Consider the following 115,343-nt stretch of genomic DNA (forward strand, 5'->3'; position numbering starts at 1 on the left):
CGACATAAGGCCAGCGTATCCAGACAGGAAGGTGTTGTATCTTTCTGGGGGAAACCAGCAGAAAGTAGTACTTGCGAAATGGCTTGCTTTGAAGCCGAAGGTTCTCATACTGGACGAACCGACACGAGGAATAGACGTAGGGGCAAAGGCAGAGATATACAGGATCATGTCACAACTTGCAAAAGAAGGAGTAGGTGTCATCATGATCTCGTCAGAACTTCCTGAAGTTCTTCAAATGAGCGACAGAATCGCTGTGATGAGCTTTGGAAAACTCGCTGGTATCATTGATGCTAAAGAAGCTTCTCAAGAAAAAGTTATGAAACTCGCTGCTGGGTTGGAATAGCAAGTGAAGGAGGTTCGCAAATTGCATAGCATGGAAGTTTATTCCCTAAAGCAGGCAAAAACTATCAACAAATTGAGAGTTCTCAACACGATAAGATTTGAGCCTGGAGTTACTCGAAACATGATATCGGAAAAAACCGGGCTCGATCCCAGCACTGTTACAAAACTCGTGAACGAGATGAAGAGGAAAAGGATGATCTACGAGAAAGGAATACTCCCATCGAAGTTGGGAAGGCACTCCAAACGACTCTACGTGAACAGAGATTTTTCAAAGGCGATAGTGGTCGATCTTGGGGTGACGCATTCCATCGTTGGGATATCGTTTTTCGATGGGACAGTTGAAGTGGTCGATGAATTCGACACGCCCGACACACCTGAGGAGTGTTTCAGAGTTTTGACGGAAAAGGTTTCCAGGTTCCCCGGTGTTTTTCCATTGATTGTGATAGGGGTTCCAGGATCTGTTGATAAGACTCACAAGAAATTGGCATTCGCTCCAAATCTCAACAGATGGAGAGACATAGATGTGGAGAAGTACTTCAAGGTGTTCGAGGTGTATTTGGAGAACGACGCGAACCTTGCGGCCCTCGCGGAAATGATGAGAAACAAACATTTCGGTGATAGAAAGAACATCGTGTACATACTCGTCAGAGAAGGAATAGGTGGAGGCATTATCATCGAAGGAAAACTCTACAAGGGTTCTTTCAACGCGGCTGGAGAGATCGGTCACATGAAAATGTACGACAGAGGACCGTGTTTTTGTGGAAGGGTCGGATGCTGGGAGGCCAACACTTCCATCTCCCACTGCGTCCGTCAGTATGAAAAGAAAAAACCTCTTCCAGGAAGAACCATGTACGAAAAGTTCGAAACGCTCTGCAAAATATACGAAGAAGACCCACTGGCTAAAGAGGTACTGGACGAATTCACCGGTATCCTCATAGATGGTATTGTGAATCTTGTGAACATTCTGAGCCCAGAGATCGTGATTGTTGGCGGAGAAGGAGTATTTCTTCCTGAAGGTGTATTTGAGGTGATTGTATCAGAAACGAGAAGACAGGTTCATCCAATGGATAAAGAGGTTTCCGTTGAGAAGGGTAGTCTCTCCAACAAAGAAGTGGTTTTAGAGGGGACTTCGATACTTTCTTCCATGATGATAAGTGAAAGACTAGTGTAAAATGAGGGGGATTTCCCCCCTCACTTTTCCAAGAGGATCCTTATCTTTCCATCACCGCATGGAACTACGAGCTGATCGCCCACCTTTATGAAATGTCCTATCTTTTGATCAGAGGCTTTCAAAGAAGTCTTCAAGGTCAGATCTGGAAAAGCAAAAATTTTGATATTTCCATTCCAGGTTCCAACAAAGAGTTCCTTTTCATCGATTAATAGAGAGGACACTGGTTCGTTCAGGTAGATCTCGCGGACTTTTGAACCTGTATCCAAGCTCCAGAGAATGACCTTTCCGTCTTCTCCACCTGAGACAAGAAAGTCCCCAGCGAATTTCACAGCGTTTACGTTTCCTCTGTGACCTTCCAGCAGAAGTACTCTTTCCCCTGTGTCTGCGGAGAGAACTTCTACGTAACCTATCTTGTCTTTTGGATCAGAGTAAGAAACTCCGAAGGCGATGAATTTGTTGTTCATATCAATCGTTTGGATCATTTCGTGTTCTGTGTCTTTTCTCCATATCTCTTCGAAGGTTGGATATCTGAACAGAGCGACACTTCCGTCGTAGAATCCTATTGCCATTCTATCGTTTTGAAGAGCGATGTCCATTGTGCTCGTCGTGCCAACTTTGATTCTCTTCACGAGCTTTCCATTTTCCAGGTTATAAATCTTGAGTTGATTGCTATCAAGACAGGAAATGATGTTGTTTTCTACTGTCAAAAGCTTTCTGACCCCTGATAGAGCCTTTATCCTGTGTTCAGCGATCCCCTTCTCAGCGTTCCATATCAGAATTTCTCTATCGTCACTGCCGCTCACGATGAATTTCCCGTCGCTTGATAAAGCTACTGTGTTCACCGAGAGTTGGTGACCGTAGAGAGAGTACTGAAGCTCCAGATCGGCATTCCACACTTTGACAGTTTTGTCCATTCCGTAGGTTGCTATGCTACCGTCATCTGAAGAGACGAAAAGAACGAAGTTGTTATGAGCGTCGATTGATTTCACCACTTCGTTTTTCTGAATGTTCAAAACCACAGCTTTGTAGTCGTCGGCTACAAAAATGAGATCATCATTGTCAAGAAAAGCCAAATCGTTCACCGTTATAGCGTGGTCGTACTGGAGGACGAGATTTCCATTCGAGGCGTTCCATACCTTTACGGTGTTTCCCCCACAGGTTGCGATCAACTGTCCATTCTCTGAGAACACGATCTTTTTAATTCCTTCAGGATGGGCCTTGAGGGGAATGGAAAATGATTGATTCGAGAGATCCCTGATCACAGCAAGTCCGTTGGCCAGTCCCACGACGTATCTGTTCTCATAAGCGGCGATTTGAACAACCGATGGTCCAAGCTTTTGAGAAGAGATTTCCTCTCCATCCGGGAAAGACCATATTCTCACCGTTCCATCGAAAGAGGCGCTTAGGATTTTACTGCCTGCTACAGCGACGGAAGAAACACCTTTTATGTGACCTTTGAGGAGATGTGTTTCACCCGTCTCCAGATTCGTCACACCAACTGTTTTGTCGTCCGAAGCGCTCACGATAAACCCGTTCTCAAAGATCACTTCGTTTACTCTGTTGTCGTGGACTTTGAAAGCTCTGTAATAGGATCCGTCTTTGTAGACGATGATTTCACCGTTTCCCGTTCCAAGTAGGAGATAACCATCTTTGAATGTTAAAGCTGAAATATCGCTGAATCCCAGCACCTTCTCGAGTTTGAATGTTTGAGAGAAAGTCAGGATTGAAATGATGATCAAAATCAGTATCAGTGATTTTTTCATCGGCTCACCCTCCTGGAATGGATTTCAAAGCCCCAGCTCACGCTGGGGCTTTACCATTGAAATTCTACAACTTTTCACTCTCTGTACAAAACGTACGCAGAAAGCGGTTCGAGTTCTATTGTTCCTTCAACGGTTTCTATCACTTCCGTTCCAGCTTTCTGGCCGTTTACAACCACATTCCATTTTCCTTCTGGCAGCTTGTATGTTGCCTTCTCTGTATTTCCATTGTAAATCACCACAATGTCTTTCCAGGGATCACCACCTGCGTGGTCTTTGAGCATGAACGCAACTATTATTCTTCCACTCGGGAGAAATTCCAGGTGCTTTTTGATCTCTTCGGCATTTTTCAGCCTGAAAGCAGGATGTTCTTTTCTGAGTTTTATGAGGCCTTTGTAATAGTTGAACACATCTATGAACTGAAGTTTTCTTTCGTAATCAAAGCCGTTTATCGAGATAGGGGCGTTGTAGGAGTTGTCGTTGAAATTCTTCGTTCTGCAGAAGTCCTGTCCTCCGTGGAGGAAAGGAACACCTTGAGAAGTGAGGAGAATCGCACCAGCCAGTTTCTGGGCGTTTTTCAGTTCTTCTTCGGTCCATTCCTTTTTCTTATCAGCTTTGGCGGCGAGGTAGTTCTTGTCCCACAGTGTGTGGTTGTCGTGAGACGCTGCGTAGTTTATCGTCTCTTCTGGATCAAGGGCGAAGCTTTTGATGAGTTTTTCGTCGTAGTTTATGCTTCCAACAACACCTCTTTTGATCTTGGTTTCCTTTCCGTATCCTCCCATGACGAATCCCTTGACGCTCGGGTTGAACACGGAACCCCTTATTGCGTCTCTGAACTCATCGTTGAAAGCTGCCACGTGTGTGCCGGCGACATCGCTCTTTCCAAACCTGATCGGTGCTCCCCATCCACCCCACGGTTCGCCGTAGAGAATGATAGTTGGATCGATTTTATGAAGAGCTCTTTCGACTTCGAGCATTGTCTTTTTGTCGATAAGACCCATCTGATCGAACCTGAATCCGTCTATGTGATACTCCTTTACCCAGTAGGTGACGGTATCGACTATGAATTTTCTCATCATGGGTCTTTCGCTTGCGATGACGTTACCACATCCGCTTTCGTTCAAATAGGCACCTGTCTTGTCGATTCTGTAGAAGTAGTACGGCACCGTCTGATCGAACGCAGAGAGTTCGCCTATACCGTAGGTGTGAGGGAACACCATGTCCATAATCACACCTATACCGTGTTTGTGAAGGGCTTTGACCATTTCTTTGACTTCTCTGATTCTCGTGTGTGGGTTTTTGGGATCGGTTGAGTATCTGCCCTCCGGAACCATGAACAGGTAAGGATCGTAACCCCAGTTGTAGTACTTCTCGAAATCTTTATCGAGTTCGTCGCCTGTGTAGAAATCAAAGAAAGGAAGTATATGAACGTGTGTAACACCGAGTTCCACAAGGTGCGAAAGGCCTGTTGTCACACCGCCCGGTCCTTTCGTGTTTTCTTCGGTGAGCCCGAGATAGAGGCCTTTGTTTTTTACCCCGGAGTTTTCGAGTCCTGTGATGTCCGCTATGTGTATTTCATAGATTATCGCGTCTTCGTATCCTTCGATTTTCGGTCCCCTGTCGTTTTCCCATCCTTCTGGGTTTGTCCTGGCAAGATTCACAACGGCGCTCTTTTTGCTGTTTGCGTAAACCGCTTTCGAATAAGGATCGACGGTTGTTCTGATCTTTCCGTAGTTTTCCAGCTGATAGAGGTAGAACACTCCGTCGAGATCGCCTTCAACAACCGCTTCCCAGACCCCGTTTCCCTTGTATTCCATGTTCACAACCTGGTACGGTTCTGTGTCTTCTCCGTTCTTGAAGAGAAGCACCTTTACCCACTTAGAAACGGGAGACCAGACTCTGAATATCGTTTTCTCTGGAGAATATATGGCTCCGAGCTCTCCATCGTAATAGTAGTTGTCCAGAATCTCCATCATGATGACCCTTGCCGGTTTGTAACCTTCTATGATCAGTTCCACGTCTTTTCTGAGGACTTCTTCTTTCAGGGATTCAGAAAGGACGATTCTCACGTAGTTCGTCACGTCTATGTCCGTGGGATCAGCCTTTTCCACCCTTGAAACGGGAATCTCTTTTCCGTCAATGATGACTTTGAAGAGTTCTTTCTTTTTTGTATCCACGGGATTCGTTAAGAACGCTTCGATCACCTTGTTCGACCTTGCCTGTGCGAAGAAGATTCTGGGAGATGTGTCTGGTTTTTCGTAGAAAATCTCTTCCACTCCCTGGAGTATCCACACTTCAGCCTTTCCGTCTTTTATCTCTATGAACCTGTCTTTGGCCACGTCTTTTGCCTGCCACTCGTTCAGCCTCACTATGATCCCCACCTTTGTAAGATCCATTGGTAATTTCACTACTGCTACTTTACCAAAATCGTCCTCACCTGTGAACTGGTAAGCTTTCCCTTCCTGAGACACAGGTTCTACGGGCCATATCCAGAGATTCCACCCATCGTACTTTCCGTCGTATCTGTGATAGTGGACTACGATGGTGGTTTCTGAGAATATCAAAGCAGAAAGGAGGAGAACAAGTAACAACCAGAGTTTAGTCTTCACGTTGGATCACCTCACAATCAGAAGTTGACTTCACCTTGGAAATCTAGATAGATGTTCTTGTATGCGTCGTAAGTTACTCCAAGTTTTGCGCTTGCGAATTCGTTTCTGAGCTCCCCAAAGACGGTTATTTTGTCGGGGTCGTTTTCGAAGTTGTCGTAGTCTCCGTATCTGTAGGCCAATCCGAGGACATAGGTGTCATCGAAAACGTACCCTGCGCTTACCGTGTACGTTTTGTTGTTGAAATTGTAGTCTCCGTAGAGTTCCAGGTTGAATAGATCAATGCTTGCTTTGAGAAATCCTTTGTCTTCTGAAGATGTTTTTTCATAGTACAGGTAGTTGACATCGAAGTTGTCCGAATCGACTTCGAGGTTCACAAAGTAGAGAACGGGCTTGGCAAAGATCAAACCAGTCCAGACGGTTGTTTTTGCTCCAAGAAGATCAAAGGATAAGAAGCCTGCGAGGTCTATTTTTTCTATCCCAAGCAAGTAATTACTTCCAAAGTATGTACCGAAATTCTCTCCCGAAACTCCTATCAAAAATCTTTCCTTTTCCGCGTTTGTGTCAAAAGCGACATCAGCTGTGAACTTGTAGGAAAGGAAAGAAATACCGAGACCAAAGCCTGTTTCGGCGAACCATTCTTCGTAGGGCTTCCCTTCCACCAGAGATGCCACGTTGTAGTGTCCGAAAACCTCGAAACCGTCCTTTTCCACTTTTATGTTCGCGCTGTCCAAGAAAGATCCTTCCGGTTTGAAATTCAAGGTTGCTTTCAGGAAGTCGGTTTTTACACCGAGAGTGAGTTCATGGGAGCTTTCGAGAGATTTGAGGAAGGTATCCGTTGCGTATTTGTAAGTCAGATCAATGTTGTACTTCCCGAAGAACGGAGTCTCACTCTCGGAACTCTGCTCCAGAGGTTTTATGACGAGTTTTCCATCCTCTTCAGAGAGCATGAAAGCGCCGTTTTTTCCACCGAATCCATCCGGGACATAGGAAGGCGCGTTGGGATCTTCTTGCCAGACCTGATTCCCCGCTATCGTGAAGACGTACTTGTACTGATAAGTGCCGGGGTTGAGCTTGATTCTTGCCACCCAGAGTTCCCCTTCTTTTTCCATTGGATTCGCTGTGGTGCTCCAGTTGTTGAAACTTCCCGCAACGTAAGCCTCGGAAGCTTCTGGCTTTCTAACAACGAAGACGACAAAACCGTCTTCCACGCTGAGTCCTTCTTTCAGCTCGGATTTTTCAACTTCTTCTGGTTCGGCTTCTGCGGTTTCTTGCTGAGCGACTTCGGGTGCTTCTTCTGAAGTCTCTTCCTGGACAGTTTCCTCGATGGGAGATTTTACCTTCAGTTCTCCGTTTTCTTCGTAAACTTCGAAAACACCGTTCTTTCCTCCGAAACCGTCATCGACGAAAGCGAGGGCGTTGGGGTCGGTTACCCACTCTTCACCGTTCACAACGAACTTGTATTCATACACTCCGGGACCAAGTTCCAGTACTCCTTCCCACCATCCGTCTCCAAGTGGGTACATCTCTATTTCTTCTGCGTTCCAGTTGTTGAAACTTCCAGCTATGGTTACGAATTCCGCTTCGGGATTGTAGTATCTGAGAACCACTATACCGTCTTCGACAAAGATGGTGTCTTCCCTGTCGGGGTTAGGCTCGTATTTCTTTGATTCTTCTTTCTTCTGAGGGCCAACGATGAAGAGCTGTCCGTCTTTTTCTACCAGTGTGAATATTCCGTTGTAGCCTCCGAAACCATCGTCCACGTATCCGGGTGCGTTGGGGTCTTCTTTCCACGTAGTTCCATCTATCACGTATTTGTATTGATACGTTCCTGGTTCGAGTTCGAGCTCTGCTCTCCAGAGACCGGGTTCCACTTCTTCCATTGGAAGCGCTGTGGGATTCCAGTTGTTGAAGGTTCCTGCGAGGTACACCACCTTGGCTCCTTCCCACTCGAAGGTGAAAATCACTTTTCCGTTTTCTACAAAGACATCAGAAAATACGAAGACACTCAGCAAAAGCACAGAGAGAATGAGAAGTTTTTTCATACCTTAGACACCTCCTTACCACCACGTCGAATATTCAAGAGAGATTTTCTTGACAAAGTTTATCTGGCTGGAGAAATCGCCATCGCCAAGAGAGAGTTTGAACTCGGACTTTTCATCCGTGAACTTCAGCTCGTAGTAGGCTGTGTACGCCTCTGTGTAGAGAGTGTTCAGATACTGCCACTTGGCGAAGAAGTTGACACTGCCGAAGTTTTTCCACAGTTCCGCGTATAATACCTCACCCATCGCGCTTGTGGAATCGTGGGCTGGTTTGCCGAACTTGTAAGAGATCTTTCCATTGAAGCCGATGAAGCTGAAGTTCTTTCCAACTTCCATTCCGAAGTCATCCCAGTTGAGAATGTCAGAATCGAATTTCGTTCCTTCTTTCCAGATCTTGAACCAGACATCACCGGAAGAGTACTCGACACCGTATTTGGGAGTCTTCGATGTGAACTTGTAATCGAACCAAAGCTTGAAGTCGCCGAATGTCGTCCAGAGGTTCGCGAGTATCTCACCTTCGAGATCGTTGTCGTTCACGTAGTCACAGTAGTCAAGGTGTGTTTCTGAACCTACTCCGGTGAGTTTCACTCCGTGTTTCCAGTCTGCGGTTGAAATACCAAACATGTAGAAGAAATTGTTTGATCCTATCTTTTCCTCGTTCTCATAACTCACACCGAATTCTCCAAAATACCTGAGGTCTGGTTCCCAGTTGAAATCGAAGTACATGTCGTTCACTGTGGAGCGTTTCCCGAGCATCGTGCTGAAATAGAAATTCAAAAGATTTCCTCGGTACTGGAGATAAGAAACATCCCCTGTGGTCACACCTCTGAAACCGAAAAGCTCAATTTCAAGTCCGTTTCTGGAGTCGTAGTCGTCGTCGAAGCTGTAGATTCCGAGCCAGTCACCTGTAGATCCGAAGATTCTGTTGTAGTAAGCCTTGAGGTCCACCAGATCTGTATCGAGTGCGATGTATCCGGAGTCGAGTTTCAAATCTTTGGTTGTGAATTCGCCGGAAAGACTGTTCCCCGAGAGGTACAGCTCAGTGTAGCTGGATCCGCTCTGGTTTTCCAGATCGTAGGAGTAACCCACCTTGAGAGAACCCGTTGGCGAAAAGGAGAACACGTAAGAAAACGCAAGAAGACACATTATCAAAACAGCGAGTTTTTTCATATTTCTCACCTCACTCCACATAGGCTTGAAGTGTGCTCGTTTTCGGATCGAATTCTATGACGAGAGTTCCGTCTTTGTCCGCGGTGAAGGTGGCGTTTTTACCGTATCCGGCGTTGTAACTGGTTCCGTCGAACTGCTCCTCGTAAGGAGTCCAGTCGGTGTTTCTTGCGATTTTGTATTGTATCGTTTCACCGGAGGAGATGGTGTAGCCTGTGTTCAAAACAAACTTTCCATCCTGATAAGTCATCTCCTCAAGCGTCCAGTTGTTGAAATCTCCGGCGCAGTACCAGGGAGGTGTTTCTTTCTCAGAGTCTCCCGCTCCCTTTGCTGTGTCATTTTCCATCAGGTTCGGTGTTGCGTATATGGTGACGGTGGTTCCAACGAGCTGTTTCCACAGAGGAATCTCGGAAGTGGTCTTCACTGGTTTTCCGTTTTCAACAACCACAACCTGATACCAAGTGATGTCATTTTCAAAGCTCAAAACGGAAGAAGGAAGCTCCAGGGTGTAGAAATCACCCTGAAGCGCCATTTTGTATTCGGAGCTCGGCACACCGTTTGAGAAATCTCCAACCACATAAACACCGTCCGGGAGCTTTATATTGAGCAGTGTCATACATCCAGAAAGAAACGTAATCAACAAAAGAGCTGGGATTATCTTTTTCAAGGAGATCACCTCCTCAGTTCACTTGGAGAAGATAGAGATTCGTGAAAGTATCAGAGTCACCCCATTCGTTGTTATCATCACCAATTGCAGAATCATCAGGAATGCTGTCTACAGCCGAACCATTACCACCTGTTATCCAGACGATCAAAGCCACGTCCTGTTTTCCTCCAATGGCAGACCATGGAATCGCTATTTCCATAGTTTGAAGTCCACTACTGGTGTCACCGGTGTAATCGAAGGTTCCTCCAACATCAGCTATTGATCCATAATTCCATCCTGAACCGTTCCATGTACAGAAGTTGTCAGAACCTAACCCAGAGCCACCACCCCACCAGAAGTAGATCTCGTAATCTACAGCGTAGCCTGCGTCGAAGTTTATCTTTCTTCCCCACGCGTCACTGTCTCCTGTGTAGTAACCACCGGGTTTTATGTCGATACCTATTCCATAGGCAACATTCCAGGATCCGGGGTTTTGAATATCGACCATATGGTTTTGAGTATCGAATCCTATGTAGAGGTACGTCGCGTCGTAGGTCACGTAGAGCTGGTACAGGTCTGCTCCATTTCCACCACCAGGATTCGTGCTCGTTGCCACGGGGGTTCCAAGGTCGCTCAGATCGCCGTCTACAACGATCGCACCTGTTTCAGTGGGCTGCTCCGGTTCAGTGGGTTCTTCTGGTTCGCTCGGTGTTGTGGGTTCTGTCTGATTTATTTCCTCACTCACGTTGCCTTCGCTGTCGCATACGACGAAGTTTACAACAGGTGCTGGCTGTGGGATACCACCATTTGTTGTCGAATCGTGGTCGGGCTGATTTGGATAGAAGTCTCCAACCCACTGATTGGTACCATCCGTTCCTCCACTGATGGCGAAGACGGCTTTCACCTGAGTGACTTGATCGGAGACTGGGATCTTGAGCTCTGCTATTGTAGATCCAGTTCCAAACTGGGCGGTCACTTGGTCGGTGATATCTGTGAGGCTTCCATCCTGAGACACTCTCCAGACTTTGTATTCGTTGCTCTGATTCACTTCAACGATGAGATCTATGTCGCCGTTGGGGTTTGTGAAGTTTCTGTTTGCATCGTTCAAACCCTTGTAGGAGACTGTCTGAGCTCCGGTCACATCGACAAGATCGATCAGAACAAGAAAGACATTATTGTTTCCATCGCCTCCTATCACATATTCACCAGCGATGTAGATGTTTGCACCATCGAAGAGCAAACCTGCCTTCAAAAGCTCGTTGTCAGCTCCCCATTTGGAATCATCTGCTGCGTCTTCCTTGATCTTGCTTCCCCAGTCGCTGAGAGAACCATCGGTGGTGACCATATCTTTGACGACAGGTGGTGTTCTCAGACATCCGTAAAGAACAAGAGATAAGACCGCCAAAACCAGGAAGAGTTTTTTCATTTTCGCACCTCCTCACTTTTTGAAAATGTACGCTTTCATGGGATCCACAGTGAAGGATTCACCCGCTGAAAAAGACACGTTTGACTCGTTCCAGATGAAGTTTTCAAAATCTACCTCGAGAATCATCGTCATGTTTTCTTCAAAAGTGAAGCTGTTTTGCCAGACTGGATCCGGATTCAAGACCACCAACAGCTTTTCGTTGGAGGATTCTCTGTAGAACGCTATGAGGTTTTTCCAGTCCCTGAAGATCGTTTGATCTCCATTCAAAATGGCGTCGTGATCTTTTCTGAAGTTGAGAATGAATCTGATGAAATTCAAAAGACTCTTCGGATCGTTTTCCTGTTCTTCGACGGAGAAGCCATCGTAAGGATCGTCATAGATACATCCGTCAACATCAGCGTTTCCAAAGGTTATCCCCGCGTTTTTGTAGACTTCCTTTGTCCAGAAGGTTTGACCTTCTCCTGTACCGCTTGCGTACCACTGCATCGGCTCTCTCACCGGCTCGTCATATACAGGACCGTGCCACTTGAAACCTCTCGTTCCAATTTCACCGCCGTAGTAGATAACAGGAGATCCTTTCAGTGTGAATATCAGAAAATACCAGAGAGCAGCACGTTTTTTGATGAACTCGTAGTCGGACTCGGAGAACTTTTTGTAATGTTCTTGAAGATGGGAGAAGAACCTGTGGAGATCGTGATTCTCAAGAAACAGGAAAGACTCCTCAACCCAGTTGTTTTCTATCATTCCATCCTGCCCTTCTGGGTAGTTCCTTATACTGTACATGAGGGCGAAATTGAAAACGGGAATTGGATATAGAGAAAGATCGTACGTGTTTCCGCTGAACACCTCTCCCACAAGTATGGCATCGGGCTTTTTGGAAAGCACATAATCTCTGAACCATTCAAAATATTCGGCCGACTCCTGTATCCCATCGTCCCAGGACCAGCCATATATGTGCTTTGCAGCATCTATTCTGAATCCATCAACACCTTTGGAAATCCAGAAATCCACGATTTTCTTTACTTCTTCTCTCACTTTCTGACTGTCGTGGTTCAGATCCGGCATGTTATAGCCAAAAAGTCCGAAATACCAGACTTTTTGACCCTTTGAGTTGATCTTCCAGTGCCAGTGATCCTGACCAGAATGATCTTCAAGACTCATTATGTAGTAGTCCCAGTACGGAGAGCTGGTCGTGTTTTCCACGGCGTCTTTGAACCAGGGATGCTCATCGGATGTGTGGTTGATCACGAGATCCATTATTACCTTTATTCCGTTCTCATGGAGCACCTGGATCATGTTTTCGAGATCTTCCATGGTGCCGTAGTCTTTCTCGACGTTGTAGTAGTCTGTTATGTCGTATCCATGGTATGAAACAGCCTCGTTGAAGGGCATAAACCACACAGCGTCAATGCCGAGTTTCCTCAGATAGTCAACTTTCTGAGAAACACCGTTTATGTCTCCCACACCATCTCCGTCGCTGTCGTAAAAGGAGCGAATGAAAATTTCGTAGACGACGGGGTATTTTACTTCATTAATAGAAAGGTTGGAGGCTGAATCACCTGTGTTTGTGCTGTTTGAATGTGGATTACTTGAAACGAGGGATTGACTCATAGACGTTTGAAAGCAGGAGGTGAGGAAGAGTAAAAATACCAGAGCAAGCAGTAAAAAAGTCTTCTTCACAACCTCCACTCCTCCTTTCAAAAAAATCCACGATCAATAAATTAACACAAATCCGTCTGTTTATATTAACACCCAATTCACAACGTGTCAATAGGGTTAACGGAATTTCGATATTTCTGAATGAAACGGTTGATGAATAATTTAAAAACACCGATTCGAATCCAGATTGACATCACGAAAATTCGGTGTTAAAATCCTTAGTGAAACATTTTGTGAATTTTCTGACAGTAAACTCTTTGTAATCCAAAGGAGGTGTCCATGGTGAAGAGACTGCTCGTTTTAATGCTTGTTGTGATTTCTGCCCTGGTGTTAGCTCAAACAAAACTCACTATCTGGTGCTCCGAAAAGCAGGTTGACATCCTCCAGAAACTCGGGGAAGAATTCAAGGCAAAGTATGGAATTCCTGTTGAAGTTCAGTACGTTGATTTTGGAAGCATCAAATCCAAATTCCTGACGGCGGCTCCACAGGGACAGGGTGCAGACATCATTGTTGGAGCACACGACTGGGTAGGAGAACTCGCCGTCAACGGTTTGATCGAACCCATTCCCAACTTCTCTGATCTGAAGAATTTCTATGACACGGCTCTCAAAGCTTTCTCTTACGGTGGAAGACTCTACGGAGTACCGTACGCCATGGAAGCGGTTGCTCTCATCTACAACAAGGACTACGTTGATGCTGTTCCTAAGACCATGGATGAACTCATAGAAAAAGCAAAACAGATAGATGAGGAATACGGAGGAGAGGTCAGAGGTTTCATCTACGATGTCGCCAACTTCTACTTCTCTGCGCCGTTCATCCTGGGTTACGGAGGATACGTCTTCAAGGAAACACCTCAGGGACTCGACGTGACAGACATTGGACTTGCAAATGAAGGAGCAATCAAAGGAGCGAAACTCATAAAGAGAATGATCGATGAAGGTGTTCTCACCCCGGGTGACAATTACGGAACGATGGATTCAATGTTCAAAGAAGGTCTTGCAGCTATGATCATCAACGGACCTTGGGCTATAAAATCTTACAAAGACGCGGGTATAAACTACGGAGTTGCTCCCATTCCTGAGCTCGAACCGGGTGTTCCTGCCAAACCATTCGTTGGTGTTCAGGGATTCATGATCAACGCCAAGTCTCCAAACAAAGTGATCGCCATGGAATTTCTCACGAACTTCATTGCGAGAAAAGAGACCATGTACAAGATATACCTCGCAGATCCAAGACTTCCTGCGAGAAAAGATGTTCTCGAACTCGTCAAAGACAATCCCGATGTTGTTGCGTTCACTCAGAGTGCTTCCATGGGAACACCGATGCCAAACGTGCCGGAAATGGCTCCTGTCTGGTCTGCCATGGGAGACGCTCTCAGCATCATTATCAACGGACAGGCCAGTGTCGAAGATGCTCTCAAAGAGGCTGTGGAAAAAATCAAGGCACAGATAGAAAAATAATTCGAAGTGCTATCATTAGTCAAAGAAGAGGGGGACTTTTCCCCCTCTTTTAAAAATTCAGGGAGGTCTGATCGCTGTGAAAGGGCTTCTCAAAATCTTTCTGATATTGTTTCTTGCTGTATTCAACTCAGGAATGGTATGGGCAGGAATTTTCCTGCTTCAAAATTCTTATTATGAACTTGGAATCGTTCTTCTCACGCTTCTCGTACTCATAGATTACTTCATTTTCAATCCGAAGGCTTACCCTTACAGATACACCATTCCCGCTTTGATATTACTTTTTGTGCTCGTTCTCTATCCTATATATTTCACTGTGAAGGTTGCGTTCACCAATTATGGAACAGGACACCTCATGACGAAACAAGAGGCCATCGAGAGAATTCTTTTCGACCCGAATTACACTTATGTTCCAGAGAACGCTGAACCTGTTGAATACATGGTTTTCTCCGTGTTCAACGGTTTGAATCCTACCGAGGACTTTGTTGTTCTCTTCGAGAAAGATGGGAACATCTACATCGCGGAGCGCCCCGTTGTCGCAAAGAGGAGTGGGAAAGAAGTCCTTTTGAGAGAGTCAACTCTTTTTCCCGTGAAGGATGGAACCGCCGAAGTGAATGGAAAGGTTTATGAAATAGTCCCCTGGCCCGCTTCCATAAAAGAGGTGAACGCCGTCTATTCAGACGGTAAAATTTACAAACCGCTTTACTCACCTGAAGAGGTTTCCCTGAAGAGGTACGAACCTTTCTTCAAGGTAAATGTGGTTCAGAAGTATCTCAACAGGGCGGAGTTTTGGCTCGAGGATCAAAGTTACATGTTCAGAATAGGTGAAAATGGGGAATGGAACTTTTATCCAGTGAAGAGGATTTACTCTCTGTCTTTCGAAGAATCCCTCGAAAACGGAAGGATAACAACGAAACTTGTGGTGAAAAACAATCTCACTGGAAGGCATCTCGTTGAGAGAGAAGGTGCTTTTTACGATTACGATGAAAATGGAAGAGAATTTTTCGTGATTGGATACATGGAATACATTGGTTTCAAGAACTTCTCCAGGATATTCACCGATCCGAAGATCGCTGGTCCTTTTTTCAAGGTTTTCACCTGGACGTTCACCTGGGCTGCTCTCAGTGTTCTTTTCACGTTCGCGATAGGTCTTTCCCTCGCTCTTGTTCTGAACGATAAAACACTGAAGGGAAAGAACGTGTACAGGACGTTACTCATTATTCCATGGGCTGTGCCAGCTTTCATTTCCGTTCTCGTCTGGAGAAACGGAATGTTCAACGAGACTTATGGAATTCTCAACCGATTTGTTCTTCCGTTCTTGGGATTGGATCCGGTGAAGTGGTTCAACGATCCGTTCTGGGCGAAGGTCGCAGTTCTTACCGTCAACACGTGGCTGGGATTTCCGTACATGATGGCCGTCTCACTCGGAGCTTTGCAGAGCATTCCAGAGGAGCTCTACGAAGCCGCTGCGATCGATGGAGCTGGAAAATGGAGGAGATTCTGGACCATCACGTTTCCGCTTCTGATGACCACTGTGGCTCCTCTGTTGGTCGGAAGTTTTGCTTTCAACTTCAACAACTTTGTGAACATATATCTGCTCACCGGTGGAGGTCCCGCAATGGCTGGAACCACAACTCCTGTTGGACACACGGACATTTTGATCTCCTACGTTTACAAACTCGCGTTCGAAGGAGGAAGGGGGCAGGACTTTGGTTTTGCCAGTGCCATATCCATCATCATATTCTTCCTCGTTGGAGGAATCAGCTTTGTGAACTTCAAACTCTCTGGTGCGTTTGAAGAGGTGAGTGAATGATGGTGAGAAAAAAGAATAGATGGCTCACGCATGTTCTTCTAACACTTCTTGTTGTTGTGGTTCTCTTCCCCATCGTTTGGGTTGTTTCTACCTCTTTCAGGAGGGATGAGGCGGCTTTCTCCCCGAAACTCTTCTCGTCTCGTCTCACCCTTCAGCACTACAAAGATCTGGTGGTCCCTGAAAAAAACCTTCCCGTTCTCATACAGGAGATGCAGAACCTCGTTTCCAGAGTGGAACCTTTCGACAACGTTTCCAGAGAGAAAGCAGACCGTCTCATCGAAGATCGAATCAGAAGATTTGAAAATTACCTCGCTGAAACGAAGAATCTTTTGGAGGATGTCAACGCGAGAAATTCGAAAATAGAAGAGACGCTTTCCCAGAGGTTCTCCGATGTGTTGTCTTACACAAAAGATGTTCTGGAAGAGGCAAAGAAATTGACTCAGGAGCAGATGGATAAAACCCCATTGCCCGATTTACAGAGGATCGCTGTTGCACTCTATGAAATATTGAAGGGTAAAAACTTTAGAAGTGCTGAATTTCAGGCTTTGAAGGACGTGATCGAGAAAGTAGTGGGTTACAGCGTTGAGAATCAGGACACTCTGAACGATGCCCTTTCTGAACTTGGACTGGTTTATGAGAGAGAAGTAGGAACGTTCATGAAAGAGATCGAAAAACTTAACGATGAAATTGAAACTCTTCAGAGAGAAATAGCTACTCTTGAGAAACAGAAGGAAATCCTTGAGAAAGAAATCCTGGAAAAACAAAAAGTACTCGAGGTTTTGAAGCCCGATATCGATTCCGTGAGCGAGGTTCTCCTCAAACTCAAGGAAATGGTGCACAGTATCAGGAGCAGCAAAGTGGAAGCTACATTTCCTTATGAAGACTCAGAATTGAAATCTTCGCTCGAAAAACTCCTGTCTGAACTCAACACTCTCTACAACAAAATTTCTGCTTTTTCTGATCTTTCGGATCTCTCAGAAAAGATCTTTGCCATGAAGAGTTCTTTAGAAGAGATAGAGAATGTGATAAGCAAAGACGGTGATATTTCCAAAAAAGCCCTCTATGGAAGCTTCGTTCAATCCTTTGAAGAAACGGTTCCTATTGTTGAAGGAATCGTAGAGAAAGTGAGCGACGGAATTGACGATTTCGTTCAGAAGATAAAGGATTTGAAAAGTATAGAAAACGAAATCGTGGTACTAACAGCAAAACTCGATGGTCTGGAGAATAGTATGAACAGAGTGAAATCCTCCCTCTCTGAGAAAGAAAAAGAAATTTCTTCAGCGAAGATATATCTGGATCTCAAGATCTTCAGCTATCAGATCCAAAGCAGAATTGATTCTCTCGAAGATATGAAATCTTTCAACAGCGCTGCGCAGATAAAGCTTCTCTCGATATACAAGACTCTCAAGGACTTTGTGAGTAGCTATGTGTCGGAATACGGAGGAGACGATTTCATCGGAAAGATAAGAAAACTGGCAGCGAAGCTCTCTTGGATAGAAGACTACAGAGATCTGAACAGAAGGATAGAAACGGGTTACAAAAACGCTGTGGAAATCGTTGAAAAAGCTCAGAATATCCTCGATGACTTCAAGGGAAGTTATTCGAATCTTCTCGATCTTTCCTTCAAAGGACTTTACGTTTCCTCTGAGCACCTTGAAATGCTGTACGACCTTGTGAAGATGAACTTCGTTCAAGAAGTTCTCACGAACACAGCAGTGGCTTCGAGAAAGGCAGGAACTCTGATGGACACCATTCCTTTGAAGGAATTGAAGTCCGATCTCAAAAAGATCGATGGAGATCTCTACAGGCTCGCACAGATATGGGAGCAGAAGACAAAGCATTACTTCCTCAGATGGGTCATGAACTCGGTGATCGTTGCAGGCCTTGTTTCACTCATCACCACGGCTGTTTGTGCCCTGGCGGCCTATCCGTTCAGCAGAATGAGATTCTGGGGAAGGCAGTACGGAATCATGGCTCTTCTTCTCATTCAGATGTTCCCAGCCATCATGTACATGGTTGCAATATACGGTCTTTTGAAGCTCATCGGTCAGTTCCTTCCATTCTTGGGACTGGATTCTCTCGGAGGCTTGATATTCGCTTATCTCGGTAACATAGCTTACAACATGTACCTCATAAAGGGATTCTACGACACCATTCCTTCGTCTCTCGAAGAGGCCGCTATGATCGACGGTGCAACCAGATTCCAGACCTTCTACAAGATAGTTGTTCCACTCGCGCTTCCTATCCTCACAGTCATAGTGATACTCACCTTTATCGGGACGTTCAACGAGTTCGTCCTTGCGAGGATTATTCTTCAGGACGTGAAAAACTACACTTACGCTCTCGGTCTCTGGACGTTCTCAACGGGTGCTTATGAAACAGAGTGGGGCCTCTTCACGGCCGCAGCTCTTCTTGGTATGACGCCAATGGTGATACTCTTCCTGTCTCTCCAGAAGTACATAGTGGGTGGACTCACGAAAGGATCGGTGAAAGGATGATGTACCCGATGCCGTCTTGGGTTTACGACAGTGTCGTGTATCAGATCTTTCCAGATAGATTTTTCATCGGAAAGGGAAAAACGGTGGAAGACAAAAAGGATCTGTACCTGAAGCGGGGAGGAGTCATAGAGAAGTGGGGAGTTCCTCCCCGCAAACTTCCCGGTGCTCAGCACGTGAAGATCTTCTACGGAGGAGATCTGTGGGGAGTAGCCGAGAAGGTCGATTATTTTGAAGAACTTGGAATCAACGTTCTGTACCTCACTCCTATCTTTTTGTCCGATACCAATCACAAGTACGACACAATCGATTATTTCAGGATCGATCCACAGTTCGGTGGAAAGAGGGCTTTTCTGCACCTTTTGAGGGTTCTCCATGAGAGGAGTATGAAACTCATTCTCGATGGTGTGTTCAACCACGTTGGGAGTCAGCATCCGTGGTTCAAAAAAGCGAAGAGAAACGATCCAGAGTACGTGAACAGATTTTTCCTTTATAAAGATAGGCACAGATCGTGGTTCGACGTTGGAAGCCTTCCCGAACTGAACGTGGAAGTCGAGGAAGTGAAGGAATACATTTTGAAAGTTGTCGAGCACTACTTGAAACTGGGGATAGACGGTTGGAGGCTGGATTGTGGCCACGATCTTGGACCTACCGTCAACCTGTGGATCAACATGAAGGTGAAAGAGTTCTCAGCGGAAAAGTACCTCGTGAGTGAGATATGGACTTACCCGGCAGGATGGGATATGGTTGATGGTCTGATGAACTACAACTTCAGAAACCTCGTGCTGAGCTATGTGAACGGAGAGACGGATTCCATAGGTTTTCACCTGGAAAGAGTTTACAGGGAGACAGAGAACATATTCGGATGCTGGAACATGCTCGACAGCCACGACACCCCGAGACTCGCCACAATGGTTCCCGACAGAGACCTGAGAAAACTCGCTGTAGTTCTTCAGTTCACTTATCCCGGTGTTCCGCTCGTTTACTATGGAACAGAGATAGGCCTCACAGGTGGAGAAGATCCAGAGTGTCGCGCCACCATGGAGTGGAACAGAGAGAAATGGGACGTTGATCTGTTCGAGTTCTACAAGAAGATGATCAGACTGAGAAGGACGGATCCAGGTTTGCGCTTTGGAGAGTTTGTCTTGCTGAACGACTCACCTCTCGCGTTTCTCAGAAAGGCTCCTCATCCCCTTCAAAACACCATCGTGGTGGTGAACCCAGGAGAAGAGAAGGTGCTGGTTCTCTCCATTCCCGACGGAAAAATCATGAACACCACTCCCCTTGTCGATGTGTTCAGTGGAGAAAGATTCCACGTTGACGGCGGGGTTGTGAAGCTTACTCTTCCGGCGAGATCTTTCAGAATTCTTAAGCCCGAGGATCTGAGAGTGGGTAAGTACAGATTGTACAAGAGAGTTTGAAAAAATTCATTGAAGATTCCGGCTGGCTTCCGGCCAGCCTTTCAATTTTTTAAGAAGCGTTTGAATTCATGGAAAAAACGTTCGGAAAGTGTATAGTTGTAACTGATGGATACGAACTACAGGGAGGTGTTTTCATGCCATCTGTGAAGATCGGTATCATCGGTGCGGGGAGCGCGGTGTTTTCTCTGAGGCTTGTGAGTGATCTCTGCAAAACGCCGGGACTCTCTGGCAGCACGGTCACTCTCATGGACATCGATGAGGAGAGACTCGACGCCGTTCTGACCATCGCGAAAAAATACGTTGAAGAAGTGGGAGCGGATCTGAAATTCGAAAAAACCACGAATTTAGACGACGTCATCATCGACGCGGACTTCGTGATAAACACAGCGATGGTGGGTGGCCATACCTACTTGGAGAAAGTCAGACAGATCAGTGAGAAATACGGCTACTACAGAGGAATAGACGCTCAGGAGTTTAACATGGTCTCCGACTACTACACCTTCTCCAACTACAACCAGCTCAAGTACTTCGTTGACATAGCAAGGAAAATAGAGAAGCTCTCCCCAAAAGCGTGGTACTTGCAGGCAGCGAATCCCGTTTTCGAAGGAACAACCCTTGTGACAAGAACGGTTCCCATAAAGGCAGTGGGATTCTGCCATGGACACTACGGCATGATGGAGATCGTAGAGAAACTGGGGCTGGAAGAAGAAAAACTGGACTGGCAGGTCGCAGGAGTGAACCACGGTATCTGGCTGAATAGGTTCAGATACAACGGGGAGAACGCGTATCCCCTCCTTGACAGGTGGATCGAGGAAAAATCAAAAGATTGGAAACCGGAGAACCCCTTCAACGACCAGCTCTCTCCCGCTGCGATAGACATGTACAGATTCTACGGTGTGATGCCCATCGGTGACACCGTGAGAAACTCTTCGTGGAGGTACCACAGGGATCTTGAGACCAAGAAGAAATGGTACGGTGAACCCTGGGGAGGAGCAGATTCTGAAATCGGCTGGAAATGGTACCAGGACACACTTGGGAAGGTCACGGAGATCACAAAGAAGGTGGCAAAGTTCATCAAAGAAAATCCGTCCGCTAGGCTCTCCGACCTTGGAAGTGTTCTGGGGAAAGACCTCTCAGAAAAGCAGTTTGTGCTCGAAGTGGAGAAAATCCTCGACCCAGAAAGAAAGAGTGGAGAGCAGCACATCCCATTCATCGATGCGCTGCTGAACGATAACAAGGCAAGATTCGTGGTGAACATACCAAATAAAGGTATCATCCACGGAATAGACGATGACGTGGTTGTTGAAGTCCCGGCCCTTGTGGACAAGAACGGAATCCATCCCGAGAAGATCGAACCACCGCTTCCAGATCGCGTGGTCAAGTACTACCTGAAACCCAGAATCATGAGAATGGAAATGGCTCTGGAGGCGTTCCTCACGGGTGACATAAGGATCATAAAAGAACTTCTCTACAGAGATCCAAGGACAAAGAGCGATGAACAGGTAGAAAAGGTGATCGAGGAGATCCTCGCACTTCCAGAAAACGAAGAGATGCGGAAACATTATCTGAAGAAATGAAAGGATCTGAAAGGATCTGAAAGGGGCCTGAGAGGCCCCTTATGATAGTATAATATGTTGGAAAATCAAAAGAAGATAGTGGGGGAAAAGATGAGTTCTCTTAAAAAAGAACTTTTCTGGAGAATAACTACAACTGTTATCGTTGTGTTTGTTGTGATAGGTGCTCTGGGTATCTTTCAGCTTTACCTTTCCGGAATGAATGCTGCCCGCGATTTCATAAAAAACGCGAACAATACCGTAACGTCCTTCATAAACGGATATTTCAGAAAGTTCTATGTTGTTGTTGATGTTTTGAGCCGCATTCCTGAAGTACGGTATGCACCTTACTTGACTGATGAAGAAAGGCGGAAAGTGTTGGAAATCTACAGAATCTTCCAGGAGGCAGACAGAGATATATACTATCTGTACTCGGGATACGAGAACGGACTTCTTCTGATCAACGATTACGAACCCGCAGAAGGATACGATCCAAGAGTAAGACCCTGGTACAGGGTCGCTCTCGAATCCAGACCTAGGCCCACCGGTGGAATTCCCTACAGGGAGTTCAAAACAAAAGAGCTTTTGTTTTCCGTGAGCAAGGTGCTCACAGATGACGAGGGAAACGTGACCGGTGTGATATCTGTTGAAACACTCCTGGAGAGTCTTTTGAGTAATTTTCCCCATTCTTTTGATAACTATGAAACTGTGACAACGTACGTTTTAAGGAACGATCAGACGATAATCATCCATCCAGACGAATCACTTCTGACTGTTAAAATATCCGATGTTGTTGGAAAAAATCTCCCTATCACAGGTGTGTCTGGAGAAATCGAATACGAAGTGAACGGCGAAAAGAAAATGGCCTACTACTCTCGTATCCCAGAACTCGAATGGATCGTTGTTACTTCTGTAGACAAAAGCGAGTTGCTCAGGCCCGTTCTAATCAATATAGGGATTGTCTCTATTTTCTTCACAGGCATCATTTCTTTGACAACAGTGTTCATAAACAACTGGTTCAACAACAAAGTTCTCAAACCTTTGAATTCTCTGAAAGAAGATGTGGAAAAAATAATGATGGGAAGAACCCCGGATGTATCTTCTTATCCTGACAACGAGATAGGAGCTGTGTCCAAAGAGATATACAGCCTGACTGAAAGGGAACTCTACAGGAAGAATCAGCAACTGAGAAATTTGAACGAAAAGCTTGAGAGGTTGTCGGTCACCGATGAATTGACGGGGCTTTTCAATCGTCGAAAAATGGCCGAAGAACTTGAAAAGGAATTCCATCTCTGGAAAAGGTACAGAAGACCCTTCTCACTTCTCATGATCGATATCGATGATTTCAAAAAGATAAACGACACATATGGACACCTTGTTGGAGACGATGTGCTCAAAAGAGTCGCTCGGATTCTTGTTTCTTCTCTTAGGGCTTCTGACATGGTTGCGAGGTGGGGTGGAGAAGAGTTTTTGATCCTCTGTCCTGAAACAAAGTTGAACGAAGCGGTGAGCCTCGCTGAGAGAATCAGGACGAAGATCGAGAAAGAAGTCTTTGAAAACGGCTTGAATGTAACCGTGAGTATCGGTGTTTGCGAAATGAAAGATCATGAGACAATAGACGATCTTCTCAAAGAAGCAGACGACAACCTCTATCTGGCAAAACAGCGTGGAAAAAACAGAGTGATCGGCAGATGAAGTTAAAAGATCTGTTCACCTTCTGGAAATAAATCCTTGATAGAATGGAGAAAACTGAATACAAAAGAAACGCTCTCGGGGCAGGGTGGAATTCCCGACCGGCGGTGAAAGCCCGCGAGCCCTCTCAGGAGGGTTGACCCGGTGGAATTCCGGGGCCGACGGTGAAAGTCCGGATGGGAGAGAGCGTAATGTGGAAATTATTTGGGACCCGAGAGGGTCCCTTTTCTTTTACACAGGGAGGGTGTTGTATGTATGAAACTTTCATGAAAAGAGCGATAGAACTTGCAAAGAAAGGACTTGGAAGGGTGAACCCCAATCCACCAGTTGGTGCGGTCGTTGTGAAAGACGGCAGGATAATCGCGGAGGGGTTTCATCCCTATTTTGGAGGTCCACACGCTGAGAGGGTAGCGATAGAAAATGCAAAGAGAAATGGAGAAGATTTACGAGGAGCGATTCTCATAGTCACCCTTGAACCCTGTGATCATCATGGAAAGACACCTCCATGTACAGATCTGATCATAGAAAGTGGAATAAAAACCGTTGTGATCGGAACAAGGGATCCAAATCCTGTTTCGGGAAACGGTGTGGAAAAACTCAAAAATCACGGGATCGAAGTGATAGAAGGTGTTTTGGAAAAAGAAGTGAAAAAACTGTGTGAGTTCTTCATCACTTACGTGACAGAGAAAAGGCCATTCGTCGCGCTGAAGTACGCATCCACCTTAGATGGGAAAATAGCTGATCACAGAGGAGATTCCAAATGGATCACAAACAAACTCAGATTCAAGGTTCACGAGATGAGAAACATTTACTCCGCTGTTCTCGTCGGTGCTGGAACGGTTTTGAAGGACAATCCTCAGCTAACCTGCAGACTGAAAGAAGGCAGAAATCCCGTGAGGGTGATCCTCGACAGAAAGGGTGTTTTGGGTGGGAAAGTGTTCAGAGTGTTCGAAGAAAACGCTCGGGTGATCGTTTTCACAGAAAGTGAAGAGGCGGAATATCCACCACATGTGGAAAAGGTTCTGAACGATTGTTCTGTGGAGAGTATATTGAGAGGTCTTTACGAAAGGGGTATCGATTCTGTCTTGGTGGAAGGTGGATCGAAGGTGTTCAGCGAATTTTTAGATCACGCAGATGTGGTTTTTGGTTTTTATTCGACGAAGATTTTCGGAAAGGGGCTTGATGCCTTCTCCTGTTATCTGTCAGATGTTTCGGTTCCTCCAAAGTTCAAAGTGGTGAACGTGGAGTTTTCCGATTCGGAGTTTCTGGTGGAGATGAGACCGTGTTCACGGGAATAGTTCAGAAGGTGGAAAGAGGGTACATCAGGGGAGAGAGGATCTTCTTCAAAAGAACGTGGGAAGTGAAACTGGGAGAAAGTATAGCGGTGAACGGTGTGTGTCTGACTGTCTCCGGGCTTTCAGAAGAAGAGTACTGGTTCGATGTGGGTGAGGAAACGAGGAGTAGAACCAATCTTTTCGTTTCCCGTTTTTACAATCTTGAGAAATCTCTGGTTCTCGGCGGCAGAGTTGAAGGACATCTGGTAACGGGCCATGTGGACGGTACCGTCAGGTTTGTCGGAATGGAAAGGCGCGGAAACAGCTATTTCATGTTCTTTTCGATGCCGGCGGAAAGATGGGCGATCGTTCCGAAGGGTTCTATCGCGTTGAACGGTATCAGCCTCACCGTCGTTGAAACTTCTCTGGATACGTTCAGTGTTCAGGTGATTCCACACACGTTCGAGAACACAAACCTCCAGTATCTGGTGCCCGGAGATCCCGTTAACTACGAGATCGATATCATCGCTCGCTACCTGAAAGGGGTGATAGACCGTGGAAGAACTGAGAGAGACTTTTGAGGGAGGAAAACCTGTCGTTTTGATCGACAGAAACAGAGAGAACGAAGCGGATTTCGTTTTTCCCGCTCAGCTGATCACCGAAGGTGTTGTGAACTTTTTCGTCACATACGGGAAAGGACTCTTCTGTGTTACAGCCGACGAGGAAGATCTTTTGAAGAGAGGGTTCGTAAAACTTTCCTCAAACTACGGAGCGAACTACTTCTTGCCGGTGGACTGGGGCACTAGTACCGGGATTTCGGCGTTGGAGAGGGCAGAGACGTGCAGAAAGTTGGCAGAAGGCAGATATTTCCATGAGTTCAGGTACCCAGGTCACGTCACGGTGATAGGAGGAATCGGTTTCCAGAAACGAAAAGGACACACGGAGGCATCTCTGGAAATTTCTGAGCTCGCAGGTTTCAGCCGTTACGCCGTGATCGTGGAAATTCTGGATGAAAAGGGAAATTCTCACAATTTGGATTATGTTTTGAAGCTCTCAGAAAAATTTTCCCTCCCCGTTCTGGAGATGGACGATGTCTGGCGTGAATTTGTGAAGAGAAAGCTTCTCATGAAGAAAAAAGCCGAGGCGGCACTTCCAACGGATTTCGGTGTTTTCAAGGTTGTTTCTTTCGAAAACCACCTCGATGACAAAGAGCATTTCGCGATCGTTAAGGAACCTCTCGAAGAACCCGTTGCGGTGAGGATACACTCCGAATGCGTGACCGGGGATGTTCTCTCTTCTTTGAGGTGTGACTGCGGTTCACAGCTGGCGAATTTTCTCAGATACATGTCAGCTCACGGAGGTATCCTGATCTATTTGAGACAGGAAGGGAGAGGAATCGGCCTTTCGAACAAAATAGCGGCCTATTCCCTTCAAGACGAAGGTTTAGATACGGTGGAGGCGAACAGGGCTCTTGGTTTTTCTGAGGACGAAAGAGATTACGCACCGGCGGCGCAGATCTTGAAAGCCCTTGGCATCGAAAGGGTTCTTCTCTTCACCAACAACCAAAAAAAGACGGCTGGTCTTGAAAAATACGGGATCGAAGTTGTCGAAACGAAGAGACTGTACGGAAGAGTGACACCTCATAACAGGTTCTATCTTTCGACAAAAATGAAAAAGCTCGGACACGAACTCGAAGAAATCTTCAGGGAGGTGAATTCATGAAGGTTGTTCAGGGAGACTACAGAGGAGAAGGTTTGAAGATAGCCGTAGTCGTTCCGAGGTTCAACGATCTTGTCACTTCGAAACTCCTCGAGGGAGCGCTCGACGGGCTGAAAAGACACGGTGTCTCGGACGAAGACATAACGGTTGTGAGAATTCCGGGAAGTATGGAAGCGATATACACGCTCAAGAGACTCCTCGATCTCGGTGTGCATGATGCTATAATCGTTCTCGGTGCTGTGATAAGGGGAGAGACGTACCACTTCAACGTGGTGGCGAACGAGATAGGTAAATCAGTGGCGCAGTTCAATATGACCTCTGATATTCCTATTGTTTTCGGCGTTCTCACCACGGACACTCTTGAGCAGGCCCTCAACAGAGCCGGAGCAAAGAGTGGAAACAAAGGTTTTGAAGCAGCGATGGTAGCGATCGAAATGGCAAATCTCAGAAAGAGACTCAGGAGGGATGTCTTTGAATCTGATAGCAACGGCAGGTAACGACAGAATAAGGGACTTTCTGGTGAACGACTGGTACAGATCTCTGAAGGAGAATGTGAATCTGACCAACACAGACGTTCTCGTCATAAGCTACGGTCTTGCAGGACTTCCTGAAGAGATCATCAACTTTCCAGCGGTGGAGCGTTCTGGACTCATAAACAACACGCGTTTCATCAATCTTGCCATTTTTCTTGAGAATCATCCTGAGTACGATCAGATCCTGTTTTGTGATGGCGGAGACATCATCTTCCAGAGTGACATCTCGCACTTGTTCGAGGAACACAGAGATGCTTTTCGAGCCGTTGTGGAGCGGTTGAGTCCACCCATAGATCTCGTGGTGAAGGAAGAAGACCTTGTGAATGGAAAGGAGATAAAGTCTTTTCTTTCAAACAAAAAGCTCTTCAACATGGGTGTGATAATAGCACCAAGGGAAGGTTTCATTGAGCTTGCAAGAACAATGGAAAGACGTCTGAAAAACATAAACGTCTGGGGTGGAGATACCGTCATTGGAAACTACGTGATCTACAAGAGCCCTCACGTGGAACTTCCTTCGAAGTACAACTTCATCCCTTCAACGGCCCGAGAAAAATTCTACGTGAAAGATTCGAAGTTCTATCTCGAAAATGGTGAGCTCATTCCCATCGTTCACAACGCTGGAAGGTACAAATTTCTCAGACCAGTGAAGAATTTTGGTTACGGTCCCGAAAAGAACAGGGTGAACAGATTCAACATATGGATTTTCAGGATACTCTTCGGTGTGAGTAACTTTTTAAAAATGAAGTGAGGGGAGGTTCCCTCTCTTCGTTTTGAGGTATTTCAGTGCATCGAGTTCGTCTCCAATTATGAGAATTCCTTTCTCGATGGATCTGTAAACCTCCATCGTTCTCCAGAATTCGTAGAAGTCCTTGTCTTTTGAAAACACCTCCGCGTAGATCTTCACCGCGCTTGCTTCTCCGGTTCCCTTGATTTGCTCTGCTTTGCTTTGAGCTTCTGCGATCAGAACCTTCGCTGTCTTGTCGGCTTCTGCACGTATCTTTCTTGCTTCTTTTTCACCTTCAGCCCTGATCTGTGCAGCGATGCTGTATCTTTCCGCTTTCATTCTTTCGTACACGGCCTTTTCGTTCTCAGCGGGAAGGTCGGCGTGCTTCACCCTCACATCGACCACTTCTATGCCGAAGTCCTTCAGATCTTCTCTTGAAAGAGCCGTGACTTCCCTCAAAAGGTCTTCTCTCTTCTCGGAGATGATCTCGTCGAAGTTTGCTTTTGCGAAGATGTTTCTCACGTGTGAGTAAACCACATCGTCGATTCTTGGAAGAGCGAGCTTCACGCTCTTCAGTGATTTTATGAACGCTTCCGCATCTTTTATCCTCCAGAGAACGTACGTGTCTATCACGAGTGTTTTCTTGTCGGCGGCTATGATCTTTTCTGGTTCTATATCGTAGAGGAGGATTCTTTTATCGAACCTCACCACATTATCAACGAACGGCTGTTTGAAATGAAGCCCGGGTTCCGTTTCCACCGCGACGATCTTTCCGAATCTCAAAACCACTGCCTGCTGTGTCTGATCCAGGACGTAGAAAGAAGAGAACAAAAGGATCGCACCCACTACGATCAGAATGATCAGAAGAGAAAGCATCCAGATTTTCATTTTCCCATCCCCTTCAGAAGGTCGGAAATGTTGAGAATGTTCAGAGAATCACCGTTTCCCACGAAGAAAACCTTGTTTTCGGATTTTTCAAGCAAAGATTGGAGAGCGTCGAGGAGCATTCGTTTTCTCGTGATATCAGGAGCCTTTGAGTATTCTTCCAGCACCTCTTCGAATCTTTTCGCTTCGCCGAGCGCTTTCAGATAAACTTCCTGAGCGTAGGCCTCTGCCTGTCTCAGTATCTCTTGTGCCTGTCCCTGGGCTTTTGGAACAACGTCGTTGGCGTATTTTCTTGCCTCGTTTATGAGACGTTCTTTGTCCTGACGAGCGTTGTTCACATCGTCGAAGGCGTCAACAACGGGATCTGGCGGGACCACTTCCTGGAGATAAACGTTTTCCACCTTTATACCGCAGTTGTAGGAATCGAGAATCTCCTGGAGCATCCGGGCAGTTTCGAATCCTATTTCATCTCTTCCTGAGGTGAGCACGTCGTCGATGCTTCTCATCGCCACCTTCTCACGAAGAACAGATTCTGTTGTGAATCTCACGATGGAATCCGCTTCTGTGATGTTGAAGGCGTAAGCGACGGGGTCTTTCACCCTGTACTGAACCACCGCTTCCACACTCACGAGGTTGTTGTCTCCTGTGATCATTATGGCTTCTTGAGGAACCGACTGGTAAGAGATCCTCTCCCCTCGCTGAATGCTTCTGAATCCTATTTCGATCTTTCTCACAGTTGTGACGTCGACGGTCACATGAGACTGAATCGGATATGGCAGGTGGTAGTGGATTCCTGAAGGAACGACCGAGGTGAATCTTCCAAAAGTCTTGAGGAGGGTGACTTCGGAGGGTCCTACCTGATACACACCGGTGAGAAAGTAGATTCCCAGCACAATGAAAACGACTATCCACACGTATTTTCGCACCCCATCACCCCCTATTTATCCACCTTTCCCTTCACAAGGTACCACAGGTAGAGATCGAACTTCCCGGGAGATTCTCCAAACGCTTCGGCGACTTTTCTGAGGATCTCTTCCACGTAGAGATATCTTTTCTTACTCCATCCTTTTGGTATCTCCTGAATCAGGCCGTGTCTTTTCATGAGTCTCAAAACGTGTTTATCCAAAATGGCGAGGTCTTCCACACCGGTGTTTCTGAGAAAGTGGCTTGCCTCTTTCCAGCCGATCCCCTTTGCGTTTCTTACTAGGAACTCTCTGGATTGAAAAGGATCACCCTTCACAAGGTTCTTCAACTTTCCCAGCAGTTTTCTGTTTTCTACTATGAACTCGGCTCTCTTTTGAGGATACCTGTGTCCAACCTCTCTCAGTTTCTCCGCGAGTTCCTCAAGGGGAAGATGCACAAAACCCTTTCCGATTTCTTTCTGCGCTCTAATTCCACCTTCCGCACTCCAGTTGGCTGTGAGAACACAGAAAGAGAGTTCACAGAAGAGATCCTCTTCTGTTCCTTCTTCGCCCAATCTTTTGAACTCTTCGAACCGCTGTTCAACGAGCGGTTTTGCTTCTTCTCGTATCCTTTCAAGTTCTTTCAGCAGTTCTTCCAAGTTCTCACTCCCACTCTATAGTTGCAGGCGGTTTTGAAGTTATATCGTAGACCACTCTGCCGATACCTTTCACTTCTCTTGTGATCCTTCTTGCTGCCTCGTCCAGTATATCATGCGGAATCCTGGACCAGTCTGCGGTCATCCCCTCCACGCTGTTCACGGCTCGAAGCGCCACCACGTACTCATACGCCCTCGCGTCACCCTTCACGCCTACGCTTTTTATAGGAAGAAGAACCGCAAACGCCTGCCACACTTTATCGTAGTAGTCATGCTTTCTGAGAGTTTCTATGAATATGTAGTCCGCTTCTCTCAGGATTTCGAGCTTTTCTTCCGTGACCTCTCCCAGCACCCTCACGGCGAGTCCAGGGCCAGGGAACGGATGCCTGTTTATGATCCTGTCCGGTATTCCGAGATACGTTCCTACTTTTCTCACCTCGTCTTTGAAGAGGTCTCTGAGGGGTTCTACCAGTTTCAGGTTCATCTTCTCTGGAAGACCACCCACGTTGTGGTGGCTCTTTATCTTCGCAGTCGTCTTTCCGGATGCGGCGCTTTCTATGACGTCTGAATAGATCGTTCCCTGAACAAGAAATTCCACATCGTGTTTTTTCGCTTCCTCTTCGAACACTCGTATGAATTCTTCTCCTATGATCTTCCTCTTCTTCTCCGGATCCGTGACTCCTCTGAGTTTTTCGAGAAATCTCTTCCTGGCATCCACAACCACCAGATTCATGTCGAAGTGCTCCTTGAAGACCCTCTCCACTTCTTCTCGCTCGTTCTTTCTGAGAAGGCCGTGGTCCACGAAGACACACACGAGGTTCTTTCCTATCGCTCTGTGCACGAGGACCGCTGCAACGGAAGAATCTACTCCTCCAGAAAGCGCGAGGATCGCTTTTTTGTTCCCTATTGTCTCTTTGATGTGTCTTATTTTCTCTTCCACGAGGTCTCCTATCTTCCAGTTTTTCTCGAGTTTACACACATTGAAGAGGAAATTGGAAATCATACGATCACCGTATTCGGTGTGGTGCACTTCCGGGTGGAACTGGAGCAGCCAGAACCTTTTTCCATCTGTGGCAGCGGCGATCACACCCGTTTCGGACACGGCGATCGGGTGGAACCCTTCCGGAAGCCTCACCACCTCATCACCGTGGCTCATCCAGACGTGAACCTTCTCCGGAATTCCTTCGAATATTGGGTCCTTCGAGAGCTCCACGAGAGTTCTTCCGTACTCCCCTCGTCCTCTCTTGACCTCTCCTCCTAGTTCTTTCACGATCAGCTGCATTCCATAGCATATGGCGAGTACTGGACCTTTGTATTCTTGGAACCACTCTGGAAGCTTTGGGGCGTCCTCTTCATAAACGCTTCTTGGACCACCGGAGAGGATCACGGTGTCTACTTTCGAAAGATCCACCTTATCATCGGGGAAGACCACTTCGGAATAGACCTCGTTTTCTCTGATCCTTCTTGTTATGAGTCTGGAGTACTGAGAGCCATAATCCACGACGAGTACCAACTCGATCCCTCCCGGTTTCTTTTGATACTATTAAATCATATTCAGATTTAACTCAATGGAAATTTGAGTTGAAGGAAAAAGTTCTAAAATCGAAGTTCAGGAGGGATCGAATTTGATTGGAAGACTGTTCTTCCTTTTCTTGAGGATCTCCGCCCTCACCATAGGTGGAGGATACGCCATGATTCCCGTGATGAAATGGGAGCTGGAAAGATCCGGCCTTTTGACGGAGAAAGAATTCTTTCGTATCGTGAGCACAGCTCAGGTGGTACCGGGTCCTATCGCCTTCAACACTGCGGTGCTTGTGGGAAGGAGAATCGGAGGTATCTACGGTGCGATCGCCTCTGGCGTGGCCGTTGTGCTACCACCGTTTTTTGCCATAGTTGCGGTTGCAGAAGTGATACGCACTCTCTCAGGGATCAGTTACGTTCGAAGTTTTCTGAGAGGTGCTTACGCTTCCATAATCGGACTTGTAGGGAGTGTTCTGTACCGGCTCGTGAGAAACCAGCGCTGGAATCTCTACAGAGCCGTCATGATAGGAGTAGCGGTTTTTGTTCTGCTTCTCAATGGATCCCTCGTGATTCCGGTGGTCATTTTGCTCGTTCTGCTTCTGTATCTGAAGGAGGTATGAACCTTGTTGAAGCTTGCCTTCATCTTTCTGAAAGTTGGCTTCCTTTCTTTTGGGGGCGGCTGGGCAATCGTTGGAATTCTCAAAGACGAACTCATCATCGGTGGTTTTCTTTCTCTCGAAGAGTTCTCCCAGGCGGTTTCGATCGCTCAAATGACTCCAGGTCCCGTTGCGATAAACCTGGCAACTTACACGGGATACAAATTTTTTGGTCTGATAGGTGCTGTGTTGAACACGCTCGCCTTCCTTGGGGCTCCCATTCTGGTTATCACCGCTGCTATTTTCCTCAGAAAATACGTGAAGCTTCAGAGAGTGAGGTTGATGAAAGCGCTCGAAGGGGTTACCACAACCCTTTTGATCGTGACTCTTCTTTCGCTTCTCAGTTCCGTTCAGAATCCTATGTTGATCCTGCTTTCTGCTGCCGCTTTTGTGTGTTCTTTCTTCAAGGTGCACCCTCTTTTCATCATTTTTGGGTGTGGAGTGATCGGAGCGATCCTCGGTTTCTGATAAAATATCACAGGAAAAGGAGGTGCTGAGAGTGGCAGAACTCTCGACGAGATACAATCCAGCTGAGATAGAGACCAAATGGTACAGATACTGGGAAGAAAAGGGCTACTTCACACCGAAAGGTGTCGGAGAGAAATTCTCCATTGTGATACCGCCTCCAAACATCACCGGAAGGATCCACATGGGGCACGCTCTGAACATAACTCTCCAGGATATCGTGGTCAGATACAAGAGAATGAAAGGGTACGATGTCCTCTGGGTACCCGGAGAAGACCACGCGGGTATCGCTACGCAGAACGCGGTGGAAAAGTTCCTCCTTCAAACACAGGGAAAGACGAGGGAAGAAATCGGAAGAGAAAAGTTCCTCGAGATCACCTGGGAGTGGGCTAACAAATACAGGAGGGAAATAAGAGAACAGATAAAGGCTCTTGGAGCTTCGGTGGACTGGACAAGGGAGAGGTTCACACTGGACGAGGGGCTCAGCAGAGCCGTAAGGAAGGTGTTCGTTGAGCTCTACAGGAAGGGTCTGATATACAGAGGAAAGTACATAGTGAACTGGTGTCCAAGGTGTAAAACGGTGCTCTCAGACGAGGAAGTCGAACACAAGGAACACAAGTCCAAACTCTACTACGTGAAATACCCCGTCAAAGACTCCGATGAGTACATCGTTGTGGCAACCACAAGACCCGAGACGATGCTCGGTGACACGGCTGTCGCCGTTCACCCGGAGGATGAAAGATACAAAGACTTCGTCGGTAAGACGCTCATTCTTCCGCTAGTTGGAAGAGAAATACCCGTTGTTGCGGACAAGTACGTTGACCCGAAGTTCGGAACGGGTGCGGTGAAGGTAACCCCCGCGCACGACCCGAACGACTATCTCATAGCTCAAAGACACAATCTTCCAATGATAGAAATCTTCGATGACAACGCGAGGATAAACGAAAACGGTGGAAAATACAAGGGACTGGACAGGTATGAAGCGAGAGAAAGAATAGTGAAAGATCTTGAAGAACAGGGCTTTCTCGTCAAGATAGAGGACTACACTCATTCTGTTGGGCACTGCTACAGATGTGACACGGTGATAGAACCGAAGCTTTCTGACCAGTGGTTCGTTTCTACAAAACCACTTGCCAAAAGAGCTATTGAGGCCGTAGAAAATGGAGAGATAAGGTTCTTCCCGGAGAGATGGACGAAGGTCTATCTGAACTGGATGTACGAAATCAGGGACTGGTGTATCTCCAGACAGCTCTGGTGGGGCCACAGGATTCCCGTCTGGTACTGTCAGGACTGCGGCCATCTGAACGTCTCCGAAGAAGACGTGGAAAAGTGTGAAAAGTGCGGCTCCACGAATCTGAAACAGGACGAAGACGTGCTCGACACCTGGTTCTCCTCTGCCCTCTGGCCGTTCTCGACCCTCGGCTGGCCCGAAGAAACCGAAGACCTTAAGAGGTACTACCCAACTGACCTTCTCGTCACGGGCTTTGACATCATCTTCTTCTGGGTTGCGAGAATGATCATGATGGGATACGAGTTCATGAACGACAAGCCTTTCAGCCATGTCTACATTCACCAGCTCGTCAGGGACAAATACGGAAGGAAGATGAGCAAATCCCTCGGAAACGGCATCGATCCTCTCGAGGTGATAGACGAGTACGGTGCCGATCCGATGAGGTTCACCCTCGCAATACTCGCCGCTCAGGGAAGGGACATAAAACTCGATCCGAGGTACTTCGATGCCTACAAGAAGTTCGCGAACAAGATATGGAACGCCACGAGGTTTGTTTTGATGAACCTTGAAGATTACAAAGAGGTACCTCTCGAAAACCTCAAGACGGTTGACAAATGGATTCTCACGAGACTCAACAAAACGGTGGAAGAGGTCACAAACGCTCTCGAGAACTACGATTTCAACATCGCAGCAAGGACCATTTACAACTTCTTCTGGGATGATTTCTGTGATTGGTACATAGAGGCTTCAAAGCCGAGGTTGAAGACCGAAGAGAGGAACCTTGTTCAGACGGTTCTTGTGAAGGTGCTGGATGCGTCCTTGAGACTCCTTCACCCGTTCATGCCGTTCCTCACAGAAGAGCTCTGGCAGAAACTTCCCGTGGCCGGTGAATCCATAACGATAGCGAAGTGGACAGAGGTTGAAAGAGAACTCATCGATGAAACCGCGGAGAAGGAATTCACCAGGCTCATGAACATGGTGCGCGGCGTCAGGAACGTGAGAGCCGAGATGAATCTGCCGCAGTCTCAGAGGGTGAAGGTGTACATCAAGGGCTATGAGATCACGGAAGAAGAAGAGCTCCTTCTCAAGACTCTCGGAAACATAGAAGAAGTCAGTTTCGTGAACGAAAAACCGCCGAAGACTGCAACAGCCTACGTTGAAGAGGAAATAGAGGCCTACGTGGACCTCGGAGGGCTCATAGATTTCGAAAAGGAAAAAGAGAGATTGAAACAGATCATGGAGAAGATCCAGAAAGAAATAGATCGTCTGGAGAAGAAACTCGCAAACAAAGACTTTGTCGAAAAGGCACCTGAGGAAGTGGTCGAAGAGACGAAAGAAAAACTCAACGCCAACAGGGAACGTCTCGCAAGGCTCGAATCCATCCTCAGAGATCTAGAATGAAAAAGAGGGGCCAAAGCCCCTCTTTGTTTTTCAGTGGTGTTCGTGATGGTGATGGTCATGAACTTCGTAGTCTGAATCTTCCAGTTGTCCTGAGAGATACTGGTTCACCACTTCTTCCACCGTTCCAGATGCACCCCTTATCACTTTTATACCCAGGGCTTCGAAGGTAGAGATGGCTCTTCTTCCGATACCTCTCACTATCACCAGCTCTGCTCCTTTTTCTTTCACAAAATTTGGGACAGCACCGTGAACATGATCCTGTGCAAGAGGGTTTTCTTCAACACTGATATCCGCTATTGTGTTGTTCTCCACCTTCACGAATGCGAAATACGGCGCTCTACCGAAGTGTTCCGATATGGGAGAATCTTTTCCTCTGTTTTCGGAGACAGGAATGGCTATGATCATTGTTTCACCTCCTCTCAGGGTTCGGGTTTGGTTTCCGTTTCTTTTGGTGACAGATGATCTTCGGCCAGGAGAGGCTTTATTATCTCAAAGGCTTTCTTCACAATTTTGTTCTGCGCAACCAGCTTTTTTATATAGGAAGCATCGGGGAAACTTATCGCTCCTGTCGGACAAAGGTTCATGCACGTCTGACACGCGACCATACAGTTGTAAGGACGCGCCACTATCACTTTTCCCTCTTTTTTGTCGAAGTCGAACACTCGTCTTCCGCAGGTTACAAAGCAGATTCCACATGTCACACATTTATCGTAATCGATGGTCGGGTACCACTCTATTTCTTTCCTGTCCACGCCCCACCATGGGACTTTAGAAAGATCACGAACTTCTCGACCAAGGGCATCCTTTCCAATCAACGGAGTGTTCTTTGCCTCTGCCATAGTCTTCCCTCCCAGTTTTGTTTTTCTTCGTGGTAAGGGGAGGGAGTATCAATACCCGCACCACCAGCACTGACAGACCTTTCTCACGACTCTCACCTCAGGGAAATTATATACTTTTTGCATATATTTGGTCAAACAAAAAATCGCAGAGTTTGGAGAATTTTTCTTGACTATTACATCAGAAAAAAATCATCGATAATGACTACTCAAAGAAAAAAGAATAGTATGCAAAGAAAATTTTAATGATAAAATTATCACAAAGACATTCAAGGGGGAAACAGTATGAGATTGAAAGTTTCTTTTCAGGCGATGGAAAGCACTGTTCCGTTGAATTACAACTATTTTCTTTCTTCTTTCATCTACAAGAGATTGGCTTCACAGAATGAAAACTTTGCCAGATTCCTTCACGAGAAGGGTTATGGGAAGAGGTTCAAGTTTTTCACTTTTTCACAGCTTTTCTTTGAAAATTCCAGAGTCAGCGGTGAGAAAATCTTCATATTTCCAGGAAAAGGATGGTGGTACATCTCATCCCCAGTAGTTGAATTCGTCAGGTACCTGTTTTCTTCTCTCTCCGAAGATCCCGTGATCAGGGTAGGGAAAACAGAGTTCATCGTGAGATCCATAGACATCGAAAATTCTCTTCCTGACCAGTCGGAATACCACTTTATCATGCTGTCACCGCTTGTGGTCAGTGTACCTGAAGAAAACAACGGAAAGCTTTACCACAGGTATCTTCATCCGGGAGAGGAAGAGTTCTACGAAGTTTTCAGAAAAAATCTTATGAAGAAGTACAGAGCTTTTTACGGAAAAGATCCAGAAGGCACTGTTGAAGTCATCCCCGATTGGGATTACATCAAATCACGTCAGCGGATAACCAAGAGGATCAAATTGAAAAACGCGTTCGTCAGAGCCGTGGTTTTCCCGTTCAAAATCAGGGGCGAGAAAAAGCTTGTAGAGATCGGCTATGAAGCGGGTTTTGGAGAGAAAAACAGCATGGGATTCGGAATGGTAGCGTTGAAGAAAGATATATAAGGGGTGATGAAATGTGTGAAACAGTCAAGCTGGTTACTTTTCTTGGTTTAGGTGAATACGAAAAAAGTTGTGTAGTTTTTGAAGAGGGTTTTTGTGTTCAACAAAGAATCTTTCCTCTGGCAATAGTTGAGTATCTGAATCATATCGGGAAGCATGTTGAAGTGTTATTCTTTCTGACAAAAGTGGTAAAAGAGAAAGAAAAATGGAGCGAGTGCATAAAATTTTTGGAGGCAAGAAAGGTACCTTACAAAGATTTTGAAATATTAGAAGAGCTACCCCCAGGTGACCTAATGAACTTTCTAGTAAAGAATCTTATAGAGAATCTGGAAGAAGGGGACAGAGTTATACTGGATGTTACTCATTCGTTCAGAAGTATTCCATTGATGGCAAGTGTAGTAGCCCTGTACCTTAAAGAGGCCAAAGATGTTAATGTGAGCGTAGTTTACGGCAAGTACAATAAAGAAACAAAAGTAACAGAGTGCGAAGATTTGACCCCACTAACTGAAGCTACATCATGGATATATGCTGTTCGATTGTTCAAAGAGTATGGATATGCGAAAGAACTCGCTGATTTGATAAAAAAGAGAAATGAAGAAATATACAGGAGAAGTCAAAGTTCGAAAAAACCAAAGCTACTTGGTTCTATGTCTCAAAAACTTCAGGATCTTTCGTCTTCTATACGTCTTGGATCCATAGTAGCCATAAGGAAGAATTTAACCAATTTCTTCAATTTTATTGATAGAAATAAGGCAAGAATAAGAGAGGAGACGGAGGTTTTTGTTCCAGAGATTGCGGCTCTCTTAGATGGGATCGAAAAAAGATACAGGGCTATACATGTTAAATCGGAGAATTTTGAACTGAGCGAAAAAGAATTGGAATCTGAAAAAGAGTTACTGGATTTCTATCTTCAAACAGGAGATTTAGGTATGGCTCTTCGTTTGGCAAGAGAATATCTTATAAATGTCTATTTGATGTCTGGAGGGGAGAAGAGTGACTTCTTGGATAGAAATGTTAGAGAGTCTGTGAACATTTCAACGTTTGGCTATGATACCATCCTTCAGGCAAGAAATCATGTTGCTCATTTCGGATTCAACAAACTCCAGCTTCCCTCCTTGAAAAAGATAGAAGATCACCTGAAAGTGCTTGTTCAAACCCCACCGGAACAACTTCTGGAGTCTGCGAGAAAAACTCAGCGAAACAGAAAAAGAGCTCTTCTCACTCCTCTCGGTACGACAAAAGGTGCTTTATACACCGTTCTGAAAAAAATTTCACCTGATCTACTCCTGGTTATAACTTCAAAACAGGGAAAAGCTATTCTTTCAGAAATTCTGGAGAAAGCTGAATTCAAGGGTGAATTTAGGGTAATCCTTCTCGAAGACCCTTTTATGGGTGTAAGTGAAATAGATCGAGTAGTATCCGAAATCAAAGAACATCTTTCTGACGTGGATGAAGTGATCGTCAATCTCACAGGTGGAACCACTTTTCTTACGTACGTTATCGAGCGTGCCAAAAATCAAATTAGATACGGAAGAAAAGTAAAAACTATCCTGGCTGTGGACAAGAGAACTTACGAAGAACAAAAGCAAAATCCTTTTGTGGTGGGTGAAATTCTGGAGCTTGATTGAGAAAAGGAGGTGAATCTTCCTTGAAAGACAGAGAAGAGCTTGTCGTTGGGGCTCTCCTGCACGACATAGGAAAGATCGTAAGAAGGGCGGGGGATGACAGAAGACATCAGATTGCCGGATACGATTTTACAAACAAAGTGAAGAAATTCGCTGTAATTCAGGACTACATTCACTACCATCATGAAAAGGATCTTCTGAAAAAAAGTTTGGAAAACGAAAAGGTTTGGTATGTGTGCTTCGCAGACAACCTCTCGAGCAAAGAAAGAATGACTGAAGGTCAGAAGTTTGAAGAACTTCGAAGAATGGACAACCTCCTCTCAAAGATCCCGGAGGGGGAATCTTCCAGAAACGTCACTTACTTTCCTGCAAAACCAGCCAACGAAGTGGTGGAAGCGGTAAAGGATATGAAAGAAGATCAGAAAACCTACGAGGATCTCTACAGGAGATTTGTCGAAGACGCTCAGAAGATTTCTCCCACACCAGATGATGTGAATTTTCTCACTTACAAGTACTTCTCGTTCATTCCTCAGGAAACAAGAGTGGAAGGAGACATGGATATATCGCTCTACGACCATCTGAAGGTCACGGCTATGCTCGCTCTCTCGCTCTATGACTACGCAAAGGAAAACGACCTCAAATTCGAATCCTACCAGGAGATGAAATCATACTTTGAGAATTCCGACGTGAAACCTTTCCTCCTTGTTGGGGGAGATGTCTCCGGGATACAGAACTTCATTGCCAACGTCTCTTCAAAAGGCGCTCTCAGATCCTACAGAGGAAGGAGTTTCTTCATAGAAATTCTCCAGGAAGTCGTTGTGGATGAGATTCTTGATAAAACAGGCTTTTACAGGACAAACGTTCACTTCATAGGAGGAGGGCATTTCTACCTCGTCCTTTCCAACACGGAGAAGGTGAAGAAAGCCCTCGAAGAGATCAGAAACGAGTTGAACGAATGGTTCAGAAATAGGGGTCTTTCACTCCACCTTGTGATCGAATCTGTTGAATTTTCGGTGAAAGACGTGGAAGACATGTCCAAGGTTTTCAAGAAGATCGGTGAAAAGTTGAACGAAAGAAAATACAGAATGTACACGGAAAAAGACCTTGAAGCGATCTTCCCCGATGATTTGAATCTGATCCAGGAGAAGGGAAACCACACCTGCAAAATCTGTGGAAACAGAGTAGACAGGCTCTTTTCCATTCGAGAAGGGGAAGAGGAAATTGCATGTGACTTCTGCAAGGAAATGTACGATCTTGGAAGAGAACTTCTTGAAGAGTCTCACGTGTATCTTGCTGAAAGAAAGAATGGAAAGTTCGAGATTTTTAAGAGAAAATTCGATTTCTCGAGAGAACCGGGAGAGGGTTTCAGCTACAAGTTGAGAAGGATATACGAATTCTCAGAGAAGGAAAAGAACGTCAGAAGAATACAGGTGGTGACGTATTTCAAAGAACAGGAGTTCGAGAAAATCGCAGAAAAAGCACCTGGCAAAAAAATAGCGAGCCTCCTTGTTGACGTTGACAACCTTGGAAAGATCTTTCTCAAAGGCTTAAAGAAAAAGACCCTCTCCAGATACAGCACCCTCTCAAGGCTCATGAGCTTTTTCTTCAAAGAAAGAGTAGAGAGTATTGTTGAAAGAAAGAACGTTATGGTGATCTATTCCGGTGGAGACGATCTCTATTTGGTTGGCGGATGGAACGATGTTCTGGATGTGGCAAAAGAGTTGAGAGAGGCGTTTGGAAGATTCACAACGAACGATTTCATGACGTTCTCTGCGGGATACGTGATCACCGATGAAAAGACAAGCATGAGCCTCATAAGAGAAATGTCTGAAAGAGCCGAAAGCGCTGCCAAGAAATCCGGGAAGAACAGCATAGCATTTTCGAACAGAAGCTACTATGCAGTGAAGTGGAACACCTTCTTCGAAATGTACAACTTTTATCAAGAGCTGAAGGAAATAGCAGATAAAGTGGACAGAAGTGTCATCAGAAAGGCTTTGAATCTCACAAGGGAAGAGTCTCCTCTGAACAAAGCCTTCCTCGCCTACATAGAGGCAAGGGAGAACAAAGACGAAGACAAAAGAGTGGCAAATCTCATGAGAGAGAACATAGATCACCTCGGTGAAAACGCCTTGAATGTAATCCTCCAGTTTGTGGATCTTCATGCAAGAAAAAGCTGAAGGAGGGATGAGCGGTGGCAGTTTCTCAGAGCGTTTCTCTCAAAGAAGATTTGAAGGACCTTGTGAGAAAGGCAGAGGAAATCGGAAGGGAACTTTCTGGAAAGCTGAAGACAAACCAGCTTAGAAAGTTTCATGGTCACTTAACCAAAATCTGGAGCAACTACATCTACAAAAAGAAGGACTACAGGGATAACCCGGAGAAGTTCAACGAAGAGATCCTTAACGAGCTTCACTTCATGAAAATATTTCTCGCATATCAGGTTGGAAGGGATATCGAAGGTATCAAAGAATTGAAGGAAATACTTGAACCTCTCATAAACGAGATAAAGACTCCTGATGAGTTTGAGAAATTCAAAAAGTTCTACGATGCAATCCTTGCGTATCACAAATTCCATTCTGAATCCGAAAAAAGCAACAGAAGGGCAGCCAGAAGATAAGGAGGGATGAGCGGTGGAAAGGCCGATACTCGGAAAGTACATCATAAAGGGAAAGATCATTCTGGAAACAGGTCTTAGAATCGGAGGTCAGGAGCTCGGCGTGAACATCGGTGGTATAGACAATCCCGTTATCAGAAATCCTCTCACGGGAGAACCCTACATCCCCGGAAGCTCTGTGAAAGGAAAGATGAGAAGCCTGATGGAAAGGTTGTTGAATCTGGATATATCTGGGAACAAGGTAAGAAGACACGAATGCGAAGATAAGGAATGTAAAGTCTGCAGGGTGTTCGGTTCGACTTCGACTTCGAAAAATGGAAACAACATCCCTTCACGCCTTCTTGTCAGAGACGCGTTCCTCACAGAAGATTCAAAAACAAAACTCCTCAGCATGGAGACCGACCTTCCATACACGGAATGGAAAACAGAGAACGCACTGGACAGAGTCACCTGTAAAGCCGATCCGAGAAGCTTTGAAAGAATTCCTGCAGGTGCGGAGTTTGAATTTGAGATCATCTACACGGCAGAGAACGAAAAGCACATAAAGGAAGACCTCGAAAATATAGCCACAGCTCTGGAGCTTCTCGAAGACGACTATCTCGGTGGAAACGGCAGCAGAGGATACGGAAAAGTGAAGTTCAGTATAGAAAAAGTGATCTTCAAGAGTGCCGATTACTACAAAGGAGAAGGAACACCAGTAGAAAAAGAAGTCAAAGGTGGTGTTGAGGGCTTTAAGAAAGCCATTCCCGAAATCGTGAAAGGGTGATAGGAGTGCGCCTTCTGGTGAAGATGAGTTTCAGAAGTGGTTTCAAGGTGGGTAGGGGGAACGAGACCGATTCCACCCTCCCCACCATCCATTCCGATACCATCTACGGTGCTGTCGTGTATCACGCTTTCAAGTGGTCTGAGAAAGCCGAAGACTTCGCAAAGAAGTTGAAGGTCTCTTCTCTTCTGTTCGTTCGCGGTGATCGCCTTCTTGTTCCAAAACCTTTTCTTTACAACACCTATTCGTTGGAAGAAGATGATGAGGAAAGTCCAAAGGAGCTGAAGAAAGCAAGTTATGTTTTCCTGGACAAGCTCGCTGACTATCGGTCGATAAAGGAAGCAAGCGGTGCTGTCTGCAAGGAAAATCCGGTGGAGATAGTGAGGATTCCAAGAAATTCCCTCGACAGGATAACGAGTTCCTCCAATCTCTACTTTGTGGAAGTTGCTTTCGTAAAAGAGGGGTTCACTCCGGCATTTCTGGCAGAATTTCCCGATGAATACGAGGGGCTTTTCAAAACAGCTGTCAAGTCTCTTGGAGATAGTGGAATAGGCGCTGACTCAACTTACGGATACGGACTTTTCAATGCCGAGTTCGAATCTGCTCCAGATTTCCCGGAAGAGGGTGAGTACTATCTCACCCTGTCGCTTTTTGTACCTTCTGCAGAAGAGAGATCAAAGATGAACGAAGGATACTACAGGGTAGTAAAAAGGCGCGGAGTAAAAAGGGATGAAATGAAGGTAAAGAAGGAGATTTCTTATGTTCAGGAAGGTTCTGTGTTTCCTTTCAAGCCAGAGGGCCGTGGGGTGTTGAAGATAGAAGACTATTTTGTCCAGACGTCTCCACTCTGCGTGGCTTTCGGTGGTGATGGGAAATGAAGGTGACTCTCAAAACACTGACTCCCCTTCACATAGGAAGCGGCGAAAAGTATCCTCCTTGCAACCTCGTTGTTCTGAAAGAGGAAGAAAACAAAAAAACAGCTGTGAGGCTTATCACAAGAAAATTTCTTGAAGTTTTGAGGAAACACCCTGAAATCAAGCAAAACATCTCTGAAAATATCTCTAAACCCCTCAGTTTTAAAGAAGTAGAAAACGTGGAAGATGGTGTTTTCTATGAGGTGAGCCTCTACTCAGATTTCTCCAGTGGGAAGAAAAATCCGGAGATTCCTGAAGTTGTTCACCATCCCGACGGAAGCGTTTATGTCCCGGGAAGTTCGCTGAAAGGCGCTGTAAGACTTGCACTCACCTGGCACGTTTTGAGGAACAACAGGAATCTTCTTGAAGAATTCCGCAGGAATGTACAAAAGGATCTTCAAAATCACAAAAGGGCATTCTATCAGACCAATGAATTCCTGAATGGATTGTTCAGATTTGCTCCAAAAGAGATCAACACCGATTACTTCCGCTTCCTAAGAGTTTCTGATTCTCAAACACTGAGGACCCAGCTGGTTGTGCACGATGTCGGGATTTTCTACGTAGCTCGTCCCAACACTCACCCCAGAACTTTCCCTCTGGAGTTTGTTCCTATCAACAGAGATTTCGTCTTTGATGTGAGGTTTGTGAAAGAAGAATACGATTACTTTCTCACACACGTGAGAAAACGCTACGGAGTAGAACTTCCTGGAAGCATTGAAGAGATCTTTTCGATCGTGAACGAGTTCTACTCCGAAGTCTTCAAATTCGAAAGAGAACGCTTTAAAAAAGCAAAGGAGAATTTTGAAAAGCTCGACACCAGTAAAATCGAAGAAAGATTCCAAAAGATAGAGAAAGTGCTTCAAAGCAAGAAGTACGTACTCATACACATAGGATACGGTGGAGGACTCATGGCAAATTCGCTCTTCATTCTCCTTGACGAAGAGACAAGAAAACAGGTGAGAAACATTATAAAGTACCATAAAGATGACGAAGCTCCTCTCACGAGGAGATACCTCGTTCAGAGTGAAAACAACAGTTACAGAGTGATATCTCCGATAGGATGGTGTGCGTTGTGGTTGGAAGATTCCCAATCTACGTAGAAGAGGAGTTCACATCGGATGAAAAGAAGTGGGAGTTTGTCCTCTCGAAAATCGAGTCCATCGATCCGGCAGTGGCTTCCTTCGTGGAAGAAGCACCGGATGGAACAATGAGAGTGATCGGTCCGTTTCGGGCGAGGAGTGGTTACGCTCTTGTTATCTCCTCGCCTCTTTCTTCGCTCTTTCATTTCTTGGTTCTCAACGTTCCCCGTGTTTTGAACGCAGTCGTGAAACCCGGAAGAGCCTACGTCGAAATATACGAAAAGAGAGATCTTTTCGATTCACCCGGGGTGTTCACTTTGAAGGTGAAAGGAGCAAAGGGTTTCTCACTGAAGCAGTTGAAAGAAGACATGAAACTCTTCCTCGGTGTCGAGGTTGAACCCGCCTTCCAGCCGGTTTCTCTGAGAAACACAAAGAACGGTGTTATCGTGACCTTGAAAACCCTCACCCCTGAAACGACCGCTCTGGTGAAACTCTCGAGGCTTTGTGGCACCGGTGAGAGCAGAAAGTACGGACATGGAGATGTAGAGATCTACAGGATTGTTGAGTAAAGTCAGTTTGTTCTTTATTGAGTTCTATCACCACCGAAGAGCTGTTTTTCCTGTGAATGCAAAAAGAAAGAATAAAGGAGAGGGGCGCTATGAGGAGGGGTAGCGTGAAAAAGGGTTTCATCTTTCTCAGTTTCGTTGTGGTTATTCTGCTTTTTGTTACTTCTTTTGTATCGTCCAGCTCTGGACCTTCTGTTCCTGTGATAAAGGGCAGATGGGAAAGCGGCACTTTCGTAGGCGATTTTAACGGTGATGGAATTGTGGAATCTTTCAGAGTTGTGTTGATAGTAGAAGACCAGAATGGTTCCAGCTTCACCGGGAAAACCGGAGCGATTGGTAGCCCGCAGGGATACGACTTGGAGACAGAAGTCTATTTCAACATAACCGGCACGATAGACCAGTATGGATACATAACGATCAGAATCGTTGGACTTGAGAATGAACCTCCAACAGTCGGGAAGTACGAGGAAGGAAGGATAAAGCTTCAGGAACCCCAGTATGGTGAAGTAATTTTGTACAGAGCTTCATAGTTCTCACAAAGGCGTCCCTCTCCTTTGCTGTCATTTTCAAGTTTGGCTCCTTTTGAGGATTTTTTCCGTTGTGGTCGGAATTCCGAGAAAGATCACATTATCAAGTATTGTCTTGTTCCTCTTTATATCGAGAAGGTCGTAGGCTTTCCATATCTCATCAATACATTTCTTCAGGTGGCGTCTCAGTTCGGATCGTGCCTTTTCAAGGTCACCGTTGTATTTCTTGACGAGCGGGTTGAACACGTTTTTTCTCTTATCCTTTTCAAAGTCATCCAGCGCATCTACGATATAGAGCCATTTTCCAAGAGACAAACCAAGGTAGTAAAGAATTTTTCTCTGGGTTTCTTCTTTAACCATTTTGCTGAGGATTGTTCCAACTATTTTGCCCTGTTCTTCTGCGAGGATTTTGAAATCTTGTTCCTTTTTTTCCATTTCGTAGAAGTTCTCAAAAAGACTGGATATTTCGGGATCTTTCTTCAAAAAAGCGCTCGCAAATAGGTAAACGGGATTTTTTCTGTCTATGTAGTTGTCTTTCAGCTTTTCACGAAGAAGGGCAGTGAAAACACGAGCCACCTCGTCTATTTCGCTTGAGGAGTAAAAATCCACCTTTTTGAGGGTGAAGATACAGAGTTCTTTTTTTCTTTTCAAATCGCTGTTGTTCAGACTTGAAAGAAGAAGTCCAAGTGATGCGGCTTCGTAGGTGAGGAGGAAACGCGGAATGATTGAATACTTTTTCAAAGCTTTGCAGACACCGCAGTAGTACCCTCTGAATTCTTCGTACTCCTTCACTTTCAGTTCGCACTTCAAGGGTTTGATATATCCAAACATCAATTTTTCCTCCTGATGATTCTGAGAAGTTCTTGAAGGATCCTGTTGTACAGGTAGTCGTAGACAAAGAACGCAACCTGAACACCAAGAAAGCCGAGCACGTAGAGAGAAAAGGAAACATCAGGCAGTTCAGCATTGAAGAATTTTGAAGCCACAAACACCAAAAGCAGAGTAGAAGCGTTCAAGTAGAGAAACCTGATGAGAATCGGTTTCTTTCTGAGAAAACCGTAAAAAGAAAGCACGAAAAAGAGCAAAACATAGCCTGGATTAGGAACAAGAAGAAACACAAGAACATTCACAGCGATTATGATTGGAACAGATCCGATCCCGAAGAGTTCCACAAGAACCCCTGTGAAAACACTGCTCAAAGCGGCGAAAAATATCTTGCTCTTCGTGAAGTTCCCAATGTAGAGTAGAAGGACAACGAGAGCGGAAACGAGCCCTCCATAAGTGACTTTCTTCACATGCAAGGAATGCAGTCACCCCCGCATGCTTCACAACAGGTATCTGTGCACCATGCACATCCAAGGCAGGCGAGAATATCGCGACAGCCGTCGTTCCCCCTGTATCTGTATCCCATGGAATAGAACGTGTTATGTACATTTTCCTGTCCGGGTGTTTCTGAAAACTCACCACTCATCAATACAGCGTACGCTTCGTTGATCTGCTTCATTTTTTCTTCCGCAAGATCTTTGAGAGGATGATCCTTGTATCGGTCCGGATGGTACTTTTTCACCAGCTCTCTGTAAGCTTTCTCTATCTCTTCCTTTGAAGCACCAGGTGGAACACCAAGGACTTCGTAGGGATTCACAAAGATCACCTCCACGGCGAAAGCTTCTCTGATATTTTAACATCTGGAAGTATTTCAGAAGGTGATGTTAGAAAAATCTTTATTAACTAAATCTTAATATGTTTTATTCATACAAACCAGGTTAGTTCCAATCATTCACAAAGTGGGTGATGCGTGTACATGGCACTGGAAGATCGATACAGAGTATGCAATTACCGGTAACGAAAAATTTCATGCGGATTTGTGGTACCGGAAGCTATGCGTTAAAAAGGGAATAATGGATGATATGAAGAGACAATATGAAGAGAATTTGTGGAGATAGATTACGTGTAAGTGCTTTAAATTCGAGAAGTTAACAGTTAACTTCTAACACATTGAGGGAGACCTTCTTTCATCTATTTGTGAAACATAGAACTAATCGATTTTTACCAAAAACACCCCAAAATGCCCTGACGTAGGTTGATATAATTTATCTTCTGTTTTTTGCTTGTGTTCTTTCATTGTTGAACTATGCAATTATTCCATTTTTCCAAACAGTACTTGAAGGTGCTCTCTTGTGTGTTAGAATGGTTTATGGAAAAGGAGAATATGGAAGTTCAAAAAACATCTTGCTTTCAGAGTGTGTTTGTGATATAATTTCTCTTGAACTCAACGGGTTTCAATAATTCCTTAGAGGTATGGAAACCCTCTTCATTTGCTTCGATACTTGCAAGGATCCTCAGTTTCAATAATTCCTTAGAGGTATGGAAACGATCAAGCCCTTTCACTGTTCTATGACCGAGGTTGAGTTTCAATAATTCCTTAGAGGTATGGAAACTAAAATTCTCTATCCGACATCGTCCTTCACCTTCAAGTTTCAATAATTCCTTAGAGGTATGGAAACTGACTCCAAAGAAATCAGTTTGAATATTACGGTAACGTTTCAATAATTCCTTAGAGGTATGGAAACTTTTGTCGCCAAGCCAGGGTATCCATTCGAACACTCGTTTCAATAATTCCTTAGAGGTATGGAAACCTTTACACACCGTCTCGAGCACAACGTCGCGAACCAGTTTCAATAATTCCTTAGAGGTATGGAAACATGAATACTCAACGCTACCGGCAACAGGAATGTCTAGTTTCAATAATTCCTTAGAGGTATGGAAACAGCAGGAAGCAATGAGACAAGCTTTCCATACTGTGGTTTCAATAATTCCTTAGAGGTATGGAAACCAGAATAAAGAGGATCTTCTTTCAATCTCAACACCTCGGTTTCAATAATTCCTTAGAGGTATGGAAACAGCAGAGCGTGGAAAAGATGTGGAAGGAGTTGCAGGGCGTTTCAATACTTCCTTAGAGGTATGGAAACCTTCCATTGTTTCAGGTGGAATTGTTGCGGTAATTGGTTTCAATACTTCCTTAGAGGTATGGAAACCCTCCGTATCTTCAACATGTTCTGTCGCAAAGATATGTTTCAATACTTCCTTAGAGGTATGGAAACAGAATCATTTCAGCTAGTGGCACAACAGTGTTCATGGTTTCAATACTTCCTTAGAGGTATGGAAACCAGTATCAGCGGGAGACGCAATAATGTACATCGAAGAGTTTCAATACTTCCTTAGAGGTATGGAAACTACGCATTAGCGACAAGTTGAACAGACTCAAAAGAATCGTTTCAATACTTCCTTAGAGGTATGGAAACCAGAAGTTTCTGTGCTTCGACTGAATGCTCGCGTTCTTTGTTTCAATACTTCCTTAGAGGTATGGAAACAGCAGTATTGGCAAGACATGTGGAACAATGTTGTATGTTTCAATACTTCCTTAGAGGTATGGAAACACGACTGTCAAAGCACAAAATCTTGCTCGAGTGTTCGTTTCAATACTTCCTTAGAGGTATGGAAACCATGACCACAGACAACTACAAGGCTATCAAGAAGAGATTCAATCCTTCCTTAGAGGTATGAAAAGCCCACAAACCGTATGATTTCTTCATCTTCGATACTGTTTCAATACTTCCTTTCAGGTGCAATGACTATGGATTTAGATTGTTGTCAGAAAGTGTACGTTAAAATGTGAATGATAACACCGCAGGGGGGATAGGGGTGCTTGAAAAGATATACAATCTTGGGAAAATTGGTGGTGATTCTTTTTCAAACTTCGCTGAAGAAGTTCCTTCTGATGAAGGAATAGCTATCTTTCTTGAGAGTAATTCAGAGGGTTTGGTTTTCAAGGATGTTGTTTCTATCGAGAAAAAACCAGGGGGTAAGAACTCGAAAATCTTCCTCTACAGAAAACAGCGCGGGAATTTCTCCTCTTCTGTTTCCCCCACCATGAAATTTCTCGACAAATCTAGTGGTTCAAGAGACCCTCTGGAAAGGACCTTTGATGTCTTCTTAGGCTTTTTCGACCATCCGAAGATATCTCACATCAAAGATGTCCTCGAGAGAAATAAAGAAGAGATTATTGACAAGCTAAGAAATTACGATGTAAAAAACAGATTCCTCACGATATCCATCGATGGAAAATTTCCCGCAGAAGTTCCAGAAATTCTCCAGGCGTTTGAAGATAAAGTCACACAGAAGAAAACTAAGGGAGAGGCAAAATGTTTTCTGTGTGGAAAAGAAGCAAATTCCAGACTGAGTGATGTGTTCAAATTTGCCACCTTTGACAAGCCTGGCTTCACACCTTTTCTTTCCAAGAAACATCCGATCCAGATTTGTGATGATTGCAGGAGTGTTCTGGAAAAAGCCAGAAGAGCAATTGATGAAAAGCTTTCTTTTTCCTTCTTCAGCAACAACAGAATTCTCTGGATAATCCCCTCCGTACCCGATCAGGATATTCTGGAATCAGTGATTGAAAAAATATATGAAATAAAAGACACCGACAAAAACTCAAAGTTTCGCAGTTTCGCTAGGCTCGAAGAAGAGATTGAAAAAGTTCTTTCGGAAAACGAAAGAGCTGTTTACGATTTTGTACTGATAGAAAAAGAACAACAGGCAGAAAGAATAGTTCTTCACGTTGAGGAAGTCTCGCCTACCAGAGTAAGACGGATCCTTGAAGAATCAAAGAAGATAGAATCTCAACTCAAAGAAGACGGTTTCAAAGTTTCTGTGAACTTCTCAGTGATTCACAAATTCTTCGAGGATCTGGACAGATACTTCAACTCCCTGTTTAGTGCTGTATTCTCTGAGGGAACGTTTGATAAAAAACTGCTGCTGACTCTCTTTCTTTCGAAAATAAGAAGCGATTTCTTTGGAAATGATACTTTACTTTCTGCACGTGAAGCTTTTGCCACGTATGTTTATCTGAGACGCTTGAACGTCTTAAAGGGGGGTGCTTCCGTTTTGAAGGGTGAAGATTTCTTCTCCAGGTATCCGGAGTTTTTCGATGAACCGTGGAAGAAAGCAGTCTTTTTAGAAGGAGTTCTGGCAAATTACCTTCTTTATCTGCAGTACGTTAAAAGAAACTCGAAGGCTTTCACGAAGAAACTGAAAGGACTCAGACTGACAAAGAGAGATGTGGAGGGGCTTCTTCCGGAAATCAGAGCCAAGATCGAAGCCTACGGTGGAATGAGTGAAAGTGTGGCAGAGCTTTTCAGGGAGACTGCTGAAGCTTTCCTCGAAGCTGGGAACTGGTCAGCATCACCCGACGAGATCAGTTTTGTCTTCGTCTCGGGACTTTCTCTCGGGAAAACTTTCTTCAGGGAGGTAGGGGTCGATGAATCCAGTGAAGAACAGGAGTGAAGTGCTTTTCATCTACGATGTGAAGTGGGCAAATCCGAACGGTGATCCACTCGATGAGAACAGACCGCGCTTTGATGAAGAAACATCCAGACTCTTTGTCACAGACGTGAGACTCAAAAGAACTGTGAGGGATTATCTTGCGGAGTGCTACGACGAAACGCTCTGGGTGACCGGTGAAGCGGTGGTACCGGAAGACAGAGTCAAAGAGCTTGGAATCAAGGACGTAAACGACGCATGCCAGAAGTGCATCGATATCAGACTCTTCGGTGCCGTTATTCCTCAGTCGAAAAAAGGAGCTATGGAATCTTCCATAACTGGTCCTGTTCAGTTCAGATACGGAACGAGTCTTCACAGAGTCAAACTCATGACTATCCAGGGAACTGCTGCGTTCGCAACCGAGAATTCAAAACAGAGGAGTTTTCGTGAGGATCAGGTTGTACCCTATGCCCTCATAGCATTCTACGGTGTGATAAATCAGAATTCTGCAAAGTTTACAGGACTCACCGAAGAAGATGTTTCCAAGCTTCTTGAAGGAATCTGGATGGGTACGAAGAACCTCATCACAAGATCGAAAATGGAGCACAATCCCAGACTCCTGATGAGAGTTGTTTACAAGGAAGGTGTGAACTACCACTCCGGAGAACTCGATTACCTTGTGAAGGTCGTGTCCGAGAAAGAAGATGAAGAAATAAGAGACATCTCCGAGTTGAAACTCGACGTTACCGAACTCAAGCAGGTTCTGGAATCCCTTAAGGACAAGATCGAAAGAATAGAATACTCTGTTGACAACCGCTTAAAACTCGCGGAGAACGGAGAAGAGAAGCCTTTTGAGGAGATATTCGGAGGTTTCCAGCTTGTAAAACTGGAGTGGTGAGAATGAAAGTTCTGGTCTTTGATGTTTCTGCTCCCTACGCTCTCTTCAGAAGACCTTACACAACGACATCATCGTACACCCTTCCCTTTCCACCAAGAACCACTCTTTTGGGGCTTGTGGGGTGTGTTCTGGGATATTCCACACCCGAAAGACTCGACAGTGCAAAAGTGGCGGTTCAGATAAAAAATCCTTTGAAGTTTCTGCGAACGGGAACGAACTTTGTGGAAACAAAGAAAGACAAAAAAGCTTCAAAAAGAACAAGAATAAGTCTTCAACTTCTGAAGAATCCTGCTTACAGGGTGTTTTTCAGCTGGGAAGACGAAGATTTTGAGAGGTTGAAGAACCTTCTCGAACACAGCGAAACCATCTTCACACCTTACCTTGGTGTGGCAAGCTTTATTGCCAGACTGAATTACGTGGGAAAGTACGAAGCAACCCGTGTAGCAGATTTTCCCTGCGAGGTCCACACGGTTGTTCCGAACACAGTAAAGCTTTTGCCGGAGCCTTCACACTATCTCATATTCGAGAGGGTCACAAGAAAAATGGACAAAGAGCGAAACATGCTTGAATCTGCGGTTTACATTTTCAAGAGGGACTTATCTCCTGTGAAGGTGGAAGGGGGAGAAGTGTGGAGGGTGGGAGAGCAGAACATAGTGTGGATGTGATGAAATCTCATCCTGACAGAAGACTGATTGATCATCTTGAGGGTGTTAAAAGACGCTCTCTGGAAAAATTCAGGTCGCTTGATCTTTCCTGGGAAGAACTTTTCGGATACGATGAAAATGTTCTGGAAGAATTCGTTTCCCTGCTCTCTGAATCGCACGATGTTGGAAAGAGTACAATCTACTTTCAGAAGCATTTGAGCGGTGAAAGAGTCGAAAGATCTTTGAGTGCGCACGCTCTTTTCTCCGCGGTTGCTTTCTTTCACAGGTCAAAAAACTTGCCGGACAAACTCAGAATATTCGGCTTCGAAATAATAAGAAGACACCACGGAGATTTCAGGAACTTTCTGGATATAGAAATAGATGAGAAAGTCCTGGAAAAGCAGTTCTCAGCCATTCCAGAGGATTTCCTGAGAAGATATGATCTTCATGATCTTAAGCTATCAGAAACAATAGAAAGGATAAAAAGATCGATCAGTAAGTTCTCTATCCTTGGAAAAAAAGACCTATCTGACTACTTTTTGATCCACCTTTTTATGTCCATACTCGTTTCTTCGGATAGGGAGGATGTGGTTTTCAAGAGCGAACCGCTTCCCTCCCTTCCTTCTTATGAAAAGGAGAAGATTCTCTCCTACAGAGAAAAGCTTGGCAGAAAAAACCAGATCGATTCTCTGAGGTGGAAATTTCAGGAGGAAATCTTGAGCTTCAAACCCGAAAGAGGAAAGATATACTCCATAACCGCACCGACGGGAATAGGAAAAACTATTGCAAATCTCCTTTTTGCCAGCCATCTCGCTGATGAAGACACGATCGTAATATACGCTCTTCCCTTCATAAACATAATTGAGCAGACCGTCGATAAGATAAAGGAAATATTTGAAACAGAAAGCCCATTCTTCGTCCTTCCCTTTCATCACCTTGCAAATCCAGCTTATGAGGAACCTGATAAATACGAAGATCTCCTGATGAACCTCTGGCACTCCAGGGTGGTAGTCACAACATTCGTGTCGCTTCTGGAGTCTCTCATCACTTTCAGAAAGATTCCGTTCTTCTACAAATTCCCAAAAGCTGTTCTCATACTTGATGAGGTCCAGGCAATACCTCACGAATACTGGACCCCTGTTGAAAAAACCGTTGAATTCCTCTCGAAAATGGGCACCACCGTTTTGCTCTCCACAGCGACAAAGCCCGCTCTTTTGAAAGAGGCTCTGGAAGTGGTGTCTAACAAGAATGTTTATTTCACAGCCTTGAACAGAACTGTTCTGAAAGTAGAAAAAGAAATGAGCTTTGAAGAATACAAGGAATTCGTAAGAGAGACCTTGAAGGATGGAAAAAGAACGCTCATCATAACAAACACGATAAGAGAAGCCGAGGAGATATACGACGTTGTTGAAGGCATGGGAAAAACCTGTTTCCTTTCCTCCAGGGTGATACCAAAGCACAGACTGGAGATCGTTTCGAAGATAAATGAGTACGATCTGTGTGTCTCCACTCAGGTGGTGGAAGCAGGTGTTGATATCTCATTCGAGAGGGTGATAAGAGACATAGCACCTGTTGACAGTATTGTTCAGGCAGCGGGGAGGTGCAACAGGCACTTCGAGTTGGAAAAGGGAGAAGTGATAGTCGTACCCGTCAGGGATGAGAGAAAAAACACCCTCTTTTCCTCATATGTTTACGGGAGCTTTCTCACAGAAACTTCCATGAACGTGTTGAAAAACCACAAATTTCTGGAGGAAAGCGAGTTTTTCATGCTCGTGGAGGATTTCTTCAGCTACGTGAAAACGTACGGCAATCCGGACAAGAAAGGAATCGGCAAGGCGCTCGAGAATTTGAATTTCAAAAAAATAGGAGAATTCAGTCTCATTGAACCAGAGCCAACGGTGCCGTTCATCGTTCTTGTTGATGAAGAGGCTCAAAGAGTATTCGAAGAATTTGCAGAGATCTTCAGTGGGAAAAGATCAAGAGAAAACTTCTCTCTCGTGAAAAGTTTGTTCAGGGAACTTTCCCCCTACATCGTGAGCGCGAGGATAAAGAGGGATCTTCCATTCCCACACACGATTGCCGGCATGATGGTTATTCACAGGAACGTTCTCGACAAATGGTACCACCCCGTGAAAGGTTTGAGAGTGGAAGGATCCGATGAGGTGATCATCATATGATGATTTCTGGATCTGTTGTTTTGAGCTATATAAACTGCAAAAGGGAAGCATGGCTGATGGCGCATGGGGTTCTTCCAGATCAGGGAAACATGCACATAGAGATAGGAAGGTTCATCCACGAAGACTACAGCGATTCTGTCATGCTTCCTGGTATGAAGATCGATACCATGTTTGAAAGAGAAGGAGTGAGAGTGGTTGGCGAAGTGAAAAAATCATCCGCTTCAAAAAGGGGAGCTGAGTACCAGCTCCTTTACTATCTTTACAGGCTCGAGGAAAAAGGTGTGAAAGCGAGGGGAGAGATCATAGTACCAAAAGAGAACAAAAGAATACCGGTTGAGCTCACAGAAGAAAACAGAGAGAAAATCAAAAAGGTCCTCGAGGAAGTATCTTCCCTCCTTGAAGAAGAAACTCCTCCACCACCCAAGAGAAAAGGAATTTGCCGAAAGTGTGGTTATGAACTTTTCTGTTTTTCGTGAGGTGGAAGGATGGAGAGCGTCTATCTCTTTTCAAGCGGAACGTTGAAAAGAAAAGCGAATACCATTTGCCTCGAAACAGAATCGGGCCGAAAGTACATACCCGTTGAAAACGTGATGGATATAAAGGTTTTTGGGGAGGTAGATCTCAACAAAAGATTCCTCGAGTTTCTTTCTCAGAAAAGAATTCCTATTCACTTTTTCAACAGAGAGGGGTATTATGTAGGCACTTTTTATCCCAGAGAGTATTTAAACAGCGGTTTTCTGATACTGAAACAGGCTGAACACTACATTAACCAAGAAAAGAGAATGCTCATAGCAAGAGAAATAGTTTCAAGATCGTTTCAAAACATGGTCGACTTTTTGAAAAAACGAAAAGTTCGGGCTGATTCACTAACGAGATATAAAAAGAAAGCAGAAGAGGCGAGCAATGTATCAGAGTTGATGGGAATAGAAGGAAACGCGAGAGAAGAGTACTACTCGATGATAGACAGTCTCGTGTCAGATGAAAGATTCCGTATAGAGAAGAGAACACGAAGACCTCCCAAGAATTTTGCCAACACGCTTATCAGTTTCGGAAATTCGCTCCTTTATACGACTGTTTTGAGCCTCATCTATCAGACACATCTGGACCCGAGGATAGGTTATCTCCATGAGACGAACTTCAGAAGGTTCTCACTCAATCTCGATATAGCAGAGCTATTCAAACCAGCTGTAGTGGACAGGTTGTTTTTGAATCTCGTCAACACTCGTCAGATAAACGAAAAACATTTCGATGAAATTTCAGAGGGTCTAATGCTCAACGACGAGGGAAAAAGTCTGTTTGTCAAAAATTACGAACAGGCTTTGAGGGAAACAGTTTTCCACAAAAAGTTGAACCGGTACGTTTCCATGAGATCTCTGATAAAGATGGAACTTCATAAACTGGAGAAGCACCTCATAGGTGAACAGGTTTTCGGATCCGAGGAATGATTGGAATGTACGTCATAATGGTTTACGACGTGAACGAAAAAAGAGTAGCAAAAATTTTGAAAATAGCCAGAAAATACCTCAAATGGGTTCAAAACTCCGTTCTGGAGGGGGAACTTTCCCCCGGAAAATATGAAAAGCTGAAATTGGAGGTTTCAAGACTGATAGACGAGAAAGAAGACTCAGTTAGATTTTACGTTATGGACTCTCAAAAGGTGTTCAACCTGGAAACTCTGGGAGTGGAGAAAGGAGAAGATGGCTTCATCTTCTGAGGGGGTGAGTGTTTTGGAGATCGAATGTAAGGTTGTAACTCCTATGTTTTCAAGAGGCGCAGCTGAGCCGAAGTGGGAGAACGGAAACAGAGTATATCCCTTCGAGCTGAGGCCGCAAAGCATCAAAGGGGTCCTCAGATTCTGGTTTCGTGCCATCGCTCCAACGGTGATAGACATATACTCACTCGAAGGTTTAGAAAATCTCAGTAAGAAAGAGAAAGAGAGATGGGAAAAAGAGAAATACAAGGGCTTGAAATATCTTGAGGGATTGATCTTCGGATCTCAGGAAAGAAAATCTTCTTTTAGTTTGGAGGTTAAGGTGGAAGGAGAATCGCAAGCTTTGGGAAAATACATGAATAACAGGTTTTCTTTTACCGATGACCGCTTAAAAGATACAAAATATGCTTTGTACGGTTTGTACGACAAAAGTGGAATTTATGAATATCTCCAAGAAGGAAAAAATTTTATCATAATTCTCCAGACGGCAAACGATAGTATTAAAGGAATAATTCTGAGTTTGCTCAAACTCGTTTCCACTTTTTCCGGTTTTGGAGCGAAGACGAGGAAAGGTTTTGGAGAATTCGAGATTGTGGATCCAAAACTTACTAGAAATGACTACAATCTGGTGATCAGTGAGTGTCAAGAGCACATCAGAGAATTTGTGAATCATCACAATTCGTCATCAAAAGTAAAAATCAAGTTGGGAAGAACCAATTTCAACGGCATACCGGATTTTCCCTGTTTTTGCGATTACAAAATTTTTGAAATAACAAAATTTAGCGGGAATTCTCCTTTAGAAGTCCTAAGAGAGGTTTTCAAAGTAGGGAGAAATTTCAAGGGGTGGTATCCATCTTTAAAACAAAAAATGAGATTTTCTGAGGGCGATTGTGTTAAAGATTTGGTTGAGGCTTTAGAAGGATTGTTGAAAGGTAGAAAAACAGAGAAAAAGATCGAGATTCCAACTGCTGTCGTCGGCCTTCCCATTCAATATCAGAACTTAGGAAGAGGAGAGATAAGAAGACTGAAAGTCATTGTCTCTTCTTCTCTGAGAGGATTGGGCATTGATGATATCGATGGGAGAAAAGCTTCTCCGCTTTTCCTTTCAGTTCACGAAGGTGAGAGAGGAAAATGGAAATTAGTTGTTTTGCTGATGAGAAGCAGGGTAACTAATGATGGTGAGTTGATAACAGAAGTCAAAGGTGGAAAAACACCTTCCAGTGGCATCAAAACGATAGTGAAAGAAGAAAAAGACTACAAGAATCTCCTCGAATGGATCAAAAAACTCGGCGGAAAAGAAATCCAGGGGGGATAATCGTGAGCAAAAGAGAAGAATTCTGGAAATCTAAGATAACCGCTCTTCTTCATGATCCGCTGGTGAAGGCATTCGATGTGAAAAATCATGAAAACATAGCTGGCGAGATTCTAAAGACCCTTGGCATCAAAAAAACAAGAGGTGAAGAAGACCGTCTTGCAAGCGCAATGGACAGGTTTCCAATCCCCTACGAAAAGGATGCAAAAAAACAAATTCATGTTTCGTTCGATGAGACTCTCTTTGTTCATCCATTTTCTGGTGAAGGGTTACCGGAAGTGAAGAGTTTCTTTCAAAATCAAAAAGTTGAAGAAATGAAGAGCCGTCTGATAAACGCATTGACAAAGCTGAAAGAGAAAAACGACACGTATGAAAAGCTCTTTCATTCCATCTGGTGGAATCTGCCTTACATTCTGGAAGGAAGTCAGTTTCTTCCTGCTGATACCAGAATAGCCAATCACTCGATCATAGACCATCTCGACGTAACATCGGCTCTCAAGGGATGTGTAGAGGGGAAACAGGTGAAGGCATCTCTAGTAGCGGTAGCGATAGGTCCTGTTCAAGAAGTGATAGCCCAGGCAAGAAAAGTGAAAGACCTTTGGGCTGGAAGTTATCTTCTTTCTTATCTCATCTACGGTGCCATAGAAGTTGTTGGCAAAAAGTACGGCTTCGATTCCATCATCTCACCGTATTTGAGAGGAAACTATTTCGTCAAGGAAACACTCGAATCAATGGGCGTAGATCTTGAAGACCTCTGTCCTGTTCCTCCTCGGAGGGAAGTCGCTTCTCTTCCAAATCTCTTTGTTGCGATAGTTCCATCCTCGGACGAAGAAATACTCAAAGAATGTGAGGAAGCGATAAGAAACAGATGGAAAACAATAGTTGATGAAACAAAAGAAAAGCTCAGTAAAAGCGAATTTCTTTTCAACGAGCATTCGTTCGATTACCAATCGTCTCTCTTTCCGGACATTCAGACATCAAAGGTGTCTTTCGATGAACCTGAAAGGATAGTTGAAACGGTGAGAAACTTGTTCACGGGATCGGGAATTGAAGATTTCAAGGAAGTTCTGAAGAAAGTATCGGAACACGCTGGTTACAAAGAGAATCCTGGGACGTTTTACAGGTACCTCCATCGTCTTCTGACCTCAAAACTCGCTGCGAGAAAGATGGCCAGACTCTTTCCGGGATACGAAGAGGATGTTTATCCCGACCACTTCACTGACGCGGACGATTTTGGGGCTGGAGTCAGAGCCTGTGCTGTGTTCAAAGATAAAGATATAGAAAAAGACATAGAAAAAGAGGACAGGCTCGGAACTCTGAACACTGTGAAGAGATTTCTTCCGGAAATCCTCAATATCAGGATAAAATTCGACTCAACAACGGATGTTGCAAGAAACAATCAGGCAAATAAGGAAATCGAGGATCCCGAAAAATTCAAGAATGGATACATAGCTGTTCTCCTCATGGATGGAGATCGAATGGGTGATTGGATGCTTGGAGAGAACGCACCTTTCCTGGAAAAAGTAATAAATCCGAAAGTGATTGAGATGTTTCAAGAAACAGATGATCTCAAATATGCATGGGAAAAACTGAAGGAATTCAAAACCATTCAGCCAGCCTATCACAGGGGTGTTTCGAGGACACTCGGTATCTTCTCTCAACTTGTCGGGAAAATTGTTGATAGACACAACGGGATGCTCGTTTACAGCGGTGGAGACGATGTTCTGGCACTTCTTCCAGCAGACAGCGTACTGGAATGTGCAAACGACATCAGAAAATTCTTTTCGGGGCACTTGGAGTACGAAATAGAGATTGAAAGCGGCTCTGATGTGGAAAGATTCAGATCAGAAAACGGTGTTCTGTACCACAACGACAAGCCTTTCGCTCCTCTGATGGGAAGAGCCGCTACTATGAGCGCTGGAATCGCTATTGTCCATCACAAGTTTCCTCTTCAGGTAGCTCTGAAGATAGCAAGGGAAGCAGAGAAGAGAGCAAAGAACGTTTACGGAAGAAACGCGTTCTGTGTGACGCAGGTGAAGAGATCAGGGCAAATGATTTTTGCTGGATCAACATGGGAAATTGAAGAAGAAGACGTTGTCAAGAGATCGTTGAAAATCCTTGAGGAGATGAAAAATTACAATGTTTCACACCGCAGTCTTTACAAACTTCTCTCTCCGGACTTCTCGCTCTACGAGGACAAAATGGAAAAGTTTGTAGAGTTCACTTTGAGAAGATCGATCCATTCAGAGAAATCGAAGAATGAGTTTATTGGAAATTTCAAGAATTTTCTTAGTCGACTGTTAGCTTACTACAAAAACACGAAGAAGTCCTCCTTCGATGAAGCAATGAGAGAAGCACTGGAACTTCTCATAATGGTGTACTCGATGAAGAGAGGTGAGTCTCAATGAAGCTGTGGGCGATATACTTTGAGCCTGAAGACTGGGTTGGTTTCAGAGAGACTAGAAGATTTTCTTTTTCTGATAGGGTGGAGAGTGTTTTTCCATCTTCTTTTCCTTTTTACGGTGCTGTGAGAACGGCTCTTTTGATGAAAAATCAGAAATTCGATCCCGGAGATGTTGAAAGAGCAGGAGACGTAAGGATGTTCGGCCCTTTTGTTTTTGAAAATACCCCTGAAGGAAGGAAGCACTACTTTCCACTTCCAAGAAACATATATAAAACGGATTCTGGCTACAGAGTCACCCCCATTGTCGAGATTGATGGAGTTTACCTTCCCTGGAAACCTGAGTACAAAATGGATAGTAAAGAATCTACGTCTGGAGGGCTCATAGAACTGAGTGATCTCGAACTTCTCAGGAGTAACACTCAGGGTGTGTGTAAATTCGATCTTGTTTCCGCGGAAAAAATCTTTAAGAAGGAAACCCACATAGGAGTAGCTTTTGAAGAAAACAGAAAAAAAGTGAAAGAAAGAATGATATATTCGATCTCCTACTACAGATTTTACGATGGAGGATTTTTCATGTTCACAGACGATGAAAGAACGGTCGAGCTTGTTTCAAAACTCGACGGTGTGTTTCTCGGAATGAAGAGCAAATGGTCGGCGGTCGAGGTTGAAGAACTGAACACCACCGCTTTTGATCCTCCAGACTATAAGAATGTAGCGGTTGCTCTCATAACACCGGCTGTTTTCGATGGAGGAGGGATGCCGAAGGATAAAACTATTCTTGGAAAGAGAGTTCTCACAACCGCAGGGATTAGAAAGCAGGTTGTTTCCGGATGGGACCTACGCGAAAATAAACCAAAGAAGATCTATCATGCTGTCTCTCCGGGAGCTGTTTACTATCTGGAAGGTAAGGTCAATGGACATGTGCTGAATGAAAGTAAATTCACGGATTTTGGTTTTGGAAGATGTATCTTCATGAAGTACGAAAAACTTTGAGGAGGGATAGGAAGATGGAAGGAAGAGTCTTCCTTCTTTACGCGGAAACTCAGGTTCATGCTGGAACTGGTTTCGAAATAGGAGTTGTTGACCTGCCTATTCAGAGGGAGAGAACCACAAAATTTCCCATTATACATGGTATAAAAGGTGCTTTGAGGGCCTACTTCAGGTCTCTCATCAAAGAGGACAAGATAGATGAAAAAAAGATAGAAGAGATATTTGGAAGTGAACCGAAAAGCGACAAAGGAACGGTTCCTGGTAGTTTGAGCTTTTCTGAAGCGAGAATTCTCCTTTTCCCTGTGAGAAACCCGGATAGGCTTTTTGTGTGGGTTACGTGTCCTCTTGTACTGATAAAATTTGCGAAATCTGTAGGGGATAACGATGTTGTTAAAGAACTAGAAGAGGCGAATATTGATTATGGAAAGGCAGTCTCCTTCTATGGATCTGGTGAGGTGTTCCTTGAGGAAGTAAAATTAGAACCATTTGTTGGTGAACTTCCAAGGACAAGGGAATTGATATCGAAGATTTCCAATTGTGCTCCAGTTGACTACCTGAAAAAGAAAATGGAAAGCGATGTGGTTGTTGTGAATGATGTTCTCTTCTCAGAAATCGTTCAGGCTATGACAGAAGTTGTACCGAGAGTGAGAATAAACAGAGAGAAGAAAACCGTTGAAGAAGGTGGTTTGTGGTACGAGGAATATCTGCCTCAGGATACGGTGATGTACTTTGTGGTGAGGAAGACGTACTACGGTAACAAAGAAGATTCCGGGAAAGATTCTTTGATGGAAGTTTTCGAAAACGAAGTAAATGGAGAATTGATCAACATCGGAGGAAAAGAAACTGTTGGAAAAGGCATGATGTGGGTACATGCCTGGAGGTGATGAAGATGAAGACGCTCAGCCTTGAACTGGCAAAACTGGCGATGAATTTGGTTGAGGAAGTTGAGAAAGACAAAAGAGATGATTACCTCAGGGATGTGAAGGGTCTTGGAAGTATGATCGTTCAAAACGGTTTGATGGGAACAATTCTCTTTCTGAAAAAGAAAGGAAAAAACAAGGTGGTGGATCACCTTGGAAAGATGATCGAACACCTGACACTGGAAGATGGTATCGTCGAAAGACTGATGGAAAACGAGTTTTTGGATGCCAGGACATACTTGAAAGCACAGATCGCTGCTCTTGAGTGTGCAAAATGGCTCAAAAGATGCGGAGAGGTTCTCCTGGGTGGTGAAGAGAATGAAACTACCTGAAAGCAAAAATCTCAGTCTTTACTGGGAAAAGTACAGCTTTCTTTTGCTTGAGGGTTCAAACTCAAAAGATAAAGAGATAGTAAGCAAAATCTTCCAGACCGTTGAGAAATTGCAATCCGATTTTGGAAAGATCAGCAGTATTCTCAAAGAAAGAAGGGAACAGCTGATCAAGAAAAGAAAACCGTTTATCAACTTGAAGATGAGAGTGAAAGGAAAACTCTTGCTTGGGGCTGGGAATCCTTCTTCTATCGAGGTGGGCATAACTCTTTCCAGAAATTACGGACTTCCCATAATTCCTGGCACCGCTGTCAAGGGGGCGTTTGCCAGTTTTTTATTCGAATTCGAAAGGGATAAATACGAATCACTCGCTCATATTTTTGGAGACACCGAAAGAGAGGGTGACCTCATTTTTCTTGATGCAATACCTGTTTCGGATTTGAAATTTTCGCTGGATATCGTCAATCCACACTTCCAGCCGTATTATATGAAAGAAAAACTTCCTCCGAATGATTGGTACGACCCTGTTCCAATAAAATACTTGGTGGTGAGCAGTGGTGTGTTCTGGTTTACCGTTCTTGAGAGTCGTTCCGGAGTTATTGGAAATTCGGAAAAGGAACTAATAAAACAGAGATTCGTGGAGATGCTAAAAGCTTATGGCTTAGGCGCAAAAACAAGTTATGGTTACGGTCGTTTCGAAGAGCCCAGCTGAGCTGTAGAGTCTTGAAATTCAAAAGATATCAGTGAGCCCCGCATCAAGCGGGGCTTTTTCTTATACATTTTATGAAATTTGTATTCAAGGGGGGATGGATGTGATATCAAACAAGACAAGGAGAAGAATTAGAAACGAACTTTTGCCTTTTGTTGGAAAGAGAGTTTCTGTCAGGGGGAAAATCAAAGCGTTTGGTACCACAAGAAGTCCTTTCTCGAAAAAGCCAACAATTCTCATAACAAACGTTACTGTGAGGTATTTGGATAAGAAGGTCAAGGTGGATCATCTGTGGGTTGCGATCAAAAGGATCCCTGAAAATATGGATATTGCTGTAGGAGACGTTGTATCTTTCGAAGCTGATGTAGTTAAATACAAACTACTTCCCGACTTCAAAACGAAAGACGACATCCTTCACCCGCGCTACAACTACGGCGTTGAAAATCCGAAAAGTTTCAAAATCATAAAAAGAACAGCTGAACCTTCTATGACCCTTCGAGATGCGTTTTTGAGAGTTCTTTAAGGAGGTGTTTGGTACGATGATTTTTGTGGGAGATGTCAGCACGCTGGATATGTGCAGGCGTGACCATGCAGGAGAAATTAAGCTCAAAGATGTCCTGACCAAGAACGAGGGATTGCAACGTCTTCAGAAGCTAAGATGGTGGTACCTGTACGAGGTACCAGCGACTATAGCAGGTTTGGCAGTACCCGCGGCAAAAAGGGTCAAAACTGAACTCAAAACACCATCTGATCTCTGGGTTTTGGCAGAGAACAGATGGCTCGTTTTCCATATTGAGGGAGAAAAGAACTGAACCTCGCACACCACAGTAACAATGATGATAACACAATATCGAAAATTATTTGATCGTTTTCGAAAGAATAATGTGATATAATTCAGACAATAAAAAGTTGAATCTCAAAGGGTGACAGCTGTGAATAACGATCATTTTGAATTGTTGAAAAAAGTGTTGCGTTCCTCACAGCTTGTAATCGGTTTTGTTTTCCTGGAAAACGACGGTGAAAGTGGGAAGCTTTCTGTGAAAGTTTCTGAGGGAAAAGTTCCTCCCTTTTTCAAGGAGGGATTTTTCTTCACACTGGAAGAACTGAGACATCTTCTCAGAATGAAAAACAGCAAAACTGCGATTATTTCAGTGTTGAAAGATGGTGAATGTAGGAGATCTCTGGTTCTATATCTGAAAGGGTCTCTGAGTGAAGATGCTGTTCTTTTGATTCAGACTCTACTGGTGGCTGTTGAAAGTGAGGGACTCTCGCTTGGCATGAAAGAGCTGAAATACATGGCTTATCACGATCCACTGACAGGACTTCCAAACAGACGCTATCTCTTCGAGTTGGGAAACAAATATCTGGACTTGGCAAAGCGTGAAGGAAAGAAGGCATTCGTTCTTTTCTTGGATCTTGCTGGATTTAAGGCAATAAATGATACATACGGTCACCTGACAGGTGATGAGGTGTTAAAGACAGTTTCGAGAAGGATTTTGGACAGGGTAAGAAGGAGCGATGTGGTGGCTCGATACGGTGGCGATGAGTTTACCATTCTCCTCTACGATATGAAAGAAGAGTATCTGAAATTCTTCCTGGAAAGGATTCTTTCCACCTTCAGAGAACCCATCAGAGTGGGGAACACAACTTTAACTGTTGCATCGAACATAGGAGTTGCCAGATTTCCTGAAGACGGAGAAAATCTTGAAGAACTTCTGAAAGTAGCAGATATGCGAATGTATAGAGCAAAGGAAATGAGAACACCTTATTTGCTTCGCTCATGATTTTTCAATTTTTATTCCTTCTTTTTTTCAAAACTCTTATCTGTTTTTTTAACTTCAGCGAGTTATAAATATCCTTCGTGGAAAGACTAATAGAGCTTTCTCTACAGGTTATAAAGCTTTACGAGGAACTGGATAGTATCCAGAAAAATTTTCCTTCCTGCAATGGATGCAGGGAGTGTTGTAATACTCCCTCTGTTAATATTGAGGTTACCATTCTTGAATTTGTTCCCCTCGCAATTCATCTCTTGCAAAACGATTCGATAGAGAAGTGGTTAGAGATCCTTGAAAATGTTGATGAAATGGATCGATGTGTACTCTTCGATCCACATTCTGAGCGTGGTGGTTGTTTGTATCACTCTTTCAGACCTATGGTGTGTCGTCTCTTCTCGGGAAGTTACGTTCTTAGAAAGGAAAAACCAGAAGTGTGGGGATGTAAATATCTGAAACCTGCGCTTTCCAGTTTCATTGAAACCCTTCCAAACTGCAGCGAAATGTACTCAAAACTGCTCGCTATAGATTTCTTCCTCGCACAGGAAAGATATCCCATAAATATCGCACTGAAAAAAGCTTTGGAATACGTTTACTATCGGATTTTCCCGGCGTTCAAACATAGGAGTGCATGAATGAATAAAAAAACAAAAGGGATGCTCCTCTGGCATCCCTTCGATCTCTGGCGCCCCCAAGGGGATTCGAACCCCTGCCTCTGGCTTGAAAGGCCAGTGTCCTAGGCCGCTAGACGATGGGGGCATGAAGTGTGCACCAGAAAGAAATATACTATAAAATACAGAACAGTTCAAGTGGTCAAGGATGTAAATAAATCGTTACGAGATAATGCTTCGTGGGGATTGCGAGCTTCTTTGTTTTTTTGATTCTAAATTGCATTTATATTTTCATCTAAAATCAAAGGGCCACGAGGGGCCCCGCTATTTTTCTTCCTGCTTCTTTCTGTCGAAGAAAGCAAGGATCAGGGCGATGATACCAACTACCAGGCCGTTTGCAAGTGCTGCTCCTTTGGAACCGGTTATACCCGGAATGAAAGCGGCTATGATCAACCAGATTCCCAGCAGAAGCTCAATCCAGCCGGCAACTTTTGAGGTCCCAAGCATGAAAATACCTGCTATGAGAAGAACAACACCGACGATCAGAAAATCCGCAATGTTCGCTCCTTTACTGCCAACGATTCCAGGAATGAGGGAAGCAACGATCAACCAGAGCGAGAAGATAAGAACAATCCAACCTCTCCAAGACATACCGATCCCTCCTCTCATTGGGAAGTTTTTAAAACGTACTTAAAACCTTCCCTTAGTATATTTCTGACGTGTTTGTTGTTCAGTTTGTACCGCATGTACCTGCCGTGACGTTTGGCTTTTACGAGATTTAAGTGGCGCAAAACTTTGAGCTGAGCTGACACTGCCGATTGATCCATCCTCAGGATCTCGGCTATCTTTCCAACGCACATGTCTTTTTTCGAGAGGAGGAGCAATATTCTGAGTCTTGTTGGATTCATCATTTGCTTCTATCCATCGTTTGCAGGCAAATCTTTCCAGATTGAACTCGTTTTCTATTTCAAAAGTTATCATCCCTAAACAAATACATGAATATATTATCATCTGTTCATATGTTATACCATCTTGTGAGTCAACGTCAAGTTATTAATAAACGATTTCATGAAATTTTGAGGAAAGTTCTTATCGTTCTATGTGTTTGGCATTCCCAAGGGGATTCGAACCCCTGCCTCTGGCTTGATATTGTAAAATGATAAACGACTCAGCAACGCTATCGAGGGATGTGAAACACTTGAAGCCTGTTTTTTATCTCTTACTCAGTGTTTTAGTGGCGTCCTTTTCAGGGATATTCATAAAGCTCTCTTCTCTTCCACCTACAACCATCGCTTTCTACAGAGTTTTCATTGCTTCATTGCTTTTCTTTCTGGTGAAGAGAAGAGTCGGGCTTTTTTCTTTGAAGAAGGAGATGCTTTCCTTGATTGCTGGCTTTTTCCTTGCGATGCACTTTTTCTTCTGGGTTTCCGCCTTCAACCACACCACCGTTGCCGGAGCTGTTATACCTTTGACGCTTCAGCCTGTTTTGACGGGATTGCTCTCGTGGCTGATCTATGGAGAAAGGATCAGTCCTTTCAGAATTGTCACGGGAAGCACGGTTGTTACGGGGGTGGTACTGGCTCTTGCTGGAAAAGAGGGTTTTTCAGGTGTTTCGAGGGGTGATTTGCTTGCAGTTGTTGGTGTGGTGTTCTTTTGTGGGTACCTTGTTCTTGGAAGATACCTGAACAGGGCCATGGGAAGTATGGAGTTCAGTCTGAGAACGCACGCTTTAGCTTCAGCTGTTCTGGCTTTTCTTGTGCCATCGTTCGGGGTCGTTGAAACGAAGGAGTGGTTCATCCTAATCGGTCTGGGGGTGGGATGTTCGTTTCTGGGGTATCTTTTCATCAATCTCTCGCTCAGATATTTTTCCTCAAGTGTGGTGAGTGTTGTTCTGGTTGGAGAGCCGGTTCTTTCTGTCCTGTGGTCTTTTCTTCTTCTGGGTGAAGCTGTGACATTTTTTGAAGCCATCGGTTTTATAGTTTCAGTAATAGGACTTGTATTATTCATTCTAAAAACTTGAAACTGTCCAAATAAAGTATTAGAATATACTACAGAAGCGAAGCGAAGGCTCACAAGACGCGGTAATACTCACAAGGGGGTGTTTTCATGCCTTACATATACAGATGCAAAAAATGCGGGGCAATCTACTACTCTGCAACGTCCATCGAATATCAGCTGAACAAGTACTGCGAAAAATGTGACGGAGAGCTCGAGCAGCTGGGTGAAGAAGGAGAAGTGATGGAAAAAGAAGAAGAGGAGAAAAAAAGCGAGAAAAAGAAGAAAGAATAAGGGAGGCATAGCCTCCCTTTTAAATTTCTCTCAGGGCTTTTTTGAGCGTTTCAACTGCTAAGTCGATTTCGCTGTACTCTACTGTGAGTGGTGGTAAGAATCTGATTGTGTTGTTACCTGCTGGAACGACGAGCAGTCTATTTTCAAAGCATTTCGTGGCGACCTCTCTGTTGTTCATTTCCTCTCCGAACTGAACCCCTATCATGAGTCCCATTCCCCTCACGTCGGCTACCACGTCGAATTCTTCTTTCATTTCCTGGAGCTTTTTCATGAGGTAGTTTCCTTTCTCTTCCACTTCTTCGAGGAAGCCTTCCTTCGTCAACTCTTTGATCACGGTCACCCCAGCCCTGCAGGCAAGTGGGTTTCCTCCGAACGTGGTGCCGTGATCTCCTGGCTCCAGAACGTCCGCTCTTTCGTTCACAATGACCGCTCCAATAGGCACTCCCCCACCGAGTCCCTTGGCGGTTGTGAGAATATCCGGAACGACTCCATACTTTTGATACGCGAAGAGTTTCCCGGTCCTTCCCATTCCACACTGAACTTCATCGAACACAAGAAGCGCGTCGTACTCGTCGCAGAGTTTTCTCGCCTCTTCGAGGAATTCTTTGGCGGCGGGTACTATTCCGCTTTCCCCTTGAATTGGTTCGAGGAACACAGCGCACACGTCTTCTGACATCTTTCTTCTCAGGTCTTCGATGTTGTTGAACTCGAAGTATTCAAAACCGGGAACGAGTGGTTCAAAAAGTTTCTGATATTTCGGCTGTCCCGTTGCTGTGAGAGAACCCAGAGTTCTTCCGTGAAAAGAGTTATAAGCGGAGAGGATTTTGTATTTTTTCTCACTCCTTCTCTTTCCGTATTTTCTCGCTATCTTTATGGCGGCTTCGTTTACTTCAGTTCCCGTGTTTGCGAAGAAGACCTTGCCGCCGAACGTGTTCTTCGACAGAAGTTCTGCCAGTTCCATCTGTGGGCGGTTCCAGAAAAGATTTGAACAGTGAATGAGCTTTTCTGCCTGATCTTTTATGGCTTCCACCAGTTTTGGGTGGGAATGTCCAAGGACGTTCACCGCTATTCCTGAGGTGAAATCAAGATATGCGTTTCCTTCTTCATCGTAGATCCAGGAGCCCTTACCGTAGACAAACGTCACGGGGAACCTGTTGTACGTGTTCATCAGATACATCTTTACCCCTCCAGTTCTTTTATCATGGTCCCGATACCTTTCCTGCTGAATATCTCCAGCAGGATCGCGTGTTCCAATCCCCCGTTTATGATGTGAACGGCTCCCACTCCACTTCTCACCGCCGACACGGCACATTCGATTTTTGGAATCATTCCTCCCGTCACTGTGCCATCTCTGATCAGGTCCTCTGCTTCGTCCGGTGTCAAAGCGGAAATGAGTTTGCCATCCTTCAGTACACCGTCCACATCCGTAAGGAGAATGAGTTTTTCTGCCATCAGGCTTTTTGCTATCTCCGCAGCCGCGGTGTCAGCGTTTATGTTGTAAGAATGACCGTCTTCCCCTATTCCCACAGGGGCAATCACCGGGATGTAATCGTTCTCTATCAGTGCGTGGAGAATTTCTGGATTGACCTTCTTCACCTTCCCAACGTAGCCTATGTCTCCGTGTTTCGTTTCTTTTTCTGCCACTATGAGTTTTGAATCTTTTCCACAGATTCCGACTGCCCGGCCACCGTGCAGATTCAGGTTCATCACGATTTCTTTGTTGATCTTTCCAACGAGGACCATCTCAACGATTTCCATGGTTTTCTCATCGGTCACTCTGTGACCGTTTTTGAAAACAGGTTCTATACCGAGGTCTTTCATCATCTGAGAGATGGCAGGTCCACCACCGTGAACGATGATCGGCTTTATTCCGGTGTACTTCAGGAGGATTATATCCTGAATGAAGGCTCTCTTTGCGTTCTCCTGCTTCATAGCACTGCCACCGAACTTTATGACGAAGGTCTTTCCGTAGAATTCCTTTATGTATGGAAGAGCTTCGAGGAGAACGTTGACCGTGTCAATCCTCATGTTCTATACCTCCCGTTTATCTCAACGTACTTCTCCGTGAGGTCACATCCCCACGCCTTTGCGGTCTCTTTTCCCTGTTTCATGTCGAGTACTATCCTTATTCTCTTTTCGCTGAGGATCTTCTTTGCCTCCTCTTCATCGAAGGCTACTCCCCGCCCGTTTTCTGCCACTTTTATTCTTCCTGCTTCGTTTTCGAAGAACAGGTCGAGTTTGTTAGGATCGAAAGTTGCACCGGAGTATCCCGCCGCGGCGATGACCCTTCCCCAGTTCGCGTCTTCTCCGTATATGGCCGTCTTCACAAGGTTTGAGGAGACGATCGATCTGGCGATCAGTCTCGCTGACTTTATATCAGGAGCGTTGATTACATGAACCTCTATAACCTTTGTGGCTCCCTCGCCGTCTTCCACTATCTTTTCTGCGAGGACCTGATTCACCTCGTGAACGGCTTCGTAGAGTTTCCAGAAGCCATCCGTTTCAAGTTGGATCGTCGTGTTGCCCGCAAGACCGTTCGCGAGAACGATTACCATGTCGTTCGTACTCGTGTCTCCATCGACGTCTATCATGTTGTAGGAATCATCGACTGAAAGTTTCAGGAGTTTTTCTAACGCTTCTTCAGAGACTTTCGCGTCTGTCGTTATGAAGGAGAGCATTGTCGCCATATTGGGGTGTATCATGCCAGATCCCTTGGCGATTCCCAGAACGGTAATTTCTTTTCCGCCGATCATCACCCTTGTGTTGTGCATCTTCACCTTCGTGTCGGTTGTCATGATGGCTTCGGCAAAAGGAAGAGGATCATCCGAAAGCTCTCTTGCTGCTTCTTCAATACCGCTTTCCACCTTGTCCATGGGAAGCTGAACCCCTATAACTCCTGTGGAGGATACAAGGACACTTTCAACCGGGATTCCGAGCTCTTCAGCCGCTTTCTCTGCCATCCTCCTTGCGTTGATCATTCCCTGTTCACCGGTACATGCGTTGGCCACACCGCTGTTCACAACGATCGCTCTGATGCCGTTCGGATTCTTCTTCAGTATCTCCATGTCGTAAATCACCGGTGCTGCTTTAACAACGTTGGTGGTGAAGACTCCCGCTGCAACACACGGCGCTTCAGAGAAGATGATCCCGAGGTCTCTTCTTTTCTTCTTTATCTTGCAGTGTACTCCTGCGAACCTGAAGCCCTTGGGAGTGAACACTCTTTTTCAACCCCTTTCATGGATATATTGGAGTGAATTCGAGTCCTTTCGTCTCGGCCAGCCCGAACATGATGTTCATATTCTGAACTGCCTGCCCCGATGCCCCCTTCACGAGATTGTCTATTGCACTCATCAGTATGAGAGTGTTCGTTCTCTCTTCCAACTGCATACCAATGAACACGTGGTTGGATCCATAGCACCATTTTGTTGAGGGATAAATTCCCGTGGGAAGAACATGAACGAACGGTTCGTTCCTGTAGAATTCGAGGTACGCTTCGTATATCTCTTCGAGGGATTTGTCCGTTTTCACGTATATCGTCGAGAGGATACCGCGTGTCATGGGAACAAGATGAGGTGTAAACACCACCTTCACTTTCTTACCTGAGATCTTCTCAAGTTCCTGTTCCATCTCGGGAACGTGTCTGTGCTTTGCCACGTTGTAAGGTCTGAGACTTTCGTTCACCTCGGAGAAAAGATAATCCACCTTCTCCTTTCTTCCCGCCCCGGAAACACCGGATTTCGCGTCGACCAGTATCGTTTCTGGATCCACAAGGTTGTGTTTCAGCGCGGGAGCAAGAGCGAGTATGACACTCGTGGGGTAACATCCGGGGTTTCCCACCACCTGAGCGTTCTTTATCTCTTCACGATGGAGTTCTGGAAGTCCATAGACTCTTTTTACATTCTCGTATCCCGGTAGCTCTTTTTCGTACCACTCTTTGTACACCTTCGGATCGTCGAAACGAAAATCCGCGCCAAGATCTATTACCCTAACACCTTCAATCTCTTTGACGAGATCATAGCTCGCACCGGCCGGAAGCGCTGTGAAAAGAACATCGCAATTCTTTGAAACTTCCTCTGGATCGAACTCGCTGAGCACACTGTCTTCTAGTGTCGAAGGGAAGACTTCTTCGAGTTTCTTTCCAGCGTAGGTTCTCGAGGACAGATAGGTTATCTTCACCTCGGGATGGCTCTTCAAAAGCCTGACGAGTTCCAGCCCTGTATACCCTGTCACACCTATTATTCCAGCCCTGATCAATCTTTTTCCCTCCCGTACTTTTCCGCCACCATCCTGTAAGCGTCACGGAACGGCACTCCCTGTTTCACAAGTTCATAGACCCTGTGTGTGGCCAGCACTTCCTCAGTAATACTAGACTCGGATCTTTCTTTATCAACTTCAAGATGGTCAAAAATTATTTTCATTATTCTTACGATATTCTTACTAATCTCAAAAGCCTCTATCATTGGTTTCTTCAGAAGCTGGAAGTCTCTGTGGTAACCGAAGATGAGATTCGACGGCAGAGTGACCGTCATCAGCATCTTCGAAACTATCGCGTGGTGATAAGCTCTTACGAGTTCCAGTGGATCAGGATTTATTTTGTGCGGCATGATGGAACTTCCCGTGCAGAGCTCTTTTGGTAGCTTGAGATAACCTATCTCTGGAAGCGAGAAGAATATGATATCGGAGGCGAACCTGTTCAAGTCGTAGGATATCTGGGAGAGCGTGTGAAGAATCAGATACTCAAACTTCCCCCTGCTGTTCTGGGTGTAGATGGGATTCCACTGGACCCTCGAGAATCCGAGTTCTTTTGCAGTGAACTCTCTGTCTATGTCTATGGGAACACCATAACCGGCTCCAGTTCCTAAAGGCGATTGATCTACGATTTCGTAAGCTGTTTTGAGAAGTTTCAGGTCGTCTTCGAGGGCGTCTTTCAGCGCTCCAGCCCACGTGGCAAAATCTGTTGGCATCGCTTTTCTGGTGTGGGTGTATCCTGGAAATTTCACATCACCAAATTTTTCTATGAATTTTCCAAGAGTCTTTTGAAGTTCTTTGAGGAGGCTTTCTATCTCTTTCAACTCTTCTTTGTACATGAGTCTCAGTGCGGTTAAGACCTGATCGTTTCTTGAACGAGCGGTGTGGATCTTTTTCCCGATCTCTCCAAGCTTTTTCACGAGAAAGTTCTCGATGGCGGTGTGGCAGTCTTCCTCCTCTGGCTTTATCTGAAACTTTCCTTCCTTTATAAGGTTCGAAAGCTCACTGAGCGCTTCTTCTATTTTTCTCTGTTCCTCCGCACTCAGAAGGCCTATTTTGCGTAGCATTCTGGAATGTACTACGGAGGCCTTTATGTCGTATTCTATGATCTTCATGTCTGTTATGTAATCGTCTCCGACGGTGAATTTTTCTACTTCTTCGTTGACTTTGTAGCCTTTTTCCCAGAGTTTTTCGTTCATATCTGATACCCCTTTTTCACGAGCTGGTAGACCTTCAACCTCAGGGCGTGAATGTTGATGAAGCCCTTCGAGTCAGTCGCATTGAAGCCCCCTTCAACGTCCATGCTTGAAAGTTCCGGGTTGTACAGCGAGTACGGCGAATATCTCGCGACGGGCATAACGTTTCCTTTGTAGATGGATACCGTCACCTTTCCGGTCACGTTCTCCTGTGCTTTTCTGAACGCTGCGAGGAGGAACTCCATTTCTGGAGAAAACCAGAAACCGTTGTATATGAGCTCCGCGAACTTCGGAGCGAGCATGTCTCTCAGGTGCATGACTTCTTTGTCCATGGTGATTCCCTCGAGATCTCTGTGTGCGATCCACAGGATCGTCGCACCCGGGGTTTCGTACACCCCTCTTGATTTTATACCTATGAATCTGTTTTCGACCATGTCGAGCCTTCCCACTCCGTTTTTCGCGCCTATTTCGTTCAGATACTCGAAGAGTTCGAGAGGATCCGTTTTTTCTGTTCCATCATTGGGATTCACGACCTTCACCGGAATGCCGCTTTCGAAGTGGATCTCGAGCAGTGTTTCTTCGTCCGGAGCATCCTTTGGAGAGACCGTCCATGTGAACACGTCCTCGTCAGGTATGTGTGCCGGATCCTCCAGTTTGCCCGCTTCGTGGGATATGTGCATGAGGTTTTCGTCTTCGCTGTAGGGTCTTTTTTTGGAGACTTTGATGGGAATTCCTTTCTCCATGGCGTAGTTTATGAGATCTGTTCTTCCCTTGAATTTGGCGAGAAATTCAGGGTCCTTCCAGGGTGAGATGACTTTGAGATTCGGATTCAAAGCAGCGTAGGTGAGTTCGAATCTCACCTGGTCGTTTCCTTTACCAGTTGCACCGTGTGCGACGTACTGTGCTCCTTCTTTCTCGGCTATTTCCACCTGTCTTTTGGCTATGAGAGGTCTTGCGATGGCGGTCCCAAGAAGGTACCTTCCTTCGTACATGGCGTTTCCAAGTAGTGCGGTGAATATGTAATCCGTGACGAATTCCCTTCTGAGGTCTTCCACATAGACTTTTGAGGCACCTGTCTTCAATGCCTTCTCTCTGATTGCATTGAAATCGTCTTTCTGACCAATGTTCGCAACGTAGGCTATCACTTCGAAACCTTTTTCGCAGAGCCACTTCAGGATAATGGAAGTATCGAGACCACCACTGTATGCAAGAACGACTTTCTCTTTCATGAAGAACCCTCCTTTTTGTTCTTGATAGCATAATTATAGGATTATTTAAAATGATTTATATGAAGTGTTTTTTCACTGTTATTTTCAATTTTGTAAAGGATGAAATCCACATATTATTTTCGTGTTTATGAATATCAATTACGGAAAAGACAATCTCCGTCAATATTGAAAGTCCTTTCCGTGAGATAGTAAAATAATAAATGGGAGGTGAGAAATCAATGATAACAAAGATCCTTTCCATCTTTGCACTTTTCGTTTTCGCCGTGGGGGTATGGAAATATTTCAGAATGAAAAAGAAGGAAGAAAAATGAAAACTTGAACAAGGAAACGATTGAGTGTATAATATTTTTCTGGTGTGGAGAGGAGAGGTGGCCGAGGGGTCTAAGGCGCACGCCTGGAGAGCGTGTGGTGGCCAAAAGCCACCCGTGGGTTCAAATCCCACCCTCTCCGCCAGAGAAAGACCGGGACTTTTCAGGTCCCGGTTTTTCATTCATCATACGGGGTGGGTGAGAGCATGTTTGAAGAAATGATCCTCGAGAAGGTAAGAAAAGAAGCAGAAAGGATAGCAGAAGAACAAGGATTGGAAATATTCGATGTTCAATACAGACGTGAGAGCAGAGGATGGGTCCTCAGAATCATCATAGACAATCCCGTGGGTTATGTGAGTGTGAGGGACTGTGAGCTCTTTTCGAGGGAGATGGAACGATTCCTCGATCGTGAAGACTTCATAGAACACTCCTACACACTCGAAGTCTCTTCGCCGGGACTCGACAGACCGTTGAGGGGTCCGAGAGATTACGTTCGTTTCACCGGAAAGCTCGCAAAAATAGTAACAAAGGATGGAAAGACCTTCGTAGGCAGAATCGAATCCTTTGTCGACGGAACTATCACGATCTCGGACGAGAAGAGGAAATACGAAATAAACATCGATGATGTGAAGAGAGCGAATCTGGAAGTGGAATTTTAAGGAGGTGGCATTATGAACATAGGCTTGCTGGAAGCCCTCGACCAGCTGGAGGAAGAAAAAGGAATTTCCAAAGAAGAGGTCATTCCTATCCTTGAAAAAGCACTGGTGAGTGCTTACAGGAAGAACTTTGGAAATTCCAAGAACGTGGAGGTTGTTATAGATAGGAACACGGGAAACATAAAAGTGTATCAGCTCCTCGAAGTTGTGGAAGAAGTGGAAGATCCAGCAACACAGATATCTCTCGAGGAGGCGAAAAAGATCGACCCCCTCGCGGAAGTTGGGTCTATTGTGAAGAAGGAACTGAACGTTAAGAATTTTGGAAGAATAGCCGCGCAGACAGCGAAGCAGGTTCTCATCCAGAGAATCAGAGAACTCGAGAAGGAGAAACAGTTCGAGAAGTATTCCGAACTCAAAGGAACGGTTACAACCGCTGAAGTCATAAGAGTCATGGGCGAGTGGGCAGACATCAGAATAGGAAAGCTCGAGACAAGGCTTCCAAAGAAAGAGTGGATCCCCGGTGAGGAAATCAAAGCCGGTGATCTGGTGAAGGTCTACATCATCGATGTGGTTAAAACAACCAAGGGGCCGAAGATACTCGTGAGCAGGAGAGTACCGGAGTTCGTAATTGGCCTGATGAAACTCGAAATTCCGGAAGTGGAGAATGGAATCGTGGAAATAAAGGCCATTGCCAGAGAACCCGGTGTTCGAACAAAGGTGGCAGTTGCATCGAACGATCCGAACGTGGATCCCATAGGTGCCTGCATCGGTGAAGGAGGATCGAGGATAGCCGCCATACTGAAGGAGCTCAAGGGTGAAAAACTCGACGTTCTGAAGTGGTCGGACGATCCCAAACAGCTCATAGCGAACGCCCTTGCGCCGGCTACCGTCATAGAAGTGGAGATACTCGACAAAGAGAACAAGGCCGCACGCGTTCTAGTTCCTCCGACACAGCTTTCCCTCGCCATAGGAAAAGGAGGGCAGAACGCGAGACTCGCTGCAAAGCTCACAGGATGGAAAATAGACATAAAACCGATCATGAATCTGTGAAGCAGAAGGAGGTGCTCAGATGTACGAAGAACTTCGAAACGAATTGAAGAAGAGAAAATACAGAATCACAGCACAGAGGGAAATGATTCTCAAGATCTTCCTGGAGTCTCGAGGAAGGCATCTGGGAGTAGAAGAGGTTTACCGGGAACTTCTGAACAGGAACGTTCGAATAAGCAAAGCCACGGTTTATAGGGCGGTGGAACTTCTTGTGGAGCTTGGATTTTTGAGAAAGCTGAACTTCGGAGAAGGGCTTTACAGGTACGAGCTGGCCGATCGATCTAACAGGGAATCGCATCAGCACGTGATTTGCCAGAAATGCGGGAGGATCGTGGAGATAAACTCGGAACAGGTGAATAAGATAATATCAGACATCTCTGAAAAAACGGGTTACGTTATAAAATGGCACGACTTGAAATTTTATGGAATATGTCCCGAATGTCAGGCGAAAGAAAAAGAAGAGGAAAAAAGATCAAAATGAAGTAAAGATACTGTGGAAGAGGAACTTCAGGGAGCAGATTCGCCAGTTTTATGAACCCGTTCAGAGGAAGCGATACGATGTTCGTTATCTTTGCTGCGATCAGAGCGGATGTTTTGAGACCCAGGAGGAAAAGAAGAAACGAAAGGTGAGCGAGCCACGTTACTGGTATCATGAGAAGGGATACAGGAATGGAGAGAACCAGAGCCGACATATTGGTTCCTCCAAAGAAAAGGCAGAGAAACGGTAGAGCCGACAGATAAGCCTTCACTGTCAGTTCGAAAATGTTTTTTGACTCCAGTATGCAAAGGGTGACAAAGAAGGACAACAGGAAAGAGGGAGTGAAAACAACGGTGGGATCCACGATCATCATGAAGGATCCCACCGTTGCTGTTGTATGAAGGGGGGTCGTCCTGAAGCCGGTAATTTTGAACACTACCCAGAGAAGAATGGTCAAGTAAGCCCTGATGACAGAGGGTGTACCCACTGTGATCACATAGGGAACGAGTAACAAAAGTGCGGCAAGCTCCTGATACGTTCTTCTCCATGTCAAAAAAGACAACAGCGTTGTGTAGAGTGAGAAAGCTATTCCTATGTGCAATCCGGAAACCGCGAAAAAGTGCCCCAGACCACTTCTGTAAATGTCTCGGTCTTTCTCTCCGAAAAGCACAGAAAGAACCGTTCCATTCGTCATCTTGGAGAAGGATTCTTTCAGAGTCTTGAAAGAAGGCTTTTCAACTTTTCTTATGTACGATGGATGAAAGGTGTTTCCATCGAAGTATCCGATTGCGTAGATGTATCCCTCTTCTGAAGTTTCTATTCTCACAGGGTATATCTTCTTCCACTCTCCTTGAAATACTTTCGCCTGTCTCAGTCGTCCCCTTTCAACGTATCCTACCAGCTCGTAGTTTCCGGCAGGGACGGTGCCAATCTGATAGAGAGAAGCGCTCAGCAGAGTGAAGAATATCACCACAGAAATATCCCTGTTCCTTTTCCAGAAAAGAGCCACCAGTGGGAAAAGCACATACCACGGAAAACGAAAAAGGGCGCCGATCAGCGCCCCGAGACACAGCGAGAAGAAAACGAGTATCATGCTCCGAATTTTTCCAGCTTTCCGGCGTACGCGAGAGCCAGTGTCATGACGTCGCTTGCGTGGATCGTTCCGAGTGTGCCCCTCGCGCATTCGAACTCGTTGAAAGCTTGAGAAAGACCTCTTCTTGTATACTTCGACCAGATGAGAAGAGGTACGGGATGCCAGCTGTGTGCTTTCAGCGGAACGGGAGTGGAATGATCACCCGTGATCACAAGAACGTCGGGATTCAGAGAAACTATCTCTGGAATGAGCGCATCGACCTCTTCTATCACCTTCACCTTTTCTTCGAATTTTCCATCCTCACCGTAAGAGTCGGTTTTCTTCACGTGGACGTAGAAGAAGTCGTAGTCGTTCCATCTTTCCTTCAGCGTTTTTATCTCGTCGGCTACAGTCTGGCCCGTTTCTATTATCTCCATTCCCACGAGCTTTGCAAGACCTCTGTACATCGGGTACGTTGCTATGGCTCCCGCTTTCATCTTGTAAACTTGAGGGAATTTCGGAAGATCCGGGTACTTGGAAAAACCTCTGATGAGGGCGAAGTTTATCTTCGGATTGTCTTTCAGGACTTCCGCTATCTTTTTGATCAACTCGTTGGTGATCCTTGCCGTTTTTTTCGAAGGTTCGTCCAGACCTTCTGCCCAGACCATGGGATGTCCTTCTTTCTGGGGATCTGCATCTGTCACGTTATCTCCGAGCCCTTCTCCTGTGAATTTCACAACGAATCTGTGTTCCTTTCCAGGGTAGAAAGTGATCTCCACGTCTTCGATTTTCTTTATCTTTTCCGAGAGCAGCTGAACCACCTTGGAGGATTCTTCTGTGGCAGGCCTTCCGGCTCTTCTGTCGAGGACCACTTTTCCATCCCAGGTGGCGAAATTCGCCCTTGCAACGACGTCTTTTTCTCCCACTTCAACACCTATACCGAGAGCTTCGAGGATTCCTCTTCCAATCTGGTACTTTATGGGATCGTATCCGAAGAGCGAAAGGTGTCCTGGCCCGCTTCCCGGGGTGATTCCGGGAAGAACGGGTATCGTCTGTCCGAGATCACTTTCTTTTGCCAGATTGTCCAGATTCGGAGTGTTCGCAGCCTGAAGAGGTGTTTTTCCGTTCACGGGAATGTCCCCAAGACCATCCATTACGAGGAGAACAATCTTTGCTTTTTCTTCTGTGACGAGTTTCGATACGAACTCCTGTTTATCGAACATCTCTATCCCTCCTTCTGAAAAGTCAGTTTCTCCAGTAGATATTTTAACCTTTCGTCATCTGATACAGGTGTTCCCTGCTCTATGGATTGTAGAAACGCGATAACAAGATCCGAGAGTCTGTTGAAATCAAACCTGTCTGCGTGCCTGAATCTGGCGAGCCTCAGAGAAAATTTCCAGTTCACATCCTGGGTCTCCGCGACCAGTTCTCTCAAAAGTTCCTCCATGGTAGGTTCTTCTTCAGCGAGAAAATACTGGAAAGTTCTCGTCAAAACGATTGTGGAGGCGATCATCACAGAGCTACCGTAGAACGCGGAGACGAATTTCACGGCGTTTTCTTCCATTTTGAAGATATCGGGGGATTCGAACATGATACCGAGGATCACTTCGAGCATTTCTGAAGAGTCCAGTGTTGTATCGTAAAACGGAAATTCCCCTTCTCTGAGTCTCTCTATTCGTCTTTTCGCATACTCGTCTTCTGAATCGATTTCTTCCGAAAGGGCAACAACATCGATAGTGCCATCGAAAAAGTAATCTTTCAGCCATTCGAATTCCTCTTGAGAAGGAATCACCACATCCTTTTCTGCGAGTGAGATCATGAATTCGGCTCTATCTTTCAGCTCATCCGAGACTTCCGAGAGGATGGATATGGCTTTTTCCTTCTCAAAGTGAAGCAGGATTGTTCCGTAGTTGTACTTCAGAATCTCTTCTTCTCTATGCCTTCGGTAAGCGTCCTCAAAAACCTCGAGGGCTTCTTCGTACAGTCCGAGCGTCTTGAGGAGTAGCCCGTATTCGTTGGCTACAAGAGAATCATCGGGATTTTTTTCATAAAGTCTCTTTAGGATTTCGAGAGCTTCGAAGAGTTTTCCGAGTTTTATGAGAGTGTAAGAGAGATTGTACTCCACATGATCTTTTCGTTCTATTTCCAGAGCCTTTTTGAAGAACTTCTCTGCTTCTTTGAATCGTTGGAGCTGATTGTAGATAACTCCCAGTCTTTCGTAGACTTCGACAAAATTGGAGTCTTTCTCGAGGATTCTCCTGTATTCTTCGATCGCTTCTTCGAGCCTTCCTTCTTCCAGAAGGAGATCTCCTTTCTTGAGGAGTGGTAAGAGAAACTCTTTGTTGACTTCGTAGGCTTTTTCGTAGAAGAGAAGACTGTCTTCGATCTCGTTTTTCTCTTTGAGTATACCGGCAAGTTCAAAATATGCTGGTGCGAAACGGTCGTTCATCGAAATGGCGAGCCTCATTTCGATTTCTGCTTCTCCAAGCTCTCCTCTGTGTTTCAGGAGAAGTCCACGGTAGAAATGATAGCGGTAGTCGTACTGAACTTCCTTGGCTTTTTCCAGAATTTTCTCGGCTTCGTCGAGCTTTCCTTCGCGCAGGAGCTGTTTGAATTTCTCGTAGAGGAAGAACACATAATAGGATCTGTAGTATTCATCCTTTGTGATCTCGTATTGGGCTTCCAGACCCCTCAATATGACATCGAGGGGTATCCTATCTTCTTCCAGTACCTTCGGGAGATCTTCAGCGAGGACAGGGAGTTTCACTGGAAGATTATTCTGTTTCGCTTTTTCTGGATCCAGCGGGAGATAAACGATTGCCTTTATATTTCCACCTCTCATTGTAGAAGCATCAAATAAGGATAGTGAGGCTGTCCTCCTTCGTAGATTTCAAGATCGAGATTTGGGAATTCTTCTCCTATGAGTTTTTGAATCTTTTCAAGTTCTGGTTTTCTGTAGTTGTCTCCCAGAAAAACCGTCAGTATCTCTTTTTCGTGTGCGTTTTCCTTTTCCAGAGCTTCTTTCAAGACCTTCACGAGGCTGAACCCGTGGGACACGAGTTCCTTTCTGACAAACAGCAGATACTCGCCTTTCCTTATTCGTCTGTTTCCGTACCTGGAATCTCTCACTGCCCTTGTAACGGAGATGGGAACACACTGGGAGATGGCTTCTTCAAACCTCTTTAGAAGGTCTTCCGGTTCCGCGTCGGAATCGTACTCCACCATGGCGGCCACACACTCTTGAACGAAGGAAGTTGGAACAACGATCACTCTTCTATCGTCGAACGCATCCGCTACTTGTTTTGCTGTGAGAAGGACGTTTGCGTTGTTCGGGAACAAAAAGACATTCCTGGCGTGTGTCTGTTCCACGGCCGCTTTCAGATCGGCAAAGCTGGGATTCATGGTCTGACCGCCAGGCACTATCACGTCCACTCCAAGGCTCTTCAGTATATCTGAGATACCCTTTCCGGGAGAAACAGCAACAACCCCGATTTCCTTTGTGGGCTGTGTAGAAATCACGTGTTCGTGCTGAAGCTTCATGTTGTCTATTTTCACCTTCACTATTTCTCCGAATTCAATGATTTTTTCCAGTACCTGACCTGGATGATTCGTGTGAACGTGCAGTTTTATCAGGTCATCCTGTTCGACAAGGACAACAGAGTCACCGATCTCGTTGAGGAAAGCTTCGAGTTCGCTTTTTTCAACCACCTGGTTCCTTTTGACTGCCACTTCCGTGCAGTAGCGGTTCGTTATCTCTTCAAAGGCCATCCTCTGGAGCTCTTCAACGGAGGCCTGTTCTACCTCTTCCAGATTAACTTGTATGTTTCCCTTTATGGCATCCCTCATACCTTCGAATATGTAATAGAGGCCTTTCGCACCGGCATCTACTACACCGGCTTCTCTGAGTTTTTGAAGCATGTGTGGGGTTCGGTTCACAGTGTCTTTCACTGTTTCGACGATCCAGTCGAAGAGTTCCTCGAAAGTTTCAAAATTCTTGTTTTGTAGCTGTTCATCCAGAACTTTCACAACCGTCAGCATCGTTCCTTCAACAGGTCTTATGACGGCGCTGTAAGCGACTTTTCTGGAATTGGAGACCATTTTTACGAAATCTGCTGGTGCGATGAACTCTTTTGGGGAAGCGTCTGCCAGTCCTCTCAGAATCTGAGACAGTATCACCCCGGAATTTCCCCGGGCTCCCATCAGTGCACCTTCTTTTATGGCTTTCCATACCTCATTGAGATCGTCACTTTTAACGTTGTCTATGTACTTGCACGCTTCCAGCATGGTGGAACACATGTTGGATCCTGTGTCTCCGTCTGGAACTGGAAACACATTCAGGGCGTTTATTTCATCTCTGTGTTTTAATAGATTTTCAGTTGCCTTCTTTATGATGATTTTGAGAAATCTGCCTGTGATCTTTTTCAAGGTCTCTACCTCCGTTTCACCTGATACCTACCACATGGACTGTTATGTTCAGCTTTTCACACCCAGCGAGGGTTTTCAGCTTGTGAGCAACGTTGTCCGCAATGTTCTTGGCGACTTCTCTGATGTTCACTCCGTATTCTACTTCGATGTACACATCAACGTTGAGAGAAGAATCTTCCAGTTCCTCGATCTTAATGCCTCTGTCCCCTCCGAAGATTCGTTCGAAGAAGGATCGGGAATCTCCAAGTCCTACCGTTCCATAGCTCTCCAGAGTCGCAAAGTACACGATTTTTTTCAATGCGTTGAGTGTGATTTCGAGCTCCCCGTTTTCCAACATGATCCTCATACTTTCCCCTCCCTACTTCTGGCCTTAATATATGTTAGCACAGTTTTTGTGAGTCCCTCCGAATCCAGCCCCAGCGTGCTGAGAAGCTCCTTTCTTCCCCCATGAGGAACAAAAAGATCTTCGACACCCACATTAACGATCTTTCCCTGCCATCCCATTTCTTGAAGTCTCTGAGCAACAAAGGATCCAAAACCACCGATTCTCATAGCCTCTTCAACGGTGATAATGATATCGTGATCCCTGGCGATTTCTTTCAGGACAGCTGTGTCCAGCGGTTTCACCGTGAGGGCGTTCACCACGGTCACGTCCAGTGGTATTTTCAAAACTTCGTTCAGAATGGTTCCGGTCGCTATTATTGCAGCTTCTTTCCCCCTCCTCAATATCTTCCAGCCAAGGTCTACCTTTTTCATGTTCTCCAGAATGGATTCGACTTCACCGTAGAAGGATTCCTTGGGGTATCGAATGGCAACAGGCCCATCGAGGTTCTTTAGAATGGTGTAGAGTGAACTCACGAACTCCTCAGGAGAGGACGGAGAAATGATTTTCATGTTTGGAACAGGAAGCAGATAATTTATGTCGAACAGACCGTGGTGTGTGGGGCCGTCTTCTCCCACCACTCCGGATTTGTCGATTGCAAAGAGAACGGGAGCGTTCTGTAGGGCCACATCGTGAACGATTTGATCGTACGCTCTCTGCAAGAAAGTGGAGTATATGGCGACCACAGGTTTCATTCCATGAAGACCGAGAGCGGCTCCAAAAGTTACGCACGTCTGCTCCGTTATTCCGAGATCGAAGAAGCGATCGGGATGTTCTTTCTGGAAGATGGAAAGCCCCGTTCCATCAGCCATCGCAGCCGTTATGGCGACAATTTTTTTATCTTCTCTCGCTATTCTTGAAAGGGTATATCCCAGGAGTTCACTGTAAGAGAGCATTTTCGGTTTTTCAGATGGCGGAGCGCTGTGATACTTTGTGGGATCTTCTTCTGCGGCGGTGAATCCTTTCCCTTTTTTAGTCACCACGTGAACAACCGATGGATAATCGTAGTCTCTGATTCTTTTGAAAACTTTTTCCAGTAGCTCTATGTTGTGGCCGTCAAAGGGGCCGAAGTATTTCAATCCGAGGGATTCAAAGAAGTTGGTTCCCTGTATCATTCCCTTGAGACTGTCTCTCAAATATTTCATCTCTTCCTCGACTTCGAATCCAATTTCTGTCTTTTCGAGAACCTTCTTCAAGACTTTTTTTCCTTTCAGGTAAATAGGACTGGTTCTCAATTTCGAGAGATGGTAGGCCAACCCACCTACGTTCGGCGAAATGGACATGCCGTTGTCGTTCAGTATGATCTTCATTTTTGAGTTGAGATTCTTCAGCTGGTTCAATGCTTCGAGTGCCATTCCGGAGGTGAGGGCACCATCACCGATGACAACCACAACGTGTCTCTTCTCTTCGAGCAGCTCAAAGGCTTTTTCGAAACCAAGGCCTGCGGCTATGGAGGTTCCAGCATGGCCTGTTCCAAACCAATCGAATGAGGACTCTCTTCTTGTCACAAAGCCACTGAGACCACCAAAGGTTCTTATTGTGTGAAACAGATCATCACGACCGGTGAGGATTTTGTGTGTGTAAGTCTGGTGGCCGGTATCCCAAATAATGGCGTCCTCTCTCGGGTCGAAGACCCTGTACAGAGCGAGGGTCAATTCTATTGTTCCAAGATTCGATGCGAGGTGCCCCCCGTTTTTCAGGACAACTTCTGTGATCCTTCTTCGAATATCCTCGGCCAGTTTTTTCAGCTCATCGTAACTCATTCTCTTGATCTCGTCCAGGAGCATCTATCTCACCTTCCAGCTCTTTCATCACGTCGATGATCTTCAGTCTGTTTTGCTGAAGAATCTCTTTGCACTTTCTGTAGAGTTCCACTCCGCGTTCGAAGAGTTTGATGGATTCTTCAAGGGGAAGATCTTCTTTTTCCAGTCTGTTTACGATTTCCTCCAGTTCTTTCATCATTTCCTCGAAATTCACTCTATCACCTGCGCTTTCTTGGTTCCATCTTTGAAAACGAGTGACACAGCGTCTCCTTGTTTCAAGATAGAAGATTCTTTAACGATTTCCTCACCTTTTTTCACCAGGACAAACCCTCTTTCGAGAGGTCTCAACGGGTTCAAACTTTCGAGCATTCTACCGAGACTGTCGAGTTTCTCTTGGTTGTGCTCGAAATAATCTATGAGTTTCTTTCTCAACTTTGTGGTCAATTCTTTGACCTTCTCTATTTTAAATTCGTTTAGCTCGAGTTTCCTTCTGCCGATCATTCTGAGGCGAAAATAAAGTGTTTCCAACTTTTTCTCTTCCACGTTGAATCTGTTAGACAGGGAAGTTGTTAGCTTTTCGAGGAATAAGTCCAGGTCTTCGTGTATCTCACTCACATCCGGTATCACGTACTCGGCAGCACCCGTTGGAGTGTGCATTGCCACATCTGCCACGAAATCCGCTATCACACGGTCTATCTCGTGTCCTATTCCCGTCACAACGGGATGTCGAAGTTTGAGAATCTCACGGATCACATCCTCTTCGTTGAAGACCCAGAGGTCCTCTTTGGAACCGCCACCCCTCACGATCATAACAAGATCGAGATCGTATTCGTTAGCCTTTCGCAGAGCTTTTATGAGCTCCTCTCTTGCAGAATCACCCTGAACGGAAGCGTGGAAAACGTAAATTTCGAGTGGGGCTTTTCTTTCTCTGGCAGTTCTTATCACATCCTGCAAAGCAGCGGAGTCTCGAGATGTGATGATACCGATCTTCTTAGGAAATCTGGGGATGGTTTTCTTTGCTCTGGAAAGGAGACCTTCTTCGAGGAGTTTTTTCAGTGTGGTTTCGAATTTTATCTGATACATACCAACTCGATCCAGATATCTCACGTTCGAGCAGATGAATCTGTAGGTTCCATGAGGAATGTAGACACTGACACTTCCCTCGACAAGAGCCATTCTACCTTCTTGAAGACGAATTCCCATGTTGTCTCCACCAAATATTACACACTCCAGTCTGGCGTTTTCCTCAACCAAGGAGAAAAAAATATGCCCCTTTCTGGGGCGCACACCAGAGATCTCACCGTAAACGCTCACGTTGGTGAGATAGGGATCTCCTTCTATCAGGTTCTTTATGTACTCGTTTATCTCTGTAACGGAATAGGTGTAATCCTTCATTTCATTTGTCTCTCCGCCGCTCTCACAACGTGTTCAAACAGGAGTACGGTTGTCACCTGCCCCACACCCCCTGGAACGGGTGTCACTCTGGCGATCTCTTCAACCGATGGATCGACATCTCCCTGGAGTTTTCCATCCACGTAGTTTATTCCCACGTCTATCACAATAGCTCCTTCTTTTACCATGTTCTTTTTCAAAAAGTTCGCTCTACCGACGGCTACCACCACAATGTCGCTGTTTTTCGTTATTTCTTCGAGATTCACCGTTCTGGAGTGACAAACCGTGACGGTCGCGTCCCTTCCTTTCTTCAAGAGCATCAGGGCGAGTGGTTTTCCCACGGTGACACTCCTTCCAACAACGGTTACTCTTTTTCCGGAGAGGCTTACCTCTCTTTCCAGTATTCTCACAGTAGCTTCGGCAGTGCACGGTGGAAAGAGCTCTTCATCGTAAAGAAGAAGTCCGAGATTAGCAGGATTCACACCTTCAACGTCTTTCTCAACGGGAACATAGGAAAGGATTTCCCTTTCGTCGAGACCTGGAGGAAAAGGTCTTGCGACGAAGACTCCGTTCACACTTTCGTCTGATTCGAGTTTCTTCAGAGTGGAAACTATATCCTCAGGAGAAACGTTCAGAATTTCAAAAGCTATTCCGAGTTTCTCGGCTTTTTTCCTCTGAGACTTTAAATAAGAAAGAGTCGATGGATCATCTGTGCACACAACGCTGACCAGTTTGGGAGTGAAACCGAGTTTTTCTATTCTCTCTTTTGTTCTTTCCTCGATGCTTTGAGCTATTGTCTTACAGTCGATCCACACGTTGTGACCCCCTTCATGAAACACCCACTACGTTACCATCATTGTCTACGTCCATATTCAAGGCGTTTGGTCTTTCCGGAAGACCAGGCATCAAATTTATATCCCCTGAAAGAGCAACAACGAAACCTGCTCCAGCAGATACGAGAAAATCACTGACAACGAACGTGTATCCTTCGGGTGCACCTCTGAGAGATGGATTGTGGGAAATGGACTTTGGAGTTTTGGCAACGATCACGGGAAGATCATCAAAACCGTGTTTTTTGATAAACTTAAGAGCATTTTTTGCGGCATCGGAAAATTCCACTCTTCCGGCTCTGTAGATTTCTTTTGCAAGGATCTCTATCTTCTTTTCCACAGGATCGTTCATCTCGTAGAGGTAAACCGGTTTTACATCCTTTGCAGCTTCCATCACAGCTTTTGCGAGTTCGATGCCGCCTTCACTACCCTTTTCGAAGACCTCGCTGACTGCCACCCTCACACCGAGTCTTTCGCATTCTTTCATCACGTAAGCGATTTCCTTTTCTGTGTCCGTACCGAACCTGTTCAGCGCTATCACGACGGGTAGATTGAATTTTCTCAGATTTTCGACGTGTACTTTGAGATTCTTGAATCCTTCTTTGAGGGCTTCCAGGTTTTCCTCGTGGATGTTTTTGAGGTCCGCGCCACCGTGGTACTTCAAAGCTCTCACTGTGGTCACCAGAACGGCTGCGTTCGGATAAAAGCCACCGATACGGGAAACAAAGTCGATGAATTTTTCAGCACCGAGGTCTGCGCCAAAACCCGCTTCCGTGACAGTGTATTCGGAGAGTTTCATAGCCATCTTCGTCGCTATGATGGAATTGGTACCGTGTGCGATGTTGGCGAAAGGTCCGCAGTGTATGAGCGCTGGAGTTCCTTCTGTTGTCTGAACAAGATTGGGATTCATGGCATCTTTCAAAAGAACGGCCATGGCACCCTGAATTCCAAAATCAGAGACCCTGACGATTTTCCTGTCAGTGTTGAGCGCTACGATTATTCTTCCAAGCCTTTCTTTCAGATCCTTCATGTTTTCAGACAGAGCCAGAATGGCCATCACTTCGGAAGCGGCTGTGATTATGAATCCATCCTCTCTTGGAAATCCGTTTGCCGATCCTCCAAGACCGACCACTATGTTTCTCAAAGCACGATCGTTCATGTCCATAGTTCGCTTCCAAAATACTCTTGTTATGTCTATTTTGAGTTCGTTGCCGTGTTTTATGTGGGAATCCAGAACGGCCGCCAGCAGATTGTGAGCGGAGGCCACGGCGTGTGTATCTCCTGTGAAATGAAGGTTTATTTCATCGGAAGGAAGAACCCTCGACCTGCCACCTCCTGTCGCACCGCCTTTCAATCCAAGGGTGGGGCCGAGGGAAGGTTCTCTCAAAGTAACTATCGATTTCTTACCGATTTTGTTCAGAGACATGGAAAGTCCTATGCTAGTGGTAGTTTTTCCTTCACCTGCAGGGGTGGGGGTAACCGCCGTCACGAGAATCAGTTTTCCGTCTTCACGATTTTCGAGACTTTTCAAGAATCTGTGGTCGATCTTCGCTATGTAGTGGCCGTAAGGATAGAGAACATCGTCTTTCAATCCCAACTGATCGGCGATCTCTTTGATCGGTTTCAAGATTATCACCTTCAAAGTTCGAATTTTTCTTTTGGAGCGTGTTCTTTGGCGATTCTGTCCAGTATTCCGTTGACGAATTTTCCGCTGTTTTCTGTACCGTATCTCTTGGCTATTTCTATGGCTTCATCGATGGTCACTTCTATAGGGATGTCTTTTTCGAAGAGAAGTTCGTATGTAGCGAGTCTCAGAACGTTTCTGTCCACAACCGATAGTCGGTTCAAAGACCACTTTTCCAGATATCGGGAAATGAGATCGTCTATCATGGGAAGGTTCTCTTTTATACCTTTTATGTATCGTTGGGCATCTTCTTTTGCCTTTTTATCGTAGGTTTCATCCAGAATTTCCTCAAGAATCTGCTCAAGATCTTCGTCTCTTCTGAATTCATGCTGAAAAAGGGCTTTGAAGACAGCAAGCCTCATTCTTCGCCTCGGTGTTTTCATGTCTGGATCTCCTTTCCAGATTTATTCTTTCTTTTCTTCATCCTCCTTGGTTTCTTCTGGTTCTTCTTCCAGTTCCTCTTCTTTCTCAAAGACGTTCTCCACTGTGACGTTGATGGATTCCACTTTCATGGATGTCATCATTTCAACATCGTGTTTGATCTTTTCAGTGAGTTTGGAAACGTATTCCGGGATCGACTCGCCGTAGGGCACATCGATTTTGAACTCGATCACAAGGCTGTCATCCGGGTTTCTGGTAACATCGAGGCTCTTTCTGATCTTCTTGATAACCTTCGAGCTCACATCTCCCAAAAACTCTTCGATACTTCTGATTGCGATTTCTTTTATCACCCCGTCGGATATTTCGATGTTCTTGTATTCTTCCGCCATAAAGATCCCCCCTTTTATACTCTTCCAACGTACTCTCCTGTTCTCGTATCAACTTTTATTTTATCACCAACTTCGATAAAGTAAGGTACAGTGATCTTCAATCCAGTTTCAAGAACCGCAGGTTTTCCTCCACCAGAAACGGTGTCGCCTTTAAAGGATGGTTCTGTCTCCACCACTGTCAGTTCAACGGTGGTTGGGAGTTCTATTCCTATGGGTGTTCCTTCGTGAAACACGAGGTCCAATTCCATGTTTTCAACCAGGTAGTATTTTGCATCGCCTATTTCTTCCTCACTCAGAGCGTGTTGTTCATAATCATCGAGCGTCATGAAATAATAGTGATCTCCGTCTCTGTAAAGGTACTGGGCTTTCCTGAAAGAGAGCTCTGCTTCTGGGACCTTATCACCACTTGGAAAGTTCACTTCCCTGACGAGCCCTGTTTTCACATTCTTGAGTTTTGTTCTGATGAGTCCGCTTCCTCTTCCCATGAAGTGTTTGCTCGCCTCGAGGACTCTGTATATTTCTCCATCGTAGATGATGAACATACCCTTCTTCAGATCACCTACTTCGATCATCTGAACACCTCCTTACAACAAAATCTACGAGGGGATTTCCTCCCCTCGTAGAATTTTATCATGAACGATTTTTCAGAGCATCTCTTTAAGTCTGTAGATTATTCCTTCTTTATCCAGACCGTACAGTTTGTAGAGCATTTCGTAGCTACCGGACACGGCGAACTCTGGGACACCTGCTCTCACGTACTTCTTTGGGAGAATACCGTTTTCAAGAAGGACGGTTCCAAGGTAACTTCCGAGCCCTGTGAAAACGTTGTGATCTTCCACAACGAGAACGGGTTTTCCATTGACCATCTTCAGGGTTTCTATATCGAGGTCCACCGGACAGGAGACGTTCAGAACGGTTACGTTCACTCCTTCTTTCTTGAGTTCATCTGCGGCACTCACAGCTTCGCAGAGTGTGGAACCGTAGGTGATGATCACCGCATCGTCACCTTTTCTAACGACATCGATCTTTCCATATTCGAAGGTGTAACCCTCTCCGAAGAAGGGTTTCCCGTTTTCATCGAGGATGATGGGAAGATTGGATCTTCCCATGGCGATCACGAAGTTCCCGTATTCCTTCGCAGCGTACCTCACAGCTCTGTCTGTCTGGTTGGGGTCACCGGGAACGATCACTTTGAAGCCATACCAGTTCATCGGCCCCGAAACGTAGTCGAGTCCATGGTGAGTCTTTCCGTCCTCTCCCACGTTGAGTCCACAGTGCGTGACAACGACTTTGAGATTCGTTCCGTTGATGGCGTTCAGCCTGTGCTGGTTGTAGGTTTCGGAAATTCCAAAAACACCGAAGTCGGCGAAAAACGTGATCACGCCCTCCGCGGAGAGTGCCCCCGCCATGGCAGCAGCGTTGTGTTCCTGAACACCCACTTCCAGGAGTTTCTCAGGGAACTCTTTGTCGAGCAAATCGAGTTTGACCGATCCCTTCAGGTCGCAGTCCACAGCGACGATGGGAGTGGCTTCTGGATTGTTCACGTTCTTCTTCACCAGATCCAGAAGGGCTTTTCCGAATGCGCTTCTGTTGTCGGTAGATGAGGTGTAGGTGATGGGTTCTCCCGTGTCGATCTTGATCGGATAAGTCTTGTAAACCTTCCTGTGTTTTTCCGCTGGAAGCTGTTTTCTTTTTTCGATGTACACATCCACGTCGTTTTCAATTCCGAGTTCCGCAAGGGCTTTTTCGAGTTCTTCTCTGTTCAGAGGTTTCCCGTGGTATTTCACCTCGTTTTCCATGAAGGAAACACCTTTTCCCATGACAGTTTTGGCGAGAATGGCAACGGGATTCAATTCGTCTTCTATTGCTTCTTTCAGTGCGAGGTAGATTTGTTCGTAGTCGTGCCCGTCGATTTCGATGACTCTCCAGCCGTCCGCTAAGTAGTTTTCCTTTATGTTCACGGGCATGACGTCTCTGGCACGGCCACTGATCTGGGCGTCGTTGTAGTCGATGATCACCGTGAGATTCGTGACACCGTACTTTTTCGCCACTCTTCTTGCCTCCGCTACCTGTCCTTTTGCCTGTTCCGCGTCGCTCATGAAAACAAAGACGTGGTAGTCGTTTCCTGTGAACCTGGATGCGAGGGCAAAACCGAGTCCGGCTGAAAGACCCTGACCGAGGTTTCCGGTTGACCAGTCGATGATACCAACACCTCGGGTCACATGCCCTTCAAAAACAGAAGCGTGATGTCTGAACCCTGTGAGGACTTCTTCGAGATCGACAAACCCTAAACGAGCCATAGCTGCGTAAACACCTGGAGAGGTATGACCGTGACTGATCACGACTCTGTCTCTTGCGGGATCATCGACGGGTTTGAGTTTTGCGTACTTGAAGACGGTAAGATAAAGATCGATCGAAGACATGGACCCTCCAGGATGGCCTGAGTTAGCTATGTAGGTCATTTTCAGTATGTCACCGCGGCAGAGTCTTCCGAGTTCTTTCAACTCTTTGAGTTCACTTTCTGGAAGTTTCTCATAGGGAAACCTTTCCATCGTTAAACTTCACCTCCCACAACTGGGTCATAATATTGATCAAGAGATAGTTTTACCTGTCCTTTGAGATTCTACCATTATAGATATGTTAAAAAGTTTTCCAGGAGGAAAAAATTGTGTTCAAGCTGGTGAGTGAATTTAAGCCAACGGGTGATCAGCCACAGGCCATAGAAAAACTTGTGGAAGGTTTGAACAGGGGAATGAGGTTTCAAACACTCCTTGGTGTTACGGGGAGTGGAAAGACTTTCACCATGGCCAACGTGATAGCGCGTGTAAACAGACCCGCCCTTGTGATCTCGCCAAACAAGACGCTTGCCGCCCAGCTGTATCAGGAGTTCAAAACGTTCTTTCCGGAAAATCGAGTGGAGTTCTTCATAAGTTACTACGATTACTATCAGCCAGAGGCCTACATTCCAACGAAGGATCTTTACATAGAGAAGAACGCCGACATCAACGATGTGATCGTGCGAATGAGAATGTCCACGTTGAAATCTGTGAGAACTCGCCGCGATGTGGTGGTAGTTGCCAGTGTTTCGTGTATTTACGCCACGGGGGATCCGAACGATTTCGACAGGATGAACATAAATCTCGCCGTTGGAGATAGAATAGACGTTATGGAACTCGCGGAAAGACTGGCAAGGATAGGCTATCAGAGAACGGAGGATGTGTCTCTTTCTGGATGCTTCAGACTGAGAGGAGACACGGTGGAGATCTACCCGACGTATCAGGATGAGGGAATCAGGATCGAATTTTTCGGGGACGAAGTGGATTCGATAGCGTTGATAGACAGATTCAATCGCAATACGTTGGAGCGTCTCGACAAGATCATCATCTATCCTGCCGTTGAATTTGTCACAACGGAGGAGAAACTCAAAAGGGCCGTCGAATCAATAGAAGAGGAGCTTAACGAAAGACTCTCGGAGCTCAAAAAACAGGGAAAGATTCTCGAGTACGAACGCTTGAAGCAGAGAACTCTGAACGACATAGAGTTACTGGAGACCATGGGATACTGCCCGGGGATAGAGAACTACTCCAGGCACTTCGATGGAAGAAAACCTGGAGAGCCTCCGTACACACTTCTCGATTATTTCGATGAAGACTTCATCGTGTTCATAGACGAATCACACATCACGGTTCCTCAACTCAGGGCCATGTACAACGGAGACAGATCCAGGAAGAAAAATCTGGTCGAATACGGTTTTCGCCTGCCTTCCGCTTACGACAACAGACCACTGACTTTTGAAGAATTTTTGAAAAAAACAGGCCAGATCATCTTCGTTTCCGCTACACCGGGGGATTTTGAACTTTCGATCTCTGAACAGGTTGTCGAGCAGATCATTAGGCCCACCGGACTCGTGGATCCGGAGGTGGAGGTACGTCCCACCGCGGGACAGGTGGACGATCTTGTGAACGAGATCGTGAAAGTGAAAGAGAGAGGGGAGAGGGCCCTCGTTACGGTGCTCACCAAAAAAACGGCAGAGCTCTTGAGCGAGCATCTGACGGAGCTTGGTATAAGATCGCTCTATCTTCACTCCGAACTGGACGCCATAGAGAGGGTCGAAGTCTTGAAGAAACTGCGACGAGGAGACGTGGACGTGGTCGTTGGTGTGAACCTTTTGAGGGAGGGTCTCGATCTTCCCGAGGTGTCACTGGTGGCGATCATGGATGCGGACGTGGAGGGCTTTCTGCGGTCTGAAACAACGCTCATCCAGATCATAGGAAGAACTGCAAGGAACGTCAACGGAAAGGTCATCATGTACGCCGACAGGATAACAAACGCGATGAAAAGAGCCATTGAAGAAACGAACAGAAGAAGGAGGATTCAGCTCGAGTACAACAGAAAACACGGTATCACTCCACGTTCTGTGATAAAGCCTCTGGAGATAGAAGTATTCGAGCAGTTCATGGTGAAAGAGGAACCAGAGAGGTACGGAGACACCGTGAAGAACATCTTTGAGATGAAGAAAACGCTCTCGCCGGAGGAATACATGGCCATTCTCGAAGAGGAAATGTATCGAGCTGCGAGCGAGCTCAGGTACGAAGACGCAGCAGCCTTGAGAGATGAGCTGTTCAGAGTCAAAGAAGAGATAAAAAAGGAAAAGGGGCTTTGAGCCCCTTTTTTCTTTCTGGCGGGGACGACGGGATTTGAACCCGCGACCACCGGTGTGACAGACCGGCATGCTAACCAGGCTGCACCACGTCCCCTGAACCGAATACTATTTTCTCAGAAAAGTCACGGGTTGTCAAGAGGATTTGTGGTACAAACTACCGATGAACTCCCTGCCTTTTTTTATAGCGATCAGATCGATTTTGAGGAGATCTTCCCTGGTTTTTGAAAGTTTTTCCCTGAGCGCTTCTTCCGCGGCCTCAAAGCTCACCACTCCCGTTAATTCCAGAAAAGCTCCGAGCATCACCATGTTCGCGGCTTTCACGTTTCCCGCTTCTTCCGCTATTTCGTTCGCTGGTATTTCGATCGTTTCTATATCGCCCCTGTCTATGATCTGTTCAACAACAGAAGAATTGACCAGAAGCAAGCCCCCGGACCTGAGTTTTGCTCCGAATTTCATCATGGAGGGAAAGTTCATTGCTATCACTTCCGTGGGATGATCAACCACGGGGGAAGTGATTGGCTTTTCATCAACGATCACGGTGCAGTTGGCGGTGCCTCCTCTCATTTCGGGACCGTACGAAGGAAGCCAGGTAGCGTTTTTTCCTTCTATAACAGCAGCCGCAGCAATTATCTGTCCTGTGAGCATGATTCCCTGACCACCAAAACCGGCTATTATTATCGCGTGATATGCCATATCAATCGCCTACCTTGTCAACAAAAACCTTCGGGGGGAATTCCTTTACCATGTTCTCCAGAAGCCAGTTTTGAGCTTCCACTGGACTCATCCCCCAGTTGGTGGGGCAGGTGCTGAGCACTTCCACCATTCCGAATCCCAGACCCTTTATCTGTGCGAGGAAAGCTTTCTTTATGGCTTTCTTTGTGTTCAAAATATCCTTTGTGGTACTCACAGTTGTACGTTCAAGGTAAGCAACTCCACCGATCGTACTCAGAGCTTCGGAAACGTGAAGAGGATACCCATCGTTCGCTGCGGTTCTGCCGTATGGAGTCGTGGTGGTTTTCTGTCCCAGAAGGGTGGTGGGGGCCATTTGTCCACCCGTCATACCGTACACCGCGTTGTTGACAAATATCGTTGTCAGTTTTTCTCCACGGTTCGCCGCGTGAATCGTCTCTGCGATACCGATGGCCGCGAGATCCCCGTCTCCCTGGTAGGTGAAGACTATCCTGTCTGGAAGTGCTCTCTTTATACCAGTTGCCACTGCGAGTGCTCTTCCGTGTGGAGCAACCGTTCCGTCTACCTCGAAAAACTCGTAAGCGAAGACTGAGCATCCGACGGGGGCTACCATTATAGTTTTTTCCTGGATGTCCAACTCGTCTATCACTTCTGCTATCAGCCTGTGTATTATTCCGTGGTGGCATCCTGGACAGTAAGTGAATTCTCTATCACTCAAGGCTTTCGGTCTTTTGAATATCACTTCCATTTTCTCACCTCCTTGAAGGCAGACAGTATTTCTTCGGGTGTCGGAACAAATCCTCCCATGCGTCCGTAGAAGTGTACCGGCACCTTTCCCTCCACCGAAATCTGAACGTCTTCGACCATCTGTCCAGAGCTCATTTCCACAACGAAGATGAGTTTTACTTTTTCGGCCAGTTCTTTGAGCCTTTTTTTCGGGAAGGGCCAGAGTGTCACAGGTCTGAACAGACCAACCGGTATACCTTCTTCTCTCAGAGAGTCCACAACACTCTTGAGGATTCTTCCCATCGTACCGTAGCCGACCATCAGGTATTCTGCACCGTCCACCTTGTACTCTTCCCATCGCTGCTCTGACGCTTCTATCAGTCTGTACTTTTCCTGTAAACGCTTGTTCATTCTCTCAAGACCAACAGGATCTATGTTGAAAGCGGCTATTCTGTGCGGCTCTCTATTTCTGGCACCCCGAAGCGCCCAATCTGAATGATCTGGAAGAGTGGACAGATCTCTCATCTTCAGCAACTCAACGGGTTCCATCATCTGACCAATCATTCCATCCGCCAGTATGAGAACGGGGTTTCTGTATCTGTCAGCGAGATCAAAGGCCAGCTGGGTCAGATCCACGGCTTCCTGAAGTGTTGATGGTGCGAGAACGATCAGTCTGTAATCTCCGTGACCTCCTCCTTTCACCGCTTGAAAGTAATCACCCTGCGAAGGCTGGATATTTCCAAGCCCGGGACCTCCACGTACCACGTCGACAAAAACGCAGGGAAGTTCTGCACCTGCAATGTAGGAGATCCCTTCCTGCATCAGGCTGAAACCAGGAGACGATGTCGACGTCATGGCACGTTTTCCGGTGCAAGCGGCTCCATAAACCATGTTGACCGTTGCTATTTCACTTTCGGTCTGAAGGAAAACGCCTCCCACTTCAGGAAGTCTTCTCGCCATGTATTCTGCTATCTCGCTCTGGGGAGTGATTGGATAAGCAAAATACAATCTACAACCCGCTCTTATCGCAGATTCTGCTATCGCTTCGTTTCCTTTCATCATGAGTTTTTTCATAAGCACCACTCCTCAAACCTTCACGTTGACTTTCTTCTGAACCTCTCTGAAAACGGTTATACAAACATCCGGACAAGTGAGATAGCAGAATCCGCAGGCTATACATCCATTTCCTTTGTACACCGCAGGATGATAGCCTTTCGAATTGTACCTGTGGGAAAACTCGATCACCTTTGCAGGGCACACGGAGATGCACAGGCCACAACCCTTGCATCTTTCTGAATCGATCGTTATGTAGCCTCTCATATTCTCATCCCCCGATTCCCAATTTTCTTTTCACGAACCTTCTGACCCTGAAAAGGGGATATTCAGTCTCAGGAGGATCGAGCAGTTCTTCCGGGACAGCGGTGAAAAGAACCTTTATCCCTGTTTTCCTGGAAACCTCTGAAACTATCCGCTCTCCTTCGAGAACAACTTCTGCTGTGGTCATGTCTCCGAGATTGGAATTGTTTATCAGGAAATCGAACTTCATCCTGGAAAGAGCGGATATTTTCTCCAAGTTTTCGATAATGTCTTCCGGGCGTTCACAGAACGGTCTGAAGACATTTAAGACAAAATACGTCTGTGTGTCTTTTCTATTCAAAAGATGTCTTAGAACTCCTATTACTTTCGCTCCCTCTTCTCCTCCTGTGTCGATGACGGCTTCTTCACTGGACAGCCAGTCTGTGCTTTTTGGTATGATCGGCAAGTCACTGTACCTGAGGTTGTCTTCCACTGTCACAACGTGGATTCCAAGTACTTCTAATTCTTCCTTCAGGTCTCTCAATCTGAAATAGGGTGTTACCACGTCCAAATCGACCAATGATACGTCCTTTCCTGAACTCTTCAGTTTTAAAGCCAGGTTGATCGATATTTCTGTTTTTCCGCTACCGTAAGATCCCATCAAGATACGAATCATACTTTTCTCTCCACTTTCGAGATTCTTCAGAATAATTTTTTGGATTTTCTTCGCCTCTCAGTACCCGCAGTGCCGAAAGGGCAAGCGCTTTTTCCTCGTTACTCCCTGGAAAAACCAATACCGGTGCTATGAAACTCACCCTTTCGGTGATCCATGGAACCAGGAACTCTTTTTCATGGGCCAGACCACCTGTGAGAACTATAAAATCAATCTCACCCTTCAAAGCAACTGCCATCTTACCGATCCATTTGGCTATCTGATAGGCCATTGCTTTGTAAACCCTCTTTGCCCACTCATCACCCTGTTTGATTCTCTTGACCACTTCTCTGGCATCGCTGGTACCAAGATACGCTACGAGTCCACCGTTTCCCACGATACGCTTTTTCATCTCTTCATAAGTGAATTTCCCACTGAAACAAAGGTCAACAAGCTGTGTCAGAGGTAGCGTTCCGCTTCTTTCCGGTGTGAATGGGCCATCTCCGTCCAGTGCATTGTTCACGTCGATCACTCTTCCTTTTCTGTGTGCGGCGATCGAAATGCCCCCACCCATATGAGCTACGATGAGGTTCATCTCTTCGTATCTTTTATTCATCATCTTGGCAACTTCTTTTGCTACAGCCTTCTGGTTCAAAGCGTGAAATATGGACTTTCTCTGATAATTTGGATGTCCGCTGACACGTGCAACATCTTCCATCTCATCAACAACAACGGGATCCACCACGTAGGCTGGAACACCTGTTTCAGACGAAAATCTATGGGCTATGATTGCTCCCAGGTTCGAAGCGTGCTCTCCGTTTTTTCCCGATTTCAGGGTTTCTATCATCAGGTCGTCCACCAGGTAAACTCCCCCTGGTATGGGATCTAGGAGCCCTCCGCGGCTGACAAAAGCCGAGAAAGAACTCAGAGTGTATCCGGCTTCTTCAACGAATTGCCTTACTATCTTTTCCCTGAATTCGAGCTGATCCAGGATTTTCTGGAATCTACCAAGTTCATCCGGTGAATGAGTAAAATTTTGTATCTTCACCATTCTTTCGTCTTCGAATATGGAAAGCTTTGTGGATGTAGAACCGGGATTTATAGTGAGGATTCTGAACACGTGATCACCCCTTTTTCTGTGCGACCAGTACACTCAAAGCAATGGAAAAGAACTTTGTCTCCCCGTTGTCTGCTCTTGAGGTGAGGACAACCGGTATCTTGCCTCCGACAACAACGATCGCTGCTTTCCCACGGGTCATGTATATGAGCGATTTGCTGAGGATGTTTCCTGCTTCTATACTGGGAGCTATCAGTATATCGGCGTCTCCCGCTACTGGACTGTTCGATACTCCCTTCGAAGCCAACTCTTCATTGATGGCTAACTCGAGTGTTAAAGGTCCGTCGACGATACAATCGTTCTTCCGCTGGAAAATCTTCGATAGTGCGGCGATCTCAAGAGTTAAAGGATTTTTCAAATCACCCGTTCCCAGGAGTGCGATCTTTGGATTCTCTATGCCAAGGGCACGAGCGACCAGGATCGAGTTTTCCACGATATCCATTCTCTGTTGAAGATCCGGTGAAATGACAAGACCACCATCCGAGACGATTAGGATTTTGTGGTATCCAGGAACTTCATGAACGCTAACAGCGGAAAGAGTTCTACCTGCTCTGAGACCGTACTCTTTCTTGAGAAACACGGAGAACAAATCGCCCGTTTTGATTTTTCCTTTCATCAGTATCTGTGCTTCATCTCTTGATACGCTTTCGACAGCTTTCCTGGCCGCCTCGAGAGGATCTTCAACGTGAACGATTTCTGCTTCCAGTTTGAGGTTCGTTCTTTCCATCAGTGCTTCTATGTCTTTTCTGTTTCCAAAGAGTATCGGATTTACGATTTCTTCCTTCTCAGCTCTTGCAACGGCTTTCAAAACTTCTTCATCCTCTGCGGCCACAACGGCGATTTTCATTCTTTTTCCCCGAACCAGTTCAACCATCTCAAGGAGATTCTTCATTCGATCACACTCCGATAGTCCTTCGCTTTTTCTTCTCCTCTGAGAACTCTCAAAACGCCGAGTGCGAGGGCTTCCATTTCCAGCTCTCCCGGGATTACCTCTATTCTTCCGAACTTTTCGATGTAATCTGTGATCATCCGGACGAATCTGTTTTCGTGGGCCATGCCACCCGTTATTACTATGGCGTCGGGTTTTTCTCCAAGAACTGCACACATCCCACCAATTTCTTTTGCTGTCTGATAGGCCATGGCTTCGACGACCAGTTTCGATTTCCTCGAGGATTCCATACTATCGAGGGCTTTTCTGAGGTCCCTTGTTCCAAGGTATGCCAGGAGTCCTCCTTTTCTGGTGAATTCTTCTTTCAGTTCGGTGGCCGAGTGTTTGTAGGAGTAGGCCGTTTTCACAACGTCCCCAACGGGCAGTTCTCCCGTTCGCTCCACACTGAAAGGTCCTTCGTCGTTCGCATTGTTCACATCTATAATCTTTCCGTTTCTACAGGCACAAACAGAGATTCCGCTTCCAAGATGTGCCACTACGATCTTCACTTCTTCCGGTGTTTTGCCCATTTTCTCAGAAACTTTTCTCAGTACCGCTTTGATGTTCAGGGCGTGGGAGTAGCTTTTTCTTTCGATCTCAGGAATACCCGAGAAACGCGCCTCATCGCACAACTCATCTACCGAGACTGGATCCACTATAAAACAAGGTATTCCGTGGGGTTTTCCCAGTTTGTAGCCGATTACAGCTGCCAGATTGGATACATGATCAACGGGAGAACGATTGATGAGGTAATCCACCATGTATTCGTCGACAACATAAGTTCCCCCCGGAACCGGCTCGAGTACTCCTCCTCTGGCAGCGATCGCACTGAAATCTTCTATTCTGTAACCGACCTCGTCTATGAAGTCTTCCACCGCCTTTCTTCTCGAAGGTTCCTGATCAATCGACTTTTTGAACTTTTTCAGTTCTTCAGCGCTATGAGTGAGGTTCTTTTCAGCGATCTTTTTTTCATCTTCAAACACAGCTACCTTCGTGGAGGATGAACCGGGGTTTATCACGAGGATTCTGTACATCCGATCACCTCTTGTGTTGACAAAAGATTACACGAAATTTTATGGAATGTTCCATAAGAATATTACCATACAGAAACATCAAGATCAAAATTTGTCAACATTTTGAGAGAAGAAGAAAAACGGGCCCATTACGGGCCCGCCGGGATGTGGGGAAAGAGAGTTACTCCTGAACCATTTCTTCCAGCACTTCAAAGCCTTCGTCGGTGAGGAGAACAAAGAGCATTCTTCCGTCGCCTCTGAAATTTCTGTACTGATCCACGGTGATAATGTCGTCCACCTTGTCAACGAAGTCTCTGTAGATGTCCTGAACTTCATCTCTTAGATCGTCTATCTGGTCTTTCAGGTCTTCCGCTGTCTCTGTGTCTCTTTTTACGAGAGCGTTGTAGTACTCTTCATGGAGCTGTAAGAACTTTTCTTTCAGGGAATCGAGTTGTTCTTTTGTTTCTTTCGCGACGTTGTAGAGTTCCTTCAATTGATCGTCGTTCAGATTCAGATTGTTTAGTGCTTCTGCAATCCTCGTCTTGAGAACGAGTTTCAGCTGTTCTTCGTCTCTGATCTGGAGCTTGAGACCGTAACCAAAACCTCTTTCGGTTCTCATCTGAGGTGTTCCATACATGAAGGCATCGGGAGTGCAATAAGGATCTCCTTTGTAGCCTGGGAACTGCTGAGCGTAACCCATGGGCTGTCTTTCAAAAGCCGGTCGTTCTGCGAAACCTCTGTAGCCCGCCGCGAACACACCCAGTGCCACTGTCAGTACGAGCATCACCACAAGAAACCTTTTCATACTTCCACCTCCTCTTCAGAGTCTCCAACTTCATCTTAATGTTTCGACCGTGAAAAAAACGTGAAATTTTTTCCTGGTTCAGGAGAATTTTTTGAAGAGTTTTTCGAAGATGTTCAAAGCCTCTTCTATGTCGTTTCTTGAAACGTCTTTGTGGGTTACCAGTCTGATCTCTGTATCGGATATGGCGTTCACGAGTACTCCGTTGTTTCTGAGCTCTTCTATAAACTCGTGCGCGCTCACTTTCAGATTGTCGGTCCTCAGAATCACCATGTTGGTTTCCACATCTTCGGGATTCACGGAGTACCCTATTTCTTTCAACTTCAAGGCGAGAAATCTGGCGTTTTCATGATCTTCCCTCAATCGATCTACCATTTTTGTCAAGGCGATTATTCCAGCGGCAGCGAGAACACCTGCCTGTCTCATTCCTCCACCGAGCATCTTCCTTGCCTTTCTCGCTCTTTCTATGAAGTCTCTGTCTCCTACAACCATCGAACCAACGGGAGCGCATAGTCCTTTTGAAAGACAGAACATCACGGAATCGGCGTACCTGGCGTACTCCTTCACGGGAACACCTGAAGCGATTGAAGCGTTGAAGATCCTCGAACCATCTATGTGGACTTTTATGCCATATTCTTTGGCTATCGTGTAGATCTCTTTTATGTTTTCAAGCGGGACCACTCTTCCACCAGAACGGTTGTGTGTATTCTCGATGACTATGAGCGAAGTTCTGGGGAAGTGTATGTTTTTTGGTCTTATGGCTTTTCTCACATCATCGGGGTCCATGGCTCCATTTTTTCCTGGCACAGTATGGGGCATGACACCGGAGAGAACCGCCATGGCTCCAACCTCGTACCAAAAGATGTGGCTGTCTGCCTCCAGAATCACTTCATCGCCCCTCTGGGTATGAGCCATTATGCTCACCTGATTTCCCATGGTACCGGAGGGTACAAAGAGAGCCGCTTCCTTTCCAAAGATCTCCGCGGCGAGTCTTTCGAGTTCGTTGATGGTTGGATCTTCTCCGTACACGTCGTCTCCTACCTCAGCCTGTGCCATGGCTTTTCTCATCTCTTCTGTTGGTTTTGTCACGGTGTCAGACCTGAGATCGATCATCTTGCCACCTCCCACACGATTTGATTGAATTTTATCATTATCGAGTTATAATAATATTGGACTAATTCAGGAGGTGATCAGAGTGTTATACAAGGAGCTTGGAAGGACAGGGGAAAAGATACCGGCTTTGGGCCTTGGAACATGGGGTATCGGTGGTTTTGAAACACCCGATTACTCGAGAGACGAGGAGATGATCGACCTTTTGAAAACAGCGATCGAGATGGGATACACCCACATAGATACGGCGGAGTACTACGGCGGCGGACACGCAGAGGAACTCATCGGTAAGGCGATAAAGGACTTCAAGCGCGAGGATCTTTTCATAGTGTCCAAGGTGTGGCCGACACACCTGAGAAGGGACGATCTCTTGCGCTCCCTCGAGAACACCCTCAAACGACTCGACACGGACTACGTGGATCTTTACTTGATTCACTGGCCGAATCCAGAAATTCCCCTGGGAGAGACCCTTTCCGCAATGGCAGAGGGTGTCAGACAGGGCCTCATCAGATACATAGGGGTTTCGAATTTCGACAGAAAACTCCTCGAGGAGGCCATCAAAAAGTCTCAGGAACCCATAGTCTGCGATCAGGTCAAGTACAACATAGAAGACAGAGATCCAGAAAGAGATGGACTTCTCGAGTTCTGCCAGAAGAACGGAGTGACTCTGGTGGCTTACTCTCCACTGAGAAGAACTCTTCTTTCAGAAAAAGCGAAGAGAACACTCGAAGAAGTGGCGAAAAATCACAACGCAACGGTCTATCAGATCATGCTCGCGTGGCTTCTCGCAAAACCAAACGTTGTTGCCATTCCGAAGGCCGGCAGAGTAGAACATCTCAGGGAGAATCTGAAAGCAGCGGAGATCAAACTTTCCGAAGAGGAAATGAAGCTACTGGACAGCCTTGGCTAATTCTCCAAGGTTTTTGAAGACGAAGTCCGGTTTTGTTTCAGCCCTTTCGAGGTCTTCCGGGGTAGTCTCACCGGTGAGAACGAGAATGGAGACTATTCCCGCGTTCTTTCCCAGTTTCACGTCCGTGTACAGTCTGTCTCCTACCATTGCCATTTTCTCTTTTGGAATACTGAATTTATCGGATATTATATCCACAACCAGTGGATTGGGTTTCCCAGCGATCAGGTCTGGCTTTCTTTCCGTCGAAGCTTCTATCGCTGCCATGATGCTTCCAGCGTCCGGAATGGGTCCTTCTTTCGAAGGACAGTTGATGTCCGGATGGGTGGCTATGTAGAATTTTCCCTTTCTGAGTAAAACACAGGCCTTTTTCAACCTTTCATACGTCAGTGTTTTGTCAAAACCCAGGACCACGAAATCCGGATTTTCCTCATCGATGACGTGTCCGTAAGACTCAAAGACCTTCCTCAACTGTGAAGTTCCCAGAAGAAAGATACGACACCTTCCAAACCGCTTCAGCATATACTCTGCGGTGATTTCTCCAGAGGTTATGACGGCATCGTCCGGCACGTTCACTCCCATGTTTCTCAGCTTCCTCACGTAGTCCTGTGGACCAAGCGAAGAGTTGTTGGTGAAAAAGACGAATCTTTTATTCCTATCTTTCAAAGTCTTCAGAAATTCCAGAGATCCAGGAAGAAGCGAATCATCCAGATAGAAAGTCCCGTCCATGTCTAAGATGAAGAGTTCTATTTTATCCAGCATCTTTCATCCTCCTCTGTCTCACAGCTTCGAAGAGAACTATCCCCACACTCACCGAAACGTTCAGGGAATCTATGTCGTTCTCCATCGGGATGGTGACCACTTTGTCGCACTTTTCCCGCACGAGTCTTCTGATGCCTTCTCCCTCGTTACCAAAGACAAAGGCAGTGGGAAAGGTGAAATCCTCCTCGTAGATAGGTGTTCCATCTATGTCTGAAGCGTAAGTCCAGATGCCTTTTTCTTTTAATTCCTCTATCGTTCTTGCCAGATTGGTTACAACGGCGATTCTGGCTCTGAAAACCGTTCCAGCCGAAACTTTCACGACGGTTTCCGTTACCTTAACTGACTTGTCCTTTGGAATGATGATTCCATTCGCTCCCGCACCCACGGACGTTCTCACGATCGCACCGAGATTGTGTGGATCCTGAATCTGGTCGAGAAGAACTACCAGAGGTGGCGTCTTCGCTTCGAGAATTTCCTCCACAGAACTGTACCGGTACTCTTCTATATCGAAAACCACTCCCTGATGCTTCTTCGTTCCCGAGAGGTTCTTCAATTTTTCTTCCGATTCGAAAGAGTACCTGATCCCTCTCTTTTCAACTTCTTCCACAAGAGATAGAAAGTAACTGCCTGGATTTTGCATTTTCTGGAAGAACACTTTCTTTATAGGAACGTTATTCCTGAGCGCTTCCTCCAGGATCTTTCTTCCGTAGACCCTCAAGATCTATCACCACCCGAAGCAGTTCTTCGATCCGGTCAAAGTCTCTTTTCAGAAAAAGGTAACCGATCAGGGCTTCAAAGCCGGTGCTCTTTCTGTAGGCGGGGTCGTTCCCGTGTCTTTTCGCCGCCTTCGAATTCATCGCTCTTTTCACTATTTCTTGCTCCTTTTCATCGAGGAGATTCCATATATTCTCCAGCATCCATGCCTGACCATGTTTTGAGGTGTGTTCTTTGACCCTCTCGTGTATGACGGACATTCTGTAATTCCCTGTGAACATCGATCTGAATATGAGTTCTAGAACGGCATCTCCCAGGTACGCGAGAACGATCGATGGTAATTTCTCTGGTTCTGCTTCGAATTTGAAGAGCTTTTCCACTCTTTCATCTCCCGATGTAGGCGAACAGTCTCGTGTTCATGTAGTTCTTGTCGGTGAGATAGTACGAAAGGTTCTCTTCTAGAAACTGTATCGGAAGAATATTTTCCGGAAGTCTTGGAATGGGAAGGTCTGCCGTGAGACGTGGTAACGTCTTTGCCAGATCGTCGAACACTTTTCTGACGTATGGGATTTGATCGTCGTCCCTCACGTACGTTTCTAACCTGACAAGACCTCTTATACCCTCTCCATCGATGAGTTTCACATACACTCCCACTTTTTTCAGAGGAGTTTCTTTCGATGAGACGAACATCTTGCTTCGCTCTCCCTTTTTGAGAAAGCGCAGTTTCTTGAAGTCCTCCTTGCTCAACTCGGTGACACCGATGTTCTTCACAAGACCGATGGGTCCCACGTTTTCCTCGAATGGAAGCTCCCGAGCGGCCGGGCCATCCTTTACAATGAGGATATCTTTGTTCATATGCTTTCTCACTTCTTCTATTTCCAAGGATCTCATGTACAGATCTATCGATTGCATGGCGTCTTTGCCTTCTTTCACGATTTTGAAGAGAATTCCCCCTACTTCCTCGTATCCTTCTCCCTGAAAGCTCTGGGAAAATCCAAGAACTCTCTCCTTAACAGGAGGTTTATCTGGAGAGAAGAGCGTTTTCGTTCCACCTTTTCTGTCCCAGATAACCGCTCCAATACAGAGTTCTGCGAATATACCGGTGGTTCCTTCGTCTGTTGTTATCCGAACAAAACTTCTTCTTTTACCATCGACGAAGATGATCTCATCGAGAATTTCCCCTTCTCTTTGCTCATCTTCCTCCAGAAATCTCGATTCTTCAACGAAAGTCTGGTCTCCCACGTGCTCTTCCAGTTCGCTTTCAATTCTTTCTACTCTTTCAATCCGCACATGCATCACCCCAGCATCACGTCGAGGGAAGCCATCACCAAGAACCCCACCATGATCCACCACGTGGAGAGTAGCTCGTTTCCCTTCGAATGGGTTTCTGGAATCACTTCGTCGCTGACAACGTATATCATCGCACCGGCAGCGAAGGCCATCATGTAGGGAAGAAGGCGCTGAGAGATCGACACGATTCCCGCACCGAGAAGACCACCAATCGCTTCAACGAGTCCTGTGAGGAAAGTTATCAAAAAGGCTTTGCCTTTTCTGTACTTCATAGGTATCAAAGAGGCCATCACGGCGGCACCTTCGGGAATGTTCTGGACCCCAATTGCGATGGCGATCGCAAGTGCCTGAGGTGTGAAGGCGGAAACTCCTACTGCCATTCCTTCGGGGAAGTTGTGTATTGTGATGGCGATGATGAAGAGCCAAATTCCCCTCAGTCTTTTGGTTTCAGGTCCTTCGTGTCCTTTGAGCAAATGTTCGTGTGGAATGAGTTTGTCCGCGAGGTTGACAAAAAAACCACCCAAGACGAAACCTATCAGAAATCTGACAATTCCTCCTATTTCGAGGGAGGGAGCGACCAGGCTGAAGGCGCTCGCGGCCAACATGACACCGGCAGCGAACCCCAGGAGAGAGTCAATCACCCTGTCACTCGTGTGGTGTGGCTTTAAAAAAAGGAATGGCAACGCACCGAGCGATGTTGCCATTCCCGCGATCGTGCTGTAGAGGATACCTTTGAGAACCATGTTTTCACCTCAGAGTTTTCTAATGACCTCGAAGATGATCTGTGCGATCTTTCTCCCCGTCTTCTCAGCAACTTCCAGGACTTCCTCTGCGGTGAGTGGCTTTAGGTCTTCAGGGACGGCCCTGTCGGTGATGGCGGAGATTCCCAAGACTCTTATCTGACCGTGCCTCGCCACTATGACTTCCGGAACGGTTGACATTCCAACGGCATCGGCTCCGAATTTTCTGAGCATCCTGAGCTCAGCGGGCGTTTCGAAACATGGTCCCGTAACAGCCACATAGACACCTTGATAGACGGGAATACCGAGTTCTCTAGCACTGTTGTAAGCGAGTTCTATAAGTTCCTTATCGTAAGGCTCTGACATGTCCGGAAACCTGGGACCCCACTCGTCCACGTTGGGACCTATGAGAGGGTTGTCACCCATGAAGTTGATGTGGTCGGTTATGATCATGGGTCTTCCCACTTCGAAATCCGGATTCAACCCGCCAGCGGCGTTGGTGACAACCAGAATTTCCACACCGAGAAGTTGCATCACCCTGATGGGGAATGTGACTTCCTTCATTGAATATCCCTCGTAGTAGTGAAATCTTCCGTTCATCAGCATGACGTTCTTTCCGAAGAGTTTCCCGAAGATCAACTCACCCTTGTGGCCCGGGGCTGTGGAAATGGGAAATCCCGGTATCTCGCTGTAAGGTATCTTCTTTGATGTTCCTTCCTTTTCCACCTCGTCTGCTATGACAGAAAGACCAGAACCCAGTATTATCGCTATTTCGGGTGTTTCATCGATCTGGCCTTTCAGATATTCAACTGCTTTTTCCACTCTCTCCTTGTAGGTCTTTATATCCACATCGAACACCTCCCCGGTCTTTTTCAAGAAAATTCTATCATGAGTGCACCACATCTACTTCATGGAACGTAACTGTTCTGGGGTCGAAGATGAGGGTGATCGTTCCAACGGGACCGTTTCTCTGTTTACCTATTATGATCTCGGCTTCATGGGGTTCGTGAAGTTTACTTTCTTCTTTGGACTTTTTGCTCCTGTAATATTCCTCCCTGTAAATGAAGATGACTGTGTCTGCGTCTTGCTCTATTGCACCGGACTCTCTGAGATCGCTCAACCTTGGTCTTTTATCTTCTCTCTGTTCCACAGCCCTTGAGAGCTGTGAGAGTGCTATCACCACTATGTCGAGTTCTCTTGCGAGGAGCTTCAGAGATCTCGAGATCTCGGATATTTCCTGCTGTCTGCTTTCTTTTCTTCCTTTCAGGTGCATGAGCTGAAGGTAGTCGACAAAAATAGCCTTTATATCGTATTCCTTTTTCATTCTTCTCGCTTTCGCCCTCAACGATCGTGGATCAAGGAGTGATTCGTCGTCCACCACTATGGGTGCTTTGTAGAGTCTGGAAGCCGCTATCGTGAGCCTTTCCCATTTCTCTTGATCCAAGTATCCTGTTCTGATGCTGTAAAGATCCACACCGGACTCCATACTGAGAAGCCTCTGAGCGAGTTGTTCCTTGGACATCTCGAGACTGAATATCCCAACAGGAATTTCGAAATCGACAGCCATGTTCCTCGCTATTGAAAGTGCGAAGGAGGTTTTTCCCATGGATGGCCGTGCGGCTATGATCACCAGATCGGAACTGTGGAATCCCGTTGTCTGTTTGTCCAGACTCTTGAATCCCGTTGGAAGTCCTGTCACGAGAACACCGGGTTCTATGAGATTGGCTCTTTCTCTGAAATTCTCTAGGTTTTCAAAAACCCGGTGCATGATACCTCTCAGATGATCGTAGGATTTCGTCGTTTTCATTTCAGAGATCTCGAAGATCATCTTCTCTGCGTTATCGAGGAGAATCTCCACGTCTTCTTCCATGTAAGCACTTTCTGAGATTTTTCTTGAGACCTCTATGAGTCTCCTCAGAATGGATTTTTCTTTTACAACTTCGGCATAATACAGGGCGTGTGCAGAACTGGGTACAGCCTCAGCGAGCTGGGCCACTTCCAGATCTCCTCCGACTTCTTCGAGTTTTCCCATACTCTGGAGTTTGTCACAGACAGAAACCACATCCACCGGTTTTCCTTCGTCGTAAAGCTCTTCCATTGCTCTGAAAATGTACTGGTGTTTTTTCAGGTAGAAATCTTCGTGGCTCAGGATTTCGAGAACGTCGTTTATAACGGATGGATCTATCAATATGCTTCCGAGCACGGCAATTTCGGCCTCCAAGTTGTGTGGAGGAACGCGCATGTTCTCACCTCTCAAAAAACGTTGAGCCCTATCCCTTCTTCCGTGTCGAAACCAATACCGCTGTTCGGGAAATCTCTTATGAAGAAAAGAATGGAGAAACTTTCGAGAGTGAAATTCCTGCCGAATGAAGCTGAGACCTTCGTTCCAAGACAGTGCAGTGCCTTTTCGATGGACAGAGAAAATTTTTCCACATTCCAGTCTTTCAAGGAAAAAGATATTTCCAGCACCGGATCACCATTCTTTGTCTGATAAGAAAATTCCAGGTTGTCGCTGGAATAACTCATTTTCAAAGAGTGAGTGGACTCTCCTTTTTTAAACGTCCCACGTATCCAGAATTTATCCAGTTCAAAGGGATCAACGTTCAGCTTTGTATACGCCGTTATTTGCGGATTTTCCATGAAAAGGAAACTCTTTCCGTATATCCTCATCTGATCCTCAATGTACTTGATGTGTGGTTCTCTGTAGTAGTAGGTGAAATAGAATCTGTTCAAAAAAGCTCCCATTCTCTGCTGGAAGTTCCAGCTGGTGTAACTTCTGCTGATCTCATCCAAAACGAATCGGGTTGTGGAGTTCACGGTGTGAGTGATCTCTCCTGTTTTGAACGAGTAAGAGGCTTTGAGATACGGATCCGAGAACTCCTTGTCAAGGAAATCGTAGGTTGTCTCCAGAGAAGATTCGAAGTTTCCGTAAGAGAGTGCGGCTTTCAAATCGATCTCGTTTTTTGCCTCATTTTGGTAAAACTTTCTGAGGTTTTTCCCAGAAACCGTGAAAAGCTTGTAGTAACTCTCAAAAGAGAAAGGCCCCACGGGTACTCTGAGTGTGGTTGTGAACAGATTTCCGACACGGTAGCCGTCTTCGTTCGATCTGTACACGCCAGCGTATATTTTATCATCCAGTATGAGGAACTTTCCGAGGGAAAGATTCCGAAAGTCCCATATGGAGTCTGTCTTGAGGTAACTCGTTCGTTCGTCGAGGTTTTGGTTTTCAAACAAGTACTTTCCAGTGGTACTGACGCTCACGGACTGAAAAAGCAAGAAGGGAACGGAACGAAAAGAAAGACTCACCGACCCGGAGTTTCTCTTTTCCTGATCATCCATACGCGTTTCGTGGTTGAAACTGTCCACAGAAAAAGTTCCTACATCCGTTTTGACGGTCACTTTTTTCACAGTTACTCGTGGGAATATGTAACTGTCTTTGCCATCCGATTCTTTTTTGAGAATCACGTCAAGGCTTCCGTTCAGAATCTTCTCTTTTCTTTCGAACTGGTATACTCTCTCTTCGTTTTTCTGTGAGAAAAGGAAGGTGTTCTTGCTGTCGAAGAACTTTACCAGAACGCTGTGGGATGTCGATTCTTTGTAGTCCAGATTCAAAGACCAGTTTCCCACCTTGTGATTCCAGTTGAGTTCCTTCGATAATTCTCCATTCAGTACACTTTTGGTTGAAAAATACAGGAGTCCAGAGGGGTAAGACACGTTGTAGGAGGTTTTCAGGTAAGGATTATTCCCCACGCCCACTTCAACGGAGAACGGTTGCGGTTTGTCGGATAGAGAAGTGAAAAAGATGGGTTGATAAAACAGCGGTATCTCCAGAAGATAGAAGACCACATCCTTTGCCAAGAGGTAGTCGTTCTCTTTTATTTCTATGTATCTGGCTTTGAGTTTGTAATGGGGTGGGGTTTCCGAGCAAGTAGAGATAGAACCCATTTCCATAGTCGTTTTTGATCCCTCAGAAGTGAGCTCTTCGCTGGACAGATAAATTTTCTTCTTTTCTTTTTCTATTTCGAGAACAGTGCTTCCCCGTATGTGAGTAAGGACACTTTTTTCGTTTTCTAGATAGAAGATCAAACGTTCACTCATCAGAATCGTATCGGCTTTTCTGTATATCACTCCGCCTGAAGCTTCGAGTTTTTTCGCTTTTCCTTCTTCGGTGAGCTGAACTGTGGCTTCGCTCGCCTGGACAGTCATATCTTTGTAGGCTATTTCAACATTTCCATGAAAGATCATTTCCTCTGGAAACCTTTCCATTCGATCGGACACTATGACAACCTGTGATGAAAAAAGAGAAGAAACGACGAGGATAAAGACGACGAAAAACAGTCTCGAGAGAAATTCTGTGATTCTGTAAGCGAGAAAGGTATCGAGAAGGATAAACAGGAGAGTTCCAACTATCGTGAACACGATGTTTGGTATCCACGGTGCGAGTACAGGATCAAGAAGATTTTCCTTTCCCATGGCACTGAGCCACGCTCCGCTTCCCTGATAAAGAACAACGAGTACGAAGGTGAAGATCACACCCCAGGATTTGCTTCTCAGCTGAAAGAGAAGAGAGAGCGGCACTCCAACGAGCACTATCACTATTGGTGTCAGAGCGTTCTCGTATCTGCTGTGAAGCTCTACGATCCAGGGAGAAGGTTTCACTCCCACTTTTTTGAAGAATTCTATCTTTTCCTTGAGTTCCCTTCCCGTCATCTCTTTCGGTGTTTTTCCCACACGAAGGAGTTTTTCTACGTCCTCCGTGATGTCCAGTTTCATCTCAGAAAAATGCACGTCGAGTTTCAAGAAACCATCTTTATCGACGGTGTAGTACCTTCCATCGAAAAGGTACCAGTCGTTGTTTTTTTCTGAACCCTTTTTGCAGTGACTATTGTTTCTTCACGCCCGTATCTGAAGATAACCACGTTCCACATTGTGCTCGTTCTCTCGTCGTATTTTTCCACGTAGAAGTACTGGTCGTCTCCTATCTTTGAGATGACGTTTTCAATGACAAAAACCTCGGGTTTTTTCAGAACGTACTTTGACATCGCTTCTTCTGCTTTTGATTGATACTCAGGAACGATTTGATCGCTGAGGAAGAAGACCGCGATGGAGAGAAAAGCCCCAAGAATCAGAAAGGGAACGATCAGATTTTTCTGGGAGATTCCGTGAACCTGGATGGCCATGAGTTCTCTTTCCTCGGAAAGGCGGGAAAACGTCCAGAAAATGGCGAGGAGCACACCAACGGGAACACCCATGGCGACAAAGTAAGGGAGGTAGTAGTACAGCATGAGAAAGAGTTTTGCTATTCCCACCCTGTGCCTCACTATCAGATCGGAGAGCTGGTAGAGAATCTCGAGACTGACGAAGACGATGAAACCACCAAGACCGATCAGGAACGGGATGACAGAAAGTTTCAAGAGATATTTAATCAGAACTTTCAAAGAGCACCCCTCCGGATTTTTTGAAGAGAAGGAGCTCGTCGTGGTAGCACTTGTAAGCCTCCCCCTGAACCATGTAAACGGAGACTTCCACGATGTTGGTGGCGTAATCGGCTATGACCTCTATGTTACCGGCTATCTCAAGAAGGAGGAGAGCCCTTTTCACATATTTGGGTGATTCCATCATGTAGAGCAGGAGCTCCTCACGGACCTTTTCATACAGGTCATCGACCTTCGAATCCATCCTGCAAACTTCGAAAGACCTTTCCACGTTCACATCAGCGAACATTCTGAGAGCGAATTTCAACATTTCTGACGTTTGATTCGCCATGGCTGGAATGTCTTCGAGAGGCTTCAAAGGCGGTTCTTCCATGAGTTCAAGGACATTTTTTGCAATGTCATGACATTTATCGGCTATGTTTTCGATGAGTTCTGCCACCCTTATACCAGCTGTTACTGTTAGAAGGGGTTTTCCTATAGGAGAAAAGAGGCCGAGCATCTCCATGGCCTTTTCCTGGATTTCCACTTCCATCTGATCGACAACCTCTTCATCTGCGATCACTTCCCTGGCGAGCGATTCGTTTCTTTCAACGAGTGAAGATATGGAGTTTCTGAACATCTTCTCTATGAACCATCCTGCCTTGAGAACACCTTTCTTGAATTCTTCTACCTTTTCGTTCAAAAGTCTGTTCACTCGATACGCCTCCCATAGCCGAGTTTGTCTCTTATAACCGTTACGTAATCGTATTCAGGAGGCCTCAGGATCCTGACGTATCTTCCGGATTTCCTTACTTCGATTCGCTTTGTTTTTCCCGTCAGGACACCATCTACCAGCATGTTTATACCTCTCTGGGCTTCAACCACCACTTTGAAATTCGAGGGTATCACAACGCTTCTGGTGAGAAAGAATTGGGGTGCGATGGGAGAGATCTCCAGCACCTCGCACTCTGGGAATATTATGGGCCCTCCTATGGAAAGAGAGTACGCCGTGGAACCTGTCGGCGTGGAAATCACCACGCCGTCTGCGAAGAACCACATGGAAGAGTGATGCTCCACCTCAACCTCTATTTCGACCATCTTTCCACTCAAATCGCGCTCAAGGGTGACGTCGTTCAGTGCGAGATGGTTTCCGAGTTCGCTTTCGATCTGGATGAACCATCTTGTTTCTTCTCGAAAGTTCCAGCTTCTGAGATCCTCGAGAAATCGATCTATCTCATCGAGGGTGTAGGATGTGAGAAATCCCAGTCTGCCCGCCTTGAACCCCACCATCGGTGTTCCATCGGCCGCTTTTTTTGCCGCCTTGAGTACGGTTCCGTCTCCTCCAACCACCACTATCAAATCTGCTGCAATTCTTCCAGGAACGTTCGCTTCACCGAACTCGACTACTTCGTGCTCTTTTGAGATCTTCTCTTTCAGGAATTTGCTCTCTTTTTCTCGCTCTTCTCTATAGAGGATGGCTATTTTCATGAAAGTCTCACCGCCAGATCGAAGAGGGTTTGTACGAGAAAACCGTCCAGGAACATGAGAATGAAGATGGCGATCATAGGGGATATATCCACAGAACCTATTGGAGGCACAACACGTCGAATGGGATTCAAAACAATCGAAGATAGAGCATCAAAGAACCTTCTTGCAGGATGGTAATAATAAGGCACAATCCAGCTGAGAATCGAAGAAACAACGATGGACACGATTTCCACGTATATGAACGTTCTCAGGACCACCGCGATCGATCTGAGCAGATTGGCTATCACGAACATTCACTTCCCTCCCTCGAATATGACACTTCCAATTCTCACCATGGTTGCTCCTTCTTCTATCGCTACTTCGAAGTCGTTGCTCATTCCCATGGATAGTTCCTTGAGTTTTACGTTCCCGCTGAATTTGTCAGCGAGCTCGTCTCTCAGCTCTCTGAGGGTTCTGAAGCCCCACCGCACTTCTTCAGGATCTTCAGTGTAGGGAGCCATGGTCATGAAACCGAGAACTTCAATGTGTGGGAATTTCTGACAGAGTTTCAGGAACCCCTCGATTTCTTCAACCAGAAGTCCGGCCTTCGTTTCTTCTTTGAAGACATTCACCTCAAGCAGAATCTTCTGAATTTTCCCAAGTTTTTCTGCCCTTTTTTCTATTTCTTTCAACTCTTCTTCTCTCCAGACAGAGTGGATCAGTTCACATCTTGGAACGATGTATTTCACCTTGTTCGTCTGTATTCTTCCAATGAAATGCCAGATGATGGGTTTGCCCTTGAAGTATTCACTCTTTCTAACGAGATCCTGTGCTCTGTTTTCTCCGAACTCTCTGACACCAAAAGACACGAGTTTTTCCATTTCTTGAACACTGGCGTATTTCGAAGCAACTACGAGTCTCACTTCGGAGGGATCCCTGTTTGCTCGAAGAGCGGCGTTCTTCATCCTGTTGAAAACTCTTTCGAGGTTCTCTTTCAATCCCATGGGAGACCACCTCAGAAAAGACGGTTTTCTGGGACTTCGTACTTCAAGTGTTTGTAAGCCTTTTCAGTGACGACCCTTCCCCTTGGAGTTCTGGCAAGGAATCCTGCCTGGAGGAGGTAGGGCTCATAAACTTCGCTCAAGGTGTCCGCTTCCACACCGAGTGAAGCGGCGAGAGCGTTCAATCCGACAGGTCCCCCTTTGTAAATCTCAATGATCGTCTTCAGGATCTTCCTGTCGAACTCGTCCAGTCCTTCGTCGTCTATGTTCAGAACTTCCATGGTCTTCAAGACGATATCGGTGTCGATTCTGTCTGCCTTTACCACCGTGAGCATGTCCCTCACTCTCTTTGTGAGTCTTATAGCAATTCTTGGTGTGCCTCTCGATCTTTTCGCTATCATCTCTGCCGCTGTGTCTTCTATCTCAACATCCATCAGGTTTGCCGCCCTTTTTATAATCTCTTTCAGTTCCTTCACAGTGTAGAAGTCCAGTTCGAGGATGATACCGAACCTGCTTCTGAGGGGAGAACTCAACAAACCACTCCGAGTCGTGGCACCAACGAGCGTAAAGGGCTGAACGTCTATTCTGATGGATTTCGCGCTCGGGCCCTTTCCGATCATGATGTCTATCTGGAAGTCCTCGATAGCGGAATAGAGGAGTTCTTCCACGGCCTTGTTCAATCGGTGTATTTCGTCTATGAAGAGAACATCTCCCCGTTCCAGACTTGTGAGGATAGCGGCCATGTCTCCCTGCTTCACAAGAACCGGTCCGCTTGTAACATGGATGTTCGTCTGGAGTTCACTGGCGATTATGTGTGCGAGGGTCGTTTTTCCAAGTCCCGGTGGTCCTGCGAGGAGGACGTGGTCGAGTATCTCTCCCCTCATCTTTGCGGCTTCGAGAGCGAGGGAAAGCTTCTTTTTCACGTTTTCCTGACCGATGAATTCATCGAGGCTTTTGGGTCTTAGAAACTGCACACCGGAGTCGTAAACGGTTCTTTCAGGTGTGAGAAATTCACTCACCTTTCCACCTCTTCTGTTTTCTTCTTTCCTGAGAAAATTATACCATCCAAACAAAAAAGGGGGCTTTCGCCCCCTTTTCTTCTCTGAGGAAGTTCATTTATTACTTCCCATCACAAAACCAATTATTACACCGACGATTCCGATGGCAACACCCGCAAGGGCCATGGTCTGAACGTCGGAAATCTTCTTGCTGAGGGTGGCACTCACGCTGTTCACATCTTCCATCCATGGTTTCGAAGAAACGACCTCATCGACTTTCTGGGAGAGCTCTGCGTTACTCTGATTGAGATTCTTGA

The 115,343-nt window shown here is 45.6% G+C and carries 110 protein-coding genes, 3 tRNA genes, 1 pseudogene, 1 CRISPR repeat array and 1 riboswitch (1 of these 116 running past the window's edge); of the genes and pseudogenes, 50 read left to right on the plus strand and 64 right to left on the minus strand.

Going from position 1 to position 115,343, the window contains the following annotated elements:
* Both MC24_RS02405 and MC24_RS02410 read left to right on the plus strand, forming a co-directional pair.
* Nucleotides 1–343, plus strand: a 343-nt coding sequence (locus MC24_RS02405) for an ATP-binding cassette domain-containing protein (protein WP_038052195.1), incomplete at its 5' end; no start/stop codon positions are given.
* Nucleotides 344–364: 21 nt separating this feature from the next.
* Entirely contained in the window at nucleotides 365–1,513 is a 1,149-nt protein-coding gene (locus MC24_RS02410) for an ROK family transcriptional regulator (RefSeq protein WP_038052197.1), read from the plus strand.
* Nucleotides 1,514–1,533: 20 nt separating this feature from the next.
* Here MC24_RS02410 and MC24_RS02415 read toward each other — a convergent pair whose 3' ends face one another.
* From MC24_RS02415 to MC24_RS02445, 7 genes are all read right to left on the minus strand, one after another.
* On the minus strand, nucleotides 1,534–3,276 hold the full coding sequence (locus tag MC24_RS02415; RefSeq protein WP_012310856.1) for a WD40 repeat domain-containing protein: 1,743 nt from the start codon (nucleotides 3,274–3,276) through the stop codon (nucleotides 1,534–1,536).
* Between the two features lie 74 nt (nucleotides 3,277–3,350).
* Nucleotides 3,351–5,882: a type I pullulanase gene (pulA, locus tag MC24_RS02420; RefSeq protein ID WP_038052199.1), complete on the minus strand. Its 2,532-nt coding sequence runs from the start codon at nucleotides 5,880–5,882 to the stop codon at nucleotides 3,351–3,353.
* A 17-nt stretch (nucleotides 5,883–5,899) separates the two neighbouring features.
* Nucleotides 5,900–7,924 carry a glycogen-binding domain-containing protein gene (locus MC24_RS02425; RefSeq protein ID WP_038052201.1) on the minus strand — a complete coding sequence of 675 codons (2,025 nt, stop codon included), beginning with the start codon at nucleotides 7,922–7,924 and terminating at the stop codon, nucleotides 5,900–5,902.
* A 15-nt stretch (nucleotides 7,925–7,939) separates the two neighbouring features.
* A complete protein-coding gene (locus MC24_RS02430) occupies nucleotides 7,940–9,091 on the minus strand; it encodes a hypothetical protein (protein WP_038052203.1) in 1,152 nt (383 codons plus the stop codon).
* Nucleotides 9,092–9,101: 10 nt separating this feature from the next.
* The gene (locus MC24_RS02435) at nucleotides 9,102–9,755 is read right to left on the minus strand and encodes a hypothetical protein (RefSeq protein WP_038052205.1); all 654 of its coding nucleotides are present in this window, start codon (nucleotides 9,753–9,755) and stop codon (nucleotides 9,102–9,104) included.
* A gap of 13 nt (nucleotides 9,756–9,768) precedes the next feature.
* Entirely contained in the window at nucleotides 9,769–11,160 is a 1,392-nt protein-coding gene (locus MC24_RS02440) for a hypothetical protein (protein ID WP_038052207.1), read from the minus strand.
* A gap of 12 nt (nucleotides 11,161–11,172) precedes the next feature.
* Nucleotides 11,173–12,840 (minus strand): alpha-amylase family glycosyl hydrolase, encoded by a 1,668-nt coding sequence (locus MC24_RS02445; protein ID WP_011943526.1) that lies wholly within the window; start codon nucleotides 12,838–12,840, stop codon nucleotides 11,173–11,175.
* 261 nt (nucleotides 12,841–13,101) lie between these two features.
* Between MC24_RS02445 and malE the strand changes: the two genes are divergently transcribed.
* From malE to MC24_RS02500, 11 genes are all read left to right on the plus strand, one after another.
* Nucleotides 13,102–14,280 (plus strand): maltose/maltodextrin ABC transporter substrate-binding protein MalE, encoded by a 1,179-nt coding sequence (gene malE, locus MC24_RS02450; RefSeq protein WP_038052209.1) that lies wholly within the window; start codon nucleotides 13,102–13,104, stop codon nucleotides 14,278–14,280.
* Nucleotides 14,281–14,356: 76 nt separating this feature from the next.
* Entirely contained in the window at nucleotides 14,357–16,090 is a 1,734-nt protein-coding gene (locus tag MC24_RS02455) for a DUF4896 domain-containing protein (RefSeq protein ID WP_038052211.1), read from the plus strand.
* Nucleotides 16,087–18,588, plus strand: a complete 2,502-nt coding sequence (locus MC24_RS02460) for an ABC transporter permease subunit (protein WP_038052213.1) — start codon at nucleotides 16,087–16,089, stop codon at nucleotides 18,586–18,588. The genes MC24_RS02455 and MC24_RS02460 overlap by 4 nt, the downstream gene beginning before the upstream one ends.
* A complete protein-coding gene (gene aglB, locus MC24_RS02465; protein WP_029683534.1) occupies nucleotides 18,585–20,006 on the plus strand; it encodes a cyclomaltodextrinase in 1,422 nt (473 codons plus the stop codon). The genes MC24_RS02460 and aglB overlap by 4 nt, the downstream gene beginning before the upstream one ends.
* Nucleotides 20,007–20,140: 134 nt before the next feature.
* Complete coding sequence (gene aglA, locus MC24_RS02470; RefSeq protein ID WP_038052215.1) at nucleotides 20,141–21,583, plus strand: alpha-glucosidase AglA; 1,443 nt, start codon at nucleotides 20,141–20,143, stop codon at nucleotides 21,581–21,583.
* Between the two features lie 90 nt (nucleotides 21,584–21,673).
* A complete protein-coding gene (locus MC24_RS09780) occupies nucleotides 21,674–23,254 on the plus strand; it encodes a sensor domain-containing diguanylate cyclase (protein ID WP_038052518.1) in 1,581 nt (526 codons plus the stop codon).
* Nucleotides 23,255–23,321: 67 nt separating this feature from the next.
* A riboswitch (FMN riboswitch) is annotated at nucleotides 23,322–23,443 on the plus strand.
* A 59-nt stretch (nucleotides 23,444–23,502) separates the two neighbouring features.
* Nucleotides 23,503–24,549, plus strand: a complete 1,047-nt coding sequence (gene ribD / locus MC24_RS02480) for a bifunctional diaminohydroxyphosphoribosylaminopyrimidine deaminase/5-amino-6-(5-phosphoribosylamino)uracil reductase RibD (protein ID WP_038052217.1) — start codon at nucleotides 23,503–23,505, stop codon at nucleotides 24,547–24,549.
* Nucleotides 24,534–25,106: a riboflavin synthase gene (locus tag MC24_RS02485; protein ID WP_038052219.1), complete on the plus strand. Its 573-nt coding sequence runs from the start codon at nucleotides 24,534–24,536 to the stop codon at nucleotides 25,104–25,106. The genes ribD and MC24_RS02485 overlap by 16 nt, the downstream gene beginning before the upstream one ends.
* Nucleotides 25,081–26,247 carry a bifunctional 3,4-dihydroxy-2-butanone-4-phosphate synthase/GTP cyclohydrolase II gene (locus MC24_RS02490; RefSeq protein ID WP_038052221.1) on the plus strand — a complete coding sequence of 389 codons (1,167 nt, stop codon included), beginning with the start codon at nucleotides 25,081–25,083 and terminating at the stop codon, nucleotides 26,245–26,247. Before MC24_RS02485 ends, MC24_RS02490 begins: the two co-directional genes overlap by 26 nt.
* Nucleotides 26,244–26,741, plus strand: a complete 498-nt coding sequence (gene ribH, locus MC24_RS02495) for a 6,7-dimethyl-8-ribityllumazine synthase (RefSeq protein WP_038052224.1) — start codon at nucleotides 26,244–26,246, stop codon at nucleotides 26,739–26,741. Before MC24_RS02490 ends, ribH begins: the two co-directional genes overlap by 4 nt.
* The gene (locus MC24_RS02500; protein ID WP_156105021.1) at nucleotides 26,710–27,525 is read left to right on the plus strand and encodes a glycosyltransferase; all 816 of its coding nucleotides are present in this window, start codon (nucleotides 26,710–26,712) and stop codon (nucleotides 27,523–27,525) included. Before ribH ends, MC24_RS02500 begins: the two co-directional genes overlap by 32 nt.
* Here MC24_RS02500 and hflC read toward each other — a convergent pair.
* From hflC to guaA, 4 genes are read right to left on the minus strand one after another with little or no spacing between them, the layout of a single operon-like run.
* Nucleotides 27,511–28,389 carry a protease modulator HflC gene (gene hflC, locus MC24_RS02505; protein WP_038052228.1) on the minus strand — a complete coding sequence of 293 codons (879 nt, stop codon included), beginning with the start codon at nucleotides 28,387–28,389 and terminating at the stop codon, nucleotides 27,511–27,513. The two genes, MC24_RS02500 and hflC, sit on opposite strands and share 15 nt — an antisense overlap.
* Nucleotides 28,386–29,312, minus strand: a complete 927-nt coding sequence (gene hflK / locus MC24_RS02510; RefSeq protein WP_038033138.1) for an FtsH protease activity modulator HflK — start codon at nucleotides 29,310–29,312, stop codon at nucleotides 28,386–28,388. Before hflK ends, hflC begins: the two co-directional genes overlap by 4 nt.
* 11 nt (nucleotides 29,313–29,323) lie before the next feature.
* Complete coding sequence (locus MC24_RS02515; protein WP_004082367.1) at nucleotides 29,324–29,947, minus strand: N-glycosylase/DNA lyase; 624 nt, start codon at nucleotides 29,945–29,947, stop codon at nucleotides 29,324–29,326.
* A 4-nt stretch (nucleotides 29,948–29,951) separates the two neighbouring features.
* On the minus strand, nucleotides 29,952–31,457 hold the full coding sequence (gene guaA / locus MC24_RS02520) for a glutamine-hydrolyzing GMP synthase (protein ID WP_038052230.1): 1,506 nt from the start codon (nucleotides 31,455–31,457) through the stop codon (nucleotides 29,952–29,954).
* A gap of 112 nt (nucleotides 31,458–31,569) precedes the next feature.
* Here guaA and MC24_RS02525 point away from each other — a divergent pair, with 112 nt between their 5' ends.
* Genes MC24_RS02525 through MC24_RS02535 form a run of 3 tightly spaced genes read left to right on the plus strand, consistent with a single transcriptional unit; the run spans nucleotide 31,570 to nucleotide 35,218 of the window.
* Nucleotides 31,570–32,085, plus strand: a complete 516-nt coding sequence (locus MC24_RS02525) for a chromate transporter (RefSeq protein WP_008194381.1) — start codon at nucleotides 31,570–31,572, stop codon at nucleotides 32,083–32,085.
* Nucleotides 32,086–32,088: 3 nt separating this feature from the next.
* Nucleotides 32,089–32,589, plus strand: a complete 501-nt coding sequence (locus tag MC24_RS02530) for a chromate transporter (protein WP_038052232.1) — start codon at nucleotides 32,089–32,091, stop codon at nucleotides 32,587–32,589.
* Between the two features lie 31 nt (nucleotides 32,590–32,620).
* Nucleotides 32,621–35,218: a valine--tRNA ligase gene (locus MC24_RS02535; RefSeq protein ID WP_008194385.1), complete on the plus strand. Its 2,598-nt coding sequence runs from the start codon at nucleotides 32,621–32,623 to the stop codon at nucleotides 35,216–35,218.
* Between the two features lie 30 nt (nucleotides 35,219–35,248).
* Here the strand turns inward: MC24_RS02535 and MC24_RS02540 are convergent, their stop codons facing one another.
* Nucleotides 35,249–35,623, minus strand: a complete 375-nt coding sequence (locus tag MC24_RS02540) for a NifB/NifX family molybdenum-iron cluster-binding protein (RefSeq protein ID WP_008194387.1) — start codon at nucleotides 35,621–35,623, stop codon at nucleotides 35,249–35,251.
* A gap of 14 nt (nucleotides 35,624–35,637) precedes the next feature.
* Nucleotides 35,638–36,057, minus strand: a complete 420-nt coding sequence (locus tag MC24_RS02545) for a 4Fe-4S dicluster domain-containing protein (RefSeq protein WP_008194389.1) — start codon at nucleotides 36,055–36,057, stop codon at nucleotides 35,638–35,640.
* 282 nt (nucleotides 36,058–36,339) lie between these two features.
* Here MC24_RS02545 and cas6 point away from each other — a divergent pair, with 282 nt between their 5' ends.
* The 9 genes from cas6 to MC24_RS02590 all read left to right on the plus strand — a co-directional run bounded on the left by cas6 (nucleotide 36,340) and on the right by MC24_RS02590 (nucleotide 45,174).
* Complete coding sequence (gene cas6, locus MC24_RS02550) at nucleotides 36,340–37,089, plus strand: CRISPR-associated endoribonuclease Cas6 (RefSeq protein ID WP_008194392.1); 750 nt, start codon at nucleotides 36,340–36,342, stop codon at nucleotides 37,087–37,089.
* 11 nt (nucleotides 37,090–37,100) lie between these two features.
* Complete coding sequence (locus MC24_RS02555) at nucleotides 37,101–38,714, plus strand: CRISPR-associated DxTHG motif protein (RefSeq protein WP_029683078.1); 1,614 nt, start codon at nucleotides 37,101–37,103, stop codon at nucleotides 38,712–38,714.
* A 20-nt stretch (nucleotides 38,715–38,734) separates the two neighbouring features.
* Nucleotides 38,735–40,888: a type III-A CRISPR-associated protein Cas10/Csm1 gene (cas10, locus tag MC24_RS02560; protein ID WP_008194396.1), complete on the plus strand. Its 2,154-nt coding sequence runs from the start codon at nucleotides 38,735–38,737 to the stop codon at nucleotides 40,886–40,888.
* A gap of 14 nt (nucleotides 40,889–40,902) precedes the next feature.
* Nucleotides 40,903–41,325, plus strand: coding sequence for a type III-A CRISPR-associated protein Csm2 (gene csm2, locus MC24_RS02565; protein ID WP_008194398.1), 423 nt, complete (start codon nucleotides 40,903–40,905; stop codon nucleotides 41,323–41,325).
* A gap of 13 nt (nucleotides 41,326–41,338) precedes the next feature.
* Nucleotides 41,339–42,088: a type III-A CRISPR-associated RAMP protein Csm3 gene (csm3, locus tag MC24_RS02570; protein ID WP_008194400.1), complete on the plus strand. Its 750-nt coding sequence runs from the start codon at nucleotides 41,339–41,341 to the stop codon at nucleotides 42,086–42,088.
* A 23-nt stretch (nucleotides 42,089–42,111) separates the two neighbouring features.
* Nucleotides 42,112–42,963 carry a type III-A CRISPR-associated RAMP protein Csm4 gene (csm4, locus tag MC24_RS02575; RefSeq protein WP_029683077.1) on the plus strand — a complete coding sequence of 284 codons (852 nt, stop codon included), beginning with the start codon at nucleotides 42,112–42,114 and terminating at the stop codon, nucleotides 42,961–42,963.
* Nucleotides 42,960–44,099, plus strand: coding sequence for a type III-A CRISPR-associated RAMP protein Csm5 (csm5, locus tag MC24_RS02580; protein WP_004082354.1), 1,140 nt, complete (start codon nucleotides 42,960–42,962; stop codon nucleotides 44,097–44,099). The genes csm4 and csm5 overlap by 4 nt, the downstream gene beginning before the upstream one ends.
* The gene (locus tag MC24_RS02585) at nucleotides 44,072–44,647 is read left to right on the plus strand and encodes a hypothetical protein (RefSeq protein ID WP_004082353.1); all 576 of its coding nucleotides are present in this window, start codon (nucleotides 44,072–44,074) and stop codon (nucleotides 44,645–44,647) included. Before csm5 ends, MC24_RS02585 begins: the two co-directional genes overlap by 28 nt.
* Nucleotides 44,648–44,751: 104 nt before the next feature.
* Nucleotides 44,752–45,174 (plus strand): hypothetical protein, encoded by a 423-nt coding sequence (locus tag MC24_RS02590; protein WP_038050942.1) that lies wholly within the window; start codon nucleotides 44,752–44,754, stop codon nucleotides 45,172–45,174.
* 36 nt (nucleotides 45,175–45,210) lie between these two features.
* Here the strand turns inward: MC24_RS02590 and MC24_RS02595 are convergent, their stop codons facing one another.
* From MC24_RS02595 to MC24_RS02605, 3 genes are read right to left on the minus strand one after another with little or no spacing between them, the layout of a single operon-like run.
* Nucleotides 45,211–46,002 (minus strand): DUF5685 family protein, encoded by a 792-nt coding sequence (locus MC24_RS02595; RefSeq protein WP_008194416.1) that lies wholly within the window; start codon nucleotides 46,000–46,002, stop codon nucleotides 45,211–45,213.
* Nucleotides 46,002–46,466, minus strand: a complete 465-nt coding sequence (locus MC24_RS02600) for a hypothetical protein (RefSeq protein WP_004082351.1) — start codon at nucleotides 46,464–46,466, stop codon at nucleotides 46,002–46,004. Before MC24_RS02600 ends, MC24_RS02595 begins: the two co-directional genes overlap by 1 nt.
* A complete protein-coding gene (locus tag MC24_RS02605) occupies nucleotides 46,463–46,813 on the minus strand; it encodes a J domain-containing protein (protein WP_004082350.1) in 351 nt (116 codons plus the stop codon). Before MC24_RS02605 ends, MC24_RS02600 begins: the two co-directional genes overlap by 4 nt.
* Before the next feature lie 634 nt (nucleotides 46,814–47,447).
* A CRISPR array of direct repeats spans nucleotides 47,448–48,739; the repeat unit is 30 nt; unit sequence GTTTCAATACTTCCTTAGAGGTATGGAAAC.
* Nucleotides 48,740–48,873: 134 nt separating this feature from the next.
* On the opposite strand from MC24_RS02605, the gene MC24_RS02610 reads away from it, so the two are divergent.
* The 17 genes from MC24_RS02610 to MC24_RS02690 all read left to right on the plus strand — a co-directional run bounded on the left by MC24_RS02610 (nucleotide 48,874) and on the right by MC24_RS02690 (nucleotide 64,991).
* Nucleotides 48,874–50,514: a TIGR02556 family CRISPR-associated protein gene (locus MC24_RS02610; protein WP_004082349.1), complete on the plus strand. Its 1,641-nt coding sequence runs from the start codon at nucleotides 48,874–48,876 to the stop codon at nucleotides 50,512–50,514.
* Entirely contained in the window at nucleotides 50,489–51,388 is a 900-nt protein-coding gene (cas7b, locus tag MC24_RS02615) for a type I-B CRISPR-associated protein Cas7/Csh2 (RefSeq protein WP_004082348.1), read from the plus strand. Before MC24_RS02610 ends, cas7b begins: the two co-directional genes overlap by 26 nt.
* Before the next feature lie 2 nt (nucleotides 51,389–51,390).
* Nucleotides 51,391–52,053, plus strand: coding sequence for a type I-B CRISPR-associated protein Cas5b (cas5b, locus tag MC24_RS02620; protein ID WP_004082347.1), 663 nt, complete (start codon nucleotides 51,391–51,393; stop codon nucleotides 52,051–52,053).
* On the plus strand, nucleotides 52,053–54,209 hold the full coding sequence (gene cas3, locus MC24_RS02625; protein ID WP_235280291.1) for a CRISPR-associated helicase Cas3': 2,157 nt from the start codon (nucleotides 52,053–52,055) through the stop codon (nucleotides 54,207–54,209). The genes cas5b and cas3 overlap by 1 nt, the downstream gene beginning before the upstream one ends.
* Entirely contained in the window at nucleotides 54,206–54,685 is a 480-nt protein-coding gene (gene cas4, locus MC24_RS02630; protein WP_004082345.1) for a CRISPR-associated protein Cas4, read from the plus strand. The genes cas3 and cas4 overlap by 4 nt, the downstream gene beginning before the upstream one ends.
* Nucleotides 54,686–54,694: 9 nt before the next feature.
* Entirely contained in the window at nucleotides 54,695–55,654 is a 960-nt protein-coding gene (cas1b, locus tag MC24_RS02635; protein WP_004082344.1) for a type I-B CRISPR-associated endonuclease Cas1b, read from the plus strand.
* Nucleotides 55,655–55,659: 5 nt separating this feature from the next.
* Entirely contained in the window at nucleotides 55,660–55,923 is a 264-nt protein-coding gene (gene cas2 / locus MC24_RS02640) for a CRISPR-associated endonuclease Cas2 (protein ID WP_004082343.1), read from the plus strand.
* Between the two features lie 4 nt (nucleotides 55,924–55,927).
* Entirely contained in the window at nucleotides 55,928–57,235 is a 1,308-nt protein-coding gene (cmr1, locus tag MC24_RS02645) for a type III-B CRISPR module RAMP protein Cmr1 (protein ID WP_227738453.1), read from the plus strand.
* A 2-nt stretch (nucleotides 57,236–57,237) separates the two neighbouring features.
* Nucleotides 57,238–59,640, plus strand: coding sequence for a type III-B CRISPR-associated protein Cas10/Cmr2 (gene cas10, locus MC24_RS02650; RefSeq protein WP_004082341.1), 2,403 nt, complete (start codon nucleotides 57,238–57,240; stop codon nucleotides 59,638–59,640).
* Nucleotides 59,637–60,629, plus strand: a complete 993-nt coding sequence (gene cmr3 / locus MC24_RS02655; RefSeq protein WP_004082340.1) for a type III-B CRISPR module-associated protein Cmr3 — start codon at nucleotides 59,637–59,639, stop codon at nucleotides 60,627–60,629. The genes cas10 (MC24_RS02650) and cmr3 overlap by 4 nt, the downstream gene beginning before the upstream one ends.
* Before the next feature lie 14 nt (nucleotides 60,630–60,643).
* Nucleotides 60,644–61,510, plus strand: a complete 867-nt coding sequence (gene cmr4 / locus MC24_RS02660) for a type III-B CRISPR module RAMP protein Cmr4 (RefSeq protein ID WP_004082339.1) — start codon at nucleotides 60,644–60,646, stop codon at nucleotides 61,508–61,510.
* 5 nt (nucleotides 61,511–61,515) lie between these two features.
* Nucleotides 61,516–61,878, plus strand: coding sequence for a type III-B CRISPR module-associated protein Cmr5 (cmr5, locus tag MC24_RS02665; RefSeq protein ID WP_004082338.1), 363 nt, complete (start codon nucleotides 61,516–61,518; stop codon nucleotides 61,876–61,878).
* Complete coding sequence (gene cmr6, locus MC24_RS02670; RefSeq protein WP_004082337.1) at nucleotides 61,865–62,587, plus strand: type III-B CRISPR module RAMP protein Cmr6; 723 nt, start codon at nucleotides 61,865–61,867, stop codon at nucleotides 62,585–62,587. The genes cmr5 and cmr6 overlap by 14 nt, the downstream gene beginning before the upstream one ends.
* Nucleotides 62,588–62,681: 94 nt before the next feature.
* On the plus strand, nucleotides 62,682–63,107 hold the full coding sequence (locus MC24_RS02675; protein ID WP_227738406.1) for a hypothetical protein: 426 nt from the start codon (nucleotides 62,682–62,684) through the stop codon (nucleotides 63,105–63,107).
* Nucleotides 63,108–63,123: 16 nt separating this feature from the next.
* On the plus strand, nucleotides 63,124–63,396 hold the full coding sequence (locus MC24_RS02680; RefSeq protein ID WP_008194431.1) for a hypothetical protein: 273 nt from the start codon (nucleotides 63,124–63,126) through the stop codon (nucleotides 63,394–63,396).
* 153 nt (nucleotides 63,397–63,549) lie between these two features.
* Nucleotides 63,550–64,368 carry a GGDEF domain-containing protein gene (locus MC24_RS02685; RefSeq protein WP_235280292.1) on the plus strand — a complete coding sequence of 273 codons (819 nt, stop codon included), beginning with the start codon at nucleotides 63,550–63,552 and terminating at the stop codon, nucleotides 64,366–64,368.
* 77 nt (nucleotides 64,369–64,445) lie between these two features.
* On the plus strand, nucleotides 64,446–64,991 hold the full coding sequence (locus tag MC24_RS02690) for a YkgJ family cysteine cluster protein (RefSeq protein ID WP_012896304.1): 546 nt from the start codon (nucleotides 64,446–64,448) through the stop codon (nucleotides 64,989–64,991).
* Nucleotides 64,992–65,039: 48 nt separating this feature from the next.
* Here the strand turns inward: MC24_RS02690 and MC24_RS02695 are convergent.
* The 3 genes from MC24_RS02695 to MC24_RS02705 form a co-directional block, all read right to left on the minus strand.
* A tRNA-Glu gene (locus tag MC24_RS02695) sits at nucleotides 65,040–65,115 on the minus strand.
* Between the two features lie 176 nt (nucleotides 65,116–65,291).
* Complete coding sequence (locus MC24_RS02700) at nucleotides 65,292–65,618, minus strand: SPW repeat domain-containing protein (protein ID WP_038052236.1); 327 nt, start codon at nucleotides 65,616–65,618, stop codon at nucleotides 65,292–65,294.
* A 14-nt stretch (nucleotides 65,619–65,632) separates the two neighbouring features.
* Nucleotides 65,633–65,875, minus strand: coding sequence for an ArsR/SmtB family transcription factor (locus tag MC24_RS02705; protein WP_167310317.1), 243 nt, complete (start codon nucleotides 65,873–65,875; stop codon nucleotides 65,633–65,635).
* A 248-nt stretch (nucleotides 65,876–66,123) separates the two neighbouring features.
* Between MC24_RS02705 and MC24_RS02710 the strand changes: the two genes are divergently transcribed.
* Nucleotides 66,124–66,987 (plus strand): DMT family transporter, encoded by an 864-nt coding sequence (locus MC24_RS02710; protein WP_235280282.1) that lies wholly within the window; start codon nucleotides 66,124–66,126, stop codon nucleotides 66,985–66,987.
* Between the two features lie 86 nt (nucleotides 66,988–67,073).
* The gene (locus MC24_RS02715; RefSeq protein WP_038052238.1) at nucleotides 67,074–67,256 is read left to right on the plus strand and encodes a hypothetical protein; all 183 of its coding nucleotides are present in this window, start codon (nucleotides 67,074–67,076) and stop codon (nucleotides 67,254–67,256) included.
* Between the two features lie 19 nt (nucleotides 67,257–67,275).
* Here the strand turns inward: MC24_RS02715 and MC24_RS02720 are convergent, their stop codons facing one another.
* Genes MC24_RS02720 through MC24_RS02745 form a run of 6 tightly spaced genes read right to left on the minus strand, consistent with a single transcriptional unit; the run spans nucleotide 67,276 to nucleotide 73,929 of the window.
* Nucleotides 67,276–68,433, minus strand: coding sequence for an aspartate aminotransferase family protein (locus MC24_RS02720; protein ID WP_038052242.1), 1,158 nt, complete (start codon nucleotides 68,431–68,433; stop codon nucleotides 67,276–67,278).
* A 2-nt stretch (nucleotides 68,434–68,435) separates the two neighbouring features.
* Nucleotides 68,436–69,284, minus strand: coding sequence for an acetylglutamate kinase (gene argB / locus MC24_RS02725; RefSeq protein WP_012896308.1), 849 nt, complete (start codon nucleotides 69,282–69,284; stop codon nucleotides 68,436–68,438).
* Nucleotides 69,281–70,474 carry a bifunctional glutamate N-acetyltransferase/amino-acid acetyltransferase ArgJ gene (argJ, locus tag MC24_RS02730; RefSeq protein WP_038052245.1) on the minus strand — a complete coding sequence of 398 codons (1,194 nt, stop codon included), beginning with the start codon at nucleotides 70,472–70,474 and terminating at the stop codon, nucleotides 69,281–69,283. The genes argB and argJ overlap by 4 nt, the downstream gene beginning before the upstream one ends.
* A gap of 16 nt (nucleotides 70,475–70,490) precedes the next feature.
* The gene (gene argC / locus MC24_RS02735) at nucleotides 70,491–71,510 is read right to left on the minus strand and encodes an N-acetyl-gamma-glutamyl-phosphate reductase (protein ID WP_038052248.1); all 1,020 of its coding nucleotides are present in this window, start codon (nucleotides 71,508–71,510) and stop codon (nucleotides 70,491–70,493) included.
* Complete coding sequence (gene argH, locus MC24_RS02740) at nucleotides 71,507–72,703, minus strand: argininosuccinate lyase (protein ID WP_038052250.1); 1,197 nt, start codon at nucleotides 72,701–72,703, stop codon at nucleotides 71,507–71,509. Before argH ends, argC begins: the two co-directional genes overlap by 4 nt.
* Nucleotides 72,700–73,929, minus strand: coding sequence for an argininosuccinate synthase (locus MC24_RS02745; RefSeq protein WP_038052253.1), 1,230 nt, complete (start codon nucleotides 73,927–73,929; stop codon nucleotides 72,700–72,702). Before MC24_RS02745 ends, argH begins: the two co-directional genes overlap by 4 nt.
* Nucleotides 73,930–74,291: 362 nt before the next feature.
* Here MC24_RS02745 and MC24_RS02750 point away from each other — a divergent pair.
* The 4 genes from MC24_RS02750 to MC24_RS02765 all read left to right on the plus strand — a co-directional run bounded on the left by MC24_RS02750 (nucleotide 74,292) and on the right by MC24_RS02765 (nucleotide 76,421).
* A tRNA-Ser gene (locus MC24_RS02750) sits at nucleotides 74,292–74,382 on the plus strand.
* 61 nt (nucleotides 74,383–74,443) lie between these two features.
* A complete protein-coding gene (gene rimP / locus MC24_RS02755) occupies nucleotides 74,444–74,896 on the plus strand; it encodes a ribosome maturation factor RimP (RefSeq protein ID WP_038052255.1) in 453 nt (150 codons plus the stop codon).
* Between the two features lie 12 nt (nucleotides 74,897–74,908).
* The gene (nusA, locus tag MC24_RS02760) at nucleotides 74,909–75,943 is read left to right on the plus strand and encodes a transcription termination factor NusA (protein WP_004082323.1); all 1,035 of its coding nucleotides are present in this window, start codon (nucleotides 74,909–74,911) and stop codon (nucleotides 75,941–75,943) included.
* Between the two features lie 19 nt (nucleotides 75,944–75,962).
* Nucleotides 75,963–76,421: a Fur family transcriptional regulator gene (locus MC24_RS02765; RefSeq protein WP_029683830.1), complete on the plus strand. Its 459-nt coding sequence runs from the start codon at nucleotides 75,963–75,965 to the stop codon at nucleotides 76,419–76,421.
* On the opposite strand, the gene MC24_RS02770 is transcribed toward MC24_RS02765, so the two are convergent.
* From MC24_RS02770 to MC24_RS02835, 14 genes are all read right to left on the minus strand, one after another.
* Complete coding sequence (locus tag MC24_RS02770; RefSeq protein ID WP_038052259.1) at nucleotides 76,336–77,511, minus strand: ComEC/Rec2 family competence protein; 1,176 nt, start codon at nucleotides 77,509–77,511, stop codon at nucleotides 76,336–76,338. The genes MC24_RS02765 and MC24_RS02770 overlap by 86 nt on opposite strands.
* Nucleotides 77,508–78,713 carry a 2,3-bisphosphoglycerate-independent phosphoglycerate mutase gene (locus tag MC24_RS02775; protein WP_038052261.1) on the minus strand — a complete coding sequence of 402 codons (1,206 nt, stop codon included), beginning with the start codon at nucleotides 78,711–78,713 and terminating at the stop codon, nucleotides 77,508–77,510. The genes MC24_RS02770 and MC24_RS02775 overlap by 4 nt, the downstream gene beginning before the upstream one ends.
* 2 nt (nucleotides 78,714–78,715) lie before the next feature.
* Nucleotides 78,716–80,332: a tetratricopeptide repeat protein gene (locus MC24_RS02780; RefSeq protein ID WP_038052264.1), complete on the minus strand. Its 1,617-nt coding sequence runs from the start codon at nucleotides 80,330–80,332 to the stop codon at nucleotides 78,716–78,718.
* Nucleotides 80,329–81,915, minus strand: coding sequence for a DAK2 domain-containing protein (locus MC24_RS02785; RefSeq protein ID WP_038052266.1), 1,587 nt, complete (start codon nucleotides 81,913–81,915; stop codon nucleotides 80,329–80,331). The genes MC24_RS02780 and MC24_RS02785 overlap by 4 nt, the downstream gene beginning before the upstream one ends.
* Before the next feature lie 16 nt (nucleotides 81,916–81,931).
* Nucleotides 81,932–82,261: an Asp23/Gls24 family envelope stress response protein gene (locus MC24_RS02790; protein ID WP_004082317.1), complete on the minus strand. Its 330-nt coding sequence runs from the start codon at nucleotides 82,259–82,261 to the stop codon at nucleotides 81,932–81,934.
* Nucleotides 82,258–84,084 carry a 1-deoxy-D-xylulose-5-phosphate synthase gene (gene dxs, locus MC24_RS02795; RefSeq protein ID WP_038052276.1) on the minus strand — a complete coding sequence of 609 codons (1,827 nt, stop codon included), beginning with the start codon at nucleotides 84,082–84,084 and terminating at the stop codon, nucleotides 82,258–82,260. Before dxs ends, MC24_RS02790 begins: the two co-directional genes overlap by 4 nt.
* On the minus strand, nucleotides 84,047–84,274 hold the full coding sequence (locus MC24_RS02800) for an exodeoxyribonuclease VII small subunit (RefSeq protein WP_012896319.1): 228 nt from the start codon (nucleotides 84,272–84,274) through the stop codon (nucleotides 84,047–84,049). The genes dxs and MC24_RS02800 overlap by 38 nt, the downstream gene beginning before the upstream one ends.
* Complete coding sequence (gene xseA / locus MC24_RS02805) at nucleotides 84,271–85,455, minus strand: exodeoxyribonuclease VII large subunit (RefSeq protein ID WP_038052279.1); 1,185 nt, start codon at nucleotides 85,453–85,455, stop codon at nucleotides 84,271–84,273. Before xseA ends, MC24_RS02800 begins: the two co-directional genes overlap by 4 nt.
* Nucleotides 85,452–86,267, minus strand: a complete 816-nt coding sequence (locus MC24_RS02810) for a bifunctional 5,10-methylenetetrahydrofolate dehydrogenase/5,10-methenyltetrahydrofolate cyclohydrolase (RefSeq protein WP_038052282.1) — start codon at nucleotides 86,265–86,267, stop codon at nucleotides 85,452–85,454. The genes xseA and MC24_RS02810 overlap by 4 nt, the downstream gene beginning before the upstream one ends.
* Before the next feature lie 13 nt (nucleotides 86,268–86,280).
* Complete coding sequence (locus tag MC24_RS02815) at nucleotides 86,281–87,909, minus strand: formate--tetrahydrofolate ligase (RefSeq protein ID WP_038052284.1); 1,629 nt, start codon at nucleotides 87,907–87,909, stop codon at nucleotides 86,281–86,283.
* Nucleotides 87,910–87,920: 11 nt separating this feature from the next.
* Nucleotides 87,921–88,349 (minus strand): transcription antitermination factor NusB, encoded by a 429-nt coding sequence (gene nusB, locus MC24_RS02820; protein WP_038052287.1) that lies wholly within the window; start codon nucleotides 88,347–88,349, stop codon nucleotides 87,921–87,923.
* Nucleotides 88,350–88,370: 21 nt separating this feature from the next.
* Nucleotides 88,371–88,736, minus strand: coding sequence for an Asp23/Gls24 family envelope stress response protein (locus MC24_RS02825; RefSeq protein WP_038052290.1), 366 nt, complete (start codon nucleotides 88,734–88,736; stop codon nucleotides 88,371–88,373).
* A gap of 14 nt (nucleotides 88,737–88,750) precedes the next feature.
* On the minus strand, nucleotides 88,751–89,308 hold the full coding sequence (gene efp, locus MC24_RS02830) for an elongation factor P (RefSeq protein WP_038052293.1): 558 nt from the start codon (nucleotides 89,306–89,308) through the stop codon (nucleotides 88,751–88,753).
* A gap of 72 nt (nucleotides 89,309–89,380) precedes the next feature.
* Nucleotides 89,381–91,288, minus strand: coding sequence for a transketolase (locus tag MC24_RS02835; RefSeq protein WP_038052295.1), 1,908 nt, complete (start codon nucleotides 91,286–91,288; stop codon nucleotides 89,381–89,383).
* A 116-nt stretch (nucleotides 91,289–91,404) separates the two neighbouring features.
* Between MC24_RS02835 and uvrB the strand changes: the two genes are divergently transcribed.
* The gene (uvrB, locus tag MC24_RS02840) at nucleotides 91,405–93,399 is read left to right on the plus strand and encodes an excinuclease ABC subunit UvrB (RefSeq protein WP_038052298.1); all 1,995 of its coding nucleotides are present in this window, start codon (nucleotides 91,405–91,407) and stop codon (nucleotides 93,397–93,399) included.
* A 16-nt stretch (nucleotides 93,400–93,415) separates the two neighbouring features.
* Here uvrB and MC24_RS02845 read toward each other — a convergent pair.
* From MC24_RS02845 to ltaE, 11 genes are all read right to left on the minus strand, one after another.
* Nucleotides 93,416–93,493: transfer RNA gene (locus tag MC24_RS02845), tRNA-Asp, on the minus strand.
* Between the two features lie 38 nt (nucleotides 93,494–93,531).
* Nucleotides 93,532–94,092 (minus strand): 2-oxoacid:acceptor oxidoreductase family protein, encoded by a 561-nt coding sequence (locus MC24_RS02850; protein ID WP_038052301.1) that lies wholly within the window; start codon nucleotides 94,090–94,092, stop codon nucleotides 93,532–93,534.
* Between the two features lies 1 nt (nucleotide 94,093).
* The gene (locus MC24_RS02855) at nucleotides 94,094–94,837 is read right to left on the minus strand and encodes a thiamine pyrophosphate-dependent enzyme (RefSeq protein WP_038052304.1); all 744 of its coding nucleotides are present in this window, start codon (nucleotides 94,835–94,837) and stop codon (nucleotides 94,094–94,096) included.
* Nucleotides 94,828–95,889 (minus strand): 3-methyl-2-oxobutanoate dehydrogenase subunit VorB, encoded by a 1,062-nt coding sequence (locus tag MC24_RS02860; protein WP_038052535.1) that lies wholly within the window; start codon nucleotides 95,887–95,889, stop codon nucleotides 94,828–94,830. Before MC24_RS02860 ends, MC24_RS02855 begins: the two co-directional genes overlap by 10 nt.
* A 12-nt stretch (nucleotides 95,890–95,901) precedes the next feature.
* Complete coding sequence (locus tag MC24_RS02865; protein ID WP_011943592.1) at nucleotides 95,902–96,135, minus strand: 4Fe-4S dicluster domain-containing protein; 234 nt, start codon at nucleotides 96,133–96,135, stop codon at nucleotides 95,902–95,904.
* A gap of 4 nt (nucleotides 96,136–96,139) precedes the next feature.
* Nucleotides 96,140–96,787 carry a nucleotide-binding protein gene (locus MC24_RS02870; protein WP_038052307.1) on the minus strand — a complete coding sequence of 216 codons (648 nt, stop codon included), beginning with the start codon at nucleotides 96,785–96,787 and terminating at the stop codon, nucleotides 96,140–96,142.
* Entirely contained in the window at nucleotides 96,756–97,883 is a 1,128-nt protein-coding gene (buk, locus tag MC24_RS02875; RefSeq protein WP_038052309.1) for a butyrate kinase, read from the minus strand. Before buk (MC24_RS02875) ends, MC24_RS02870 begins: the two co-directional genes overlap by 32 nt.
* Nucleotides 97,884–97,887: 4 nt before the next feature.
* The gene (locus MC24_RS02880) at nucleotides 97,888–98,772 is read right to left on the minus strand and encodes a phosphate acyltransferase (RefSeq protein WP_038052312.1); all 885 of its coding nucleotides are present in this window, start codon (nucleotides 98,770–98,772) and stop codon (nucleotides 97,888–97,890) included.
* Nucleotides 98,769–99,842 carry a butyrate kinase gene (gene buk / locus MC24_RS02885; protein WP_038052315.1) on the minus strand — a complete coding sequence of 358 codons (1,074 nt, stop codon included), beginning with the start codon at nucleotides 99,840–99,842 and terminating at the stop codon, nucleotides 98,769–98,771. Before buk (MC24_RS02885) ends, MC24_RS02880 begins: the two co-directional genes overlap by 4 nt.
* A 160-nt stretch (nucleotides 99,843–100,002) precedes the next feature.
* Nucleotides 100,003–100,626, minus strand: a complete 624-nt coding sequence (locus MC24_RS02890; protein WP_038052318.1) for a coiled-coil domain-containing protein — start codon at nucleotides 100,624–100,626, stop codon at nucleotides 100,003–100,005.
* A 78-nt stretch (nucleotides 100,627–100,704) separates the two neighbouring features.
* Nucleotides 100,705–101,736, minus strand: coding sequence for a low-specificity L-threonine aldolase (ltaE, locus tag MC24_RS02895; protein ID WP_038052321.1), 1,032 nt, complete (start codon nucleotides 101,734–101,736; stop codon nucleotides 100,705–100,707).
* Nucleotides 101,737–101,818: 82 nt separating this feature from the next.
* Here ltaE and MC24_RS02900 point away from each other — a divergent pair, with 82 nt between their 5' ends.
* Nucleotides 101,819–102,643: an aldo/keto reductase gene (locus MC24_RS02900; protein ID WP_038052324.1), complete on the plus strand. Its 825-nt coding sequence runs from the start codon at nucleotides 101,819–101,821 to the stop codon at nucleotides 102,641–102,643.
* Here MC24_RS02900 and MC24_RS02905 read toward each other — a convergent pair.
* The 14 genes and pseudogenes from MC24_RS02905 to ompA2 form a co-directional block, all read right to left on the minus strand.
* Entirely contained in the window at nucleotides 102,623–103,402 is a 780-nt protein-coding gene (locus MC24_RS02905; RefSeq protein ID WP_038052327.1) for an HAD-IIA family hydrolase, read from the minus strand. The genes MC24_RS02900 and MC24_RS02905 overlap by 21 nt on opposite strands.
* Nucleotides 103,392–104,120, minus strand: coding sequence for a 23S rRNA (guanosine(2251)-2'-O)-methyltransferase RlmB (gene rlmB, locus MC24_RS02910; protein ID WP_038052330.1), 729 nt, complete (start codon nucleotides 104,118–104,120; stop codon nucleotides 103,392–103,394). The genes MC24_RS02905 and rlmB overlap by 11 nt, the downstream gene beginning before the upstream one ends.
* Entirely contained in the window at nucleotides 104,074–104,496 is a 423-nt protein-coding gene (locus MC24_RS02915) for a Mini-ribonuclease 3 (protein WP_038052333.1), read from the minus strand. Before MC24_RS02915 ends, rlmB begins: the two co-directional genes overlap by 47 nt.
* A gap of 4 nt (nucleotides 104,497–104,500) precedes the next feature.
* A complete protein-coding gene (locus tag MC24_RS02920; protein ID WP_038052335.1) occupies nucleotides 104,501–105,412 on the minus strand; it encodes a DNA double-strand break repair nuclease NurA in 912 nt (303 codons plus the stop codon).
* On the minus strand, nucleotides 105,412–106,149 hold the full coding sequence (locus MC24_RS02925; RefSeq protein ID WP_038052337.1) for a ZIP family metal transporter: 738 nt from the start codon (nucleotides 106,147–106,149) through the stop codon (nucleotides 105,412–105,414). The genes MC24_RS02920 and MC24_RS02925 overlap by 1 nt, the downstream gene beginning before the upstream one ends.
* A gap of 9 nt (nucleotides 106,150–106,158) precedes the next feature.
* Nucleotides 106,159–106,995 (minus strand): purine-nucleoside phosphorylase, encoded by an 837-nt coding sequence (locus tag MC24_RS02930; protein ID WP_038052339.1) that lies wholly within the window; start codon nucleotides 106,993–106,995, stop codon nucleotides 106,159–106,161.
* A gap of 37 nt (nucleotides 106,996–107,032) precedes the next feature.
* Nucleotides 107,033–108,388 (minus strand): replicative DNA helicase, encoded by a 1,356-nt coding sequence (gene dnaB / locus MC24_RS02935; RefSeq protein WP_038052341.1) that lies wholly within the window; start codon nucleotides 108,386–108,388, stop codon nucleotides 107,033–107,035.
* 11 nt (nucleotides 108,389–108,399) lie between these two features.
* A pseudogene (locus tag MC24_RS02940) lies at nucleotides 108,400–111,584 on the minus strand (LptF/LptG family permease).
* Complete coding sequence (gene phoU, locus MC24_RS02945) at nucleotides 111,568–112,275, minus strand: phosphate signaling complex protein PhoU (RefSeq protein WP_038052343.1); 708 nt, start codon at nucleotides 112,273–112,275, stop codon at nucleotides 111,568–111,570. Before phoU ends, MC24_RS02940 begins: the two are co-directional and overlap by 17 nt.
* Entirely contained in the window at nucleotides 112,272–113,048 is a 777-nt protein-coding gene (locus MC24_RS02950) for an NAD(+) kinase (RefSeq protein ID WP_038052345.1), read from the minus strand. Before MC24_RS02950 ends, phoU begins: the two co-directional genes overlap by 4 nt.
* On the minus strand, nucleotides 113,045–113,341 hold the full coding sequence (locus MC24_RS02955; protein ID WP_038052347.1) for a YggT family protein: 297 nt from the start codon (nucleotides 113,339–113,341) through the stop codon (nucleotides 113,045–113,047). The genes MC24_RS02950 and MC24_RS02955 overlap by 4 nt, the downstream gene beginning before the upstream one ends.
* A complete protein-coding gene (locus tag MC24_RS02960) occupies nucleotides 113,342–114,031 on the minus strand; it encodes a YggS family pyridoxal phosphate-dependent enzyme (RefSeq protein ID WP_038052349.1) in 690 nt (229 codons plus the stop codon).
* Nucleotides 114,032–114,042: 11 nt separating this feature from the next.
* Complete coding sequence (gene ruvB / locus MC24_RS02965; RefSeq protein ID WP_038052537.1) at nucleotides 114,043–115,047, minus strand: Holliday junction branch migration DNA helicase RuvB; 1,005 nt, start codon at nucleotides 115,045–115,047, stop codon at nucleotides 114,043–114,045.
* Nucleotides 115,048–115,140: 93 nt separating this feature from the next.
* A protein-coding gene (gene ompA2, locus MC24_RS02970; RefSeq protein WP_038052351.1) for an outer membrane anchor protein OmpA2 crosses the window boundary here: on the minus strand, nucleotides 115,141–115,343 show its 3' portion. Its footprint extends 1,009 nt past the window's final position; 203 of the gene's 1,212 nt are visible here — the last part of the coding sequence; the start codon falls outside the window, past its right edge — the gene reads right to left on this strand; the stop codon is at nucleotides 115,141–115,143.

Source organism: Thermotoga sp. Mc24, assembly GCF_000784835.1.
In the GTDB taxonomy this organism is placed as follows: Bacteria; Thermotogota; Thermotogae; order Thermotogales; family Thermotogaceae; genus Thermotoga.

Bases quoted from the DNA above. Each gene is read 5' to 3' on its own strand.
- MC24_RS02415 (WP_012310856.1), bottom strand. From the start codon at position 3,276: ATGAAAAAATCACTGATACTGATTTTGATCATCATTTCAATCCTGACT.
- MC24_RS02425 (WP_038052201.1), bottom strand. From the start codon at position 7,924: ATGAAAAAACTTCTCATTCTCTCTGTGCTTTTGCTGAGTGTCTTCGTA.
- MC24_RS02430 (WP_038052203.1), bottom strand. From the start codon at position 9,091: ATGAAAAAACTCGCTGTTTTGATAATGTGTCTTCTTGCGTTTTCTTAC.
- MC24_RS02440 (WP_038052207.1), bottom strand. From the start codon at position 11,160: ATGAAAAAACTCTTCCTGGTTTTGGCGGTCTTATCTCTTGTTCTTTAC.
- MC24_RS02460 (WP_038052213.1), top strand. From the start codon at position 16,087: ATGATGGTGAGAAAAAAGAATAGATGGCTCACGCATGTTCTTCTAACA.
- aglB (WP_029683534.1), top strand. From the start codon at position 18,585: ATGATGTACCCGATGCCGTCTTGGGTTTACGACAGTGTCGTGTATCAG.
- aglA (WP_038052215.1), top strand. From the start codon at position 20,141: ATGCCATCTGTGAAGATCGGTATCATCGGTGCGGGGAGCGCGGTGTTT.
- MC24_RS09780 (WP_038052518.1), top strand. From the start codon at position 21,674: ATGAGTTCTCTTAAAAAAGAACTTTTCTGGAGAATAACTACAACTGTT.
- ribD (WP_038052217.1), top strand. From the start codon at position 23,503: ATGTATGAAACTTTCATGAAAAGAGCGATAGAACTTGCAAAGAAAGGA.
- ribH (WP_038052224.1), top strand. From the start codon at position 26,244: ATGAAGGTTGTTCAGGGAGACTACAGAGGAGAAGGTTTGAAGATAGCC.
- MC24_RS02500 (WP_156105021.1), top strand. From the start codon at position 26,710: ATGTCTTTGAATCTGATAGCAACGGCAGGTAACGACAGAATAAGGGAC.
- hflC (WP_038052228.1), bottom strand. From the start codon at position 28,389: ATGAAAATCTGGATGCTTTCTCTTCTGATCATTCTGATCGTAGTGGGT.
- MC24_RS02540 (WP_008194387.1), bottom strand. From the start codon at position 35,623: ATGATCATAGCCATTCCTGTCTCCGAAAACAGAGGAAAAGATTCTCCC.
- MC24_RS02545 (WP_008194389.1), bottom strand. From the start codon at position 36,057: ATGGCAGAGGCAAAGAACACTCCGTTGATTGGAAAGGATGCCCTTGGT.
- cas6 (WP_008194392.1), top strand. From the start codon at position 36,340: ATGAGATTGAAAGTTTCTTTTCAGGCGATGGAAAGCACTGTTCCGTTG.
- MC24_RS02555 (WP_029683078.1), top strand. From the start codon at position 37,101: ATGTGTGAAACAGTCAAGCTGGTTACTTTTCTTGGTTTAGGTGAATAC.
- csm4 (WP_029683077.1), top strand. From the start codon at position 42,112: ATGAGTTTCAGAAGTGGTTTCAAGGTGGGTAGGGGGAACGAGACCGAT.
- csm5 (WP_004082354.1), top strand. From the start codon at position 42,960: ATGAAGGTGACTCTCAAAACACTGACTCCCCTTCACATAGGAAGCGGC.
- MC24_RS02595 (WP_008194416.1), bottom strand. From the start codon at position 46,002: ATGTTTGGATATATCAAACCCTTGAAGTGCGAACTGAAAGTGAAGGAG.
- cas7b (WP_004082348.1), top strand. From the start codon at position 50,489: ATGAATCCAGTGAAGAACAGGAGTGAAGTGCTTTTCATCTACGATGTG.
- cas5b (WP_004082347.1), top strand. From the start codon at position 51,391: ATGAAAGTTCTGGTCTTTGATGTTTCTGCTCCCTACGCTCTCTTCAGA.
- cas3 (WP_235280291.1), top strand. From the start codon at position 52,053: ATGAAATCTCATCCTGACAGAAGACTGATTGATCATCTTGAGGGTGTT.
- cas4 (WP_004082345.1), top strand. From the start codon at position 54,206: ATGATGATTTCTGGATCTGTTGTTTTGAGCTATATAAACTGCAAAAGG.
- cas1b (WP_004082344.1), top strand. From the start codon at position 54,695: ATGGAGAGCGTCTATCTCTTTTCAAGCGGAACGTTGAAAAGAAAAGCG.
- cas2 (WP_004082343.1), top strand. From the start codon at position 55,660: ATGTACGTCATAATGGTTTACGACGTGAACGAAAAAAGAGTAGCAAAA.
- cmr3 (WP_004082340.1), top strand. From the start codon at position 59,637: ATGAAGCTGTGGGCGATATACTTTGAGCCTGAAGACTGGGTTGGTTTC.
- cmr4 (WP_004082339.1), top strand. From the start codon at position 60,644: ATGGAAGGAAGAGTCTTCCTTCTTTACGCGGAAACTCAGGTTCATGCT.
- cmr5 (WP_004082338.1), top strand. From the start codon at position 61,516: ATGAAGACGCTCAGCCTTGAACTGGCAAAACTGGCGATGAATTTGGTT.
- cmr6 (WP_004082337.1), top strand. From the start codon at position 61,865: ATGAAACTACCTGAAAGCAAAAATCTCAGTCTTTACTGGGAAAAGTAC.
- MC24_RS02675 (WP_227738406.1), top strand. From the start codon at position 62,682: ATGGATGTGATATCAAACAAGACAAGGAGAAGAATTAGAAACGAACTT.
- MC24_RS02680 (WP_008194431.1), top strand. From the start codon at position 63,124: ATGATTTTTGTGGGAGATGTCAGCACGCTGGATATGTGCAGGCGTGAC.
- MC24_RS02700 (WP_038052236.1), bottom strand. From the start codon at position 65,618: ATGTCTTGGAGAGGTTGGATTGTTCTTATCTTCTCGCTCTGGTTGATC.
- MC24_RS02705 (WP_167310317.1), bottom strand. From the start codon at position 65,875: ATGAATCCAACAAGACTCAGAATATTGCTCCTCCTCTCGAAAAAAGAC.
- MC24_RS02710 (WP_235280282.1), top strand. From the start codon at position 66,124: ATGATAAACGACTCAGCAACGCTATCGAGGGATGTGAAACACTTGAAG.
- MC24_RS02715 (WP_038052238.1), top strand. From the start codon at position 67,074: ATGCCTTACATATACAGATGCAAAAAATGCGGGGCAATCTACTACTCT.
- MC24_RS02720 (WP_038052242.1), bottom strand. From the start codon at position 68,433: ATGTATCTGATGAACACGTACAACAGGTTCCCCGTGACGTTTGTCTAC.
- argB (WP_012896308.1), bottom strand. From the start codon at position 69,284: ATGAGGATTGACACGGTCAACGTTCTCCTCGAAGCTCTTCCATACATA.
- argH (WP_038052250.1), bottom strand. From the start codon at position 72,703: ATGAACGAAAAACTCTGGGAAAAAGGCTACAAAGTCAACGAAGAAGTA.
- MC24_RS02745 (WP_038052253.1), bottom strand. From the start codon at position 73,929: ATGAAAGAGAAAGTCGTTCTTGCATACAGTGGTGGTCTCGATACTTCC.
- rimP (WP_038052255.1), top strand. From the start codon at position 74,444: ATGTTTGAAGAAATGATCCTCGAGAAGGTAAGAAAAGAAGCAGAAAGG.
- nusA (WP_004082323.1), top strand. From the start codon at position 74,909: ATGAACATAGGCTTGCTGGAAGCCCTCGACCAGCTGGAGGAAGAAAAA.
- MC24_RS02765 (WP_029683830.1), top strand. From the start codon at position 75,963: ATGTACGAAGAACTTCGAAACGAATTGAAGAAGAGAAAATACAGAATC.
- MC24_RS02770 (WP_038052259.1), bottom strand. From the start codon at position 77,511: ATGATACTCGTTTTCTTCTCGCTGTGTCTCGGGGCGCTGATCGGCGCC.
- MC24_RS02775 (WP_038052261.1), bottom strand. From the start codon at position 78,713: ATGTTCGATAAACAGGAGTTCGTATCGAAACTCGTCACAGAAGAAAAA.
- MC24_RS02780 (WP_038052264.1), bottom strand. From the start codon at position 80,332: ATGAGAGGTGGAAATATAAAGGCAATCGTTTATCTCCCGCTGGATCCA.
- MC24_RS02790 (WP_004082317.1), bottom strand. From the start codon at position 82,261: ATGAGGATCATGTTGGAAAACGGGGAGCTCGAAATCACACTCAACGCA.
- dxs (WP_038052276.1), bottom strand. From the start codon at position 84,084: ATGCTCCTGGACGAGATCAAGAGAATGAGTTACGATGAGCTGAAAAAA.
- xseA (WP_038052279.1), bottom strand. From the start codon at position 85,455: ATGAAGGATTACACCTATTCCGTTACAGAGATAAACGAGTACATAAAG.
- nusB (WP_038052287.1), bottom strand. From the start codon at position 88,349: ATGAAAACACCGAGGCGAAGAATGAGGCTTGCTGTCTTCAAAGCCCTT.
- MC24_RS02825 (WP_038052290.1), bottom strand. From the start codon at position 88,736: ATGGCGGAAGAATACAAGAACATCGAAATATCCGACGGGGTGATAAAA.
- efp (WP_038052293.1), bottom strand. From the start codon at position 89,308: ATGATCGAAGTAGGTGATCTGAAGAAGGGTATGTTCATCATCTACGAT.
- MC24_RS02835 (WP_038052295.1), bottom strand. From the start codon at position 91,288: ATGGAAAGGTTTCCCTATGAGAAACTTCCAGAAAGTGAACTCAAAGAG.
- MC24_RS02850 (WP_038052301.1), bottom strand. From the start codon at position 94,092: ATGGCATATCACGCGATAATAATAGCCGGTTTTGGTGGTCAGGGAATC.
- MC24_RS02855 (WP_038052304.1), bottom strand. From the start codon at position 94,837: ATGGAAGTGATATTCAAAAGACCGAAAGCCTTGAGTGATAGAGAATTC.
- MC24_RS02860 (WP_038052535.1), bottom strand. From the start codon at position 95,889: ATGAAAAAACTCATGATGAAAGGAAACGAAGCGATAGCAGAATCTGCG.
- MC24_RS02865 (WP_011943592.1), bottom strand. From the start codon at position 96,135: ATGAGAGGCTACATAACGATCGATTCAGAAAGATGCAAGGGTTGTGGC.
- MC24_RS02870 (WP_038052307.1), bottom strand. From the start codon at position 96,787: ATGATTCGTATCTTGATGGGATCTTACGGTAGCGGAAAAACAGAAATA.
- MC24_RS02880 (WP_038052312.1), bottom strand. From the start codon at position 98,772: ATGAAGAATCTCCTTGAGATGGTTGAACTGGTTCGGGGAAAAAGAATG.
- buk (WP_038052315.1), bottom strand. From the start codon at position 99,842: ATGTACAGAATCCTCGTGATAAACCCCGGTTCATCCTCCACGAAGGTA.
- MC24_RS02890 (WP_038052318.1), bottom strand. From the start codon at position 100,626: ATGAAAAGGTTTCTTGTGGTGATGCTCGTACTGACAGTGGCACTGGGT.
- ltaE (WP_038052321.1), bottom strand. From the start codon at position 101,736: ATGATCGATCTCAGGTCTGACACCGTGACAAAACCAACAGAAGAGATG.
- MC24_RS02905 (WP_038052327.1), bottom strand. From the start codon at position 103,402: ATGCTGGATAAAATAGAACTCTTCATCTTAGACATGGACGGGACTTTC.
- MC24_RS02920 (WP_038052335.1), bottom strand. From the start codon at position 105,412: ATGCATGTGCGGATTGAAAGAGTAGAAAGAATTGAAAGCGAACTGGAA.
- MC24_RS02925 (WP_038052337.1), bottom strand. From the start codon at position 106,149: ATGGTTCTCAAAGGTATCCTCTACAGCACGATCGCGGGAATGGCAACA.
- dnaB (WP_038052341.1), bottom strand. From the start codon at position 108,388: ATGCGCGTTCCTCCACACAACTTGGAGGCCGAAATTGCCGTGCTCGGA.
- MC24_RS02950 (WP_038052345.1), bottom strand. From the start codon at position 113,048: ATGAAAATAGCCATCCTCTATAGAGAAGAGCGAGAAAAAGAGAGCAAA.
- MC24_RS02955 (WP_038052347.1), bottom strand. From the start codon at position 113,341: ATGTTCGTGATAGCCAATCTGCTCAGATCGATCGCGGTGGTCCTGAGA.
- MC24_RS02960 (WP_038052349.1), bottom strand. From the start codon at position 114,031: ATGGGATTGAAAGAGAACCTCGAAAGAGTTTTCAACAGGATGAAGAAC.